Raw genomic sequence first — 110,063 nt, forward strand, 5'->3', positions numbered from 1 at the left:
CGCACCTGGCCGCCGGCCTGAACGTGCACGCCGGCCGGATCACCAATGCGCCGGTGGGCGAGGCGCTGGGCCTGGACGCGATCACGCCCGCGGCGGCGCTGGCGGCCTGAACGGTTTCGCCGTGCTGCGCACGGCGACCCGTCGGGGAGGCTCTGCCTCCCCGAACCCCTCCGGAGTATTTCGGAAGCAAAGAAGCAAAGCCGCAGGCCTTCGAACGGGTGCCCCGCCCGGTGTGCAGGGCCCGCGGTGGCGGGTCTTGGCGGCCATGGCGGCGCAGGACCTTACCAGCCCTCCTCGCGGATATGCGCGTCGAGCGTCCGCGCCCGCGCCCAGCCGCGCGCCTCCAGTTCCGGGCCTTCGAACAGCTCTTTCACGTGGCCCATGCAGAGGTATGCGACCACGCGGACGTGCGCGGGCAGGCCGAGGATCGGGCGCAGGTCGGCCTCGTCGAAGATGCTGACCCAGCCTATGCCGATGCCTTCGGCCCGCGCCGCCAGCCACAGGTTCTGCACGGCGCAGACCGTCGAATAGAGATCTGTCTCCGGCTGGTGGGTGCGCCCCAGCACCACCGGCCCGCCGCGGGTGCGGTCGCAGGTGACGCAGATGTTGAGGGGCGCCTTCTCGATGCCTTCCAGCTTCAGCGCGGCATAGGCCGACCGTTTCTCCGGCGGGAACATCGCCTGCGCGGCCTTGTTGGCGCGGGTGAACGCGGCCCGCACCTGCGCCCGGCGCGCCGGATCGCGCAGCAGGATGAAATCCCAGGGCTGCGACAGCCCCACCGAGGGCGCGGCATGCGCCGCCCCCAGGATGCGCCGCAACACGTCCTCGTCCACCGGGTCGGGCAGGAACTCGTTCCGCACGTCCCGCCTGTGGGCGATCACGTCGTAGAGCGCCCGCCGTTCCTCATCCGAAAACACGCGCGCCGCAACCGGCGCAGGGGATCGGCTTTGCACCGTTCCTGTCATGGGGACACCTCCCGAAGGCCTGCGCGCCCCCGCTCTCCAGGCGGGGCCGCCATGCCGTCAGGCCGGTCTTCTGGCTTCGGATCCTCCGGAAGGGACGCCTTCCCGAACGCCTGCGCGGCGCCCAGTGGCCTTGTGTCCTTTCCGTCCCCGTCACAGCGGCGGGCCCGCGCCGGTTCTTCCCCGGCTTCCCGATTCTCCCCCGCGGGCGGGGGCACCTGACCCGGAGGGGATCGCAGATCCCGCCCCGTCGCGCAAGTGCCCCGGCCTTGGCCGTCAGCGCTTCAGCGCGTCGCGGATCTCCAGCAGCACGTCGAGCTCGGTCGGGCCGGAGGGCGTGGCCTCCGCCGGCTGGCCTTCCTCGCGTTCGCGGATGGCGGCGGCCTTGGCGCGGTTGACCATCTTCACCAGCATGAAAACCACGAAGGCGATGATGAAGAAGTTGATGACCGCCATGATGAACTTGCCGATGGCAAAGACCGGGGCGCCTGCCTCCGTTGCCGCGGTGAGCGAGGCGTATTCGTTGCCGTCGAGCGCGTAGAACCAGCCCGAAAAATCGATGCCGCCGGTGAACAGCGCGATGATCGGGTTGATGATATCGCCCACCAGCGACTGCACGATGGCCGTGAAGGCCGCGCCGATGATGATGCCCACGGCCATGTCCATGACATTGCCCTTGGCGATGAAGTCCTTGAATTCCTTAATCATTGTCCCATTCCGTCAGAGCGCCGGCATGCGTTTTCGCATGTCCTGCGGGGTGTTTTCTCACAAACCGGATTATGTCACGGCGGATCGGCTGGGAAAGCGGGAAATGCCGGGCTAGGGTCGCCCGGACGATCTTCATCAACCGGGACACGCTTCATGACCGCTCTTGCCGACCATCCGATCTCGCGCCGCTGGCCCGCGACGCACCCCGACCGCATCCAGCTTTATTCCTTCCCGACGCCCAACGGCGTGAAGGCCTCGATCATGCTGGAGGAAACCGGCCTGCCCTACGAGGTCCACAAGATCACCCTGGCGGACAAGGACGTGAAGAGCCCGGAGTTCCTCGCGCTCAACCCCAACAACAAGATCCCCGCGATCATCGACCCGAACGGCCCGGACGGCGCGCCGCTGGAGCTGTTCGAATCCGGCGCCATCCTGCTCTACCTCGGCGAAAAGGCCGGGATGCTCCTGGGCGACACCGCGACGGAGCGGCACAAGATCACCCAATGGCTGATGTTCCAGATGGGCGGCGTCGGCCCGATGTTCGGGCAGCTGGGCTTCTTCTGGAAGTTCGCGGGGAAGGACGTGAAGGACCCGCTGCCGCGCACCCGTTACGTGAACGAGGCGCGGCGGCTTCTGGGCGTGGTCGAAGGGGCGCTGGAGGGCCGGGACTGGATCGCCGGACCGTATTCCGTGGCCGACATCGCGCTCTGCCCGTGGCTGAACGCGCTCGAGTTCTACGGCGCGCGCGACGTGGTGGGCTGGGAGGATCACCCCAACTGCGTGGCCTACGTCAGGCGCTTCTACGAACGCCCGGCGGTGCAGCGCGGCATGAATATCCCCGCGCGCGAGGGCTGACGCGCGAGGGACGCGGCGCAAAGCCCCGCGCTACGGGGTGTCGCGCCGCTTGGAGGGTATGCACCGGCCCGCTCGGGCCGATGCGTGGCGCCGGTTTCCGGCCCCATGCAGGGCGGGGCTGTGCGCCGCCCTGCGCCTGGCCAGACAGCGGAGTCGTTGGCCGATGCACCCACGCAGGACCAGCGCGACCTCAAGTAGGGCGGGGCTCCGCGCCGCCCCCCCCCGTCAGCCCGGCAGCGTGCCGGTGATGACGTAGGCGAGAAGCTGCACCACCTGCTCCGGCGTGCGGGCGACGGCCAGCGCCGCGGCGTCGACCTCCTTCAGGGCGTGGTCGTGCTCTTCCGGCTGCAGGATGATCAGCGACTTGCCCAGCGCCGCGGCATAGCCCGCGTCGAAGGCCGCGTTCCACTGCTTGTACTTCTCGCCGAAGCGCACCACGACCACGTCGGCCTCCGCGATGCCCTTGCGGGTGCGGATCGCGTTCAGCTTGGCGCCCTTGTGGTCGTGCCAGAACTTGTCGTCCTCCGCCCCGAGGATCGCCACCCCGCAATCGTCGCTGTTGCCGTGATCCGTCACCGGACCGTCGAAATCGATGCCCAGACCCGCCGCGCCGTCGCGGATGCGGTCGCGCCAGTCGGTGTGGATCTCGCCCGACAGGTAAACCCTGAATGCCATGCTGCGGCCTCCCCTTCGCTTGGATGATCCCAGACACCTAACCGACCCGCCCGGAATGGCAAGTCACCGCCCGTCGAGCGCCCTCAGGCCGATCCACGCCCCCGCGAGGATCAGCAGCGGCAGGACCAGTACCTTGAACAGGAACACCGCCAGCAGCGCGATCAGGCTCTGCACCAGCGCGTCCGAACGGTCGTAGAGCGCGCCCGCCATGGAGGAATAGCGCTCGAACTCCATCCGCGCGCCCTGCAGCGCACCCATGACGCCGCTCCCCTCCGAGGGCACGGCAACGGCAGGATCGACCTGCGCGGTGATCTCTTCGACGATGGCGCTGTGACGGGCCCAGACCTCCTCCGTCATGCGGTCCGCCAGCAGCGCCGACAGGAGGAACGCCCCCGGCAGGGCCAGCGCGAGGAAGGTGCCGTAGAGCCCCATCCGCCGCGCCACGTGCCCGCCCCGGCCGCGCCCCGCCGTGACCAGCGCCAAGAGCGCCGCGCCCGCCAGCACCGCCCAGCCCAGGCCCGACGCGGGCGCCAGCGCCACCGACAGCGCGCCCGTCGCCACCATGACGAAGAACACCACCTGCGCGATGCGCTCCACCGTGTCGTCCACCGGCTCGAGCCATTTCAGCGGCTGCGCGCTGCCCTGCACGACAAAGCTGCCGCCAACCTCCAGTTCCTGCGCCGTCGACAGGAAGGCGTTCAGCGTCCGGAGCGTCAGGTAGGTGCCCGCGCTGGCCATGGCGATGTCGCGGGCATAGCCCTCGGCGGCGCGGGTCGCCGGGTTCCTCGCGGAAAAGGCCGCCGCCAGAAGGGCGACGGCCAGCACGAGGATCAGCGCCGGGCGGAGGAGCCGCCCGGCACGGGTGTCAGGGGTCAGACGTCCTTGCGGATCGTCTCGTTCTTCGGATCGTAGGGGCTGTCGCACGTGATCTCCGCATCCCAAAGCTGGTCGAACATCCTGACCTTAAGCTTCGTGCCCTCCACAGCCAACTCCGGCTTCACGTAGCCCATGCCGATGGACTTGCCGAAGGCCACGGAATACCCGCCCGAGGTCAGACGGCCCACGCGCACGCCCTCCGGCGTGTACAGGGCCTCGCGGCCCCAGGGATCGGCGTCCGCCGGGCCGTCGACCAGCAGCGTCACGCACTTGGAGCGGATGCCCTTCGCCTCCATCTCGGCCTTGCCGTAGAACTCCTTCGACAGGTCGATGAAGCGCGGCAGGTCGGCCTCCGCGGGGGTGGCGTCGCGGCCCAGTTCGTTGCCGAAGGCGCGGTAGGATTTCTCCTGCCGCAGCCAGTTCTGGGCGCGGGCGCCGACCGGCTTCAGCCCGTGTGCCTCGCCCGCCTTCATCAGCAGGTCCCACAGGTAGTTCTGCATCTCGATCGGGTGATGCAGTTCCCAGCCGAGTTCGCCGGTGTAGGCCACGCGGATCGCGTTGACCGGGCACATGCCCAGTTCGATCTGCCGCGCCGAGAGCCACGGGAAACGCTTGTTCGACAGCGCGGTCTCCGGCTCCGCGTCGCGGATGATCTGGCCCAGCACGTCGCGGGTCTTCGGTCCGGCGATGGCAAAGACGCCCCACTGCGTGGTCACGTCCTGCACGATCACAAGCTTGCCGGTCTCCGCCATGAAGTCCTCGGCCGCCTTCACCAGGTAGTCGTGGTCATAGGCCTGCCATGCGCCCGCCGAGACGAGGTAGTAATTGTTCTCGCCGTTGCGGACGATGGTGTACTCCGTCCGCGTGGTGCCCTTCGAGGTCAGCGCGTAGGTCAGGTTGATCCGGCCCACCTTCGGCAGCTTGTTGCAGGTGAAGCGGTCGAGGAACTCGGTCGCGCCCGCGCCGGTCACGGTGTGCTTGGCAAAGGCGGTGGCGTCGATCAGGCCCACGCCCTCGCGGATCGCCTTCGCCTCCTCGACGGCATACTGCCACCAGCCGCCGCGGCGGAAGCTGCGCGCATCGTGGTCGAAGTTGTCGTCCGCATCGAGCGGGCCGTAGTAGTTCGGACGCTCGAAGCCGTTCACGCAGCCGAACTGCGCGCCCAGCGCCTTCTGGCGGTCATAGGCCGGGCCGGTGCGCAGCGGACGCGCCGCCGGGCGTTCCTCGTCCGGGTGATGGAGGATGTAGACGTGCTCGTAGGCTTCCTCGTTCTTCTTCACCGACCATTCGGTGGTCTGCCATGACCCGAACCGCTTGGGGTCGAGCGAGGCCATGTCGATCTCCGCCTCGCCCTCGACCATCATCTGGGCCAGATAGTAGCCCGCGCCGCCGGCGGCGGTGATCCCGAAGGAGAAGCCCTCGGCCAGCCACATGTTGCGCAGGCCCGGCGCCGGGCCGATCAGCGGGTTGCCGTCCGGCGTGTAGCAGATCGGGCCGTTGAAGTCGTCCTTCAGGCCGACCGTCTCGGACGACGGGATGCGGTGGATCATCGACATGTACTCTTCCTCGATCCGCTCAAGATCCAGCGGGAAGAGGTCGGCGCGGAACGAATCCGGCACGCCGTATTCGAAGCGCGCGGGGGCGTTCCGCTCGTAGGGGCCAAGGATCCAGCCGCCGCGCTCTTCGCGGACGTACCATTTGGCGTCGGCGTCACGGATCACGGGATGCTGCTCGTTGGTCTTGCGCCATTCCACCAGCGCCGGGTCGGGCTCCGTCACGATGAACTGGTGCTCGACCGGGATCGCCGGGGTCCTGATGCCCAGGAGTTTCGCGGTGCGCTGCGCGTGGTTGCCCGTCGCGGTGACGACATGCTCGGCGGTGATGACCTGCTGTTCCTCGGAGGGGACGAGGTTGCCGCCCTTCTCGACCATCTTGGTGACGGTAACCTTCCATTCGGAGCCGGTCCACTCGTAGCCGTCCACCTGCCACTTCCGCTCGATCAGGACACCGCGCTGGCGGGCGCCCTTGGCCATCGCCATCGTCACGTCCGCCGGGTTGATGTAGCCGTCCGTCGGGTGGTAGATCGCGCCCTTCAGATCCTCGGTGCGGATCAGCGGCCAGCGCTCGGAAATCTGCGCGGGCGTCATCCACTCGAACGGCACGCCGCAGGTCTCGGCGGTGGTGGCATAGACCATGTATTCGTCCATGCGCGCATCGGTCTGCGCCATGCGCAGGTTGCCCACCACGAAGAAGCCCGCGTCGAGGCCGGTCTCTTCCTCGAGCGTCTTGTAGAACTTGATCGAGTAGTCGTGGATGTGGGTCGTCGCATACGACATGTTGAAGTACGGCAGCAGGCCCGCCGCGTGCCATGTGGAACCGGAGGTCAGCTCGTCGCGCTCCAGCAGCATGACATCGTCCCAGCCCGCCTTCGCGAGGTGGTAGGCGATGGAGGTGCCGACGGCACCACCGCCGACGACTAGGGCTTTGACATTGGTCTTCATCGGGGGCGCACTCCACTGTCCGGGGCAAGGATTCTTTCCCGCCTTTTTATCGGATCATGCAACCGGCGCGCGGCCCACCCGACATGTCGACGCGCAAAACCGACAGCGGAGGCAGAGAGCGACAGACCGCCCCTCCCCCGCAACTCCCCGGGGACTCGGACAAAGAGCCACCCGCGCCCGCGGGCACCCACAAAGGAAAGCCCGCTGCGCCCCCGCCGCCTTCCGCCGCATCACCGAACCGTCATCGTCCCGGCAACGGTCCGCCGCCGCGCGCCGCGCCATGACGGGCCCGGACGGCACTGCCGCATTGCGCGCCGTCACAAATCACGCCCTTGAAATACAAGCGGAATGAGACGGTGGCAGCGAACCTCGGTCAACGCCGTCGTCCCCCCGGGCTTATCCACCGCCGCGCCCCTCATGCGGCGATTCCCCGCTGATTCAAGCCGGAGGCCCCCTTTCGCCCCTGCTGCACCACGCCTATAAGGACGACGTTCGCGTCACCTTTCGGAGTCGCGGACCCTTCGAGCAATGACACGCAGAGATGCAAAGCCTTAGGGCAGCGAGGCAGTAGGAATGTTTGGCATGGATCGGCTCCTTGGCATGTTTTCTTCGGACATGGCCATCGACCTCGGAACCGCGAATACGCTGGTTTACGTTAAGGGGAAGGGTGTCGTCCTATCGGAACCCTCCGTCGTCGCCTATCATATCAAGGACGGCGTAAAGAAGGTTCTGGCCGTGGGCGAGGACGCCAAGCTGATGCTTGGCCGTACCCCGGGCAGCATCGAGGCGATCCGCCCCATGCGGGAAGGCGTGATTGCCGACTTCGACACCGCCGAAGCGATGATCAAGGAGTTCATCCGCAAGGTCCATCGCCGCTCGACCTTCTCCAAGCCCAAGATCATCGTCTGCGTGCCGCACGGCGCGACGCCGGTCGAAAAACGCGCCATCCGCCAGTCGGTCCTGTCGGCCGGTGCGCGCAAGGCGGGCCTCATCGCCGAACCCATCGCGGCGGCCATCGGTGCGGGCATGCCCATCACCGACCCCACCGGCAACATGGTCGTCGACATAGGCGGCGGCACCACCGAGGTGGCCGTGCTCTCGCTCGGTGACATCGTCTATGCCCGTTCCGTCCGCGTCGGCGGCGACCGCATGGACGAGGCGATCATCAACTACCTGCGCCGCCAGCAGAACCTGCTGGTCGGTGAATCGACCGCCGAGCGGATCAAGACCTCCATCGGCACGGCGCGGATGCCCGACGACGGGCGCGGCTCCTCCATGCAGATCCGCGGCCGCGACCTCCTGAACGGCGTGCCCAAGGAAACCGAGATCTCCCAGGCCCAGGTGGCCGAGGCGCTGTCGGAACCCGTGCAGGCGATCTGCGAGGCGGTGATGACCGCCCTCGAAGCGACCCCGCCGGACCTTGCCGCCGACATCGTCGACCGTGGCGTGATGCTGACCGGGGGCGGAGCGCTCCTTGGCGACCTCGACCTCGCGCTGCGCGAACAGACCGGCCTTGCCGTCTCCATCGCCGACGAATCCCTGAACTGCGTGGCCCTCGGCACCGGCAAGGCGCTGGAGTACGAAAAGCAGCTCCGCCACGCCATCGACTACGACAGCTGATCCATGGGTGGCGCGGTTTTTCCCCGGAAAAATCGCGCGCCGCTCATGCCTTGCGACAGGCCCCCGGCCTTCGGTACCCTGAGACATGGCCAGTGACCGCTCATCCTCGGACGATTTCACGGCACCGCTCAAACGGCTGCTGCTGATCATCCTCGTCCTTCTGCTGTCCGGCATCTTCCTTGTCTGGCGGATCGACAGCCCGCGCGTCGAACGCTTCCGCGCGCAGGTCATCGACCGCGTGGTGCCCAACATGGACTGGGCCATGGCCCCCGTCACCGGCACCATCCGGCTGATGCGCGATTTCCAGAGCTACCAGCGCCTCTCCGACCAGAACGAGGAGCTGCGCCGCGAACTGCGCCAGATGACCGCCTGGAAAGAGGCCGCGCTCCAGCTCGAACAGGAAAACGCCCGCCTGCGCGATCTGAACAACGTCCGTCTCGACCCGCGCCTGACCTACATCACCGCCGTGGTGCTGGCCGACAGCGGCTCGCCCTTCCGGCAGTCGGTGCTGATCAACGTCGGGAGCCGCGACGGCATCGTCGACGGCTGGGCGACCATGGACGGCATCGGTGTCGTCGGGCGCATCTCGGGCGTCGGGCGCAATACTTCGCGCGTGATCCTGCTGACCGACGCCACCAGCCGCATCCCGGCAGAGATCCAGCCCTCCGGCCAGCGCGCGCTGATCACCGGCGACAACACCGCGGCCCCGCCCATCGACTTCCTCGAGAACCCCGACCTCGTGCGCCCCGGCGACCGGATCGTGACCTCCGGCGACGGCGAGGTCTTCCCCCCCGGCCTGCTCATCGGACAGGTGGCGCAGGACCCGGGCGGACGCCTGCGCGTGCGGCTCTCGGCGGATTACGAACGGCTCGAATTCCTGCGCGTGCTGCGCGACCACGGCGCGCGCCGGGTCGCCAACCCCTCCGGCCTGATCCTGCCCGAGGACCTGCCCGACGCCGGCCCCGCGCCCTCCGCGGACGGCGCGCCCACGGACGAGGACGGCACGGAAACCGGCGAAGACACCCGGCGGGACGGCTGACATGGCCGAGAAGCACAGCCCCGCCCGCCTCTGGACGATGCGCGCGCTCTACCCGGCGCTGGCCCTGCTCCTGATCTTCGTGCACCTCCTGCCGCTGCAGATGCTGCCGCAGCGAATCGCCGGGCCGGACTTCCTGACCGCCCTGACCTTCGCCTGGTGCCTGCGCCGCCCGGACTACGTTCCCGCCCTCTCGATCGCCGGGGTGATGCTCTTGGCCGATCTGGTGTTCCAGCGTCCGCCCGGGCTCTGGGCGCTCCTGATGCTGCTCGCCTCGGAATTCCTCAAGAACCGCGCCCGGCAACTGCGCGAGAACACCTTCGCCACCGAATGGGCCGCCGCCGCCGCCACGCTGCTGGCGATCACCGTCCTTTACAGGCTCACTCTCGCGATCTTGATCATCTCGCCGGGTATGCTTTCGCTCGCCCTGATGCAATATGGTATGACCGTGCTCGCCTACCCGCTGGTGGCCGCGGTGTCCTACCTCGCCTTCGGCGTCCGCCGCACCGCCCCCGGCGAATTCGACCACACGGGACGCACCCTATGAGACGAAGCCCGAAAGAGACCGCAGAATCCGCCCGCCGCATCACGCGCCGCGGGCTTGTCCTCGGTGGCCTGCAACTTGGATTCGTCACCACGCTCGGCCTGCGGATGCACCACATGCAGGTCGACCAGGCCGACGAATTCCGCCTGCTGGCCGAAGAGAACCGCATCAACATCCGGCTGATCCCGCCGTCGCGCGGGCGCATCTTCGACCGCAACGGCGTGGTCATCGCCGACAACGAACCGACCTACCGCATCACCCTCACGCGTGAGGACGCGGGCGACGTGGCCACCGTGATCGCCCACCTGGGCCAGCTTGTCGAACTGGACGAGAACGACCTCAACCGCGCCCTGGCCGAGATGGAGCGCACGCCGCCCTTCATCCCCGTCACCATCGCCGAACGGGTCAGCTGGGAGGACATCTCGCGCGTGGCGGTCAACGCCCCCGCCCTGCCCGGCGTCACCACCGAGGTCGGCCTGTCCCGCGTCTACCCGCAGAAGGAACTGTTTGCCCATGTGGCGGGCTACGTCGGCCCGGTCTCCGAACGCGACCTCGCCCGCTACGAGGACCCGCCGCCGTTGCTGCGCATCCCGCGCTTCCAGGTCGGCAAGGTCGGCGTCGAGGTCCGGCACGAGGAGGACCTGCGCGGCACCGCCGGCGCCAAGCGGGTGGAGGTCAACGCCGTCGGCCGCGTCATGCGCGAACTCGACCGGCGCGAGGGCGAAAGCGGCGCCGACATCCAGCTCACCGTGGACACCGATCTCCAGGACTACACCCAGGCGCGCCTCGGCGAGGAAAGCGCCTCCGTCGTCGTGCTCGACCTCGAAAAGGGCGACGTGCTGACCATCGCCTCGGCGCCGTCCTACAACCCGAACCTCTTCGTGCGCGGCATCTCCCACACGGATTTCAACGCGCTCAACACCAACGACCACCGGCCGCTGGCCTCGAAGACGGTGCAGGACGCCTATCCGCCCGGCTCGACCTTCAAGATGGTCACGGCGCTCGCCGCGCTGGACGCGGGCCTGCTGGCGCCCGACGACACGGTCTACTGCCCCGGCCATTACGAGGTCGGCTCCCGCTCCTTCCGCTGCTGGAAGCGCAGCGGCCACGGCTACATGAACCTCGAACAGTCGCTCCGCGAAAGCTGCGACGTGTTCTACTACGACCTCGCGCTGAAGGTGGGGATCGAACGCATCGCCGACATGGCCCGCCGCATGGGCCTCGGCGTGGCGCACGACATCCCCATGTCCGCCGTCACCTCCGGCCTCGTGCCCGACAAGGCGTGGAAGGTCCGCGAACGCGGGGCGGAATGGGTGATCGGCGATTCGGTGAACGCCGCCATCGGACAGGGCTTCGTGCTGACCTCGCCGCTGCAACTGGCGGTGATGACCGCGCGCGTGGCCACCGGCCGGTCGATCTCGCCCCGGCTGGTGCGCAGCATCGACGGGGTGGAGACGCCCTCGCGCGGGGGGACGGACCTCGGGCTGAACCCGAACCACCTCCTGCAGGTGCAGCGCGGCATGTTCGCCGTGTCCAACAACCGGCGCGGCACCGGCTACGGATCGCGCATCATCGCCGAAGGCATGCGGATGGCGGGCAAGTCCGGCACCGCGCAGGTGGTCTCGCGCATCACCACCGAAGCCGACCCGTGGGAAGACCGCGACCACGCGCTGTTCGTAAGCTTCGCGCCCTTCGATAACCCGAAGATCGCCGTGGCGGTGGTTGTGGAACACGGCGTCGGCGGATCGCGCACCGCCGCGCCCATCGCCCGCGACGTGACGCTTCAGGCGCTCTACGGAGAGGACCCGCCGCTCGACGCCTACCCGGCAAAGGACCGCGGCCGCATCAAGACCCAGCAGGAAAAGCTCTCCAGCCAGCGCCGCGCCCGCAAGAGCGAGGAGCCGAGCCGCGCATGACCCCGATGCCCGCGTTTCCGCAGACCGCGCCGGGCGTGGAGGCCGTTCGCCGCGCTACCGCGCGCCCCAGCGCGCCGGATCGTGCATGCCGCCCCGAACCCAGCGCCACGCCGCGTAGGGCGGGGCTTCGCGCCGCCTGCGCCGGACAGGGGGTCGCCGCGTGACCTATCTCGAGTATAACGTAAAGACCGTCCCCAGCGGCTGGCGCAAGATCCTGCACCTGAACTGGCCGCTCATCATCCTGCTGACCACCGTCGCCGGTGTCGGCTTCCTGATGCTCTACTCGGTCGCCGGTGGCTCGTGGAGTCCATGGGCCGAACCGCAGGCCAAGCGCTACATCCTCGGCCTCACGGCGATGTTCGTCGTGGCCATGGTGCCGATCTGGTTCTGGCGCAACATGGCGCTCGTGGTCTACGCGCTGGCCTTCTTCCTGCTCCTGCTGGTGGAATTCTTCGGCGCCATCGGCATGGGCGCGCAGCGCTGGATCGACCTGGGCTTCATGCGCCTCCAGCCGTCCGAGCTGATGAAGGTCGCCATGGTCGTCCTGCTGGCCGCCTATTACGACTGGCTGCCGCTGTCCAAGACCTCGCGCCCGCTCTGGGTGCTGATCCCGATCTTCATCATCCTCGCGCCCACCGCGCTGGTGCTGACCCAGCCCGACCTCGGGACGGCACTTCTGCTGATGATCGCGGGCGGGCTGATGATGTTCCTCGCGGGCGTGCACTGGCTCTACTTCGCCACCGTGCTGACCGCGGGCGTCGGCACCGTCTGGGCGGTGTTCAAGAGCCGCGGCACCGACTGGCAGCTGCTCAAGGACTACCAGTTCCGGCGGATCGACACCTTCCTCGACCCCTCGTCGGACCCGCTGGGCGCGGGCTACCACATCACCCAGGCCAAGATCGCCATGGGCTCCGGCGGCTGGACCGGGCGCGGCTTCATGCAGGGCACCCAGAGCCGCCTGAACTTCCTCCCCGAGAAGCACACCGACTTCATCTTCAACACGCTGGCCGAGGAATTCGGCTTCGTCGGCGGCATCTCCCTGCTCATCCTCTACGCGCTGATCCTGTTCTTCTGCGTGGTCGCCGCCCTGCAGAACCGCGACCGCTTCTCCTCGCTGATGATCCTCGGGATCGGCATGACCTTCTTCCTGTTCTTCGCCGTGAACATGTCGATGGTCATGGGCCTCGCGCCCGTCGTGGGCGTGCCCCTGCCGCTCGTCTCCTACGGCGGCTCGGCGATGCTGGTGCTGATGATCGCCTTCGGCCTTGTGCAAAGCGCGCACGTCCACCGCCCGCGCTGAGACCCCGCCGAGACCGGCGCCGGGGGCCCGCTTAGGGTTGCCCCCGGCCCCGCTTCCTGCTTCACCTTGAACGAACCGGGCCCTGTCCCGCCTCCGAAAGGTCATCCATGCCGAACATCCTCTTCGCCGCCCGCTCCGAGAAGTGGGACGACTACGAACGCCCCCTGCGCGACGCCCTCGCCGCCGAAGGCCTCGACCACACGCTGGGCACCGACCTGCCGCCGGAAACCGTCGACTACATCGTTTACGCGCCCAACGCCTCGGTGCAGGACTTCACCCCCTTCACCCGGCTGAAGGCCGTGCTGAACCTCTGGGCCGGGGTCGAGCAGGTGGTGGGCAACCCCACCCTGAAGGTGCCGCTGGCGCGCATGGTCGACGACGAGGGCCTGACCCAGGGCATGGTCGAATGGGTCACCGGCCACGTGCTGCGCCACCACCTCGGGATGGACGCGCATATCGTGAACCCCGACCGCATCTGGGACACCACCCCGCCACCGCTCTCGAAGGACCGGCCCGTCACCATCCTCGGCTTCGGCGCCCTCGGGCAGGCCTGCGCCGCGCAGCTCGCCGCCCTTGGCTTCCCCGTCACCGGCTGGAGCCGCACGCCCAAGGACCTCGACGGCGTGCTGACCAGCCACGGCGAGGACGGGCTCGACGCGGCGCTCTCCAGCGCGCAGATCCTCGTCCTGCTGCTGCCCGACACGCCCGCCACCACCGACCTCCTGAACGCGGAACGGCTGGCCCGCCTGCCGCAGGGCGCGGTCATCCTCAACCCCGGGCGCGGGCCGCTGATCGACGACGACGCGCTTCTCGCCGCACTGGACGAGGGACGGATCGCCCACGCCACCCTCGACGTCTTCCGGACCGAACCGCTGCCACAGGACCATCCCTTCTGGGCGCACCCGCGCGTCACCGTGACGCCGCACATCGCCTCCACCACCCGGCCCGACAGCGCCGCCCGCGTCATCGCGCGCAACATCGCCCGGTCGGAATCCGGTGCGCCGCTCCTGCACGAGGTCGACCGCAGCGCCGGCTATTGACCCGGCCCCGCCCCCCGTCCAAAACCCTCCGGCAAACCCTCCGGAACCGCCCACCTCCGCCCCCGCACAGGAGCCGCCCATGTCCTTCGACCGCAGCGTGAAGATCGCCCCCTCCATCCTTTCCGCCGACTTCGCCGACTTCGGGCGCGAGATCCGGGCGGTCGAGGCGCAGGGCGCCGACTGGATCCACGTCGACGTGATGGACGGCCACTTCGTGCCCAACCTCACCTTCGGCCCCCCGGCGGTAAAGGCCTTCCGCAAGCACGTGAAGACGGTGATGGACGTGCACCTGATGATCGCGCCGGTCGATCCCTACATCGACGCCTACGCCGATGCGGGCACCGACATCCTGACCGCCCACGTCGAGGCAGGCCCCCACACCCACCGCACGCTGCAGGCGATCCGCGCCGCGGGCATGAAGGCCGGTGTGGCGCTGAACCCGGGCACCCCGGCACAGGCGGTGGAACACCTGCTCGACCTCACCGACCTCGTCTGCGTGATGACCGTGAACCCGGGCTTCGGCGGGCAGAAGTTCATCGACATGACCGACAAGATCCGCGCCCTGCGCGCGATGATCGGCGACCGCCCGATCCATATCGAGATCGACGGCGGCGTGACGCCGGACACCGCGCCGCTGGTGGTCGAGGCAGGCGCCGACGTGCTGGTCGCCGGGTCCGCGGTGTTCAGGGGCGGCTCGGTCGAGAACCCCGCCCCCTACGGCGAGAACATCCGCGCCATCCGCGCCTCCGTCGCCGGGACGGCCGCGGCGTGAAGACCATCGCCTTCGACCTCGACGGCACGCTGATGGACAGCGTGCCCCACATCCACGCCGCCGTGGCCGAGGCGCTCTCCGAGCTGGGCCTGCCGACGATCACCGTGGAAGAGACGCCCGGCTTCGTCGGGCGCGGCCTGCCGGTGCTGGTGGAGCGGGTGCTGGCCCATGTCGGCGCCGCGCCGGATCACCACAAGGCGCTCTACGACCGGACGATGCACCACTACGTGACCACCCCCAGCGATCCCGCCTGCCTCTATCCGGGCGTGCCGGAGGCGCTGGAGGCGCTCAGGTCGGCGGGCCACCGGCTGACGCTCTGCACCAACAAGCCCTATGCCGCGACCGAGACCGCGATCCGCGACACCGGCCTCGCGCCGTTCTTCGAGATCGTCATCGGCGGCGACAGCCTGCCCACGCGCAAGCCCGATCCGGCCATGCTGGTGGCGGCGCTCGGCGGCGCGGCGCAGGCGCTCTACGTGGGCGACAGCGAAACCGACTGCGAAACGGCGCAGGCGGCGGGCGTGCCCTTCGTGCTGTTCACCGAAGGCTACCGCAACGCCCCGCCGGAGGCGCTGCCGCATGTGGCGCTCTTCTCCGACTGGAGCCGGGCTCCGGATCTTTTCGCGACGCTCTGGTAAGGCGGGCGGCGGCGTAGGGTGGGCGTTCCGGCCCGCCGGGCCGGGTTGGCCACCCCTGCCCCGATGTCCCCGGTTAACGGGAAAATCCGCACCGCAACAGCGGCACCGGCCTGCCCGGGCCAAAAGGTTACCAACCGGCCGTTTCGCCCCCCTCAACCGGCCGGTTCACCCCATAATTTTCCGTAAACGCGTCCGATCCGCCGTTAACCCGGCTGCCGCGGCAGCGCATGGCCCACAAGATCTGCCCGGCGCGCGCCCCGTTCACCACAACGCGCGCACCGTCAGGAACCGGTCCCGGATCACGCTCCCCGGCGATACCGGAAGACGCCGGTGCCTTTGGCGACGACCTCTCCGGTCTCGTCCTTCAGCACCCCTTCGGCAAAGAACGTGCTCTTCCCGCCCCCCGTCCGGAAGCCCTCTCCGATCAGCATTTTGCCTTTCGGGCGCGAGATGAATTGCACGTTCAGGTTGAGCGTCAGGCACATCTGGCGACGGTTCCTGTCGCCTGTCCAGCACCCGGCATAGCCCATGATCGTATCCAGCAACGAGGCATAGACCCCGCCATGCGGATTGCCGTGCCGGTTCATCAGCTTGTCCGCCAGGGGCAGTTCGAACCGGGCATAGTCCTGCCGCCAGTCCGCCATCTCCATCCCCAGGAGTGCGGAAAAGGCGTAAGGGCCTTCGCGAATGTCGTCATCCATAGGCATGCCGTGCGTCCCATCCAAGTCTTGCGAATTCGGGAACGTAAGCACCCAGTTTCAAACCCTTTTCCGGGTTCGCCGCGTTGCCGTCAAGCGCCCGTTTCTTCACCCCCTGAAGGATCGCCGCCATGCGGAAGGCACAGAAGGCCACGTAGAACCCGAAGTCGCCCGGCACCGCGATGCCCCGTGCGGCGCAGTAGCCGGCGATGAAACCCTCGTCCGACGGCAGCCCCGCCGCCGCCCGGTCGATGCCTCTCAGGCCCCGCCCTTCGGCTCCCGGCGGCAGTTGCCATTGCAGGATCACCCCGGCCAGATCGGCAAAGGGGTGGCCCAGCGTCGACAGTTCCCAGTCGAGCACGGCCACGCACTCCGCCCGGTCCTGCGCAAACAGCAGGTTGTCGATCCGGTAGTCGCCATGCACCAGCGTCCGCTGGCCGTCGTCCTCCGGCAGGGCGTCCTGCAACCACTCTCCCAGCCGGTCCATGTCCGGCTGCGCCTCCGTCGCCGAAGCCTCGTACTGCTTGGCCCAGCGGCCCAGTTGCCGCGCGAAGTAGTTGCCCTGCGGGCCAAAATCCCCCAGCCCTACCGCCTCCGGCTCCACCGCGTGGATGGCCGCCAGCACGCGGCCCATCTCCGCCACGACCGCCCCGCGCATCGCGGGTGTCTCACCGGGCATGGAGGGGTCGACGATGTTGCGCCCGGCCACGTGGTCCATGACGTAGAACGCAACGCCCAGCACGGCGTCGTCCTCGCAGAGCGCATACATCCTCGGGACCGGCACGGCGGTGTCGCGCAGCGCCCGCTGCACCCGGTATTCCCGGTCGACCGCATGGGCCGATTTCAGCAGCTGCCCCGGCGGTTTGCGCCGCAGCACGTAGGACCCCGAGGGCGAGGTCAGCCGGTAGGTCGGGTTGGACTGCCCCACCGCGAACTTCTCGGCGCGAAGCGGCGGTTCGAACCCTGGCAAATGCTCCGCCATCCACCGCGCCACGCGGGCGAGTTCCTCTTCGGTCATCCGGCCAACCCGCACAGGCGCGACACAACCCTGGCGCGATCAATCATTGCGGTACTTCTTCAGTTCGGCCCGCGCCACCTGCCGGCGGTGCACCGCATCCGGCCCGTCGGCAAAGCGCAGCGTCCGCACATGCGTCCACATATGCGCCAGGTCGAAATCCTGGCTGATTCCCGCCGCGCCGTGCATCTGCATCGCCTCGTCGATCACCTTGCCCGCCATCAGCGGCGCCACCACCTTGATCTGCGAGATCCACGGCTGCGCCGCCCGCACCCCCGCCGTGTCCATCATCCACGCCGCCTTCAGGCACAGGAGGCGCGCCATCTCGATCTCCATCCGGGCATTGGCGACGATGTCGAAATTGGCGCCCAGTTCCGCGACCTTCTTGCCGAAGGCCTCCCGCGCCAGACCGCGGCGGCACATCATCTCAAGCGCCTTCTCCGCCTGCCCGATCGCCCGCATGCAATGGTGGATGCGGCCGGGGCCAAGCCGCCCCTGCGCCACCTCGAATCCGCGCGCCTCGCCCAGCACGATGTTCCTTGCCGGGACGCGCACATCTGTGAAACGCAGGTGCATATGGCCATGCGGCGCGTCATCCGCGCCAAACACCTGCATCGGCCGCAGGACCTCGATCCCGGGCGTGTCCGGGTCCATCACGAACATCGTGTGGCGCTGGTGTTTGGCCGCCTCCGGGTCGGTGCAGGCCATGAGGATATACAGCCCGCAGCGCGGGTCGCCCGCACCGCTGATCCACCACTTCTCGCCGTTCAGCACGTAATCGTCGCCGTCCCTGCGCGCAGAGAACGCCAGTTGCGCCGCGTCTGACGAGGCCACGTCCGGCTCCGTCATCACGTAGGCAGAGCGGATCTCTCCCTCCAGCAGCGGCGCCAGCCAGCGGTCCTTCATCCAGTCCTCGCCGTAGCGTTCGAGGACCTCCATGTTGCCGGTGTCGGGGGCGTTGCAGTTGAAGACCTCCGCCGCGATGCCGACCTTGCCCATCTCCTCGGCAAGGTAGGCGTATTCGACCGTCGTCAGCCCGTAACCACGGTCCGAACCCGTCAGCCAGAAGTTCCACAACCCGCGCTCGCGCGCCTTGGCCTTCAGCCCGTTCAGGATCTCAAGCTGGCGGTCGGTGTGGTGGAACCGGCCCTGGGGGTGCTTGCCGACTTCGGCGTGGAACTCCCGGTCGAGCGGCGCGATCTCGTCCTCGATCATCCGGCGCACCTGTTCGACAAGCGGTTTCACCCGCTCCGTCATGCCAAGATCCATGTCTCTCTCCCTGTCTTTCTCCGGCGGCGCGGCGGGGCCCTGCGACGGGCTGCGCGCGCACCGTTAACCTTCGGCCAAGTAAAACCGCGTTATCCAGTTGGCCACAAGCGCAGGACGCGCCTCGCCTTCCTTCTCGACCTCGACGTCCCAATGCACGTCCAGCCAGCCTTCGCCCTCGTCGACCCCGGCCACGGAGAATCGCCCCCTCACCCGCCGCCCGACACGCACCGGCGAGACGAACCTGATCCGGTCGAAGCCGTAGTTCACGCTGGAAGAGAACCCGGTCAGTTCTTTCGTCACCTGGTAGGACATGGCGGACAGCATCGACAGCGTCAGGAAACCATGGGCGATGGTCCCCCCGAACGGCGTCCTCGAGGCGAACTCCGCGTCAAGGTGAATGTCCTGCCAGTCCTCGGTCGCATCGGCAAAGGCTTTCACACGCCGGGCGTCCAGCGTGAACCACTCGCTTTCACGCGGCGCCATGATCCTCAGGTCGTCAGCCAGCATCCGGCATCTCGTATCCTTCGAAGCGTTTGCGGAGCGTCAGTTTCGACACCTTCCCGGTGGCGGTCAGCGGCAGGTCCTCGACGAATTCCATCGCGTCCGGCAACTGCCATTTCGCCACGTGCTCCAGCATCATGGCGTGGATGTCCTCAAGCCGCGGCCCGTCGTCCTTGGGCACAACGACCAGCAGCGGGCGCTCCTCCCACTTCGGGTGCTTCACGGCGATCACCGCGCAGTTGGCGACCTTGGGATGGGCCATGGCGATGTTCTCGAGGTCGATCGAGGAAATCCATTCGCCGCCCGACTTGATGAGGTCCTTGGAACGGTCCTGGATGTGCAGGAAGCCAGCGCCGTCGATGCTCGCCACGTCGCCGGTGCCGAACCAACCCTCGTGATCGAAGGCCTGCGACGTTGCCTCGGGGTTCTCGAAGTACCCGGAAATGATCGAGTTTCCGCGCACGTACAGCTCGCCCACGGCCTTGCCGTCATGCGGCAGCCGGTTGCCGTCCTCGTCGTTCAGCTTCAATTCCACGCCGAACACCCGCCGGCCCTGCTTCGACTTCAGCGTCATGCGCGTCTCGTGCGGCAGGTCCTGCATCGGCTCGGACAACTGGCCGTGCGTGCCGACCGGGCTCATCTCCGTCATGCCCCACGCGTGGCAGACATCCACGCCGCGCTTCTCGAAGAACTCGATCATCGCGCGCGGTGCGGCAGAGCCGCCGATCACCAGTTGTTCCAGCTTCGAGGGCACCGTGCCGCGTTTCTCCACCTCGGCGCGCAGACCCAGCCAGACCGTCGGCACGCCCCAGGAGGCGGTGACGCCTTCGCTTTCCATCAGTTCGAACAGCGACGGGCCGTCCAGTCTGGGCCCCGGCATGATCAGCGAGGCGCCCACCAGCGGCGCTGCATAGGGCAGCCCCCATGAATTGACGTGGAACATCGGCACGACCGGCAGGATGCGCCCGCCTTCACGCAGCGACTTCGGCACGGTGATCGCGATGAACATGGCGTGCAGCACCGTCGAGCGATGGGAATAGAGCGCGCCCTTCGGATTGCCCGTGGTCCCGGAGGTGTAACACAGGCCCGCGGCGGCGTTTTCGTCCATCAGCGGCCAGTCGAAGGTGGTCTGCTGCTCGTCCAGCAGGTCCTCGTAGCACAGGAACCCCATGTCGGAGTCGGGCATGTGCGACCGGTCCGCCATGACCACCAGCACCAGCCCGTCCGGCAGGTGATCGGCCAGCGCCTCCACCAGCGGCACGAAGGTCAGGTCGAGGCACAGCACCCGGTCGCCCGCATGCTTGATGATGTAGAGCATCTGTTCGGCCGACAGGCGCGGGTTGATCGTGTGGCACACGGCGCCCATGCCCGAGACGGCATAATAAAGCTCGAAATGCCGGTAGCCGTTCCAGGCAAGCGTCGCGACCCGGTCCCCCTCGCCGACGCCCAGATCCTTCAGCCCGTGCGCCAGCTGCGCCACGCGGGCATAGGTGTCGCGGTAGCTCTGGCGGTGCAGGTCGCCCTCGGTGCGGACCGAAACGATTTCTCCCCCCGGATGCGCCCCGGCCGCATAGTCGAGAATCTCGATGATCCTCAACGGCATCTGCATCATCATGCCCTGCATCTGGCCCTCCCTTGCCGTCCGCGTCCTTCCTCCTAGACTGCGCAACATGACCGCCCGGGTGCAACAGCTTTCCACAGGCGCCCGGAAGACAAACAGGAAGAGGAACCAGACATGCCTTCACAGATGACCCGTATCGCGATGGCCCGGCATCCGGAGGGCGACCCGGTGGCCGAGGATTTCTCTGTCGAAAAGCAAGCCATGCCGGAACCGTCGCAGGGCGAGATCCTCGTCGAGGTCACGCTGCTGTCGCTCGACCCCTACATGCGCGGGCGCATGGCCCCGGTGAAAAGCTACGCCCCCTCGCTGAGCGTGGGCGACACCATGACCGGACAGGGCGTGGGCCGCGTGCTCGTGTCGAAGGCGGACGGTTTTGCCCAGGGCGACCTCGTGACCGGCATGACCGGCTGGGCCAGCCACGCCGTGCTGAAGGGCACCGAGGCGCGAAAGCTGGACAGCGACCTGCCGCCCTCGACGGCGCTTGGCGTACTGGGGATGCCGGGCTTCACCGCCTGGACCGGGCTGGCGAAATACGGTCGCCCCAAAGCGGGCGAGACACTGGTGGTGGCTGCCGCAACCGGGCCGGTGGGGGCCATGGTGGGGCAGCTTGCGAAGTCGCAGGGCCTCAGGACAGTGGCCATCGCCGGCGGTGCCGAGAAGTGCCGGATCGCGACGGAGACCTTCGGCTTCGACGCCGCCATCGACCACCGCGCACATGACGCCTCCTCGCTGCGCAAGGCGCTGGCCGAGGCCGCCCCGGACGGCGTCGACATTTACTGGGAGAACGTCGGCGGCAAGGTTCTGGAGGCCGTGATCCCGCTGATGAACGTGCATGGCCGCATCCCGGTCTGCGGCACGATTGCCTGGTACAGCGGCGCGGAAGAGACCACCGACCAGCTCCCGCTGGTCTGGCGGAGCGTCCTGACCAAGCGGCTCTCGGTGAACGGCCTGATCATCTTCGACCACTGGGACGGTTTCCCGGACTTCCTGCGCGAGGTCACGCCGAAAGTCGCCGCGGGCGAGATCAACTGGCTGGAGGACGTGGCAGAGGGGCTGGAGAACGCACCGGCGGCCTTCATGGCGATGCTGAAGGGCGGCAACACCGGCAAGCAGATCGTCAGGCTGTCCTGAGCTGACCCAGGGCCGGATCGGACGGGCGTGGATCGTGCCCTTTCGGTCCGGCCTGCGGCTCAAGCCCGTCGCAGAGCACCACGCGGTTCCGGCCCTGCTCCTTCGCGCGGTACATCGCGCGGTCGGCCACGGCCACCGCCTCGGTCAGCGACCGTCCGACCCCCTTGTCGACGATGGTGCAGCCCAGCGAGGCTGTGACCACCGGCAGGCCCTCCGTGCTGCGGGTGGCCTCGGCGATCCGCACGCGCAGGACCTCGGCCCGGGCGCGCAGGGCCATCGGATTATTCAGCGGGAACATGACGGCAAATTCCTCGCCGCCCCAGCGCGTGACCATGTCGGTCATGCGCATTTCCTCCTGCATGGCGCGCGCCGCCGTCTGCAGTACCGCGTCGCCCACCGCGTGTCCGTATGTGTCGTTCACGTTCTTGAAGTGGTCGAGGTCGACCATGATGACGGCCACATGCGACCGCCAGATGCGGTCCTCGAACCACGCCCTTGCGGCGCGTCTGGTGGCGGCGCCGGTCAGGGAGTCCGTCTCCACATCCCGGACAAGGGCCCGTTCAAGCCTGCGCGCGTTGTCCAGAAGCGCGACGAAACGGATGCCGAAATGCAGGATGCCCAGCAGGATCAGGCCCATCTGCGCGGTGTAAAGCGTCGGGAAACTGCTGTCGTGGGACAGGTTCAACAGGGGCATCAGCCGTGTGACGAGGGGCAAGGACACCGCCAGCAGCGTCCAGATCACCAGTTGCTGGCGGACCAGGTGGCCCGCCGGGTTGTCGACCAGCATCAGCCGGATCGACTTGTGCCGCGCAAAGCGGGTCGCATTGACGACGGCCAGCGCCAGGAGGCAGATGGCCGTGGGCACCGCCATGCTTCCGAAGAATTCCCGGTCGCCGTGAATGAACCCGATCGTCGCCACGGCCGGAGCGAACAGCGCCAGCAAGGTGCAGACCATTCCTATGGTCGGCTGCGCGCGGCGCAGAAGTTGCCCCGCGCTCAGAAGCAGCAGGCTGGCGGCAGTGTTCCAGCCGACCCCGTTCCCCGCGCCTGCACCGGTCGGCCCCGGCAGCACCAGCCCGGTCAGGCAGACCAGCACGACCCCCGCCCAGAGCAGACTTTCGGCGCGGCTGGTGTGCCGCAGAGGTCGCTGCAGAGAGGTCGCGACGATGGCCAGCGCCATGGCGGCGTAGAGCAGCATGTTGGTGTGGGGCGCCGTTCCCGCGGGGTACAACCCGTCAAGCAAATGAAACATCCGGTCGAGCAGCGCGAGCGTCAGCATGGACGACGCCAGAACAAGACCCGCGATACGGACGGTCAGGACGATGCGTATCGGTACCGAGTACCAACGCTTTCGCCTTCCAGCCGTTCTTGTCCTGCTCGTCGCGTGAAACGACATTTTCCAGAGAATCTCCCGAGGGCGCCACTGAACAACTGTTCATTCACAGTGGTTAACAACTCGTTACCAACTCGTGTTGACGCTAGGGAAACTTTTCATGGCAGGCAGGATTGACCGGAAATACTGCGAAAACCGTCCCGCGCAATCGGCTCAGGCGCCGGTGGACGGGTCCTGCGCTTCGAGGGTCAGGGGTGCCGGCGTGCCGCCGAGGTCGTCGATCCTCAGGCCTTCGGAGGGCTTCGCCAGCCTGTTGCGCACGACCCAGAACAGCCGCGACTGCGCACGCGTGATCGCCACGTAGGCCAGCCGTTTCCACAAAGGCTGCCCCGCCTCCACCCGCCCCATCCGGGCCGCCGCGTAAAGATCGGGCGCAAAGACCTGCACGTTCTCCCACTGGCTGCCTTGGGCCTTGTGGATCGTCACGGCGGCGCCGTGCAGGAAGGTGGCCCCCATGCTCGCGGCGTAGGGAATGAAGGGTTCTTCCTCGTCCGGCTTCTCGATCTTGACGATCGACGCGGCCGAGACCTGCGGTTCCAGCGCGCCAACCACGTGCAGCTTCGAGAACCCCGGCTTCCGGCCGGGGCCGAGGTAGATCACCTGCGCACCCTTGATGAGGCCGCGCGCCTCCAGGTCGAGCCGCTTCTTGCGGTGTTTCAGGGGCAGCTCGATCCCGTCGCAGACCAGCGGCTCTCCGGGCAGAAGGGCGGTTTCCGGGGCACCGTGCACGTGACGGAAGGCGTTGATCAGGCGGATGCGGGTGGCGTTGCGCCAGACCAGCACCGGGGAGCGGGCCATCAGGTCGACCTCGACACGCTGGGCATAGACCACCCGGTCGTCGCGCCGCGCCGCGTCTTCGACCAGCCGTTCGAAATCCTCGAAGCCGATGGCCGGGTCAGCCAGCGCATGGGCCAGGTCGAGGATCGGGTTGTCGGCCTCCTGCCGGTGAATGCGGTGCAGCTCCAGCTTCTGGCTGTCCTTCAGCCCGTCGAAGACCATCTTGCCGGACTGCCCCACCGGCGCCAGCTGCGCCGGATCGCCGAACAGAACGAGGTTGGGAAAGATTTCCTGCAGGTCCTCGAACTGCTTTTCATCGAGCATCGACGCCTCGTCGACGAACCCGATGTCGAGCGGCTCTTCCCGGCGCTTCCAGCCGGTGATGAAGTCCGAACCGCGCAGCCCCGCCGCCGCCAAGGCCGCCGGGATCGACTTGTGCACCTCGTAGGACGCCTGCGCGCGGGCCAGTGCCTCTTCCGGCAGTTCCTCGATTTCCGGGGGATCGCCGTTGCCCATCAGCCATTCCGCGACCTTCTCGTATTCCGGGTCGTAGACCGGGGTGTAGATGATGCGGTGGATCGTCGTGGCGGGCACGCCCCGCATCCTGAGAACGGAGGCCGCCTTGTTCGTCGGCGCCAGCACGGCCAGCGTGCGCGCCTCTCGCGAGCGGCGGCTTTCGTAATCGCCGGAGACGGTCTCGACCCCTACGGCATCCAGCGCCTTGACCAGTTCCGACAAAAGCAGCGTCTTGCCGGAACCCGCCTTGCCCATCAGGGCCATGACACGGGCGTCGCTTTCCTTGGCGGGCAGGCACAGGCCATTGTCGAGGTCCACGCCCGCCGCGCGCAACAGATCGCTGACGCGGTCGTGCGCCTCTGCCTGATCGGGGGAGTATACGATTGGGCTGGCGTCGTTCATGGCGCGCACCCTACTTGCGGTGCCCGCCAGCCGCCAGATGTGAAAACGCGCGCGCCCTGTCAGGACACGCGCGGCACCGCCAAAGATGACGATATCAGGCGGCGACCAGCCCCGCCTCGTCGATGATCTCTCCAAAGGACAGCTCGAACCAGCGCTTCGACAGCTCCGGGGAAATGTCTGCGCTGCGGGAAACCTTGGCCTGCGCCTCCGGCGTGAACTCCCACAGTCCTACGGCGATCATCGACCGCCCCTCGCCTTCCTGGCCAAGGATGTCCGGCGAGGATCCGATGCGCTTGTAGATGCGCACCATGCGCGCGTCGAACACGCCCACGTAGTGCATGACCCCGAATTCCTGCATCACCTCGCCTCCCGCCAGCATGAGGGCCGCCGCGACGCCCGCCCCGGCGCGCCGCGACAGGCAGAAGCGGGTGCATTCCCAGATCAGCGGGCTTTCGATGCGGACGCCGTCGGTCAGATGGACGAAGTGATCGTTGACCATGGTCCGGCCCACGGTCGGCAGCAGCCGCATGGATCCGCCGTGCGAACCGTCCCTGTTCTCCCAGATCACGTAGAGCGGGTTTTCGTCGTCGTAGGCATCACGCTCGAAACCACGGTCGTCCACGGTGACGTCCCAGCCGAGGCGCGTCTTGAACTGGTCGGCGCGGTCGAGGAACATGGTGTGGGCGAGCTTGGGGAACTTGTGCAGGTCGTTGCCGTAGATGTAGCGGATCATGGGTCCATCCTTCGCAGTAAGGCGTTGATGGACCGAGCCTGCCGCCGGCGTGGTTAACGGATTTCGGCGCGGGCGCGCGCGGAATTAACCAATGATTCAATCACCGGGATGACATCTTTGTGCGTGTGCACGGGCTTGCGCGTGTGCACGGGCGCGAAGGAAACGCGACCTCCCCTTGGTCAGATCACGATCACGCCGCGGCTGAGCGCCCGGGCCACCGCATGCGTCGTGTTCATCGCACCGAGCTTGTGGCGGGCGCTTTCGACGTACACCCGCAGAGTGTGCTCCGAGATGGAGAGCGTGTCGGCAGCCTGGGCCCGGCTGTAGCCGATGGCCAGCAGCGTCATCGCCTCGATCTCCCTCGGGCTGAGGGGCTGCGCCGGTTCGGGCGTGCGCCCCGGCTCGAACTCCAGCGCCTTCGAATTGAAGGAATGCGCGACGAGGATCAGGTCGCGGCGGTTGCCGGTGGTGAAGGCCTCCCATTCGTCGTCGTTGCAGGTGTGGGACATGCTGAACAGGGCGAACTGGCCGTTGGGACCGCGGATCGGGATGGAATACCCCTGATTGCCGATACCGTGGGCAATGGCATCCTCAAGGAAGGCCCTTGCCGATTTGGACGACCAGTCGAGGCGCTTCCAGTTCACCGGGTGGAACCGCTGGTAACACCCCTGAATGACCGGATCGATCCTCAGATATCCTTTCTCGATGTAGTGGTTGACCCATTCCAGGTCGTAGGTGCCGCAGCCGTACTGCTCTCCGGCGCTGTTGACCCAGTGATAGACGATATGATCGACACCATAGTCGTCCCGCAATTCCTCGATCAGGAGCTGGAGATCCTCCAGCCCCTCAGCGGACTCCAAACGTTCGATCAGCCCGTTCAGACGCGGCGCGTTTCGCAAAAAGCCCAAGCCCCTTACCCTCGGCAAGCGACGTCAGTTCCGCCTGAGCGACGAAGGACGCGTCGTCCAGTTGCGCCGCCAGAGACGGCATGCCGTTGGCTCGCGCAAAGGTTTTCAGGTCGGTCAGTACGTCCAAGATCCAGTCATGTCCCATGGCAAGCCTCATCTGCTGGTGGTTAACGTTTGATTAAGACAACTCTACCATGTGCCTAAGCCGTCGGGTATTCACGGAAATTTCCTCCCCAGAAATGGCGAGGGTGCGATCCGGCAAGGCACTGGAATTGCGTTGTCCGCCGCGCAGACAAGAGAACGCCCGCGAACCGTATGCGATTCGCGGGCGTTCCGGATTGGCCCCGGGGTGTCTTGGAAACCCCGAGGATTCGCTGATTGCGCTTACTTGCGCGCGTCGAGGCAATCCTCGATTGTCCGCAGACCGGTCTTCGGCGCCTGCACGAGAACGGCCATGTTGCCGGGCTTGTGCTCGTTGCGCATCATCTTCATGTGCGCGGCCGGGATCTGGTCCCACGGAAAGACTTCGGACATGCAGGGATCAAGCCGGCGCTCGATCATCAGCCGGTTGGCAGAGGCCGCCTGCTTGAGGTTGGCGAAGTGCGAGCCCTGAAGACGCTTCTGGTGCATCCACATGTACCGCACGTCGAAGGTGCAGTTGAAGCCGGAGGTCCCTGCGCAGATCACGACGATGCCGCCCTTCTTCACCACCAGCGTGGATACCGGGAAGGTCGCCTCGCCCGGGTGCTCGAACACCATGTCGACGCTCACACCCTTGCCGGTGATGTCCCAGATCGCCTTGCCGAACTTGCGCGCCTCTTTCAGCCACTCGTTGTATTCCGGCGAGTTGACCGTCGGAAGCTGACCCCAGCAATTGAAGTCCTTGCGGTTGATGACGCCCTTCGCGCCCTGGTCCATCACGAACTGGCGCTTGCTCTCGTCAGAGATCACGCCAATCGCATTGGCGCCCGCGGTGTTGGCCAGCTGGATCGCGTAGGAGCCGAGCCCGCCCGAGGCGCCCCAGACCAGCACGTTCTGGCCGGGCTTGAGCTCGTGCGGGTGGTGGCCGAACAGCATCCGGTAGGCGGTGGCCAGCGTCAGCGTGTAGCAGGCCGCCTCTTCCCAGGTCAGGTGCTTGGGGCGCGGCATGAGCTGCTGGGCCTGCACACGTGTGAACTGCGCAAAGGACCCGTCACCCGTCTCGTAGCCCCAGATCCGCTGGGATGGAGAGAACATCGGATCGCCGCCGTTGCATTCCTCGTCGTCGCCGTCGTCCTGGTTGCAGTGGATCACGACCTCGTCGCCCACCTTCCAGTTCTTCACCTTGTCGCCGACCTTCCACACGATGCCCGAGGCGTCGGAGCCCGCGATGTGGTACTCCTGCTTGTGAACATCAAAGGGGCTGATCGGAACGCCCTTCCCTGCCCAGACGCCGTTGTAGTTCACGCCGGCCGCCATCACGAGCACCAGAACCTCGTGGCTGTCGATCTCCCATGTGTCCACCACTTCGACCTGGAACGACTTGTCGGGATCGCCGTGACGCTCGCGGCGGATGTTCCACGCGTACATCTTCTTCGGAACGTAACCCATCGGGGGCATTTCGCCGATCTCGTAGAGGTCTTTCTCCGGCGCGTCGTACTGAGCGATGCCAGTCTGCTGATCCAGTGCCATGGGGGCCTCCTGTTCTAGGTCCTCGGTCGTTAACGGATGCCGCCTCTGCAGCGCAGAATCGCGGCGTTGGACCATTGGATACGAGTCGCCGCGCAACATTGCAACACCATTTGGCGCAGTTTTGAAATTTTATAACCCAGCAGTCGCAGAAATTCCGATTGCCCGCGCAGAAAGCTGCCGGATCGCGCGGACGCAAAACGGGCAGACGAATGCCTGAGCACTTGGCTTCACCAGACTGGCGGACATCACTTCAAACAGTAGACGCGGATCGTGGCCCGGCGCACAGTTTCCGCGACAGCAGTGCCGCAACGCGGCGAATTGACAGCGACATATTATTTCGCATAACAGAATACAAACGTAACAAGATTGCCCGACAGTTTCACGCCGCGCCTGCGCCAGACCCGCGCCGCGGCAGCGCCCACGAAGGAGGCCCCGATGACCGAGACCGCCAAAAGCGACACACCGAAGAGCGCGCCCGCTCATCAAGCCGACCGCCCGTGGCTGATCCGCACCTACGCCGGCCACTCCACGGCAGAGGCGTCGAACGCGCTCTATCGCTCCAACCTCGCGAAGGGGCAGACCGGGTTGTCGGTGGCCTTCGACCTGCCGACCCAGACCGGCTACGACAGCGATCACATTCTGTCCCGGGGCGAAGTGGGCAAAGTGGGTGTTCCGGTCTGCCACCTCGGCGACATGCGGGCCCTGTTCAAGGACATTCCCCTCGAACAGATGAACACCTCCATGACCATCAACGCGACGGCGCCCTGGCTTCTGGCGCTCTATATCGCGGTGGCGGAGGAACAGGGCGCCGATGTCTCGAAGCTGCAGGGCACCGTGCAGAACGATCTCATCAAGGAATACCTGTCGCGCGGGACCTATATCTGCCCGCCGAAGCCCTCTCTGAAGATGATCGGCGACGTGGCGGAGTACTGCTACAAGCACGTCCCGAAATGGAACCCGATGAACGTCTGCTCCTACCACCTGCAGGAAGCGGGTGCGACGCCGGAACAGGAACTGGCCTTCGCGCTGGCCACCGCCGTCGCGGTGCTGGACGAGTTGAAGGGCCGGATCGCGCCTGAGGATTTCCCGGGCGTCTGCGGGCGGATCTCCTTCTTCGTGAACGCTGGCATCCGTTTCGTCACCGAGATGTGCAAGATGCGCGCCTTTGTCGACCTCTGGGACGAGATCCTGCAGGAGCGCTACGGTGTCGATGACCCCAAGATGCGCCGCTTCCGCTATGGCGTGCAGGTGAACTCGCTCGGGCTGACGGAACAGCAGCCGGAGAACAACGTCTACCGCATCCTGATCGAGATGCTGGCCGTAACCCTGTCGAAACGCGCCCGGGCCCGCGCCGTCCAATTGCCCGCGTGGAACGAGGCGCTCGGCCTGCCGCGCCCCTGGGATCAGCAGTGGTCCATGCGGATGCAGCAGATCCTGGCCTATGAAACCGACCTCCTGGAATACGGCGACCTGTTCGACGGCAACCCGGCGGTGGATGCGAAGGTCGAGGCGCTGAAGGAAGGCGCCCGGGCGGAACTTGCGAACATCGACTCGATGGGGGGCGCGATCAGCGCCATCGAGTATATGAAGGGGCGTCTGGTGGACTCAAACGCCGAACGCCTGAACCGGATCGAGCGCGAAGAAACCATCGTCGTCGGGGTGAACCGCTGGCAGCAGACCGAGCCATCGCCGCTGATGGGCGAGGACGGCGGCATCATGACCGTCGATCCGGCGGTGGAGGAAGACCAGAAGGCGCGCCTCGCCGAATGGCGCAACGAACGTGACGCGGAGGTGGTGAGGAGCGCGCTGGCCAGGCTGCGGTCCGCCGCGCAGAAGGGGGAGAACGTCGTCCCTGCCTCGATCGAATGCGCGAAGGCGGGCGTGACCACCGGCGAATGGGCGGGTGAGATGCGCGCCGTCCACGGCGAATTCCGCGGGCCGACGGGTGTCTCGCGCGCCGTGTCCAACAAGACCGAGGGCCTCGACGATCTGCGCGCCATGGTGGACGCCGTGTCTGACCGTCTGGGCCGTCGTATGCGCTTCCTTGTCGGCAAGCCGGGTCTCGACGGGCATTCGAACGGCGCCGAACAGATCGCCTTCCGCGCACGCGACTGCGGGATGGAAATCGACTACGAGGGCATTCGCCTGACGCCGGAACAGATCGTCACCGCTGCCCAGCAGGGCGCGCATGTGGTCGGCCTGTCGATCCTGTCGGGGTCGCATATTCCCCTGGTCGAGGACGTGATGAACCGGCTTCGGGCTGCGGGACTGGGCGATCTGCCCGTAATTGTCGGCGGCATCATTCCCGAGGAAGACGCAGTGCGTCTCAAGGCGATGGGGGTCGCGCGGGTCTATACTCCAAAGGACTTTGCACTGAACACGATCATGAAAGACATCGTGACACTGGTGGATCCGCAGTCCGTCGCGGCAGAGTAAGTTACGCTGAAAACGTTGACGGCCAAGCCTTGTGCTTGGCCGTTTTTCTTTCTGGATACAGACCCGAGAAAATCAGAATTCTGACCAGACTGCCTCCAGAGAATTGACGCCAATGAGAGGCAATTTCCGAATTTAATTCTGAAATTGTGTCTATTGCCGAATTCCTACCTATAAGTCTATTTCCGGTCATCCCTACTTGTTAACAGTTGGTTTACATTGCATACCCTAACCTCGACTTGCAGTTCATTCACAATAGAATTATGAGCTGCGGGTTACCAACCACCAACGGATAAAGGGCTTGGCTATGAATGTTGATCTGGAGTCTCTTTCCCGTGACGAGTTACAGAAACTGGTTTCCGATGCACAAAAGGCGCTGAGGACTGTCGATGCACGTCGCATGGCAGAAGCCAAACGCGCTGCCGAACAGGCAGCGAAGGAATATGGCTTCTCCCTTGAAGACGTCATGACGGCCGGGCCGAAAGGCTCGAAGAGCGCGCCGAAATACGCCAATCCCGCAGATCCGTCGCAGACCTGGACGGGACGCGGGCGCAAGCCGAACTGGCTGATCGAGGCGCTGAACGAAGGCAAGTCGCTGGAAGATATGGCGCTTTGACTTTCAGGCAACCAGGCGTTTTACAATGACTATCCATATCGGAGCCGCACCGGGCGAGATCGCCGAAACGGTCCTGATGCCCGGCGATCCGCTTCGTGCGGAATGGGCTGCGCAGACCTTTCTTGAAGATGCGCAATGCGTGAACCGTGTGCGCGGCATGCTGGGCTACACCGGCACATGGAAAGGCCATCGCGTCACGATACAAGGGTCGGGCATGGGTATGCCCAGCCTTTCGATCTACGCGAACGAATTGATCCGGGATTATGGTGCGAAAACCTTGATCCGGATCGGTTCCTGCGGGGCGATGCAGAATAGCGTCAAGATTCGCGATGTGATCGTTGCGATGACGGCGTCTACTCTTTCGACCCCTTCACGCGGCATCTTTCGCGAATTGAATTTCGCGCCATGCGCGGATTTCGGCCTATTGGAAAAAGCCGTCTCTGCGGCGCGCGCCAAGGATTGCGGAGTGCATGTCGGAGGCATCTATTCGTCAGACGTTTTCTACGACGAAAGGCCGGATCTGAATGATCAGATGGTTCGCCATGGCATTCTCGGCGTCGAAATGGAAGCGGCGGAACTCTACACTCTGGCGGCCCGGCACGGTGTGCGGGCGCTGGCGGTTCTGACCGTGTCCGATCACCTTCTGACGCATGAGGCGCTGCCGTCCGAAGACCGGGAGCGCAGTTTTGGCGACATGGTCGAAATCGCGCTCGAAGCCGCGTTTTCCTGAAAAGAGAGTCCATCCGGGCCAAGGCGGCCCGGGTGGAGTTCACCGTCCGTGGCTGCGGTCATAGCCATTGGCCGAAGGCGCCACCCATCCATTCAGACTGTTTTCGGCAGGCGCCAGGATTTCGACATCCAGCGGTGCGCAACGGGCCGTGTCGGAACTGTGCTCCGATCCGCAATCCCCTCCCGGGCAAGCGCTGAGAGCGCCGAGCAGATCGATTTCCGCAAAGAATGTCAGGGAATCCCCGGGGCGCACGGGTGACGCCTTCATGAAATACTGCCCGGTGTCGCGGGTGAAGCCCGTGCACATGAAGACATTCAGGACATCGTGGACGTGACGTTCCGCCTCTACCAGTGGCAAATCACGGGCATCGGCCAATGCACGTGTCAGGCGGGGCCTATCATCATTGCTGTCATTCCAACCTGACACGGGCATCGGCCAATGCACGTGTCAGGTTGGAATGACAGCAATGATGATAGGCCCCGCCTGACAGCAGCGCATGGGTGTAGGGGTCGCACCGCGTGCCGATTACGTCATGGACCGACCCGCCGAATGCGTCGATGCCGTACCAGTCCAGCGTGTCCGCGACGATGGTCGCCATGGGCCGCAGATAGGGCAGCACGGACCAGAGCCGGTCGCCCGTCGAGACGTGCGTGCCGTGCAGCGCCCGCGTCTTGCCCGAGAAGAACCGCTCGCCGAGATCGTTGGCGTTCCACAGGTTCAGGTCACCGACCTGCGGGGCCTCGGGGCACGTGATGCGAAAGAAATGGCCGGCGGGCACCTCGAACGCGCAGGCGTCGCGCGGCGGGGCGGTGACACGGTGCGTCACCCGCGCAGATCCCAAGGCAGCCGTGTAAAGCGCAAGGTCCGGCTGTGGCAGCGTGTCTGTCGGGTAACATATGACCGGAGGAACGGCGCGGCGCGCCTCGGCATCTTCGGGAGCGTTCATCATGTACCCTCGGTTTCGTGGCGCCTGACCCACTTTCGAACGTAGTCGGACGGCTCTCCGGGTTTGGTTCGGGAGGCGGCTTCGCGTTCCGCTGTCTCCTCCGGTGTCTCGGCGCGGATGTCGGCGTGCGGCGGGGCCAGCCGGCGCTCGAACGGCACAACCTGCACCATGGGCGTGCCGGCTGGCAAAAGGACCTGCTCCTCGGCGGCGGTCCAGCGGAAGGGAATGTCGACCGGTTTGTGCAACACGTCGCAGTCGACAACTGCGTCGAAGATGCGGAAGGGCAGCTCGAAATGATTGAGCGGGTGCAGGAAGGCCGCGGACCAGCCCGGCGGCAGCTTGACCCGCCACGGATTCACGAACTTCAGCGGCAAGACGTTCCGGAAAGGCGGTTTGTCTGCGCCGATCTGCGCCGGGTTCATCAGCTCGACCGGGGCGAAGGGCACGTTCTCCGGCCACTGGAAGATGAGCCGCCCGTCCTCGTCGCGTCCGACGCCAAGGTCGAAGGGCGTCGGCAGCACCCAACCCAGGGCAAAGGCATCATGCACGGGTAGGCAGGCGCTCATGGTCTTCCAAGGCAGCCCATCGGCGCCCGGCATCTCCAGCTCCATCGGCAGCTTGCGGAACCAGTCGGGGACGTGTTGCGCTGCGGGGGTCGGGAACGGGATGTGGCCCGCCAGCTCCGGCGGACAGACGAAGGACAATTCCGTCGGTTCGACCGTCTCGGTCTCTGGACTGGTCATCAGGCGCGTCCTTGGCGATAGCAGGTCTGCGGGCGCTGTCCCCGCGGCAGGCTCACCGTGGCGCCACAGTGCACGCATGTCCAGCGCACGTCATCCGTTTCACGGAATTCACGCCAGCGGCACAGACGCGTCTCTGGCCGGTTGAAGATCAGCAGCAGGACAAACGCGACGACAAGCAGGATCGGGACGAACATGCCCTGCCCTACCGCGGAACGCAGCCGTTTGGAAGTATTTGAGCTGTTGGCGGGCAGGCCCGGTCATCGGCCTGCCCGGGGTGCGCCGTCCCTGTCTATTCCTCGACGAAACGGATGTCGCCGACGAGCGGCTCCGCGTCTTCGACGGGCGTCCCAGCCGGGGCGAAGGTGACCTGCGGCGCGGGCAATCCGTCCGTGGCTTCGGCCGTCAGGACCGCCATGTGATCCGTCACGTCGAAGGCAAAGACGGCGTCGGTCTTTTCCGCCTCCTCCACCGAAGCGGTGGCGTTGAAGAAGTGGATCTGGCCCACAAGCCATTCTTCCCGCTGCTCCCGGGCCACCTCCGGTCCACCGAGGTACACGTCGTAGACGACGCCCGGCTGGACCTCTGTCGCGAGCGATCCGATGACAAGGTACAGCCGCGTGTCGGACGGCCCTCCGAGCGCGAGGCTCTGCTCTGGCGCGGCGACGCGGGCGGTGACGGGTTCCGCCCCCAGCTTGACGGGCCCGGTGTCGACACTTGCGGTCAGGGGCACGTCCTCCGCCGCGGCCAGGACCATCGGAGCGCTTTCGATCAGCTTGTCGCGTTCCACCATGGCAGTCAGCGGCGCAGGCGCCGGGATCAGGTCCTGGTAGCCGTAGCCCAGCTCCTCCGTCGTCGTTACGCTGCCTGACGGCACAGACACCAGTTGGTTTTCGACCGGATCGTAGAACTGGAATTCCTGGTCGGTCCACGCGGCATCCGTCGGGTTCGCGTTGCCCGCCGCGTTCCAGCTTGCCCAGCAGCGGTCGATCTGTGCGTGGTGCACCCAGAACACCGGGTCATTGGCGGCGGTCGGCACGTTGCCCATGTTGGTGGTCGTGCCGACCATGACATGCACCGCGCCGTGCGGGTTGTTGTCCAGCGTCCGGTTGAACCCGATCTGCCCGAGGTAGGCCGTGCGCGACATGAATGCGAGTGACAGGCCGTTCATCACGGCGGTTCCATCGTTGATGCCCGGGTTGCGGTCGGCGACGAACAGGGGCGACGCGGGATCGCGGAACTCTTCGGGAATGGCGAGGCTCGCCGGGTCGGTGTAGTTCCAGTAGGGCAGCGTGAAATCGTCCTCGCCAGACACCTGCCGCACGATCTTTTCGAGGTAGAGGACGTACATCCTGTGCCACGGGACGAAGAAATCGGCCTGGCTCGCCCAGGTGATGTGACCGCGGCAAGTGTTCCACATCGCCTCAGCCGCCATCTTCTCGGGCGAGACATCCGGTCCGTAGATCCGGTCGATCGCCGCTGCCTTCTGCTCATCCATCCAATGGGTGAAGAACTGGAATTGCCACGAGGTCGGGTCGGACGGCTCCCGCGTTTTCATCTGGCCCACGGCGCTGGCGTAGATGCCAAGCATCTCCTTGCCCTCGGGCGAGGCCGCGTCGTAGCGCGTCCGCATGTATTCGGCGCGCGCGCCGTGCATCCATGTGGCAAGGGGAACGGTTGTTGCGAAAAGCCCTGCGGATCCGAGCGACAAGGCCCGTCTGCGTGTCATCGTCATTGTAAATGCCTCCCTGAAAATAGGTGAGGCGATCATGCCACGACTCGCGGAAAAACTCAACGCAAGGGTGTATTCACCCTTTACGTCACGCGCAAAGGTTAGCTCCGCGCGTGACGCCTGGCCGAATGTGTCATGTCAGCTTGCCAGCGGCAGGTCTTCGTAGTCCGGGGTCAGCGCGACGATGCGCTTTTCGGGCATGTAGTAGGACCATGCCTCGTCCAGAACGGCCAGCGCGGCTTGTGCCTTGGTGGGTTGCTGTTCTTTCAGGGGGCGGACGTTCGCCATGGGAATGACCTTTCTTGTCGTGGTTCCTCCCGTGCCGCCCAGATACGCCTTCTGCACCGCAGCGACATCCCCCCTTTGGTCAAACACGCCATGCACAGAGGTCATGGCCTTGATGGGGAACGAAAAAGGGTGCCGCAGGGGCACCCTCATGGTTTTCCGAACGTGAGGCCGGAGTTCTAGTCACGACCCAAGGCAAACCGCATCGCCGATTTCGGACAGTCGTCGAAACGCGCCGGTCCCGGGTGCGGAACCCGTCGCGACTCCGGTTTCAGGCGAACGAAACGGTCGTCGCGCGCCGTGCCCTCACGGGCGTCGGTCTGCTTGTCTTGCGTGTTGTCTTGATGGCCCCCGGAGAGGCCGTCGCGGATCATGTCCATCGATTCTCTCCCTTCCAGATATCGCATTTACTATAACATCTTTAGCGGGTCGGGTCATGACTCAAGTCAACCTGGCTTGGCTCTTCGACCATATCAGGCACAAATTTTCGGTGCATCGGGCACGTCCCCGTTCAAGCGAACTTACCTGAAACCCGGCGCCGCTTTCCCGGTCTTTGAACCTGTGCAGCGTCGGACGGCCCCTGCCAAACCGCGACACGGCACGAATAAGCCCGGACCAGCACTTCAGGCTGCTCCGGGCTGTTGTGCCTGCAGAAAGTCGGTCGTCAGACCGCGCGTTCCAGCATCATCTTCTTGATCTCGGCGATGGCCTTCGCCGGGTTCAGACCTTTCGGGCAGGTCTTGGTGCAGTTCATGATGGTGTGGCAGCGGTACAGCTTGAAGGGGTCCTCAAGCTGGTCCAGACGCTCGCCCGTGGCCTCATCGCGGGAGTCGATAATCCAGCGATAGGCATGCAGCAGCGCTGCGGGGCCGAGGTACTTGTCGCCGTTCCACCAGTAGGACGGGCATGCCGTGGAGCAAGACGCGCACATCACGCACTCATAGAGGCCGTCGAGTTTCTTGCGGTCCTCGATGGACTGCCTCCACTCCTTCGCCGGGCGGTTGGTCTTCGTCTCCAGCCACGGCATGATCGATGCGTGCTGCGCGTAGAAGTGCGTCAGGTCGGGGATCAGGTCCTTTACCACCGGCATGTGCGGCAGCGGGTAGATCTTCACCTCGCCGTCGATCTCGTCGAGACCGTAGATGCAGGCCAGCGTGTTGATCCCGTCGATGTTCATCGCGCAGGACCCGCAGATGCCTTCGCGACAGGAGCGGCGGAAGGTCAGCGTCGGATCGACCTCGTTCTTGATCTTGATGAGTGCGTCCAGAACCATCGGGCCGCATTCGTCCATGTTCAGGAAGTAGGTGTCGACGCGCGGGTTCTCCCCGTCGTCGGGGTTCCAGCGGTAGATCTTGAACGCCCGGACGTTGGTCGCCCCTTCCGGCTTCGGCCAGGTCTTGCCGGTGCGGATCTTGGAGTTCTTGGGGAGCGTGAATTGAACCATCTCTCTCTCCTTATCGAAGCAGGGCTGGCAGGCCTTTGGTCGCCAGGCAGGTTACGGTCTCGGGTTTCGAGACGATCTGGGTGACGATCTGGACCGAGCTTTCGGTCGGGCCGCCGACGGTATCGGCCGCCAGCGCGTAGATCTGCGCTGCCTCGGCATTGTCGATCACGCAATCGATGGCGGGCTGCACGGGCACCCCGGGGAAGCGGTTGACGACCACACGGGAGACGGTCGAACGCGCGGCTTCACGTGCCACGGCGTCCTGCGCCTGCGGCGTGCACGCACCAAGCGCCACGGCCAGAGACAGCCCTGCGGCGGCCTTGAACATCAGTTGAGACAATAGAGCGTTCCCCGGTACATTTTCGGTGCGCCCGGCGGGCAGGTTGCGGTGATCCGCGCCCGGTTGCGGTGCGGCGACGGGATGTAGCCCGCATATCCGCCGCTGTACCGCGCAAGGCACGAATCGTAGGCGGCCTGGTATTCAGCGGCATATCCGCTCTTGGCCCCGGAGAACCCCACGCCGTTTGCGTATGCCTGGCAATCCTGAACTGCGGTGCCCTGACCGTATCCGTTGGCCAGAGCGGGCGCCGCGAGGGCCGTGAAAGCCGCGGTGTAGATTGCCAGGTGTCGCATCAGAATGTCCTCGCCTTTGGTGCGATTTTCTTGAGGCTGATGCCACCTTCGTCCTCGGCGGTCAGCGGATCAACAATCACAGGACGGTAGGACAGATCGACGGCGTTTCCAGAAACGCGCGCCACGGTGTGCACGCGCCAGTTTTCGTCGTCACGCTCGGCGAAGTCCTCATGCGCATGGGCGCCGCGCGATTCCTTGCGGGCCTCCGCACCGACGATGGTCGCCAATGCGTTGGGCATGAGGTTGGTCAGCTCCAGCGTCTCCATCAGGTCGGAGTTCCAGATCAGCGACGTGTCGGTCACCCGCAGGTCGTCGATCTTGCCGGCGATGGCGGTCATCTTCTCGACGCCTTCCTCGAGCGTCTTGGAGGTGCGGAACACCGCGGCGTCGGCTTGCATGGTCTTCTGCATTTCCAGACGCAGCTCGGCGGTCGACGTGCCGCCCTGCGCGTAACGCAGGCCATCGAAGCGGTCGAACGCCTTGTCGATCTGTGCCTTCGGCGCCGTGGGGATTGCCGCGTCGCGATCAACCACCTTGCCGGCACGGATCGCCGCCGCACGTCCGAAGACCACAAGGTCGATCAGCGAGTTGGAGCCGAGACGGTTGGCGCCGTGCACCGAGGCGCAGCCTGCCTCGCCCACGGCCATCAGGCCCGGAACCACGGCGGTCGGGTTCTCTTCGGTCGGGTTCAGCACTTCGCCCCAGTAGTTGGTCGGAATGCCGCCCATGTTGTAGTGCACCGTCGGCAGAACCGGGATCGGCTCTTTCGTGACGTCGACACCGGCAAAGATCTTGGCGGATTCAGAGATGCCCGGCAGACGCTCGGCCAGCGCCTCTGCGGGCAGGTGGCTGAGGTTCAGGTGGATGTGGTCGCCGTCCTTGCCAACGCCCCGGCCCTCGCGGATCTCCATGGTCATGGAGCGGGAGACGTAATCGCGCGGCGCAAGGTCCTTGTAGGTCGGTGCATAGCGCTCCATGAAGCGCTCGCCCTCGGAGTTGGTCAGGTAGCCGCCCTCGCCGCGCGCACCCTCGGTGATCAGGCAGCCAGAGCCGTAGATGCCGGTGGGGTGGAACTGGACGAACTCCATATCCTGCAGCGGCAGGCCCGCGCGGGCCACCATGCCGCCGCCATCACCCGTGCAGGTGTGTGCGGAGGTGGCGGAGAAGTAGGCCCGGCCATAGCCGCCGGTGGCCAGCACGACCATCTTCGCGTTGAAGACGTGGAAGGTGCCGTCGTCCAGTTTCCAGGTCAGGACGCCGGTGCAGACGCCGTCCTCCATCAGGAGGTCGATGGCGAAGTACTCGACGTAGAATTCCGCGTTGTTCTTGACCGACTGGCCATAGAGCGTGTGCAGGATCGCATGGCCGGTCCGGTCGGCGGCGGCACAGGTGCGCTGCACCGGCGGGCCTTCACCGAACTCGGTGGTGTGGCCGCCGAAGGGACGCTGATAGATCTTGCCCTCTTCGGTGCGCGAGAACGGGACGCCGTAGTGCTCAAGCTCGTAGACCGCCTTCGGCGCCTCGCGGGCGAGGTATTCCATGGCGTCGGTGTCGCCCAGCCAGTCGGAGCCCTTCACCGTGTCGTACATGTGCCACTGCCAGTTGTCGGGGCCCATGTTGGACAGCGACGCGGCGATGCCGCCCTGTGCGGCGACGGTGTGAGAGCGGGTCGGGAAGACCTTGGTCACGCAGGCGGTTTTCAGCCCCTGCTCTGCCATGCCCAGCGTGGCGCGCAGCCCGGCGCCGCCGGCCCCCACGACAACGACGTCATAATCGTGCGTCTCGTATTCGTATGCAGCCATGTGTCAGCCTCGTGTCTTTGGCGCGCGTCCAGACCCGCAAGGGGCCGTCGCACCGCCCGAAAAGTCGTTAGAGCGCCAGTTTGACCAGCGCGAACAGCCCCGCCGCGATCAGCACGTAGGAGAATGCCGTCACCGCAACTGCCAGCAGCTTGCCGGTGGTGCCGTGCACATAGTCCTCGATCGCTTCCTGCACTTCGCCGTTGAAGTGGATCACGCCGACCACCAACATGAGGGCGGTGATGATCGCGGGGAACGGACGGGAAAAGAACGCCTGCACGTCCTCGAAGCTGCCGCCGAAACCGACGCCGAAGCTGAAGACGAAGAGCGGCACCAGCACGACAAGCGCCATGGAGGTCACCAGCATCCGCTTGTGGAACTGCGTCCCGGTGCGGCCCGACCCGAGACCCTGCGCGCGTTTGCGATCCGTGAGATATTGCATGACCGTTCCTCCTCAGACCACGATTGCGGTAAAGATCGCCATGACGCTGGCACCGATGAACATGATCCAGCCCATCATTTCGGAGGGCTCCAACTCGACCATGTAGCCCAGGTCCCAGATCACGTGACGGAGGCGGCCGAGCATGTGGTACCAGATGGCCCAGCTTGCCAGCAGCATGAGGATGTCACCGATGAAGCTGGTCAGGATGCCGTTCACCACGGCGTAGGCATCCGGAGAGGTGGCGGCGCAGAGCAGCCAGAGAACCAGCAGAGCTGCGGTACCGAGCGAGGCGATGCCGGTGATGCGCACCATGATCGACGAGATGGATGTCATCTGCGGGCGGTAGTACTGCCCGATCATGAAGGGCGATAGCGGGCGGTTGCCCCGGTTCACGTCGGCCATGGTCATGTCCTTGCGTTGAATTCCGTTGCCCCCCGTTTTAGTGGGTTTTGCTGCGCTGTCACGTGGGCTGCACTCTGCAAACCGCGGTTTTTTGGCACAAATAGGCGGATTTTTCAGTTTTGTGATCACGGCCCGCAAGGGTGTGATCACAGTTTGGGCGGTAACGGCGCCGCGGTGCGGCGCCGGCGATACACATGTCGCGATCATGAGAGATTCGGTCGGGAAAGGGCGCCGGGGCGTTCTGCCGCTTCCCCGATCTTCGATGAGGCACGGTGACTTACCAGCGCTTTTTCAGGTGATCCGGGCGGCGTGGCCCTGCGCCCTCGCGGCGAACAGAGCCGGCCCACGATCCGACGGCCTCAGACCGGCATCAACGCCCAGTAATCCAGATCGAGCAGAACGTCGGGCAGGTATTTACCGTCGGGCCCCTTGAGCTCGAACGGATTGCCGCCCTTGGTCGCCACCAGCCTCAGACGGATCGCTCCGACACCCGGCGCCGAGGTCTCGGCCTTGTCCAGCACTTCGGACCACGCCTTGACCGTGTTCCCTGCAAGACAGGGATTGGCATGTGCGCCGCCGTTCAGTCCGACGATCATCTGCGCATTGGCGAGCCCGTTGAAAGACAGAGCCCGCGCCATGGAGATCACGTGGCCGCCGTAGATCAGGCGCTGGTCCGGGCGGGCCGTCACGTCAAAGTGCACCTTGGACGTGTTCTGCCACAGCCGCGTCGCCATCATGTGCTCGGCTTCCTCGATCGTCACGCCGTCGACGTGGTCGATCTTTTCACCGATCTCGTAATCGCCAAGCCGGTGCGGTTCGCCCGCCAGGGTGTAATCGTACTTGGTGAAATCCAATCCATCCGGGATCACAAGGTCCGCGGGATCCAGCACGGATTTCAGATCCGGCAGATCCGCCTCAGGTGCGGGGGCATCGAGGTCGCGCTTTCTCAGCATGACCCAGCGCTTGTACTCCATCACGCACTCGTCGCGCTGGTTGAAGCCTTTGGAATGCACATAGACCACCCCGGTCCGGCCATTGGAGTTCTGCTTCAGACCGATCACTTCCGACGAGGCGCGGAGCGTGTCGCCCGGCCAGACCGGCTTCAGCCACCGCCCTTCCGCATAGCCGAGGTTCGCGACGGCATTCAGCGAGACATCCGGCACCGTCTTGCCGAAGACGATGTGGAACGCCGCCAGATCGTCGAGCGGACCACCGGCCAGGCCACAGGCCTTCGCGAACTCGTCGGAGGAATAGAGCGCGTGCCGCATGGGGTAGAGCGCATGATAAAGCGCCCGCTCACCGCCCGACACCGTGCGCGGCACGGCGTGGTCGATGACCTGCCCGACCTCGTAATCCTCGAAGAAGCGCCCGGGGTTGGTCTTCTGCATCAGTACTCCCCCAGCTTGATGTCGGGGGTGTAGGTGCCGTCCACCTCCTTCACGACTGCCTGGCCGCAGCGCATGACGCCATTGGCCGCGTCAAAGGCATAGGTAGGAGTGCCGTACAGTTCCCAGCCGGCATTCAGCGCGGCCGTGACCTTGTGACAGAAGGCCGAGGTGTCGTCCTCGGACAAGAAGCGATAGAGTTTCATGAGTTTACCCGAATGCAGGTGGGCCGATCAGCCCGTGGACATAACCGATCACCACGAGCAGCACGAGAGAGATCGCCAGGAACATGGCGTCCTTCGCGATGCTGCCTTTGGCCGGGGCGACCCAGCCGGGCTCGGCACGGTTGATGACGATCATCTCGACGATGGCCCAGAGGCCCAGACCGCCGAACAGCACGAAGGACGGCACGTCGCCATTCACCAGAAGGTGCGCCAGCGTCCAGAGCAGGAACCCCGTGAGCATCGGATGGCGCATCTTGTAGAGCAGCGCGCCTTTCTTCGGCCCCGGCGAAGTCAGGTAGAGCGCGAAGAGCATGATGAGGTTGTTGATCCCGACCGTCGCCGGGTGACGCCCCCAAAAGAAGGCGCCATCTGCCATACGGTAGCCGAAGATCATCAGCAGGATGGACACGACCAGCGCCAGCGCGACGACGCCCTTGCCCATGTCGCCCATCGGTTCGCGCACACCCGGTGCTATGCGTTTGAAGAGGTGCGCGGCCCACCAGAGCGCGACACCTAGAATCAGCAGAAGCATGGCTCAGTTCCTCATCCTGGTCGGTGCGCACCCTGCCCTTATCCTGCAAGCGCAGCAATGGCCTCCGCCTTTGCGAGGGTCTTCTTCGCGGTCTCGACGTGCAGGTTCTCGACGATCTTGCCGTCGACCACCGCGACGCCCTGCCCCTGTGCCTTGGCCTCTTCGTAGGCTTCGATCTGGCGGCGGGCGAGGTCGATCTCCTTCTCGTCAGGCGCGAAGGCGGCATTGGTGATGTCGACCTGTGCGGGATGGATCAGCGTCTTGCCGTCCATGCCCAAGTCACGGCCCTGCGCACATTCGGCCGCCAGTCCCTCGTCGTCCTTGAAGGCGTTGTAGACGCCGTCGACAATGACCTTCCCGAATGCCTTCGCCGCCAGCACGCAAAGCCCCAACCCGGTGATCATCGGCAAGCGGTCGGCGCGGAAGCGCGCGTTGAGTTCCTTGGCAAGGTCGTTGGTGCCCATGACCATGCCCTGCAGCCGGGGATGCGCGCCGATGTCCCTGGCATTCAGCATGCCCATGGGCGTTTCCATCATAGCCCAAAGGGGTTTGTCGGTGATCTCCGCGAGGCGGTCGAGTTGCGACGTCGTTTCCACCTTGGGCAGGAGGATGGCGTCGCAGTCCATTGCGGCCGCCGCTTTTGCGTCGTCCAGACCCCACTCGGTGTCGAGCCCGTTGATGCGCACGATCCGGGTGCGCTGGCCGTAGGACGTTTTCAGAGCCTCGGCGAGCGTGGCGCGGGCGGCCGGCTTCTCCTCCGGCGCGACGGCGTCCTCGAGGTCGAAGATGATCGCGTCGACCGGCATCGAACGCGCCTTTTCGAGCGCGCGCTCCTTGGAGGCGGGAATGTAGAGGACGGACCGAAACGGTCGGGTCGCCATGTCCATTTGAGTCTCCTTGCGCAACTTTATTGCGCAGGGATGCACATTTTTTGCCGGAACGTTCAAGGGGAAATTCGCTGCGTCGCAGAATACGTCGTTTCTTTGGGCGGTCCTGCCAGCCATTTCGATTGCATTTGAGCCAGCGCACGCAGCGTTAACCGGATTTAAGCCGCTCGGGGCGGAGGATGTTCGCAGGTCGTTCCAATGCGACAGCGAATGATCGAGGGGGCGCTTCCGGACAGGGTTGGCGCCCGGGAACCGAGAGGACTCACGAAGCGTTCTCCGTGTGACGGAGCGCAAGAGCCGAAAGGTGAAGACGATGATTACGACGAAACTGGGACTGCTCTCCGCCGGATTCATTCTGGGCGCAGCGTCCCTCGTGGAGGCGCAACAGCTTCAGAACTGCGCTCCGCGGGAGAAGGTGGTGGAGCGCCTTGCTGACAAGTATGGCGAAACCCGCCAGAGCATGGGGCTCGGCTCCAACAACGCCGTGATGGAGGTGTTCGCATCGGTCGAAAGCGGGTCGTGGACGATCACCGTCACCATGTCCAACGGCATCACCTGCCTCGTGGCCTCCGGTCAGGCGTTCGAGGAACTGGCAGAGGTTCTCCCGCCCAAGGGAGACGATGCATGAACTGAACCGGGCACGATCCTGAACAATCGTGCCCGTGTCGTGGACGTCAGGTCAGCGCGTCCCAGATCAGCTTTGCCCCGGTCAGCGTCAGCGCGACATAGGTGATCCCGAAGAACACGCGCTCTGGCAGCATGTGATGGGCGCGGATGCCGAACCATGTGCCGAGCACGGCAAAGGGCACGAGGATCAGGTCCAGCATCAGCGTCTCGTGCGTGAAGATGCCCATGAAGGCATAGAAGACCGACTTGAAAAGGTTCACGGCCCAGAAGACCAGCACGGTCGTGGCCTGGTAGGACGTCTTCGACATCCCCTGCCCCAGCATGTAGACCGCAGCCGCCGGCCCCCCGGCATGGCTGACAAAACTCGTGAACCCCAGAACGACGCCCGAAGCGACGCCGGTCTTTGGACCGAAGCGCATCCCCAGCCGGATCAGGCCCACCGCCCGGGCCGCCTGCCAGCCGACGAACAGCAGCGCCACCATGCCGATCAGGAACCGGATGGCGTCCGGGTCGGTCCACGCCCAGAACAGCGCCCCCAGGATCGTGCCCGGGATCGAGCCCACCAGCAGGATCTTCGACACCTCCCAGTCCCACTTCTTCCAGTAGGCCCAGAGGCTGGTGGCATCCATCATCATCAGCAGCGGCAACATCAGGCCAACTGCCACATGCGGCGGCAGCACCAGCGCCAGAATCGAGCTGCTCGCGAAAGCGACCCCGGAGCCGAAGCCGCCCTTGGAAATGCCTGCGAAAATGACCGCGGGGAGACAGAAAGCGATGACGGTCCAACTGACCAGTTCCACGCCACACTCCTCTAAAACGCCGCGCAAACCGGGCTTTATCCCAGCCATCCCCGGTTTGATAGCCCTAACGGCGCCTCGCTGCAGCGCCGCACTCTTGCGTTGCGCCAGCAAGCGGCGTAGGCAACTTGCCAAATTCAAGCAGGACCGGAGATCAAATCCATGGCCAGACCCAAGATCGCCCTGATCGGCGCGGGACAGATCGGTGGCACTCTTGCCCACCTCGCTGCAATGAAGGAACTGGGCGACGTCGTCCTCTTCGACATCGCCGAAGGCATCCCCGAGGGCAAATCCCTCGACATCGCCGAATCCGGGCCGTCCGAGGGTTTCGACGCGAAGCTGAAGGGCACGCAGGACTACGCCGACATCGCCGGCGCCGACGTCTGCATCGTGACCGCCGGTGTGCCGCGCAAGCCGGGCATGTCGCGCGACGACCTTCTGGGCATCAACCTGAAAGTCATGAAGTCCGTGGGCGAGGGCATCCGCGACAACGCACCGGACGCCTTCGTGATTTGCATCACCAACCCGCTCGACGCGATGGTCTGGGCGCTGCAGAAGTTCTCCGGCCTACCGGCGAACAAGGTCTGCGGCATGGCGGGCGTGCTCGACTCCGCGCGCTTCCGCCACTTCCTTTCGCTGGAATTCGGCGTGTCCATGAAGGACGTCACCGCCTTCGTTCTGGGCGGCCACGGCGACACCATGGTGCCGTCGGTTCGTTACTCGACCGTGGGTGGCATTCCGCTGCCCGACCTGATCGAGATGGGCTGGACCACGCAGGAGAAGATGGACGCCATCGTCCAGCGCACCCGTGACGGCGGCGCCGAAATCGTCGGCCTGCTGAAGACCGGCTCCGCCTACTATGCACCGGCGACCTCTGCCATCGAGATGGCCGAAGCCTACCTCAAGGACCAGAAGCGCGTCCTGCCCTGTGCCGCCTACTGCGACGGCGACCTGGGCGTGAAGGACATGTACGTGGGCGTGCCCACCGTGATCGGCGCCGGCGGCATCGAGAAGGTGGTGAACATCAAGCTCAACAAGGAAGAGCAGGAAATGTTCGACACCTCCGTGAAGGCCGTTCAGGGCCTCGTCGAGGCGTGCAAGGGCATCGACAGCTCGCTCGCCTGACAGTTCAGACGCAAGTCGTCATTCGATGCCGGTCCCTGCAGGGGGCCGGCATTTTCGTGTCAGGGGTCGACGTTTTTCACATGCGCGTAGCCGGCTCCGGTCCACCGCCAAAGGCCGAACGGCATGTCCACACCGCGCACCTGCTGCATCCACAGGTCCGGCCAGCCGTCCGTCGTGTTCGCGGTGTCCGCCCAAATAATCGTGCCGACCTGCTGCGCGATCTGCCAGGCGGCGCCGTCCTCGACGATCGCCAGTGTCACTGCAGACCCGGACGGGCCGTAAAGCTCGGTGGACGGGCCGGTCTCGATGGCAAGGAGCGCGGTGCCCTCACTCACCGGCAAGCGTGTCACGGACAGAATGCCGTCCGGCCCGATGACCTCCAGCTGATCGGCGAGCAGGACGGCAGCCCGCGACAGGTCCTCCGAAGACGCCTCGCCACCGAACATCGGCACGAAGCGGTCGGAAGGCTGACCCGGCACGGGACGATCCTCCTCCGCCTTGTCTTGGCCGCTGTCCCGACAGAGGCTCTCCGCCTGTGCCAGCGCCCTCGACGAGCCTTTGAGCGGCAGCGGGAAGGACGCGATCCGTCCCCTGTCCAACCCGACGGTCGCCAGGACCCCGCGGCCAAGCGCCTCAACCAAGTCATCGTCACGGCGCGCAACAAACCCCGTCGACGCGACCGCTCCGGAGATCGTCATGTCCAGGCTGTAGGTGCCCCCGCCAATCTCAAGCGAAACGCCCAGGTCCCCGTCTTCCGGCATTTCGGGCAGGGACATCGCCCATCCGAGGCCGTCCCCGTCGCACCTCAGGACCAGACAGGCCTGAGCCCCGCCGATGGTCGTGCAGCCCTGCGCGCCCTGCCCCATGCCGTCCCGTTCGCCAAGCACGCTCCAGTCTGCGAGCGCCTCCGACGCGGGCAAGATGCCCAGGCCGATGGCAGCCACCACCGCATGACAAAACGACGAAGCCATAGCTCTGCCCACTCCCGATAAATCGCAGGCAGCCTAGGCCGCCCATGCCATCGGGACAAGATAGCGCTTGATTCCTTGACAAACGCTAACACCGCAGATGCTTGTGATCACACTTTTCGGGGCTGTGATCACAGATGTCGGAAAGTAACGCCTTTTTCACGTACATTGGCATTTTTTGTTTAACCCCACCCGCAATGCGTGCCTATACCCGAAGCAAATCGCAGCAAGCACGGGGATCACGGACCCATGAATATCCACGAATATCAGGCCAAGGCACTTCTGCGCAGCTACGGTGCTCCGGTATCGGACGGCCGCATCGTCCTGAGGGCCGAAGAGGCGAAGACCGCGGCAGGTGCACTGGATGGCCCACTCTGGGTGGTCAAGGCGCAGATCCACGCCGGCGGCCGCGGCAAGGGCTCCTTCAAGGAGGCCGACGCGGGCGAAAAGGGCGGCGTGCGCCTCGCCAAGAGCGTGGAAGAAGCCGCGGAAGAAGCCAAGAAGATGCTGGGCAAGACGCTCGTCACCCACCAGACCGGCCCCGCCGGCAAGCAGGTGAACCGCATCTACATCGAGGACGGCTCCGACATCGAGCGCGAACTCTACCTTGCCCTGCTCGTGGATCGCCAGACCTCGCGCATCTCCTTCGTCTGCTCCACCGAGGGCGGGATGGACATCGAGGAAGTGGCCGCAAGCACCCCGGAAAAGATCCTGTCGTTCTCCGTCGATCCGGCCACCGGCTACCAGCCGTTCCACGGCCGCCGCATCGCGTTTGCGCTGGGTCTGGACAAGGCCGGTCAGAAGCATTGCGTGAAGCTGATGGGCATCCTCTACAAGGCCTTCGTCGAGAAGGACATGGAGATGCTGGAGATCAACCCGCTGATCGTCCTGAAGGACGGCACGCTGAAAGTGCTGGACGCCAAGCTGGGCTTCGACGGCAACGCCATGTACCGCCAGCCGGAAGTGGCCGAACTGCGTGACGAGACCGAAGAGGACTCGAAGGAACTCCAGGCCTCCAAGTACGACCTGAACTACATCGCGTTGGATGGCGAGATCGGCTGCATGGTGAACGGCGCAGGCCTCGCCATGGCGACCATGGACATCATCAAGCTCTACGGTGCCGAGCCTGCCAACTTCCTCGACGTGGGCGGCGGCGCGACCAAGGAGAAGGTGACCGAGGCGTTTAAGATCATCACCTCCGATCCGAACGTGAAGGGCATCCTCGTCAACATCTTCGGCGGCATCATGCGCTGCGACATCATCGCCGAGGGCGTCATCGCCGCGGTGAAGGAAGTCGGCCTGCAGGTCCCGCTGGTCGTCCGTCTCGAAGGCACGAACGTAGAGAAGGGCAAGGAGATCATCGCGACCTCCGGCCTGAACGTGATCGCCGCCGACGACCTGAAGGACGGCGCCGAGAAAATCGTGAAGGCCGTCAAGGGCTGACCTGACCGCCGGCGCCCCGTCCAGGGGACGCCGGCCCTCTCCCCTCCTTGAACCGGGACGATACATGACCCTCCCCTTCCACATGTCCGCTGCAAGACGCCGCGACCTTTGCGGCGGTCCCGGTGCCGTTGCTTCCGCCGCGGAACTCGGAACGGGCTTGGCGGGTTGTCCCTTCAATGGAGGGAACTCGGATGAACAAGATCTTACGTCATGGCGACCTGCCCGGTCGCGCGGCGCTGAAACGCATCACCAGGCCTGCCGCGAAGAACACGGATCGCTGGACTCCGCTGCTGTTCGGCGGGGCGCTGATCGGGCTCGGGGCCGTGCTGCTGAAGGTCAAGCCGCGCATCGGCCATGTGCCCAACCCGACGCCGTTCAGGGACGGGAAGACTGCCAAGCGCCGGCATATCAACGCGCGCAAGGCACGCGACACGGTGAAGGCCTTCGCGCCCACCAATGTCACCGACCAGATCGGCCGTTCGCTGGTGCTGGGCGGGGCCGCCCTGCTTCTGACACGTCTGCTGGACGAAGCCTCCGGTCGCGAGCGGCGGTAGACTTCCGCGCGCCCGGCGCACCGGCCAGCGCAATCATCATCCCGAGACGGGACCCGCGGGCATCGGCCTGCGCGGTCCCGTTTGCATGTCCGGTCCGTGGCAAGGCTGCCCGGGCCCCCGAAACCCCGTAATTCACTCCACGAAGAAAGCGTACATCATGGCCGTTCTCATCGACGAAAACACCAAAGTCATCTGCCAGGGCTTCACCGGCTCGCAGGGCACCTTCCACTCGGAACAAGCCATCGCCTACGGCACGAAGATGGTCGGCGGCGTGACGCCCGGCAAAGGCGGTCAGACCCACCTCGACCTGCCGGTCTTCGACAGCGTGCACGAAGCGAAGGCAAAGACCGAGGCGAACGCATCGGTGATCTACGTGCCGCCGCCGTTCGCCGCGGACTCGATCCTCGAAGCGATCGACGCGGAGATGGAACTGATCGTCTGCATCACCGAAGGCATCCCGGTGCTGGACATGATGAAGGTCAAGCGCGCACTGGAGAACTCCAAGTCGAAGCTGATCGGCCCGAACTGCCCTGGCGTCATCACCCCCGACGCCTGCAAGATCGGCATCATGCCGGGCCACATCCACAAGCGCGGCAAGGTGGGCGTCGTGTCCCGCTCGGGCACGCTGACCTACGAGGCCGTGAAGCAGACCACCGACGTGGGCCTCGGCCAGTCGACCTGCGTCGGCATCGGCGGCGACCCGATCAAGGGCACGGAGCACATCGACGTGCTGGAGTGGTTCCTGGCGGACGACGAGACCGAGGCGATCATCATGATCGGTGAGATCGGCGGCTCTGCCGAAGAGGACGCGGCCGCGTTCCTCGCCTCCGAAAAGAAGAAGGGCCGCTGGAAGCCGACCGCCGGTTTCATCGCGGGCCGCACCGCTCCTCCGGGACGCCGCATGGGTCACGCCGGCGCTATCGTCGCCGGCGGCAAGGGCGGTGCCGACGACAAGATCGAAGCGATGAAGTCCGCGGGCATCATCGTCGCAGACAGCCCCGCCACTCTGGGCGAGGCCGTGCTCGAGGCGATCAAGAACGGCTGAGCGGATCGGGTGCCCCGGCAGGGACACCCGGCCAACGCCGTTCGGGGAGGATGAATGCGACCGTTTCCGCGCTCTTCACTTCCCGACCGTAAGACTGGCCGCGGGCGACGCCACAGATCGCCCGGGCTGCACCTCAAGAACGAGCCCCGAGGAAAGGCGGGAGCGATGGATCGAATGGCACATCAAGGAACATGTTCCGGACGGACCGCACCGACAGCGTGCGGCCTTTGCGCATTCATGACATCGCCCCTCGCCCCGCTGCCGGGGCAGCCGGTTCCGCTTGTCCGCGCGCGCCGTGAACAGGCCGCCTCGCAGGACATCCTGTCATCAACCCATAGCCTTCGGGGAGCCGCGCGATGACCTCGCCCGACAAGCCGAAGAAAAGGACCGGATTGCGCATTATCGTGACGTTCGTCGGCTTGGTCGGTGCCTTCATGCTCTGGGACGAACTGGTGCCACGCGGCCCCGTTTCCGAAGAGATGCAGGCCCGGCTGCGCTGTGTCGCGAAATCGGTCGCCCTGCATCAGGCGCTGTTTTCCCTCGACGAGGAAGGCACCCCGCTGGAACGCGACTTCCGGGAGGAGTTCGACATGGTGTTCAACGATTTGCAGCGCTTCCAGGGCGGGCTTGTCCGCCGCGACGATCCTGAACGCCACGCCTTCCGTCCGATCATGATCGAGGAGGAAGACGCGAAGGACGCCGCGCTGGCCGAGGATCCGCAAGGTTACGTGTCCGGCACATGGGCGGAGGTGCAGGCCTGCCATGACGGGCTATTCGGGGACGACGCCACTGCCCGGCAAGGGCGGGAGGTGTTTGCATGACCCGCAGCTTCCTCTCCAAGGCGGTCCTGACCGCAGCCCTGTGCTGGGGCCCGGTCTACGTGTCCGCGCAGGAAGACGACACCGCCGCGACGCTGATCCAGTTCCAGAACGCAACCTGCGCTTCGCCGGTCGCCACGCCCCTGTCGCAGGTCGATTTCGGCGGCGACTGGCGGGAGGCACAGGATGAAGAGGCCGAGGCCCTCGTGGAGCTTCTGGCGGACTTTGCGACCCGCATCGACTTCCTCACCAACCAGCACGGCGATGCCGATCCCAAGGCCGTTCTGGCCGGTCACAGGCTGCGCTGGCAGCACGCCATCCTCGCCACCGATCCCGCGGCGCCGCAGGCCCGGATCATGCGTCACACCACCGTCGGCGCGCTGACCTCGGCGCTGTATGCCGAGCAGGCGGAGGGCGAGGCGATGCTGTCCTGCACGCTGGTCCTGCAGGGACCGTCCGAGGACCTGATCGACGGGCTGACGCTTCGTTTCGAGGTGATGCCGGTCTACGAGAACGCCGTGACGCGCCACTGGCAGGCAACGGACACGGTGACCGCTCCGGACGGCGAGTCCCGCGACGCCCTGCGCAGCCTGACCCTGCGGCTCTCGCCCGCCGACCAGTCGGTCACGCACGCCGTGCTGACCTATCGGACGGCCCTTACCAAGGGAGGGGAATGACGATGCGACAACCCTCTCTTTCAGTCACAATCCCGTCGGGGGCCTTGCCACCCTCGCTGAAACCCGGTCCCAACGAATACGGTCCCAACCCACAAGAGGTGCCCCAATGACCGACCAAAGCCCGAACGATCTTTTCCACGCTTCCAGCTTCATGCAGGGGCACAACGCGGAATATCTGGAGCAGATGTACGCCCGCTACGCCGCCGATCCGAGCGCGGTGGACGATGCCTGGGCGGCGTTCTTCAAACAATTGGGCGACGACGAAACATCGGTCCGGCGCGAAGCGGAAGGACCGTCCTGGGCGCGCGCCGACTGGCCGCCCGCCCCGGCGGACGACCTGACGGCGGCGCTGACCGGCGAATGGCCGATGCCCGCCGTCCCGGCAGAGGCGAAGGGCGCCGCAAAGAAGATCGCCGCGAAGGCGGATGAACAGGGCGTCTCCGTCTCCAACGAGGCTATTCAGCGCGCCGTGCTGGACTCGATCCGCGCGCTCATGCTGATCCGCGCCTACCGTATCCGCGGCCACCTGGCCGCCGACCTCGATCCGCTGGGCCTGCGCGACACCTCGAACCACCCGGAGCTCGATCCGAAGTCCTACGGCTTTACCGAAAGCGACATGGACCGCCCGATCTTCATCGACAACGTGCTGGGACTGCAGATCGCCTCGCTGCGCGAAATCGTGTCGATCGTGAAGCGCACCTACTGCGGCACCTTCGCGCTGCAGTACATGCACATTTCCGACCCGGAGCAGTCCTCCTGGCTGAAGGAACGGATCGAGGGTTACGGCAAGGAAATCCACTTCACCCGTGAAGGCCGCAAGGCGATCCTGAACAAGATGGTGGAGGCCGAGGGCTTCGAAAAGTTCCTTCATGTCAAGTACATGGGCACGAAGCGGTTCGGCCTCGACGGTGGTGAATCCCTGATCCCCGCGATGGAACAGATCATCAAGCGCGGCGGCAACCTCGGGCTGAAGGAAATCGTCATCGGCATGCCGCACCGCGGCCGTCTGTCGGTACTCGCGAACGTGATGAACAAGCCTTACAAGGCGATCTTCAACGAGTTCCAGGGCGGCAGCTTCAAGCCGGAGGACGTGGACGGTTCGGGCGACGTGAAATATCACCTCGGCGCCTCCTCCGACCGCGAGTTCGACGGTAACACCGTACACCTCTCGCTGACCGCCAACCCCTCGCACCTCGAGGCGGTGAACCCGGTGGTTCTGGGCAAGGTCCGCGCCAAGCAGGACCAGTTCGGCGACGTGAACCGCACGCAGGTCATGCCGATCCTGCTGCACGGCGACGCGGCCTTTGCCGGCCAGGGCGTCGTTGCCGAATGTTTCGCGCTCTCGGGCCTGCGCGGCCACCGCACCGGCGGCACGATGCACATCATCGTCAACAACCAGATCGGCTTTACCACCGCGCCGCACTTCTCGCGCTCGTCGCCCTACCCGACGGACAACGCGCTGGTGGTCGAGGCACCGATCTTCCACGTCAACGGCGATGACCCGGAGGCCGTGGTCCATGCCGCAAAGGTCGCGACCGAGTTCCGCCAGAAGTTCGGCAAGGACGTGGTCATCGACATGTTCTGCTACCGCCGGTTCGGTCACAACGAGGGCGACGAGCCCATGTTCACCAACCCGGTGATGTACAACAAGATCAAGAAGCAGAAGACCACGCTGACGCTCTACACCGAGCGGCTGGTCAAGGACGGCCTGATCCCCGAGGGCGAGATCGAGGACATGAAGGCCGCCTTCCAGGCCAAGCTGAACGAGGAGTTCGAGGCCGGCAAGGTCTACAAGCCGAACAAGGCCGACTGGCTGGACGGCCGCTGGTCGCACCTCGACAAGCAGAAAGAGGGCAAGTACCAGCGCGGCAAGACGGCAATCAAGCAGGAGACCTTCAAGGAGATCGGCACTGCGCTGACCACCGTTGCGGACGGCTTCCCGATCCACAAGACCGTGGGCCGACTGATCGAGGCACGGGCGCAGATGTTCGAAACCGGCAAGGGCTTCGACTGGGCGACGGCAGAGGCACTGGCCTTCGGCTCGCTCCAGCTTGAAGGGTATCCGGTGCGCCTCTCGGGCCAGGACTCCACCCGCGGAACGTTCAGCCAGCGCCATTCCGCCTTCGTCAACCAGGAGAACGAAGAGCGGTACTACCCCCTGAACAACATCCGCGAAGGACAGGCCCGGTTCGAGGTGATCGATTCCGCGCTGTCCGAATACGCGGTGCTGGGCTTCGAATACGGCTACTCGATGGCCGAACCGAACGCCCTGACGCTGTGGGAGGCGCAGTTCGGCGACTTCGCCAACGGCGCGCAGATCATGTTCGACCAGTTCATCTCGAGCGGTGAATCGAAGTGGCTGCGGATGTCGGGCCTCGTCTGCCTGATGCCGCACGGTTTCGAAGGCCAGGGGCCGGAGCACTCCTCCGCCCGTCTCGAACGCTTCCTGCAGCTCTGCGGCCAGGACAACTGGATCGTGGCCAACTGCTCGACGCCCGCGAACTATTTCCACATCCTGCGCCGCCAGCTGCACCGGTCGTACCGCAAGCCGCTGATGCTGATGACGCCGAAGTCGCTTCTGCGCCACAAGCTCTGCGTCTCGGAGATGGAGATGTTCACCACCGGCTCGTCCTTCCACCGCGTCCTCTGGGACGATGCGGAAACCGGGCATTCGGAAACCAAGCTGGTTTCGGACGACAAGATCAAGCGCGTCGTCATGTGTTCGGGCAAGGTCTACTACGACCTGCTGGAAGAACGCGATGCGCGCGGTCTGGACGACGTCTACCTGCTGCGGGTCGAACAGTTCTATCCGTTCCCGGCGATCAGCCTCGTGAAGGAGCTGGAACGCTTCAAGCAGGCAGAGATGATCTGGTGCCAGGAAGAGCCCAAGAACCAGGGCGCCTGGTCCTTCATCGAGCCGAACATCGAATGGGTCCTCGGCCGCATCAAGGCAGAGCATCCGCGCCCGCGCTACGTGGGCCGCGCCACCTCGGCCTCGCCCGCAACGGGCCTGGCCTCCACCCACAAGGCACAGCAAGCCGCGCTTGTCGACGAAGCGCTGACGATCGAATGAACCCACGGCCGCGAGGCGCAAGGGTATTGAAAAAGGAAGTGAAGACATGACCGAAGTACGCGTCCCCACCCTTGGGGAATCGGTGACCGAGGCCACCGTGGCCACCTGGTTCAAGAAGCCGGGCGACAGCGTTGCCGTGGACGAGATGCTGTGCGAGCTGGAAACCGACAAGGTGACGGTGGAGGTGCCCTCGCCCGCCGCCGGCACCCTCTCGGACATCGTGGCGAAGGAAGGCGACACCGTTGGCGTCGACGCGCTGCTTGCCAACATCGCGGAGTCCGGCAACGCCGGCCCCGAGGAGACCAAGCCGCGCGCGAAAGAGGCGGAGACCAGCAGCGGCAGCGCCTCCGGCGGCGGCGACAGCGTGGACGTGATGGTGCCGACGCTCGGCGAATCCGTGACCGAGGCGACCGTCTCCACCTGGTTCAAGAAGGTTGGCGACAGTGTCACGCAGGACGAGATGCTGTGCGAACTGGAAACCGACAAGGTGTCGGTCGAAGTACCCGCACCGGCCTCCGGCACGCTGACGGAAATCGTCGCCCAGGAAGGCGACACGGTCGAAGCCAACGCCAAGCTGGCGGTGATCGCTTCCGGCGAGGGTGTCTCCGCCGCGCCGAAGGCAGAGGCCGAGCCGAAGGACACGCAATACTCCACCCCGCCCGCCGGCAACGGCGGTCCGGGCAAGGACATCAAGGATGGCCCGGCAGCCGAAAAGGCCATGGCCGAGGCGAACGTCTCCCGCGATCAGGTGAAGGGCACCGGCAAGGACGGCCGCGCGACGAAGGCCGATGTGGCCGCCGCCGTGGCCGCTGCGAACGCCTCGCCGGCGGCCTCCGCTCCGGCCTCCGCGCCGCGCGCCCCTGTCGCGGCCGAGGACGAGGCGCGCGAGGAGCGGGTGAAGATGACCCGCCTGCGCCAGACCATCGCCCGCCGCCTGAAGGACGCGCAGAACACCGCCGCGATCCTGACCACCTACAACGAGGTGGACATGACCGAGGTCATGGCGCTGCGGTCGGAGTACAAGGACCTGTTCGAGAAGAAGCACGGCGTCCGTCTGGGCTTCATGTCCTTCTTCACGAAGGCCTGCTGCCACGCGCTGAAGGAAGTCCCCGAGGTCAACGCCGAGATCGACGGCACCGACATCGTCTACAAGAACTTCGTGCACATGGGCATCGCGGCGGGCACGCCGCAGGGTCTGGTGGTTCCGGTCATCCGCGATGCCGACAGCATGTCTTTTGCGGAAATCGAGAAGGCGATCAACGAGAAGGGCAAGCGCGCCCGCGACGGCAAGCTGTCCATGGCAGAGATGCAGGGCGGCACGTTCACCATCTCGAACGGCGGCGTCTACGGCTCGCTCATGTCCTCTCCGATCCTGAACCCCCCGCAGTCCGGCATCCTCGGCATGCACAAGATCCAAGACCGCCCGATGGTCATCAACGGAGAGATCAAGATCCGTCCGATGATGTACCTTGCCCTGTCCTACGATCACCGCATCGTCGACGGCAAAGGCGCCGTGACCTTCCTCGTCCGCGTGAAAGAAGCGCTGGAAGACCCGCGTCGCCTGTTGATGGACCTGTGATGGTGGGTTGAAAACCCACCCTGCGGCGGGCGCACACGGGTGCGCCTGCCAACACTGAACGGTGCGAGACGGGTCCATGGCAACGCCGGGAACAGCCGAAGACATCCACGCCGACATTGCGCGTCTTGCGCATGGTGTCGATGTCTACCGCGCGTGGCGGATCGCCATGCATCGGCAGGCTTTCGGAACTGACACGGACATGAACACCATTGTCGAACCCGGCCATGTCTTTACCGACGTTCTGGGGGATGCGCCGAACAGGTCGAGGTTACGCTTCGTCCTCGACGAACTGCGGATGTGGTATGACGTGACCGGCAACGAGCTTTCGGACATCATGCGCGGGAGCGCCGAGGCTGCCGCGGAGGTCCGGGCCTTTCTCGACCAATTTCGCGCCGAGGCGTGCTTTGGGTTTTTCGAAGCGGGCGGCATGGTCCAACGCACGGCAGAAAAGGTGCTGAAGCGCGGACGGGTCGCCACACGCGACGAATGGTACAAGCTGGCCGAGTTGGCGAACCTGACGGACCAGAAGATCCTGACGGCGGAGGAGACGGCCCGGTTGCAGGGCTTGTTGGCCGACTACGAGGCGGCGCAATGACGTCAGCTTTCACCGATGCCATCCGCCGCCGCCGCGCGTTTTCCCTGCCGGGGTACAGAACCCTTGCGGAGGAGGGTTTCGACGGCGACTACGTGTCGCCGATCCAGATGACCTCCGGCAATCTCACCGGGCCCATGCTGATCTCCAAGGACTGGCTGGATGCGCCTTCGGCCAATGCCAACCGGGCGATACTGGCGCAACAGGGCTACCTGCCGACCAACCCCTGCAACCGCGTCTTCGACAAGGTGCTGGCGCTGGTGGGGCTGACCCGTGCGGATATCTACATCACCCCGGTCTTTGCGCTTCTCACGGCGAAGCGGTCTTCGGTCATCCCGGCGCGCGACCGGAGGGCGTCGTTCGAGGCGGTTGGGCAGTATGAACTGATGGCCCGCCGGCCCATCGCGCTCGGGACGGACGCGGCCTCCGTCCTACGTATGTGCGGTATCGACCATATCGAAACCATACATCCCTCGGCACGCGGCCTCACCTTCGACGACCGCGCCCGGCGGATCGCCAAGGCACTGGAGGCCGCATGACACACCAACTTCTTCTCAGGTTCGACAGCTTCGATCCGTCCGCCTTCGACGCGGACGCGGAGGCGCGCGGACAGGCGGGCCTGACGCTGCTGCAGATGTGGCGCGAGGGCACGGGCGCGCATTGGGCGCTGTTCTCCGTCAACGACACCGACAAGGCAAAGTCGTGGCTCTCGAAAGAGACCGGGCTTGGCCATCCGCCCTCCGCCTCCCACATGCTGGAGACCGTTTGACGTGACGACCCCGGTCCGCATCGCGCTTGTGTCCTGCATGAGGAACGAAGGCATCTTCGTGCCGGAATGGCTGGCGTATCATGCGGACCTGGGTTTCGACCGGATCGCGGTGGCGACCAACGGTTGCACCGACGGCACCGATGCGCTGCTGGCGCACCTGGCCGCGCAGGGCATCGTGGACCATATCGACCACGATCCGGCGGGCCGCCCGCCGCAGGACGCCGCAATGGATCTGGTTCTGGCCTGGGCGCGAGAGGAAGGCATCACCCACATTCTGCACATCGACGCGGACGAGTTCCTGCACCTCGCCGACGGGGATCTCGCCGATCTCATGGCACGCACCGAAGGCGCGGACGTGGTACCCCTGCCATGGCGCACCTTCGGCGACAGCGGCGTGACGGACTGGACGCCGGGCGATCTCGTGCTGGAGCGGAACACCCGGGCAGAAGCCGCGCCCGAACCGGGTGTCACCAAGTTCAAGTGCCTGTTCCGCGTGGCCAGCTTTGGCCGCGCCACCGACCACAACCCGCTGGACCCGCAGGTGGCCGATCCCGTTGTGATGACGCCGGACGGCGTGCCGCTGTCCAATGCCTCGCTCTACCAGAAGAAGTCGGCCCGCTTCCGGCCGCATGAGGTTGCGGCGCGCGCGGCCTCTGCCCAAGTGTATCACTACGCGGTGCGCTCGGAGGATGTGTTCCTGCTGAAGAACGACCGCGGCGACGGGCAAGGCAAGCGGGGCGATACGAAATACCACCTGAATTCGCATTGGCACCGGCAGGCCAACCGCAACGACGCCGACGCGCCCGAGATGCTGCAACATCTGCCCGGCGTCAGGGCACGGCTGGCGGAGTGGCGCCGGGATGCAGCCTTCACCCGGCTGGAACAGGCCTGCTCCGACGCCTTCACCGCACAACGGGTCGCGGTCCTGACGGCAGACAACCGCGCCGCCTGGACGAAGGAGATGCGCCCGGCATGACCCTTTCCGGCACCACAATCCCTGTCGCGGCGCCCGCTTCAAGCGGCCCCGTGACGAGCCTCGCAAAGCCACGGGCAAAGCGAAAGGAAACACGACATGACCCCCGAACTCGCAGCTCTCGCGGCGACCGTGCTGGTGCATCTGGCCGCCGTCGTGTGGTCGCAGAAATCCTTCGAAGAGGATGTCGGCCGGGAGGGCAACCTGTCTCCGCGCGACGGGTCCATGGACCTCTCCGTCCGGACCGAGCGGCTGAAGCGCGCCCTCGGCAACCACACGGAGAACATCGGCCTCTTCGTGATCGCGGTGGTGCTCGTGCAGTTCACCGGCTCGAACAGCTGGGTCACCGCGCTTTTCGCATGGCTCTTCGTCGCCGCGCGCGCGCTTTACCTTCCGGCCTATGCGCTCGGCTGGGTGCCGTGGCGGTCCTACCTCTTCATGGCGGGATTGCTGTCCACGCTGGTCCTGATCGTGGCGGCCTTCGTATGACCCCGGAACTCACAATACTGACCCTCGCCGCGCTCCTTCAGGCCGTGCAGTTCGCGATCTTCTCCGTGGCGGCGCAGATGCAGGTCGGCACGCGTTACGCCGCCTCGCCGCGGGACGTGCCGCGTCAGCTGACCGGATTGGCGGGCCGCGCGCAGCGCGCCCTCAACAACCACTTCGAAGGGCTGATCCTCTTCTCCATCGCCGTCATGGTGGTTACCTACTCTGACATCGGCGACGCCTTCACGGCGGCTGCGGCGCTCGTGTACCTCGCGGCACGCATCCTGTACGTGCCCGCGTACCTGTTTGGCTGGACGCCCTGGCGCTCTCTAATCTGGTTCGCGGGGTTTCTTGCCACCGTTTTCATGCTGATCTGGTGCCTCCTGTGACCGATCGGCCCCGCACACCCGGCCCGGTTTCGGGCTGAACAACTCCCGGGGGGCTCCGCCGGAGCGGGGGCATCGCCTCCTCCCCCTCAGACAGAAGGAAAACGACATGTCCCAATACGACGTCATCGTCATCGGCGCCGGTCCCGGCGGCTACGTTGCCGCGATCCGCTGCGCACAGCTTGGCCTCAAGACCGCCTGCGTGGAAGGCCGCGAGACGCTGGGCGGCACCTGCCTGAACGTGGGCTGCATCCCGTCGAAGGCCCTGCTGCACGCCTCGCACCAGTTGCACGAGGCAGAGCACAACTTTGCCAAGATGGGCCTGAAGGGCAAATCGCCGTCCGTCGACTGGAAACAGATGCTGGCCTACAAGGACGACGTCATCGGCCAGAACACCAAGGGCATCGAGTTCCTGTTCAAGAAGAACAAGATCGACTGGCTGAAGGGTTGGGCCTCCATCCCCGAAAAGGGCAAGGTCAAGGTCGGCGACGAGACCTATGACGCCAAGAACATCATCATCGCGTCGGGCTCCGAAGTGGCGAGCGTTCCGGGTGCGGACGTGACCGTGGACAACGACGGCGGCGTGGTCGTGGATTCGACCGGCGCGCTGGCCCTGCCGAAGGTGCCGAAGAAGATGGTCGTCATCGGTGCGGGCGTGATCGGGCTCGAGATGGGCTCTGTCTACAAGCGTCTGGGTGCAGAGGTGCAGGTCATCGAGTTCCTCGACCACATCACCCCGGGCATGGATGCCGAGGTCCAGAAACAGTTCCAGAAGATCCTCTCCAAGCAGGGGCTTGAGTTCACCATGGGCGCCGCGGTGTCGAAGGTTGAGGCCACGAAGTCGAAGGCCAAGGTCACCTACAAGCTGCGCAAGGACGACAGCGAACATTCCGTCGATGCCGACGTGGTGCTGGTCGCGACCGGCCGCAAGCCGTTTACCGAAGGGCTGGGGCTGGACGCGCTGGGGATCGAGATGACGAAGCGCGGCCAGATCGCCGTCAACGACCACTGGAAGACGTCGGTGGACGGCATCTACGCCATCGGTGACGTGATCGAGGGACCGATGCTCGCCCACAAGGCCGAGGACGAAGGCATGGCCTGCGCCGAAGTGATCGCAGGCAAACATGGCCACGTGAACTATGGCGTGATCCCCTCGGTGATCTACACCGCACCGGAGGTCGCCATGGTCGGCGCGACGGAGGCGCAACTGAAAGAGGCGGGCAAGGCCTACAAGGTCGGCAAGTTCTCCTTCATGGGCAACGGCCGCGCGAAGGCCGTGTTCCAGGGCGAGGGCTTTGTGAAGATGCTGGTCGACAAGGAAACCGACCGCATCCTCGGCTGCCACATCATCGGTCCGGCCGCGGGCGACCTGATCCACGAGATCTGTGTCGGCATGGAGTTCGGTGCCTCCGCTGAAGACATCGCCCTGACCTGCCACGCGCACCCGACCTTCTCCGAAGCGGTGCGCGAGGCTGCCTTGGCCTGCGGCGACGGTCCGATCCACGCCTGACGGATACCCGCGCCGCCGTCCTCGCCGGGGGACGGTGAGAGAACAAGAAAGGGCGCGGTCCGAACCGCGCCCTTTTTAATATTCCGGGCCGAAGACCTGCGTCGAGGATAGGACGGTCCGGACAATCGGTACGGAACCGGTGTCCGCCTTCGCAGCTGGCTCGCGACGATCAGCACGCACCAGGGCCGGGTTGCGGCTGGCCGCCTGTCCCACCCACCCCGCGCAGGATCACCAGAGGCGGGTCTTGGCGTACTCCGGGTAGTTGCGGTCGTAATCCGCGCCGCCCTGCGCACCCTGCGACATGTCGGCCAGGATCTCGCCCACACTCGGCAGGTCGAGCGTTGCGTCACGCGGCCAGAGGCCCGACCGCATCAGCGCCTTTGCACATTGCGTGTAGACCTCAGATATCTCGATCACGATCACCGTTGCGGGCAGCCGCTCCCCCTTGGCAAAGCTTTGCCGCAGGTCCGGGTCGTCGGTCAGGAACGCCCGTCCGTTGACGCGCACGGTCGTGTGGGTGCCCGGGATCATGAAGAGCAGCGCGCAGCGCCCGTCCGATACAATGTCGCGCAGGCAGTCGAGCCGGTTGTTGCCACGCCAGTCCGGCAACAGCAGGCGGTCAGGTCCGTCCACCCGGATCACCGGGCCATCGTCGCCGCGTGGCGAGCCGTGGACACCCTCAGGCCCGACGGTGGAGAGGATGCAAAACCGCGCCGCCTCCACCCAGCGGCGATAGAGCGGCGTCAGCACCGGCGAGACCTTGACCAGGGCAGCGGGGACCGCTTCGGGATAAAGCGCCTCGAGATCCGGAATGCTCGCTATGCGGTTCATGGTCTTACTCCTCGGGTTCGAAACCGGCCTCTCGCATCAGGGCATTCGAGGCCGCTTCGATCTCCGTCTCGAGCCTGATCAGCAGGGTTTCGCGGCCGAGGCCCGGTTCGATGGCCGGCAGGAACTCCACAACCGCGAGGCCGGGCTTGCGCAGGATCCCCTTGCGCGGCCAGAACAGGCCCACGTTGGTCGCCGCGGGGACGCAGGGCTGGCCGGTCTGTTCGTAAAGCAACGCCGCGCCGACCTTGTAACCCTGCTTCACGCCGGGGGCGACGCGGGTGCCCTGCGGATAGATGATGAGCTGGCCGGGTTCCGCGGCCCCCTTCTTCACGTCTGACAGCATCCGCGCGATGGCAGCGCCCCGCTTGCCCCGGGCCACCGGCACACAGCCGATGCGACGGGCGTATTGCCCGATGACCGGCGTGTAGAGCAACTCGTGCTTCATGATGAACTTGCCCGCCGGTACGGCGCCGAAGATCAGGATGATGTCGAGGAAGGACTGGTGCTTGGCCGCGATCAGGACCTCGCCCTGAGGCACCGGGCCACGGACCTCGGTCCTGAGGCCGACCATCCAGCGCGCGGTGAAGCGGGTCCAGACGCAGAAGGACTTGCAGGCCATCCGCGCGCCGCGGCTGGAGAACAGCGCCCAAGGCAGGAAGACGATGCCGAGGACCAGCATCGCAAAGTACAATTGGAAGACGAAGATCGCCGAACGCACCCACTGGATCACGCCAGTTCCCCCAGTACGCGGCGCGCCGCCAGGTCGGTCGCGATATAGGCCACGGCGGCGGCCAGGGGCGGCACGAAAAGCGGCCAGAGCCATTGGAACCCCTCGAAGCGGAGACTGGTCAGCAACCCCTCCACGTCACCGGCGGCGGGCATCAGCACAAGCGCCAGCATCCCCAGCACCGTCCCTGCCGCGGCGCCGGTCAGCGTGCGCAGGGTGAACCGCCGGACGAAGGCCTGAGCGATGTAGTGGTCGGTGGCACCCACCAGCCGCAGGACGGCGATGACCTGTGCGTTGGCGGCCAGCGCCGCGTGGGCCGCCAGAGTCACCATGGCGCCGGTCGCCGCTCCGATCAGAAGGATCGACGTCCAGCCCAGCAGCCGTAGCCGCGAGGCCGCCGCCACCAGCGGTTTGCGCCAGCGGCTGTGTTCGTCCAGCACCGCGCCGGGTGCCTCGGCCTGCAGCCTCAGGCGCAGCCCGTCGGAATCGTAGCCGTCACCGGTCTCCAGGACCTCGACAAGCTGCGGCACCGGAAGCTGTTCCACCGGGAGCGCGGGGCCGAACCACGGTTCCAGCAATGCGCGCTGTTCGTCCGCCGTCAAAGCGCGGGCGGAGGCGACACCGGGGGTTTGTTCAAGCACCGTCAGCACCGCCGCCACCTGTTCGGCCATCTGCCCTTCGGGAGCGGAGATGCGCACCGTCGAGGCGCGCGCCAGTTCGTCGCCCCAGCTTGTCGCAAGCCGCCCGGCGGCCAGCGACAGGGCCAGCGCAAAGATCGTCAGGAAGGCCATGGCGACGGAGGTCAGCAGAGTCAGCCGCACGGTGAAGCCCGAAGGCGGCACGACGCGATCTGCCCCGCGATCGCCCTTCATCAGGCCGCGGATGCTGGCGAGCCGCGCGATCACAGGTCCGCCCCCGCGGTCTGCAAGGACCGGTTCTGGATGCGCAGGACGCGGGCCTGCACATGCGCCTTCGCGGCACGGATCAGCGCGAGGTCGTGGGTGGCGATCATCACCGTCTTACCCATCTTGTTCAGCTCGATCAGCAGGCGCAGCAGCCTTTGCGACATTTCCCAGTCGACGTTGCCGGTGGGTTCGTCCGCAAGGATCACGTCCGGGCTGAGGATCAGCGCACGCGCCAAGGCCGCGCGCTGTCGCTCCCCGCCCGACAGTTCCGGCGGGAGGGCGTCGAACTTGCCGGTCAGGCCCACCCAGCTCATGAGCTCATGGAGGTTGTCCGCCTGGCTCGGATCCGCCTGGCCCGAAACGGTCAGCGGCAGGGCGACGTTTTCCGCCACCGGCAGGTGGTCGAGGAACTGGCAGTCCTGGTGGACCACGCCGATGCGGCGGCGCATGTAGGCGATGGCGTTGCGGTCCAGCTGGGTCACGTCTTCGCCGAAGATATGGATCGTGCCCGCCGTCGGCTTCAGCGCGCCGTAACACAGTTTCAGGAAGGTCGTCTTGCCAGCGCCGGACGGGCCGGTGAGGAAGTGGAAGGTCCCCGGCGCCAGCTTCAGCGAAATGTCGGTAAGCAGCGCCTCCCCGCTATAGGAATAGGCCGCGTTTTCCAGCTCGATCACGGGTCGTCTGCCCTCACCCTCTTGTTGCCCCTGTTGTGCCAGTGCACGCCCGCTTGTGCAACGCGGCTCATTGGCCAGAAATGGACTTTTCCCCTTGTGTCATCGCACCTATGGTTAATGCAACGCCCACGAAGGGGCGATGAGAGACAGGAACGGAGCAGCATGCGGCTGATTTGCCCGAATTGCGGAGCGCAATACGATGTCCCTGCAGAGGTCATCCCCGAAAGCGGTCGCGATGTTCAGTGTTCCAACTGCGGTCACACCTGGTTCCAGCGTCATCCCGACAGGGACGCGGATCTGGCCGAGGACCTGAACCAGCCGGTGCCCGACGCCGAATGGACGCCGGAGGACGAACCGGCAGAGGCGACGTCCTCCATCCCCCCGGCAGAACGCCCCGACCTCTCGCGGAAAGCCGCCGAGCCTCAAACGTATGACGACTTCGAAGAGGATGACGCCGAGGCGGAGCCCGAACCGGTCCTACCCGCCGAGGAGGCAAAACCGCGCGGTCTGGACCCGGAAGTGGCGGAGATCTTCCGCGAGGAACGGGATTACGAGTCGCGCAGGCGCGCGGCGGAGTCGCTGGAGACGCAGCCGGACCTCGGCCTTGAGGAACCGGACGAGGACGAGCGCGCGCGCCGGTCGCGGCAGGCGCGTGAACGCATGGCCCGCATTCGCGGTGACGAAGGCGCGGCCCCGAAAACCGCCAGGCGCCCTGCCCCGCCCGTTGTTCCCGAAAGCGCACCGTACGACCGGGACGAAGGCCGCGCCACGGCAGAGGCGGCCGCGGCAGCGGCTGCCAGTTCGCGGCGCGATCTGCTGCCGAACGTGGACGAAATCAACCAGACGCTGCGCTCTACCTCGGAACCGCGCGTCATCGACTCCGCCGAACGTCGTTCCTCTGCGGTCGAGCAGAAGTCGGGCGGTTTCGGAAAGGGTTTCCTGCTGGTGATCGTTCTGGCAGCGCTTGCCATCGGCACCTACGCCAACGCCACCAAGATCTCCATGTCGGTGCCGCAGGTCGCGCCCGCGCTGGAGGCCTACGTGACGGCGGTGGACAAGGGCCGCGTGTGGCTCGACGCGCAGGTGATGCGCCTCATGACGACGCTGGACGGCATGAGCTCGGAGGCAGACACGCCGGCGACGGAGGCACCAGCAGAGCCGGAAGCCGACACCGCCACGGACGCGCCAGAAAGCAACTGATCTTCGGATTGCGGGATGGCTGACGCCCCAGAGCAAATCGTGCGCATCCGAAACAGCCTGCGCGCACGGACTGTTGAAAATCGCTTCATGCAACAAGAAAGGACCGTCGGTCGAACCGACAGCCCTTTGACGCGCTGAACCTGTCTTGCGAACGGATGCTCAGACCCGGCCCTTCCAGGGGACCAGCACCCTCTCGGCCCATCGCATCAGGATGTCGATGCCGAAGCCGATGATGCCGATCAGGATAATCCCCATGAGCACGATGTCGGTCAGCTGGAACTTCGAGGCGACCATGATCATCATCCCGGCGCCCTTCTCGGCCGCGACAAGCTCCGCCGCGACGACGGTGCCCCAGCAGACCCCCATCGCCACCCGCGCGCCGGTGAATATCTCGGGCAGGGAATTCGGGACGATGACGTGCCGCATGATCTGCCACTTCGACGCGCCCAGCGAATAGGCCGCATGCACCTTGGAGATCGCCACACCGGACACCCCCGCCCGCGCGGCGATGGCCATGATCCAGAGCGCCGCCAGGAACAAGAGAATGATCTTTCCCACCTCGCCGATGCCCGCCCAGATGATGACCAGCGGGATCAGGGCCAGCGGCGGCACGGGGCGCATGAACTCCACGATCGGGTCGAACCAGCCGCGGAACCAGTCCGACAGGCCCATGGCGTAGCCCAGGGGGATGCCCACCAGCGCCCCGAAGAGAAAGCCGAGGATCACGCGGAAGAGCGAGTAGCCCAGGTGCTCCCACAGGGTTGAATCGCGGTAGCCGTCGGAGGCGATCTCACCCAGACGGGCCACGACGGCCTCCGGTGGCGGAAGCCAGATCGGCTCCATCTGCAAGCCCTTCGCCGGTTCGAAGTTCAGCGTGCCCTTGGGCGACATGCCGACCCTGCCGAATTCCGTCATGACAGAGCCGCCCGGCTCGATGGGTTCGCCGTTTACCGCGATCACGGTATGGCCTGCGTCACGGTCCAGCTCGTCGTTGCGGTCGACGCGGATCAGGCCGGAGCGCCAGGCCCCCACGATATCGCTGTCGTTCTTCGCCCAACCTTCGCCGGGGTCGACCTCCGGCGCTTCGGCTTCGGTGCCGACCTCGAACACCCGGACGGTCACGGTGGCGTCGTCGGGTTCAACCCCTTCCGCCGTCGCGGTGTAGGTGAACGTGGCGTCGCCGATGAACGGCCCCGGGGCGTGCATGAAACCCGGCACCAGCTTCGACCCGGTGAAGGCTGCCCAAAGAAGGAAGATCACGAGGATCGAGATCACGCTGGCGATGCGGTTCGGGACCACGGCGCTTTCGTCGCCGAAGGTCACCGTCTTGAGCGAGGTGTAGTCGGTCGTCGTCTTGCGCACGATGAACTTCACCAGCACGAAGGACACGACGAAGACGACTGCGTAGATCAGGAAGACGATCATGCGTCCGCTCCCCCGCCGGGATGCGCCATGGATCCGTGGCGCCCGCCCGCCATGAGAACGCTCATTCCGCCGCCTCCGATCTTCCCATGATTTCCTCTTCCATGTCCCAGATCATGCTGAGGATCTCCTCGCGTTTCTGGCCGAAGTCGGGGTGCTTCTTGACCTCGCGCAGGTCGGCGTTCACGCCCATGTCGGCAAACGGCAGCCGGTATTCGCGGTGGATGCGGCCCGGGCGCGGCGCCATGACCAGCAGGCGCTCGCCCAGCAAGAGCGCCTCCTCGACCGAGTGGGTGATGAGGATGATGGTCTTGCCGGTCTCTTTCCAGAGCTTCAGCACCAAACCCTGCATCTTCTCGCGGGTCAGCGCATCCAGCGCGCCCAGCGGTTCGTCCATCAGGATGACGTCGGGCTCGTTCGCAAGGCAGCGGGCGAGGGCCACGCGCTGCTGCATACCGCCCGACAGCTCGTAGACGGCCTTTTCCTTGAAGTCCTTCAGGCCCACGACCTCCAGCAGGTGATCGACGGTCTGTGCCCAGTCACGCTCGCGCTTCCCCGCCATGCGAGGGCCGAAGGAGACGTTCTCCCGCACGCTCATCCACTCGAACAGCGCGCCCTGCTGGAAGACCATGCCGCGTTCGCGGTCTGGGCCGCGCACCCTGTGGCCGTTCATCACGACCTGCCCCCCGGTCGGCGCGAGGAACCCGGCGACGATGTTCAGAAGCGTGGTCTTGCCGCAGCCGGAGGGGCCGAGGACGCTCAGCAGCTCTCCGGGGGCAAGGGTAAGCGACACATCCTTCAGCGCCTGCACGGAACTGCCGTTGGGCAGGTCGAAGCGCATGGACAGGTTTTCGATGGCGAGACCGCTCATGCCGCCTCCTTTTTGAAGTCCGGAGTTCTGGCCCAGAATGGCGGGTCGGGGGCGGTTGTTCAGAAAACTACCGCCCCCGTCCCCGCGCTGCCGCGACAGGGACTCTGCCGCGGCGTGCGTCTTACATGCCGTTCGCCGCCTCGAGCGGACCGGTGTTCACGTTTTCCGCGTAGCTGTCGAGCGCCGCGTCGATGGAGCCAGCCTCGACGAAGACGTCGGCCACGCCCTTCATGAACTCCTGCGCGCCGCCGCCCAGCCACTTTTCGGTGAGCTGGTCCTCGACCGTCGGGAAGACGAAGGTGGAGATGGTTGCCATGGTGGCGTCCTCGTCCATGCCCGCGTCCTTGGCGATGACCGGCAGCATCTTCTCGTGGTTGGCCTCGTCCGCCCACATGGCGTTCGCCTCGGCGGTCACGGCCAGGAATTGCGACACGATGTCGGAGTTCTCGGCCACCCAGCCCGCCGGGCCGGAGGTCACGTCGAAGACGAGAATGCCCAGATCTTCCTTCTCGGCGCCGGTCAGCAGGACGTTGCCGTGTTCCTTCATGCGGCGCAGCGAGCCGCCCCAGCCGCAGGCCATGTCGACAGAGCCCTGCGCGATGGCCGCGGCCCCGTCCGGCGGCGCCATGTCGACCACTTCCATGGAAGAGATATCGACGCCGAAGTGGTTCATCTGCTTGAGGAAACCATAGTGTGCGGCGGTGCCCAGCGGGACGGCGACCTTCTTGCCGGCCAGTTCGCCGGCAGAGTCCTTGTCGATCTCCAGCGCCTCGGCCACGACGCAGTTGTCGTTGTCGGCATAGGACACCGCGACGTCGAGGATCTGCAGATCCTGCCCGGCAGAGACAGCGACCACGAAGGGCGGCACCCCTTGGCTGACGGACAGGTGTACGTCGCCGGATGCCATTGCGGCGCTCATCGCGGTGCCGGTGTCAAAGCTGACCCAGTTGATGTCGACGCCCATCGCCTCTTCGTACATGCCTTCGGCCTTGGCGTACTGGAAGGGCATCGGCCATTCGAGGAAGTAACCGACTGTAATCTCTTGGGCCTGCGCCATCCCGGCCATGACGGCCATCCCGGCCACGGCGCCCAGAAGGGTCTTTTTCATCAATACATCTCCCGTGTTGTCCCCGTGCTTGCGGGGGCTTTTCGCGGGTCGGACCCGCGGGCGCCTCGCTTCGGACGCCGCGTCCGATCCGACCAGCAAACAGGCATCCGATCAACGATTTTTCGGACAGCCGCTGCAACCGGCAGGTGTTTCGCACCGTCAATGGCCCCGATAAAATCTGGCAACCGACTGAGATTCATGAGAAATCGTATCGACACGCGACCGGTAAGCGACAATCTGGCACTATATGAGCGAACCAACTGGCCCTATAAGCCGCTCAAAAATCCGGCCAACTGGACCAAATCCCGCCTTTAAAGGAGTCTCTCGCAATGATGGACGGCACCTACTCCCAGAACGATCTCTCCCACGTGGTGGATGCAGACAAGGCCCACGTCTGGCACCACCTCGTTCAGCACAAGGCCTTCGAGACGAAGGACCCCAACATCATCATCGAGGGCAAGGGCATGCGCGTCTGGAACCAGGCGGGCAAGGAGCACCTCGATGCGGTCTCCGGCGGGGTCTGGACGGTCAACGTAGGCTACGGCCGCGAGCGGATCGCCAAGGCCGTCTATGACCAGCTCATGCGCCTGAACTACTTTGCCGGCGCCTCCGGGTCGGTGCCCGGCGCGCTCTTCGCCGAGAAGCTGATCGAGAAGATGCCGGGCATGACCCGCGTCTACTACACGAACTCAGGTTCCGAGGCGAACGAGAAGGCCTTCAAGATGATCCGCCAGATCGCGCACAAGCGGTACGGCGGCAAGAAGCACAAGATCCTGTACCGCGACCGCGACTACCACGGCACCACCATAGGCTGCCTCTCGGCGGGCGGTCAGGACGAGCGCAACGCGCAGTACGGCCCCTTCACCCCCGGCTTCGTCCGCGTTCCGCATTGCCTTGAGTACCGCAAGCACGAGCAGGACGGCGCACCGGTCGAGAACTACGGCGTCTGGGCTGCCGAGCAGATCGAGAAGGTCATCCTCGCCGAGGGTCCGGACACCGTGGGCGGCCTGTGCCTAGAGCCGGTGACCGCGGGCGGCGGTGTGATCGCCCCGCCGGACGGCTACTGGCAGAAGGTGCAGGAGATCTGCCGCAAGTACGACGTGCTGCTGCACATCGACGAGGTGGTCTGCGGCGTGGGTCGGACCGGTACGTGGTTCGGCTACCAGCACTACGGGATCGAGCCTGACTTCGTCACCATGGCGAAAGGCGTGGCCTCCGGCTATGCCGCCATCGCCTGCATGGTCACGACAGAGCGCGTCTTCGAGATGTTCAAGGACGATGCCACCGATCCGATGAACTACTTCCGCGATATCTCCACCTTCGGGGGCTGCACGGCGGGTCCGGCGGCGGCGATCGAGAACATGGCAATCATCGAGGAAGAGGACCTGCTCGGGAACACCACGGCGATGGGCGACTACATGCTGGACCAGCTCAGCGCGCTGGCCGACCGGCACAAGGTCATCGGCGACGTGCGCGGCAAGGGTTTGTTCCTCGGCGCCGAACTGGTGACCGACCGCCAGTCCAAGGAGGTCGTGCCGGAGACGCAGGTGCAGGCCGTCGTGGCGGACTGCATGGCGCAGGGCGTCATCATCGGCGCGACCAACCGGTCCGTCCCGGGGCGCAACAACACGCTGTGTTTCTCGCCCGCGCTGATCGCGACGAAGGACGACATCGACGAGATCGTCTCTGCCGTGGACGGTGCACTGGGTCGCATCTTCGCATGACCCGGACGAACGACCACGGGCAGCCGATAGGCGCGCCCGTGGCGACGAACTTCCCGCGCCCCCGTCCACCGCATGTGGCGCTAGACGGGCGGTTCGGGCGACTGGTGCCCTTGCGCGAGGAACACGCGCCCGGGCTCTTCGCCGCCTTTGCGGCAGACGCGGCGGGCACCGGTTGGACCTACCTGCCGATCGAACCCTGGGACACGGAGGAGACCGCCGCCCGCTGGTGCCGCACCGCGCAGGGCTCTGCCGATCCGCAGTTCTACACGGTCGAGGATGCGGATGGCACAGCATCGGGCTTCTGCTCCCTCCTCAGGATCGACCCTGCAGTCGGCTCGGTCGAGGTTGGCTTCATCCACTTCGCCCCACGCCTGCAGCGCACGGCATTGGCAACGGAAGCGATGGTCCTCCTCATGCGTCACGCCTTCGATACGCTGGGATACCGTCGCTACGAATGGAAATGCGACGCGCTGAACGCCCCGTCCATGCGTGCCGCGGAACGGCTGGGTTTCACCTACGAGGGCACCTTCCGGCAGGCCACGATCTACAAGGGCCGCAACCGCGACACGGCGTGGTTCTCCATCATCGACACCGAATGGCCAGCGCTCGCCGCTCGTTTCGACCGCTGGCTATCTGCGGAGAATTTCGATGGCGAGGGACGCCAGAAGGTCCGCCTGTCCGAGGTCTGACCGGCCGGTCCGCCGGGCTTTGCCATGTATTGCGGATATTTTCCGGCGGAATGCGCCGGGGGTTGAGGAATGGTCAACCTGTTCCATGGCATGACTGTGCGCATCCACAAACATGGAGCGTCCGCATGCCTGCCCGTTACCCAGATTATCCCTATGTGGAACCCCTCGCCACCAACGTCTCCCAGGAAGAGATGGAGGCGACGATCAGCGACCTTCTGGCGAACCACCCGGGCGTCGGCCTGAAGGAAGGGCCGCTCGACGGGCTGTGCCGGGCGCTGAACGTGGACATCGAATACTCCAGCCCGCCGCACGAGATGATGCTGGACGTCCCCCTGCACAAACGGGCGGTGATCTGGCTGCCGAAGAACGGACGACCGAAGAACGACCGCGTGGCTGCCGCTATAGGGATCGGCCACTGGATCCTGCATGTGCCGGTCACCCGGGAAAAGCACCCCGGCTGCGGGATACAGGCGCTGCACCGGCCAAAGGACCCCGCCGCCCAACTGGAGGCGCGCCGCTTCGCCTACATCCTCCTGATGCCGGACGAGGCGTTCCGCAATCTCTGGTACGAAGGGCGCGCACAGGCGGTGGCCGACGTGCTCAACGTGCCGACGCAGGTGGTTTACGAACGCGCGTCTATGCTGGACCTCACGCCGCCGGAAAGCGGAGGCGACAAATACGAATGGAAGGAGCGTCCGGCCATCGGCGGCTATTGACCGCCACCGAAAACGACGAAGGGCCGCCCGATGGGACGACCCTCTTGGAATCTGCGCGGCAATTGTCTGCCCCGCGAAACGCTGTCACCTTGATCGGCTGCGCCGGGCGGTCGTCCGATCCGCAAAAGCGATCAGGCGTTGACGCTGTCTTTCAGAGCCTTCGCAATGGTCATCTTGACCTGCTTGTCGGCTTCTTTCTTGAATTGCTCGCCGGTCGCGGGGTTGCGAACCATGCGCTCCGGACGCTCGCGGCAATAGATCTTGCCCACGCCGGGAAGGGTCACGGCACCGCCGCCAGCCACTTCAGAGGTGATGATTTCCACGAGGCTGTCCAGAGCAGCGTTCGCGGTCTTCTTGTCCGCGTCCATCTTCTCTGCCAGTGCAGCCACAAGCTGGGTCTTCGTCATCGGCTTCGCCATTTCATGGTCTCCTTTTAGTGCGCCACCGCCTGTCTGCATGAGCGCTCCTTCACTGCCCAAAATCCCTTGGGCCTCTGCGCGGCATTAAAACCGGATATGGCCGGGAAACACAATAATTCGTGGCTCAGCCCCAGCCAATATTGTGCATTTTGTGCCTATTTCCGCCGGGTCAACTGCCGGTTCCCGACGTTTCAGAGGAATGCAGTCTCTTCAAAGCTGCGCAATTTGCGGCTGTGGATGCGTTCCAGAGGCATATCGCGCAGTGATTCCATGGCCCGTATACCGATTCTCAGATGCCGTGCCACCTGCGTCTTGTAGAAGTCGGAGGCCATGCCCGGCAGCTTCAGCTCGCCATGCAGCGGCTTGTCGGACACGCACAGCAGCGTGCCGTAAGGCACCCGGAAGCGGAAGCCGTTGGCGGCAATCGTCGCGGATTCCATGTCCAGGGCCACCGCGCGCGACTGGGACAGACGCTGGACCGGGCCGGTGTGCTCCCGCAGTTCCCAGTTGCGGTTGTCGACCGTCGCCACCGTTCCCGTGCGCATGATCCGCTTCAGGTCATAGCCCGAAAGCTGCGTCTCGGCCGCGACGGCATCTTCCAGCGCGACCTGGATTTCGGCCAGCGCCGGGATCGGCACCCAGACCGGCAGGTCGTCGTCCAGCACCTTATCCTCGCGCAGGTAGCCGTGCGCCAGCACGAAGTCCCCCAGCGACTGAGAGTTCCGCAACCCCGCACAATGCCCGACCATCAGCCAGGCATGGGGGCGCAGCACCGCGATGTGGTCGGTGGCGGTCTTGGCGTTCGACGGGCCGACACCGATGTTGACCAGCGTGATGCCGGAGCCATCCGGGCGCTTGAGGTGATAGGTCGGCATCTGCGGCATCCGCAGCGGAACGGGGATCTGCGCGTCGGGGTCCGATATCTCGACGTTGTCGGTGCTCACGAAGCTGGTGTAGCCCGACGCCTCGTCGGCCAGCGTCGCGCGGGCGTAGGCCTCGAACTCCGACACGTAGAACTGGTAGTTGGTGAACAGCACATGGTTCTGGAAATGCGCCGGGTCGGTCGCCGTGTAATGCGCCAGCCGCGCCAGCGAATAGTCGACGCGCTGCGCCGTGAAGGGCGCCAGCGGCGCCGCCTCTCCCGGCAGCGTCACCGCCACCCCGTTCACGATGTCATCGTTGGTCGTCGTCAGGTCCGGCACGTCGAAGACATCGCGTAGCACGAAATCGGCGGCGCCCTCCTGCGGGACCGTGACGTCCGGGTAGTTGGCGACCGCGAAATGCACCGGCATCGGCACGTCCGACGCACCGACCTGCACCTTCACCCCGTGGTTCGCCAGCAGCAGCCCGATCTGCTGCCTGAGGTAGTGGCGGAACATGTAGGGCCGGGTCACAGTCGTCGCGAAGGTGCCCGGCGTCGCCACGTGACCGAATGAAAGCCGGCTGTCGACCTTGGCGAAGCTGGCCGTGGTGAAACGGACCTCAGGATAATAGGCGCGCAGCCGCCTGCCGGGGTGCCCCTCGACCATCGCCTGAAGGAAACGGTCCCGCAGGAAGCCCGCCGACGCCTCATAAAGCTCGCAAAGCCGGTCCACCGCGGCGCGCGCATCGTCGAAAAGTTCCGGCTCCGGCAGGTCCGGGGTCATCACGTCGAACGGCTCCATGGTGTCTTGCATCGCGTGTTCCTTGCTGTCTTGCCCGGAACGTTGACAGCTTGTTCCAGCGGGTGCAACCTGCCGAAAGGGTCAGGAGGACTGACATGATCGAGGGATTGGACCTGGAGACCGTCAAGCCGGAGGACTTCGGCCGGGCGTTGCGCGGGTTCGGCGTCAACCTGCTGGTGCGCGACGTGCGGAACCAGGCGGCCCGGCTGTACGCCGTGTTCGGCATGACGGCGCACCGGATCAGCGACGACTTCGCCATCTTGCTGTACGGTCCGCAAGTTTTCCAGCTGCATTCCGACGGCACCTACCATGCCAATCCGCTGCAGTCGCTCCTGCCCGAGCAGCCGCCGCGCGGGGCCGGTCTGGAACTGCGGCTGTTCGAGACGGACCCGGACGAAGCCACAGCCCGCGCAAAAGCGCATGGCTTCCACGTGCTGCAACCGCCGACCGACAAGCCGCACGGCCTCCGCGAGGCGTATCTGCTTTGCCCGGACGGCTACGCTTGGGTGCCGTCGCGGCCGCTGGTCTGACGGGAACCGGAGCGGCCCTTCGCGGGTTTTCGGGACATGCTCGCCACATTGTCCCTCACCTACTACCCAGACTCCCGCCCCGGCATACGCCGGCTGCGGTGCGGACGCGGTTTTTCCTATCTTGCGCCGGACGGCACGCGGATCGACGACACCACGGAACGCGCCCGGATCAAGGCGCTGGCGGTGCCGCCCGCCTATGAGGACGTGTGGATCTGCCCGCTGCCGGACGGGCACCTGCAAGCGACGGGCCGCGACGCCCGCAGCCGCAAACAGTACCGCTACCACCCTGACTGGCGGTCATGGCGCGATGCCCAGAAGTACGACCATCTGCGTACCTTCGGAGAGATACTGCCCGGCCTGAGGCGGCGCATCAGGCGAACGCTGCGGCAGGGTGAGGTCGGCGATCACGCCTTTGCCCTCGCCGCCATTCTGGCCCTGCTGGATCGCGCCTCTCTCAGGATCGGCACGGCGGATTATGCCCGCGAAAACCGGACCTATGGCGCCACGACGCTGAAGCGGCGGCATGTGGCGCTCGACGGCGACGGGCTGCGGTTCCGTTTTGCCGCGAAGGGGGGCAAGCGGGTGGACAAGTCCCTGCAGGACCGGACGCTGAACCGCATCCTGACGCGCATGGGCGACCTGCCCGGTCCCGAACTCATCAAGTGGATCGACGACGACGGCGCGCGGCACGCGGTCAGCTCAGGCGAGGTCAACGCCTGGCTCGAGGAGGTCACCGGCACCGAGGGCCTGACCGCCAAGACGTTCCGCACCTGGAACGGCACTGTTGCCGCGCTTGAGGCTGCCGAGCAGGCGGACAAGCCCACGATCAAGAGGATGGCCGAGGCGGCGGCCGACCGTCTGCACAACACGCCGGCCATCGCCCGCTCGTCCTACATCCACCCCAAGGTGATCGCCCTCGCCGAAGACCCGCGCGACCTGTCGGCGGCGCCGGATGTGCGGGGCCTGCGCCGCAGCGAATGCCGCCTTTTGCACCTGCTGTCGGATTGACATCGGAGGCCCGTGTGCGTGCAATGGCGCCAACAAAAAGGAGGCCCAGATGAACGCACCACAAACCCGACCGAACCTCGATCACTGGCAGGAGCGTGTCGACCTGGCCGCTGCCTTCCGGTGGACCGTCCGCCTGAACATGCACGAAGCTGTCGCCAACCACTTCTCGCTGGCGGTCAACGACGACGGGTCGAAGTTCCTGATGAATCCCAACCAGATGCATTTCTCGCGCGTGCGCGCGTCCGATCTGCTGCTGGTGGACGCAAACGACCCTGCCACGCTGGACCGCCCCGGCGCGCCCGATCCGACCGCCTGGGGCCTGCACGGCGCACTGCACCGCCACTGCCCGCACGCGCGCTGCGCCATGCATGTGCATTCGGTCCATGCGACGGTTCTGGCCTGCCTGAAGGACAAGCGCCTGCCGCCGCTGGATCAGAACTGCGCGATGTTCTTCAACCGTGTCGCCATCGACGACGCCTATGGCGGGCTGGCATTCGAAGAGGAAGGCGAACGTTGCGCTCAGCTCTTGCAGGACCCGAAGGTGAAGACGCTGGTGATGGGCAACCACGGCGTGATGGTGATCGGCGACACGGTGGCCGAGACCTGGAACCGGCTCTATTACTTCGAGCGCGCCGCGCAGACCTACATCACGGCGCTTCAGACCGGCATGGAACTTGATTTCCTATCGGACGAGGTCGCCGAGAAGACGGCCCACGAGATCGAGACCTACCCGGAACAGGACATCCGGCACCTGGCCGAGCTGAAAGCGATCCTCGACGACGAAGGGTCCGACTACGCGGCCTGACCGCGGCCCCTGCGAAACGGAAGGGCGGCGGCGCAGAGCCCCGCCCTACCCCACGGAGCGCTTCAGGGTCAGGATGCGGCTGAGGTCCTTCGCGTGCGCTCCCTTGGACTCGGCCCCGTAGATCGGCACCTCTTTCCACGTGGCCTCCACCCCTTCAATTGACGCAATCGCCGCGTCATATCCCTTGTCGGACCAATGCGCGGCATTGACGGAAATCACCGCGATTCCGCCCGGGCGGATCACGCGCAAGACCTCGGGCAGCGCCTCCGGCCCGACGTGGCCATGGGTGAAGGTGCCGGAACTCACCGCCCCGGCAAAGGTGCCGTCCCCGACTGGCAGGCGATCCAGCAGGTTGCCGGTGAAGAGCCGGTCGTAGATGCCCTTCCCCTCGGCGACCTGCAGCATCTCTTCGGACAGATCGGTTGCGGTGACGGGGCCGATCCCCAGCGTCCGCAATGCCGCGCCACATAGACCCGTGCCGGCCCCAAGGTCGATCACCGGGCCTGTCCCGCCACCGTCGCGATAGGCTTCGGCGACGTGCATCGGCAGGACGTAGTCCATCTCTTCGGCAAACGCGGCGTCGTAAGTCCGCGCCCAGTCACGGTAGAGCGCGATGTTGTCGTCGGGGGTATCCAGCCCGTAGGCCGCTTCGAGATCCTGTGCCATGGCAACAGTCTATACGGGAACCAGCCCGTTCGGCAATTGCGCGGCATGCCGGGGCGAAACCCCACCCGACAGCACGCCTCAGTAGGCGCCTTGCCGGATCAGTTCGACCGCAACCCGGTTTCGACCAGCAGGCCTTTGCGTTTGGCCTCGTAGTAGTAGCCCTTGGCGTACCACATGATCGAGTCGTCCCAGTCGCCGTCGGCCACCATGTAGGCGCCTTTCAGGTACTTCAGGGCGTACTGGAGGTTCGTCTCTGCATCCAGAAGATCGGAGTCCGAGCCGCGGAACCCCATCGTGCGCGCCGTGGCGGGCAGGATCTGGAAGAGCCCCCAGTAGGGGCCGTTGCGGGCCTTGGGATTGTGCGTGCTCTCGCGGATCGCGAGGCGATGCACCAGCGGGCGCGGCAGACCGTAATGGTCGGACCACTTGTTGATGGCGTCGCGCAGCTCGGGCGTCTCGTTGGGGAACAGCGGCAGCGCATCGGCGGGCTTGACGACGGGCTCCGGCTTCTGGGCCGAGCAGGCCGCGGTCAGGGCCAGCATGAGGATCAACGTAAGGCGTGGCAGCATGAGTCTCTCCGTGAACGGAGATTTCATACGCCGCGTGGCCCGTGTCAGGCGAGTCCCTCGTGCCGGGATCGGCAAAGGCTCGCCAACGGGCTGTAGGGTGGGGTTCCGCGCGGCACGCGCGGGTTCGCCACCCCCGGCCCTGATCAGGCCGCGTCGAAGTCCAGAACCAGCCGGTCCGACGTCGGTCGAGCCTGGCAGGCGAGCGTGAATCCGGCCTCTGTCTCCCACGGCTCCAGCGAATAGTTGACCGCCATCTCGGCACTGCCCTCGACCACCTTGCAACGGCAGGTGCAGCACATGCCGCCCTTGCAGGAAAACGGCAGTTCGAGACCGGCCCGCGCCGCCCCATCCACCACGTTGTCGTCTTCGCTGCCAACACTGAACCCGCGCCGCACGCCGTCCAGCACGACCTCAACGGCAACGCCCTGCGCCGCCGCGGCCTCTGCCTCGGCGCTGCGGGCCGGACGGGGCGCTTCGCCCTCGGTGTAGAACCGTTCGAAATGGATCTTGTCCCGGTCGACGATTCCGTCGAGCGCGGCGCTGACGTCCTCGATCATTGCCCCCGGTCCACAGAGGAACACCCCCTCCGCCCCGGCAAGGTCGACAGCGCCCGCACGGGCCAGCGCAACGACCTTCTCGCTGGTCACACGGCCATTCAGCAGCGCGACGTCCTGCGGTTCGCGACTGAGGACGTGCATCAGGGTGAAACGCTCCACGTAGCGGTCCTTGAGGTCCTCCAGCGCCGAGCGGAACATGATCGTCCCGGTCGAGCGGTTGCCGTAGATCAGCGCCACCTCACCCCCGGCCTCCAGCACCGCCGAGGCAATCGACAGCATCGGCGTGATCCCGGACCCGGCGGCGATCAGCACTACCCGCTTCTCCCCGCGCCAGAAGAAGCGGCCCTCCGGCGCCATCACCCGCAGCACGTCCCCGGCCTTCACGCTCTGCGCGAAGGTCGAAAACACCCCGCCCGGGACTTCGCGCACACCGACACACAGCCGGCCCGCCGCGCCCTCGGCAATCGAATAGGACCTGCGCAGATCGGCCCCCTCCACGTCGGCCCGCAGGGTCAGGTACTGCCCCGGGACAAACCGGAAGGTCTCTGCCGCGGCGCCGGGAATGTCGAAGGTCAGTGCCACGGCGGAGTCGCCTTCGGGACGGACGTTGCTGACGGTCAGATCGTGGAACATGGAAACCTCAGATGCATTTGAAGTAGTCGAAAGGCTCGCCGCAGGCGCGGCAACGGTAATGCGCCTTGCACGCGGTCGAACCGAACTCGGACAGCCGCTCGGTATCGGCGGCACCGCAGCGCGGGCAGGCCACCTCGGGCGCGGCAAAGAGCGCGCCCTTCCCCTGCCCCGAAACCGGCGGCGCGATGCCGTAGGCGCGCAGCTTCTCGCGCCCCTCGGGCGTGATCCAGTCGGTGGTCCACGCCGGGAACATCAGCCGCTCGATCCGCGCCTCGAACCCGGCGGACCGCAGCGCGGCCTCGATCGCCAGCTCGATGGCCAGCACGGCGGGGCACCCGGAATAGGTCGGCGTGACACCGGCCACGGCGACATCGTCTTCCATCCGCACCCACCGCAGGATGCCCAGATCGGCCACCGTCACGCAGGGCACTTCCGGATCGGGCACCACCGCGGCGGCCTCCCAGGCCCGGTGCGCCAGGGTATCGGTGGCCTCTGCCGTCACCAGACTGCCCCGGGATGCGCCCGGTGCACGGACTGCATCTCCGCCAGCATGTGACCAAGCGCCTCGCCATGCACGCCGCGCCGCCCGCCGGTCTGCGGATAGCTGACCTCAGGCGCGCTCAGACCCGCCTGCGAGAACACCTCGCCAATCACCGCCTCCCAGGACGGACGCACGGCGGCGCGGGACGGCAAAGCTGCCTGCCCTTCGGCCGCGCCCTGCTCGAAAAAAAGCTCGCCGGTGTAGATGTGCAACGCCGATACCGCATCGGCCATGCGACGCGCGCTTTCCTCGGTCCCGTCGCCCAGCCGGATCACCCATTCGCCCGCATGGCGGATGTGATAGGCCATCTCCTTGACCGCCTTGCCCGCGACCCCGGCAATCACCGTGTCGGAGGAGTCCACCGCCGCGCGCCAGTACGGCTCCATGAAGGCGGCGAAGTAGAGCTGCCGCAGCATCGTGTGCGCGAAGTCGCCGTTCGGACGCTCGCACAGCAGAAGGTTGCGATACTCCCGCTCGCCGCGCAGGTAGGCCAGCGCATTCTCGTCGCGTCCGCGCCCTTCCAGCTTGCCCGCATGATCGTAGAGCGTCCGCGCCGTGCCGATAAGGTCCAGCGCCATGTTCGGCATGGCAAGGTCCTCTTCCAGCATCGGCGCATGGCCGCACCACTCCGACACCCGATGCCCCAGGACAAGGTGATCGTCCGCCAGTTCCAGCACCGCGTCGAACAGGCTCTGCGTCCCCGCCATCACATGTGCCCCACTTCGTCGGGGATCTCGTAGAACGTCGGGTGGCGATAGACCTTCTCGGCGGTGGGTTCGAAGTTCTCGCCCGCCTGTGCCGGATCGCTCGCCACGATATCGGCAGAGCGCACCACCCAGATCGACGTGCCCTCGCCGCGCCGCGTATAGACGTCACGCGCGGCCTGCACCGCCATCACCTCGTCGGCGGCATGCAGCGAGCCCACATGCTTGTGGCTCAGCCCGTTCCGCGGACGAATGAACACTTCCCAAAGCGGCGTCTCTCCGGACATGCCCCGTCTCCTTCATCTTGGTGAAAATACCTTCGGGGGTCCGGGGGGCTGAGCCCCCCCGGCGGGTCGCCCCGGCGCAGCCGGGGCGAAACCATTACTCCGCCGCAATCTTCCGCGACCGGCGCTTCTCCGCATGCGCCAGGGCCGCCTCGCGCACCCAGGCACCGTCGTCCCACGCCTGCCTGCGTGCCGCGACCCGGTCGCGCGCCATCGGCCCGTGCCCCTTCACAACGCGCCAGAACTCGTCCCAGTCGATCGGTCCGTGATCGTAGCCGCCCTTTTCCTCGTTCCATTTCAGGTCCGGGTCCGGGAAAGTCAGGCCGAGGTACTCGCCCTGCGGCACCGTGGCGTCGATGAATTTCTGGCGCAGCTCGTCGTTGGTGAAGCGCTTGATCTTCCAGGCCATCGACTGATCGGAATGCTGGCTGTCCGCGTCATGCGGGCCGAACATCATGATCGAGGGCCACCACCAGCGGTTCAGCGCGTCCTGCACCATCGCCTTCTGCTCCGCCGTGCCGCGTGCCAGCGTCATGACGATTTCGTAGCCCTGCCGCTGGTGGAAGGATTCTTCCTTGCACACCCGGATCATCGCCCGTGCGTATGGCCCGTAGGAACAGCGGCACAGCGGGATCTGGTTCATGATCGCCGCACCGTCGACCAGCCAGCCGATGATGCCGATATCGGCCCAGGTCAGCGTCGGGTAGTTGAAGATGGAGGAATACTTCGCCTTGCCGGACAGCAGTTCCTCCGTCATCTGCTCCCGCGTGACGCCCAGCGTCTCGGCGGCGGAATAGAGGTAGAGACCGTGGCCGCCCTCGTCCTGCACCTTCGCCAGCAGCGCCGCCTTGCGCTTCAGCGACGGCGCGCGCGTGATCCAGTTCCCCTCGGGCAGCATGCCGACGATCTCGGAATGCGCGTGCTGGCCGATCTGGCGCACCAGAGTGCGGCGGTAGCCTTCGGGCATCGGGTCGTTCGGTTCGATCTTTTCCTCGGCGTCGATGCGCGCCTGGAAACGCTCCAGCACCTCCGGCGTTTCCGCCGTGCGTCCGTCCGCGCCGATCAGTCCCTGCGAATACATGACAAGCCTCCTCCAAAACCCGTGCCTCCTATATATGTTACAAAACGGGTTCAGAAAAGGGATTTTTGTAATACTTGCCAAATTCCGCTGCCGACGCCACCTATGCCACATGACAAAGACCCTGCTTTCCCTCGGCCACGGCTTCTCGGCCCGCTTCCTTGCAACGGACCTCCTTGCCGAAGGCTGGCGCGTGATCGGAACCACCCGCTCCGCCGACAAGCTCGATTCGCTGAGAGCGACAGGGGTAGAGGCCATCCTGTGGGAGCACGGAGCCCTCTCCCGCGCCCTGGCAGAGGCCACCCATGTGCTGATGAGCGCCGCCCCGGATGCCGACGGCGACCCGGCGCTGCAACTCATCGGTCCCGAACTGGCCGAGGCTGCGGATCGCCTGGAATGGGTCGGCTACCTTTCCACCACCGGCGTCTACGGCAATGCCGACGGCGACTGGGTCGACGAGAGCTCGCCGCTCAACGGGCAGTCGCGCCGCGCCCGCGCGCGGATCGAAGCCGAGGCCGCATGGCGCGCCATCCCGGGCCTGCCGGTCCACAGCTTCCGTCTGGCGGGCATCTACGGCCCGGGCCGCGGTCCCTTCGAGAAGGTGCGCAACGGCACCGCCCGCCGCATCATCAAGGACGACCAGGTGTTCTCCCGCATCCACGGCGAAGACATCGCGCAGGTGCTGCGCGCCTCCATAGCGCGGCCCAACCCCGGTGCGGCCTACAATGTGTGCGACGACGACCCGGCTCCGCCGCAGGACGTCATCGCCTATGCCGCCGAACTCCTGGACGTGCCGCCGCCGCCCGAAGTGCCCTTCGAGGAGGCCGACATGTCGCCGATGGCGCGCAGCTTCTACGCCGACAACAAGCGCGTCTCGAACCACCGCATCAGGGAAGAACTGGGCGTGACCCTGCGCTATCCCGACTACAAGTCGGGCCTGCGGGCCGTGCTTGCCGCCGAGACGCAACACGGCGGCCACGGAAAATGACGCCTCAGGAACGTCCCGCGCCGGAAAACCTCAACGCCCTCCTCGACGCGATCAGCCCCGACGAAGGGCAGAAGCGCGTCTCCGTCGAGAACGTGCTGGACAAGATCGGCGGGCGGTCGTTCTCGGCCGTCATCCTCGTGCCTGCGATCATCCTCGTCTCGCCGATCTCGGGCATTCCCGGCACGCCCACCATCGGCGGGCTGATCGTTCTGCTGATCACGCTGCAGGCCATGTTCGGACGCAAGCACCTGTGGCTGCCCGGCTTCCTGCGTCGGCGCGCGGTGTCGGCCGCGCGACTGCAGAAAGGGATCGACTGGCTGCGCAAACCGGCAGGCTGGATGGACCGCCACAGCCACAACCGGCTGCGCATCCTCGTCAGCGGTCCGGCGCGGTTCATCGCCTACCTGACATGTTCGGTCATGGCGCTCAGTTGGCCGCCGCTCGAACTCTTGCCGTTCTTCACCAGCTTCAGCGCCGGTGCGGTGGCGATGATCATGTACGGGCTGATGGTCCGCGACGGCGCATACACGCTGGCGGGCTACGTCCAGTCCGCCCTGCTCTACGTGATCCTTCTGTCGGTCTGGGCCGGGATCGTCTAGGCGACACCCCCGGCCATGCGCCCTTGCTCTGACACCCGGCGCGACGGGATGTAGGGCGGGGCTGTGCGCCGCCCTCCCCTCAGGCCCGCTTGTCCAGTCGTTCGACCCCCAGCGCAGAGAGCACCTTCGCCTCAATGTCCTCGGCGTTCAGCTTTGCCACGGCGTACATGTCGCGCGGGCTGGCCTGGTCGATGAAGATGTCGGGCAGGACCATGCTGCGATACTTCAGGCCGCGGTCGAAGACGCCCTCTTCGGCCAGAAGCTGCGCCACGTGCGACCCGAAGCCGCCAACCGCCCCTTCTTCCACCGTGATCAGCGCCTCGTGCTCCCGGGCGAGCCGCAGCACCAGGTCGCGGTCCAGCGGCTTGGCAAAGCGCGCATCCGCAACGGTGACCGACACGCCGCGCGCCTCCAGCGCCTCTGCCGCCTTGATGCTTTCGCCAAGGCGCGTCCCGAAGGACAGGATGGCGACCCGCGTGCCTTCGCGCATCACGCGGCCCACGCCGATTTCCAGCGGCACGCCGCGCACCGGCATCTCTACGCCTTCGCCCTCGCCCCGCGGATAGCGGAAGGCGATGGGGCCCGTATCATGCGCGGCGGCAGTGGCGACCATGTGCTTCAGCTCGGCCTCGTCGGCCGCCGCCATGACCACAAAGCCAGGCAGGTTCGACAGGTAGGCGACGTCGTAGGACCCGGCATGGGTCGCCCCGTCCGCCCCCACCAGACCGGCCCGGTCGATGGCGAAGCGTACCGGCAGCCGCTGGATGGCCACGTCGTGCACCACCTGGTCATACCCGCGCTGCAGGAAGGTAGAGTACATGGCGCAGAACGGCCGCATGCCCCCGGCGGCAAGCCCCGCGCTGAACGTCACGCCGTGCTGCTCCGCGATCCCCACGTCGAAGCACCGCGAGGGGTAGCGCTCTGCAAAGAGGTCCAGCCCGGTGCCGTCCGGCATCGCCGCGGTCACCGCGCAGATCCGGCTGTCGTCGGCGGCCTCTTCCATCAGCGCCTCGGCAAAGACCTTGGTGTAGGACGGGGCGTTGGAGGGCGCCTTCTTCTGCTCGCCCGTGACCACGTCGAACTTCGCCCGGGCATGGCCCTTGTCGGCGGCGTGCTCCGCGTGGCTGTAGCCCTTGCCCTTGCGGGTCAGCGCGTGGATCAGGATCGGCCCAGTCGCCCGCGCCTTCACAGTGCGCAGCACCGGCAGTAGCTGGTCCAGGTCATGCCCGTCGATCGGCCCGAGGTAGGAGAAGCCCAGTTCCTCGAACAGCGTCCCGCCAACGGCCATGCCTTTCAGCATCTCCTTGGCGCGCTTGGCGCCCTCGCGGAAAGGTTCCGGCAGGAGCGATACGGCCCCTTTCGCAGCGGCCTTCAGATCGTGGAACGGCGCCTCGGCATACAGCCGGGTCAGGTAGGAGGACAGCGCGCCGGTCGGCGGCGCGATGCTCATCTCGTTGTCGTTCAGGATGACGATCAGGCGCTTCTTCAGGTGGCCGGCGTTGTTCAGCGCCTCGAAGGCCATGCCCGCGCTCATGGCACCGTCGCCGATCACGGCAATGGCGTCGCCGTGGCCGGTGTCACAGGCGCCGCCGAGATCGCGCGCAACGGCAAACCCCAGCGCGGCGGAAATCGAGGTCGACGAATGGGCCGCGCCGAACGGATCGTAGGGCGACTCGGAGCGCTTGGTGAACCCCGACAGCCCGTCCTTCTGCCGCAGCGTCCGGATGCGGTCGCGCCGTCCGGTCAGGATCTTGTGCGGATAACACTGGTGCGACACGTCCCAGATGATCTTGTCGCGCGGCGCGTCGAATACCGAATGCAGTGCCACGGTCAGCTCGATCACGCCCAGACCGGCGCCGAGGTGGCCGCCGGTTTCGGACACGGTAGAGATGGTCTCTTCCCGCAGTTCATGCGCCAGACGTTTCAGTTCGGCGTCGGAAAACTGCTTGAGGTCGGCAGGGGTGTGCACCCGATCCAGCAAGGGGGTCTCGGGCCGGTTCGGACGGGTATCGGACGTGGTATCGGACATGGTGCGGACTGGGGTCCTCTCTTTGCTCAACGTCCATCTAGAGCATACGGGCGTCAAGGCCCGGGCCAATGGACGGCGTGCGTCAGTTCCGCCGCGAGATAACGAAGCGGGCGGCGTCCCGCAAGGCGTCAGCCGCGTCACCGTATACGTCAAGGGATGTGCAGGCTTCGTGCACGAGTTCCTGAGCACGCGCCTTCGCCCCTTCCATCCCGAGGAGGCTGACGAAGGTCGCCTTGCCGCGGTCCGCATCCTTGCCCACGGCTTTGCCGACCGTGGCGGCATCGCCTTCCACGTCCAGAACGTCGTCCCAGATCTGGAATGCGAGCCCGAGGCAGTTGCCATACCGCCGCAGCGGGCCAGTGCTTTCGCCCGCCATGACCGCGCCCGCGCCGCAGGACCAGGAGATCAGCGCACCGGTCTTGCCGGCCTGAAGGGCGGTGATCTCTTCCAGCGTCAGGGGCGTCTCGGCGCTTTCGGCGGCGATGTCGCGCGCCTGTCCGCCGACCATGCCGCGCAGCCCCGCCGCCACCGCCAGCCCGGCGACAAGCTCAAGGCGGCGGTCCGCCGGACACGCCGTGTGCGTCACCAGCTGGAAGGCCAGTGCCTGCAGGGCGTCCCCGGCCAGCACGGCGGTGGTCTCGTCCCACTTGCGGTGTACAGTGGGTTTGCCCCTCCGCATGTCGTCATCGTCCATGCAGGGCAGATCGTCGTGCACAAGGCTGTAGGCATGCAGCGCCTCGATGGCGCCTGCGGCGGGTGCCGCGTGCTGCCGGTCGATGCCGAAAACCCGCGCGCCTTCGATCACCATGAAAGCCCGCAGCGCCTTGCCGCCCTCGACCGCATAGCGCATCGCAGCCGCCACCGGCCCCGGCACACCCGACAAGGCATAGGAAATCTGGCCATTCGCCAGTTCGGCGGCACGGGCAAGCGCCGCCTCGAACCCGAGCGGCGCAATGTCCGCCGTCCGCTCCTGTCCGGAGCCGTCCGTCATCAGAGCCCCTCGACCGGCTTCGTCCCCACGGGGTTGCCGTCGCCGTCCAGCGTGATCGCGGCGACCTTTTCCTCGGCTTCCTTGAGCTTCTGGTCGCAGCGCTTGCGCAGCTCGGCGCCGCGCTCGTACAGCTTGATCGAGTCTTCCAGCGCCACGTCGCCGCGCTCGAGCGCGCCCACGACACGCTCCAGCTCGGCCATGGCCTGCTCAAAGCTCATCTCGTTCACAGGTTGCTCGCTCATGCACCCGCCTCCATCAGGACTTCGACATGCGCCTTTGCCGACGCGCTCAGGCCTGCAAGATCATACCCGCCTTCCAAAGTCGAGACCACGCGCCCGCCGGCCGTCTCCCGCGCGATGTCGCACAATGCGCGCGTCACCCAGCGGAAATCGTCCACCGTCCAGTTCAGGTTGGCGAGCGGGTCGTCCTGATGCGCGTCGAAGCCGGCAGAGATGATCAGCAGTTCCGGCGCAAAGTCGCGCAGCCGGGGGAAGGCCTCATTCTCGTACCGTGCACGCATCTCTGCACCGCCGCTGTCGGGCGGCAGCGGCAGGTTCATGACGTTGTCATGCGCGCCGCGTTCCTCCGGGCGACCCGTACCGGGCCAGAGCGGCATCTGCTGGGAAGTGATGAACAGGCTGCGCGCCTCGTTCCACAAGAGGTCCTGCGTGCCGTTGCCGTGGTGCACGTCAAAATCGACAACCGCCACGCGTTCCAGCCCGTGAACGTCCAGCGCATGCTTGGCGGCCAGCGCCGCGGTGCCGAACAGGCAGAACCCCATCGGGGTCTCCGTCTCCGCATGGTGGCCCGGCGGACGGGTTGCGCAGAAGGCGTTCTGCACCTCGCCCCCCATCACCATGTCGACGGCCTGGATACCCGCACCTGCGGCAAGCCGCGCCGCCCGGACCGACCCCGGCGACATCCATGTGTCCGCGTCGAGCTGCGTCACACCCTTGGCCGGCTCCGCCGCGACGATCCGGTCGATGTAGCGTTGCGGGTGCACAAGGCGGATTTCCTCATCCGTGGCCTCGCGCGCGGTGACGCGGTGCAGGTCGAGCGTCTGCAACGCGTGCAGGACATGTTCCAGCCGGGCGACGCGTTCGGGATGCCCGTCCGGCGTCACATGCTCAAGGCAATCGGCATGGGTGATCAGTGCGGTCGTCATGACGCCCTCCCTCGAATTTTCATGGAAACCGTAGCCGCGCGTCAGTCAGGTGCAAGCATGTATCCGGCCCCGCGCACCGTCTGCAGGTAGCGCGGCTGCTTCGGATCGCTTTCCAGCTTGCGCCGCAGCCGGGTGATCTGCACGTCCACCGCGCGCTCCTGCGCCTGCCCCTTGTCGCGGCCCAGTTCCTCCACCAGCCGCGAACGGCTCAGCGCCTCGCCCGGCTTGGCAGAGAAGATCCGCATCAACTGTGCCTCGGTCGCGGTCAGGCGGACCATCTCATCGCCGCGCCACATCTCGCCACGCTCGATGTCGTAACGGACGGCGCCCAGCGTCATGAGCTTTGGCGCCGCTTCCTGTGAGGCGGGCTCCGGCATGCGCCGCAGGATCGCGTTGATCCGGAGCAGCAGTTCCTTCGGCTCGAACGGCTTGGCAAGGTAGTCGTCCGCCCCGGCCTCCAGCCCGGCGATGCGATCCTCCGTCTCCGACCGGGCGGTCAGCAGCAGGATCGGCACGGTCGACGTTTCGCGGATCCCGCGGGTCAGGCTGACGCCGTCCTCGCCCGGCATCATCACGTCCAGCACGATCATGTCGAAATCCAGACCAATCAACAGCCGCCGGGCATGGGCCGCGTCGCGCGCGGCACTCACCAGAAACCCGTTCCGTACAAGGAACTTCTGCAGCAGCCCCCGGATCCGCTCATCGTCATCCACGATCAGCAGATGGGCGTCGTTCTCACTCATCCGCGACCCTCCCTGAGCTTTTGATACTGGAGCCGCATCTCCGGGTCCATCATCGCTTCGAGCACCCGGCGAAACCCGGCGACCGCCTCCGGCCCGGCGTCGCGGAAGGCCGCCCGCATCCGCGCACGCTGCACGTCAGAGAGTTCGCGTTCCAGACGCCCGCCCTCTTCGGTGAGGTAAAGGTGCCGTTCACGCTTGTCGATGCGGCCCACGCGGCTCTCCACGAGGCCGTCCTCGATCAGCGTCCGCAGCACGCGGTTCAGGGATTGCTTGGTCACGCCGAGGATATTCAGGAGATTATTGACCGTCGTGCCCGGGGCGCCGTGGATGAAGTGCAGCGCCCGGTGATGGGCGCGCCCGTAACTCAGCCCCGTCAGGATACGGTCCGGGTCCGCAGTGAACCCGCGGTAGGCGAAGAACATCGCTTCCGCGCCCTGCCGCAGCTGCTCGTCGGTGAGATACAGCAGCGTCTCGCCCTGCGCTGTCCGCCCGTCTGACATCGGATGCCTCCTGTTTTGCAGGGCATTTTAAGTCAGCCTTGTTGACATTCCAAGGTCGAATTGGTAGCGAGTCGCCAGTTTGGCGCAACTTTATATCCGACTTCAGTCAATTCCGCGCAACAATCGGAAAAGCGCCGCAACGCAGAGGAGAGACGCGATGGCCGAGAGTGCCTATGACGACCGCGACGGCAAGATCTGGCTGGACGGCAAGCTTGTGGATTGGCGCTCCGCGCAGGTCCATGTCCTGACTCACGGGCTGCACTATGCCTCCTCCGTGTTCGAAGGCGAACGCGCCTACGGCGGCAAGATCTTCCTGTCGCGCAAGCATTCGGAGCGCCTGCATTTCTCGGCCTCCTGCCTCGACTTCGAGATCCCCTTCTCCGTTGACGAAATCGAAGCCGCCAAGGCCCAGGTGCTGGAGGCCAACGGTTTCACCGACGCCTACGTGCGCGCGGTGGCGTGGCGCGGCGCCGGTCCGGACATGGGTGTGTCCTCGGCCCGCAATCCGGTGCGGCTGGCCATCGCTGCCTGGGGCTGGGGCAACTACTATGGCGACGCGAAGATGAAGGGCGCGAAGCTCGACATCTCCAAGTGGAAGCGCCCCTCGCCCGAGACCATCCCGGTGCACGCCAAGGCCGCCGGCCTCTACATGATCTGCACCACGTCCAAGCATGCGGCCGAAGCCAAGGGGTGCTCCGACGCGCTGTTCATGGACTACCGCGGCTACGTGGCCGAAGCGACCGGCGCCAACATCTTCTTCGTCAAGGATGGCGAGGTGCACACGCCGAAGCCCGACTGCTTCCTCAACGGCCTGACCCGCCAGACGGTGATCGGCATGCTGGAAGAGAAGCAGATCAAAGTCCACGAACGGCACATCATGCCGGAAGAGATGGAAGGCTTCGAGCAGTGCTGGCTGACCGGCACCGCCGCCGAGGTGACCCCGGTGGGCCAGATCGGCGATTACAACTTCGAGGTCGGTGCCATGACGCGCGAGATCTCGTCGGACTATGAGAAGCTGGTCCGCAGCTGATTGAACGAGGGCGGAGTACAACTCCGCCCTACGTCATGTTCCTCCGGCCTGCAGGTCAAGCGATGACCCGCGAGAATCCCCGGCTCAGATCAGGGACCGCAACATCGCGGTGTTGCCCTGGATCACGGAATTGAGTTCAACGACACGGGCCAGCCTGCGTTCGATCTCGTCCTGACAGGCATCCAGTTGTTCGACGATCCCGGACAGGGCCGTTCCGGAATTGTTCAGTGCAGCGCTTTCGATCTTGCACATCATCCGGGTGGAGCTGAGCCCCGTCACGTAGCGCTTCATGTCCAGCACGCTTCGGGCGAAGCGCTTTGCCTCCGTTTCAACGTCTCCGAGCGATCCGGCGGTGGCTTCGAGGAAACTGTTGCGCACCTCTTCGCAACGGGCCGCTTCCGTTTCCGTCGATACGTTGCTTGGATAGATCGCGCCGAACTTTTCGCGCTCTTCCTCGAAGATGCCAATCATCTCGCGTTCGATTTGCGTGGCGAAACCGAGGAACTGGCCCTTGAAGATCGCATCGCGGATGCGGGCGAAGACACAGGCATCGCCGTCGACGAAGGTGTCCACCCAGGTCGACATTTCCTCGAGCATCTGGCTGTAATTGACCGATATCGCGCTGATCGGGCCACCCGCACTTTCCAGACGCGAGGCGATTATCCGCATGTTCATCGGCACGGTCCGGATCGCCTTGAACGCTTCGGTCATCTCGGTGGTCTCGACGTGCACCTGCGTGATGGCGCGCGACATGTCCAGAAAACGCCGCTGGAGCGGATCGAGCTGGCGGCCGAGATGCTGCGCCCGGGTTTCCGCCTCCACCGCCATCGCGTGGCTCTGGAAGGCATCGTAGCTTGAATAGCCGGCCTTTTTCAGCGCCTCCAGCATGGCATCGGCGCTGGCGGAAGGCTTCAGCCCCTCTTCGCGTTCCCGGGCCAGAAGGCTCTTGTAGATCAGTTCCACCTTTTCCCGCAGGGGCGAGGTCGGCTTCAGCCGGGTGGAGACATACCCGCCCTCGATCGGTGCGATGAGCGCGAACACCCAGTAGAACCGGCCGTTCTTGCACCGGTTCTTGACGTAGCATCCGGTGGGTTTGCCCTGTCCAAGGCGATCCCAGACCAGTTGGAAGACGCCTTTGGGCATGTCCGGATGGCGGACGATCTTGTGCGGCGCGCCGACCAGTTCGTCCCAGTCGTATCCCGCCACACGCTGGAACACGGTGTTGCCGGCCTGGATCACACCGCGCGGATCGGTGCGTGAGTAGAACAGTTCCGAAAGATGGAACTGTGCTTCCGACCCAGCGTAGCTGCTGTCGGAGGTAAAACGCGTTGTATGCTCTGTCATTCGTCCGGCCTCTGAAAACGACCCGGCTCGCACTTTCTGCCAGATCCCTTGAGAATTGATGAATGCTCGCCCTGCCCCCGGCGGTTCAGGACATGCTTCTCAGCATCGCGCTGTGGCCCTGGATGTTGGAGTTCAGCTCGACGACCCTGGCGAGGCGACGCTCGATCTCGTCCTGCCGTTCGTCGAGCTGTTCGACGATGCCGTTCAGGGCGGTGTCCGAATCCCCAAGGGAGGCGCTTTCGATCTTGCACATCATCCGGGTGGAGCTGAGACCGGTCACGTAGCGCTTCATGTCCAGCACGCTGCGGCTGAGGCGGCGCACTTCGGATTCGATCAGTTTCAGGGACTCCTGCGCCTCGGTCTGAAAGCGGTGCGCCTCACGCTCGAGCGTTTCCTTGTCCTGGGAGAGGGCCGTGATGTCCTTTGCCCCGGCCAGATCCTTGTCGAAATAGACCGACATGGACGACTGCATCGAAGACGCGCAGACGAGGAACTGCCCCTGTTGGATCGCGGACTTGATCCGGGCAAAGGTGCAGTCCGGCCCTTCGGCGAACTGCTTTATCCAGGTCGACATTTCCTCGAGCATCTGGCTGTAGTTGACCGAGATCGCGCTGATCGGGCCGCCCGAACTTTCCAGACGCGACGCGAGGATGCGCATGTTCATCGGCACCGTGCGGATGGCGCGAATGACCTCGACCAGCCCCTCGACCTCCGCCCCGAGTTCGCTGATCGTGTCGAACATCGCGAAGAAGCGCTGCTGCATCGGGGTCAACGGCATGTGCACCAGCTTCGAGGTGTTCTCCATCTCCGTGCGCAGGGCGTGCGCCATGAAGGCGTCGTAGTCGACGAAACCCATCTCGGCGATCTTTGCCAGCAGGCGTTCCGCGCTTTGCTCCGGGGTCACGCCGTCGTTCTGTTCCGCGTTGAGAAGGTCCTTGTAGATCGCCTCCACCTCCGCCCTGAGGTCGGTTGTGGGCTTCAGCCGAACGGACATGTAGCCCTCGGGGATCTTCCACGTCAGCGCGGTGACCCAGTAGTGCCGCCCGTCCTTCGTGCGGTTCTTGACGTAGGCGACCATCTTCTTGCCGGACTTCAGGCGGTCCCAGAACAGGTAAAAGACGCCTTTCGGCATGTCGGGATGGCGGACCAGCTTGTGCGGCGCGCCCTTCAGCTCGGACCAGCCGAACCCGGAAATCCGGCGAAAGACCTGGTTGCCCTCGATAATGATGCCGCGGTCGTCGGTGCGGGAATAGAACAGCTCGCCGGGATCGAACGGCACTTCGCCGCCGGACAGGGGCCGGGTCTGCGGGGCAAGTTGTCTGTCGTGCTGGCTCATGACCGGATCCTTGGTTCGGGTTCGCCGGTCAGCATCCGCAAGATATCTTGTCAGAAGGTGAAAACGGCAGGCACATCTCTGCGCCTGCCGTGGTTTCTCTTCGTAAAATTGACGGGTTAACCCTGATAGTTGCTAATCACACCCCGACAATTCGAACGATCAGCCCGGGCTCATGCCGCGCATGCGTTCCGACCGGCGGCGCAGGATCTCCACCGTGGTCAGCAGCAGGATCGAGATCGCCACGAGGATCGTCGCCACCGCAAGGATCGTCGGCGAAATCTGTTCCCTCAGGCCGGTGAACATCTGCCATGGCAGGGTCTGCTGCTTGGCCGAACCGACAAAGAGCACGACAACCACCTCGTCGAAGGAGGTGATGAAGGCGAACAGGCCGCCCGAGATCACGCCCGGCAGGATGAGCGGCATCTGCACACGGAAGAAGGTCGTCACCGGGTTCGCACCCATGTTCGCCGCCGCCCGCGTCAGCGACCGGTCGAAACCCACGAGCGTCGCGGTCACTGTGATGATGACAAACGGAATGCCAAGCGCCGCGTGTGCCAGGACCACCCCGAACAGCGTGCCCTGCAGGCCGATCCGCGAGTAGAAGAAGTACATGCCCGCGGCCGATATGATGAGCGGCACGATCATCGGAGAGATCAGGATCGCCATGATCGCGCGACGGAACGGCACGTGCTCGGACGAGAGGCCGATGGCCGCCAGCGTGCCGAAGCTGACCGAAAGGAACGTCGCGAAGGGTGCGATGATCAGCGAGTTGCGCAGCGCCTGCTGCCACTCCGACGAGGTAAAGAAGTCACGGTAGTGCTTCAGCGAGTAACCTGCCGGGTCGAACCGCAGCATCTCGGGCGTGAAGGTAAAGAAGTTCTCCGCGTTGAAGGAGAGCGGCATCACCACGAGGATCGGCGTGATCAGGAACACGAAGATCGCCCCGCACAGCGTGCGGAAACTGTAGTGCCACAGAACCTGGCCCGAGGTCAGGTACGGCGGAAGCGGCACCCTGTAGCGACCCATGCCGATCCAGTAGATCAGGACGCCGAAGATGTAGCCGAAGATGGCCCCGACCACGGCGCCCGGCAGCCCCCCCAGCAGGTATCCGGCCACCGCGAGCAGGACAACGAGGCCCCACTTCACCGAGGTTTCCATCTTCGGATCCAGCACCTCCATCGCGACATAGGCGATGGCGGCGAGCACCACGAAGCCTACGATGATGCCGGTCAGGACGGACCCGTTGGCGGCGCCGACGAACACCCCGGCAAAGGCCCCGAAGGCGCCCATCACCGGTGCGATGAAGCTGGCGGGTTTCTTGATCGGTTGCGTTTCAACAGCCATGGATCAGCCCCCCAGCTTCACGTTGTCGATGCCGACGATCTTGTCGTAGGCCCAGTAGAGGATCAGCACCACCGCCAGCAGGATCGTCCCCAGCGCGGCTGCAAGGCCCCAGTTGAGCGAGGACGAGATGTGGTAGGCAATCCGGTTCGAGATGAACGTGCCGGTCGTGCCACCGACGATCTCGGGCGTGATGTAGTAGCCGATGGCGAGGATGAACACGAGGATCGACCCCGCTCCGATGCCCGGGACCGACTGCGGGAAGTACACCCGCCAGAAGGTCGTCCAGTTGGTGGCGCCCAGCGACTTTGCCGCACGGACGTAGGTCGGGGGGATTGTCGCCATCACCGAGTACATCGGCAGGATCATGAACGGCAGCAGGATGTGCGTCATTGCGATGATCGTGCCAAGCTGGTTGTTGATCATCACCAGCCGGTTGTCGTCCGCCACGAGGCCGATCCAGACAAGCACGTCGTTGATCACCCCCTGCTGCTGCAGCATCACCTTCCACGCGGAGGTCCGCACCAGAAGCGATGTCCAAAAGGGCAGAAGCACGAGGATCATCAGCAGGTTTGCGGTGCGCGCAGGCAGGTTGGACAGAAGGTAGGCCACCGGGTAGGCCAGCGCGATGCAGCTGAAAGTGATGACCATCGACATGAACATCGTGCGCTTGAACAGCAGCCCGTAGATCCGTTCGTCCTCATCCCGCAGCGCCGGCCCCTCGGGCGTCTTCTGCATGTCGATGGAGTTCAGGAAGTAGCCGTTGGTGTAATTCGGCGAGTACATCTTGATCGTCTTCCAGACGTCGATGTCGAGCCAGTCCCTGTCGATGTCCTCGAAGGCCGCGCGGATGTCGACGGTCTCGAAATCCGGGCTGTCGACCAATGCATCGGCGGCCTTCAGCATCTCGGCCTGCGGGCCGGTGTAGTCGGACATGTCGCCTGCCGCGAGGTCGCGGTAGAGCATCGTGTGCACCAGCGACCAGGGCTCTTCCTCGAGCGGGCTGCTCTCTTCCTCGGTCTGCTGGAAGCGGGCGAAGTCGCGGTAGGCGATGGAGGCGTTGGGCAGCGTCTGCACGATGTCGTCGCGCAAGTCGAACCGGGGCATCCGGCCACGGTCGTCCTCGGCGGTATTGTCCCATTCCTCCTGCTTGGCGATCCATTCCGGGTCGCCCATGATCTGGGCCCACGGCAGCGCCTCGTCCCAGTTCTCGTCGATATCCTCGAACTGGTCCTGGTAGACCTCGCCGATGTCGTCCAGTCCGCGGCCCGACTTGCGGAACAGGGAGGAGACGCCGGTCAGTTCGTAGTTGAGACGTGTGCCGAGGCGCGTGTGGAGCTTCTTCTCGGCGGCGAGGAAAATGTCCTCGTAGGCGGCGTTGAACACCGTGTTGCCGGGCAGTTCGCCGCTTTCGTCGTCCCAGTCCTCGAGCGCGACCACCGTCTTCGGCAGGGTCTCGGAGACGATCTGGTTCTCGACCGAGCGGAACAGCATGTCGACGATCGGTGCGATGAAGGTCACCAGAACGAAGATGAGCAGCGGCGCGATCAGCATCAGCGCCCGCAGCTTCTGCCTTCGCAGGGCGCGCGCCAGGCTGCGCTTCAGCGGCGTCCCGTCCGCCGCCAGCATCGGCCCGGACTTTGCCTTGTCCGCGGCCCGCAGGGCGTTGTCGGGTGTCGGTCCTTCGATCTTGTCTGGATCTGTGGTCGCGTCGGTCATTCTGCCCCCTCGACCACGAGTATCACGCTGTCCGCCGTGTTGTGGCGGATCTGGGCGACCTCCTGGTACTCCGGATCGTTGTAGGCCGCCAGCGCGGCCGCGTAGCTGGGAAATTCGATGACGACGTGGCGGTCGTGGGCCTTGCCCTCGACGACCTGGGATTGTCCCCCACGGACGATGAACGTGCCGCCCAGCCGTTGCAGGATCGGCGTGTCGCGTTCGACGTATTCGCGGTAGGACTCAGGGTCCTTAACCGTGATGTGGCCTATGATGTAGCCCTTGGGCATGGTGCCCCGTCCCCCTGTCATTTTGACTGTCGTCTTGTTTGTGGCCCGTGGCGGCGCGGATGCCCCGCCACGGACGATGTCGCAAGGTAGGGCGGGGCTGTGCGCCGCCGCCTTGTCCCGGTTCTTACTGAGCGAGCCAGGCCTGGAACTTCGCGTCGATGTCGTCGCGGTAGTCAGCCCAGAACTCGTAGTTGTAGAGGAACGTGTTGCCCGAGTTCGCCGGGTCGGTCGGCATGTGCATCTTCATGTCTTCGGGCACCAGCGGCGCCGAGGAGGCGCGTGCCGGACCGTAGGAGATGTACTGTGCCTGATCGGCCAGACGCTGGGTGTCGGTGGCGAACTTAACGAAGTCCTTCACGCGCGCCAGACGGTCTTCCGGCAGACCTTCGGGAATGATCCAGCCGTCAAGGTCGAAGACCTGTGCGTCCCAGAGCATGCCGATCGGCTGATCCTGCTCCACGATGGCAGAGTACAGGCGGCCGTTGTAGGTCGAGCCCATGAACACTTCGCCGTCGGCCAGAAGCTGCGGCGTGTCAGCGCCCGCGTTCCACCAGACGACCTGGTCCTTGATGGTCTCCAGCTTGGCCAGAGCCTGGTCCTGACCTTCCTCGGTCTCGAGGACGTCGTAGACGTCTTCCTTGGCCACGCCGTCACAGAGCAGCGCCCATTCCATGTTGTTGATCGGACGCTTTTCCAGCGCGCGCTTGCCCGGGTAGGTTTCCAGGTCGAAGACGGCGCAGATGTCGGACGGCGGCTCGGTGCCTTCCGGCACGAGGTCCGTGCGATAGCCGACCGTGGTCGAATACACGATCTGCGGGATGTAGCAATCAGAGACGATCAGGTCGCCGAAATCGTCCGAAGCGGAGGTGCCGTCGGGCGCTTCCGCGAGGAGCTCGTCGTGGTCGACTTCCATGGCCAGACCTTCGTCGCACAGACGGATGGCGTCAGACGCCACGACGTCCACGAGATCCCAGGTCACGTTGCCCGCTTCGTTCATTGCACGCAGCTTGGCAACCGCCTCGGCCGAGGACTCGTCCCACGACACGGATACGTCCGGGTGCATTTCGAGGTAGGGTTCGACGTAGGCCTTCTGCTGGCTGTTTTGGTATGCACCGCCCCAGCTCACGAGGGTCATGTCGGACGCCATGTTGCCGTGGCTTTCCGCGAAGGCACCGGTGGCAGCCACGGTGAGTGCCGTTGTCGCCATCAGGGTCTTGGTGAATTTCATTTCGGTCTCCCTTGTCGTCGCGGGACGGTTTCGTCATCCATCCCGCAGTTCACGCAGAGCGATACGTTCCGCTCCGCCTTGTCCGGACAGGGCCGGGTGGGCCCCGTTCCGGTAAGACAGGTAGGGCGGTTTCGCGGCCGCCCCACCCGATTGACTTATTTGACCAGCCAGGACTGGAAGCGCGCTTCCACGTCGTCCTGGTTGTCAGCCCACCACTCGATGTTGTTCACGAGGAAGTTCTTCTGGTTGGCGGGGTTCGTCGGCATGTGCGGCCCCATCTCGATTCCCATGTCGGCATGGGTCGAGACCAGCGGCTGCGACGATGCACGTGCCGGGCCGTACGAGATATATTTCGCCTGGTCGGCGAGGCGCTGGGTGTCGGTGGCGAACTTCACGAAGTCCATCACGCGCGCCAGCCGGTCCTCGGGCAGATCGGCGGGAATGATCCAGCCGTCGAAGTCGAAGACCTGCCAGTCCCAGAGCATGGCGACCGGCTGCTTCTGCTCTTCGATAACAGAAAACAGGCGTCCGTTGTAGGTCGAGCCCATCACGACCTCGCCATCTGCCAGCAACTGCGGGGTGTCTGCACCCGCGGACCACCAGACAACCTGGTCCTTGATGGTGTCCAGCTTGGCAAGCGCGCGTTCCACGCCGCCGTCCTCGTCGAGCACGTCGTAGAGGTCTTCCTTGGCGACGCCGTCACACAGCAGCGCCCACTCGAGGTTCTTCTTCGGGCGCTTCTCCAGCGAACGCTTGCCCGGGAACTTCTCGAGGTCGAAGATCGCGCACAGGCTGTCCGGCGTCGCGCCGTTCCAGTCCGCCACGTCGGTGCGGTAACCGAAGGTGGTGGAGAACACGATCTGCGGGATGAAGCAGTCGTTGATCACGGACGGACCGAAATCTTCGGTCGCGGTGGAGCCGTCTTCACCGGCGGCCAGATCCTCGTCGAAGTCGATCTCCATGGCGAGGCCTTCGTCGCACAGACGCTGGCTGTCGGGGCCTTCGACGTCCACGAGGTCCCATGTGATGTTGCCGGCTTCGGCCTGTGCGCGCAGCTTGGCCACCGCTTCGTTGGACGACTCGTCCCAGGTGATCGACACACCGGGGTTGGCCGCCATGTAGGGCTCGGCATAGGCCTTGACCTGGCTGTTCTGATAGGCTCCGCCCCAGCTGACGATGGTCATGCTGTCGGCCATGTCCTGCGCGCTCACCGCACCTGCCGCAAGCGACAGGCAGGTTGTGGCGAGAAGGTTCCGCGTGAGTGTCATCCAATTCTCCATAACAACACCCGTTGAAGACAGAGCCGGGTTACGGGTTTCACAACCGGCCCAAGTTCAACCGCCGTCGCCCCATTCCGGGAACGGGCGGTATCCTTCACGGCGCTCAGGTCGCGTCGAGCGCGCGACAGTCCTTCGGGAGCCAGCCGATCTCGACCGTGCTGCCGGGTTGCAGTCGCACCTGGTCGGGCGCGTTGCGCGTCTTGATGACGAAATCGTCGTTGCCCGCCACCTTGAGACGGGTGCGGAAGATGTCGCCCATGTAAATGAATTCCAGCACCTCGGCCTTCAGCGTATGCGCACCGGGCTGCAGGCGGTCCTTGTTGAACTCGACCCGCTCCGGCCGGATGGAGACCTTGGTCCGCTCACCGACCTTCGAGACGTTCACCGGGGTCGCGTCGATCACCTCGCCGCCGTCCAGCTTGACCACGCAGTGATCGCCCTTGATCTCCTGCACCACGCCTTCCAGCGTGTTGTTCTCGCCGATGAACTGCGCGACGAAGCTGTTCTTCGGCTCCTCGTACAGCACGTCCGGCGGGTCGAGTTGCTGGATGCGTCCGTCGTCGAACACCGCGACGCGATCCGACATGGTCAGCGCCTCGGTCTGGTCGTGGGTCACGTAGACCGTGGTGATCCCAAGGCTGTGCGCGAGGTTGGTGATCTCGAACTGCATGTGCTCGCGCAGCTGCTTGTCGAGCGCGCCCAGGGGTTCGTCCATCAGCACCAGCTCCGGTTCGAAGACCAGAGCGCGGGCCAGCGCGATCCGCTGCTGCTGACCGCCAGAAAGCTGCGCCGGGCGGCGGCCGCCGAATGCGCCCATCTGCACCATGTCCAGCGCGCGCTTGACCTTCGCCTCGCGGTCGGACTTGCCGATCTTGCGGACTTCCAGCGGGAACGACAGGTTCTCGGCGACGGTCATGTGGGGGAACAGCGCGTAGTTCTGGAACACCATGCCGATCCCGCGCTTGTGCGGCGGAATGTTGTTGATCGGCTTTCCGTCCAGAAGAATTTCACCATGCGTGGCGGTCTCGAAACCGGCGAGCATCATCAGGCAGGTGGTCTTGCCGGACCCCGACGGTCCGAGCATCGTCAGAAACTCGCCCTTCGGCATCGAGAGGTTGAGGTCTTTTACGACCAGCGTTTCGCCGTCGTAGCTCTTCTGCACACGCTCGAATGCGACGAATGCGTCGCCCGAAGATCCATCTGCCAAAGCAGGCTCCCTGTGTTTTTGTTCCGCGGATTTGATCCGCTTTTATGGTCTCAAACTAAAACCCGTTACGGGCATGACTGCAAGCATCTCCCCGAAGCTCGCACATCAGGCAGGCAAATCCGGCACTTCCGGTCAGAAAAACGGCGTCGTGCAGGACAATCGACGGGAGAACTATGGGCCATCCGTAAATCCTCCTGCGGCAGAATTGTTTGGGGCCGGGCGTTTTCTCATCCAAAACGCGAAAATTGGTGCCCATACACACGTTATCCCCCAAGATGTCGCACCGGGACTGCTCAAACATCAGGCAATTGCACCCGGAAGTGATCGTTGCGCGCACAACTCTGCAGAGACGACGATCCTCCCGCAAAATGCCCCGGCCCGACCGCCTTCCGAAGCGGTCGACGCGTCGCGCCGCGAAGGGTGATTCTCTCAACCCGATAGCGAATCGCAGGCCCTTTCAGTGCCATTTCCGGCCCGATTCGGCTGCGTGCCAGCGGACCGCTGTGTGCAGATCCGACCCGTCCTCGGGTCATCTTTGCATGGAAACGGTCGTCCGCTGCACGACGGATGATCTGCACCGGGACGTGAACAGGCGGACCGGGCGATGACGGGATCAGCCCGCTTGTCGGGCACCCGGTCAAAAAGCGTCTCTTCGTGTCGCTTCCCGTCTGGACCGTGTGGAACCCCCGCCCCTAGGGTGCCCGAAGACACTTACTGCAGGAGCCCCCCGTGCCGCACCAGTTCGCCAAATCCCTGCCATTCTCGCAGTCGGAATACGACCGCCGGCTGGCCAAGACACGCGCCGCCATGGCGCGGTACGATCTGGACGTGATGCTGCTCACCGATCCGTCGAACATGGCCTGGATCACCGGCTACGACGGCTGGTCCTTCTACGTGCACCAGGGGGTGCTGGTCTTTGCCGACCCGACCACGGACCCGATGTGGTGGGGCCGCCGTCAGGACGGTGCGGGCGCCCTGCGCACCGTCTGGATGGATGACGAACGCGTCACCAGCTACGACGAGACCTACATTCAGTCGACCGAGAAGCACCCGATGCAGGAGCTGGCCGCCCGCCTGCACGACCTCGGCTATGCCACCGCGCGCATCGGCGTGGAACTGGAGAACTACTACTTCTCCGCCAAGGCCTGGCTGACCCTGCGCGCCGCCATGCCCGACGCGCATTTCGAGGACGCGACGGCGCTGGTGAACTGGCAGCGCGCGGTCAAGTCGGACGAGGAACTGACCTACATGCGCGCCGCCGCCCGGATCTCCGAGAAGATCATCGACGGGCTGCTGGAACGGGTCGAGCCCGGCGTGCCGAAGAACGAGATCGTGGCGGAGATCTACCGCGACGCGGTCACCGGGACGGAAGGCCAGTGGGGCGACTATCCCGCCATCGTGCCTCTCCTGCCCTCGGGCGCCGATGCGGCCGCCTCTCACCTGACGTGGAACGGCAAACCCTTCGCCACCGGCGAGGCGACCTTTTTCGAGATCTCGGGCTGCGTTCGCCGCTACCACGCGCCGTTCTGCCGGACGATCTTCCTGGGCGAGCCGCCCGACTACATCCTGCACGCCGAGGCCGCGCTGGTCGAAGGTATCGAGGCCGGGCTGGAGGCCGCCCGTGCCGGCAACCGCGCCTGCGACATCGCCAACGCGCTGAACGCCTCGCTGATCAAGGCCGGCATCACGCGGGGGGCACGGTCGGGCTATCCCATCGGCCTGAGCTATCCGCCGGACTGGGGCGAGCGTACCATCTCGATCCGGCCCGAGGACGAGACCGTGCTGGAAGCGGGCATGACCTTCCACTTCATGCCGGGCCTCTGGATGGAGAACTGGGGGCTGGAGATCACTGAATCGATCGTCATCCGCGAGGACCAGGCAGCCGAGTGCCTGTGCGACCGGCCGCGGAAGCTGTTCGTGAAGTGATTTCGCCGCCTTCGGCGTCGATCCGCGGCGGGAGGCCTGGGCCTCCCGCGGCGGACACTCCTGCCATGAGGTCAGGCCCTCGGTTGGAGCTGATCAGGTATTTGGACCAAGATGAAGGGTCTGCCGCGCCGGTCTCGGGCGGCTCGCGGCGGGTGCTGGGCGTTGATCGCGCGGGACGGGGTGTCAGGCGAGTGATGCTGGCACGATGAGCCGTGTGCCGATCTGGATCCGGCTGGCGATCCGCAGGAGGTGATCGGGCCGGAAAGCCACGCAGCCCTCGGTCGGGAAGCCCGGGCGGCGCCAGCGGTGCAGGAAGATGGCGGAGCCGCGCCCCCTCTCGGCCCGGGGCCAGTTCCAGTCCGTCAGGATCACGAGGTCGTAGAGGCGGTCTGCGCGGCGCAGGCGTTCGTGGCTCCATCGGTAGGGGGCGCGGACCATGAGGTTGTAGTCCTCGTGGCGCGGATCGTCAGACCAGAGGTCTCCGGGCCGGATGGGCACCGCCCAGGGGACGGGCCGGGCGATGCGGTCGGGTCGGTACAGAATCCCCACGATATCATGAACGCCCGCGGGCGTGGCGCCGTCGCCTTCACGCTTGTCCGTGCGCACGCCCCCGCGCCCGATGGTGCACGGCCAGACATGACCGGCGAACCGGAGCCCTTGCCGGGTCAGCACCATGTCGCTGGAGGACACTGCGCGCATCAGGCAGCTTCGGCCCGGGAGATCCGTTGCATCGCGTCTGCCGCAATGGCGAAGGACTTCACACGCGCCGCGTGATCGTGGATCTGGCCGGTGAAGATGACCTCGTCCGGGCGGTGCTCTGCGATCAGGGTACGCAGTTGCGCCTCCACCTGCGCAGGATCTCCGACGGCACTGATGCGCAGTGCCTCGTCCAGCGCCGGCATCGCGCCTTGCGGCACCACCTGCGACAGGTCGTCAACCGGGGCTGGCAGCTTGCCGGGTTTGCCGGTCCGCAGCCGATAGAAGGCCTGCTGCATGGTGGTTCTCAATCGTCGCGCTTCGCCTTCGGTGTCGGCCGCGAAGACGTTGACCGCGAGCATCGCGTAGGGTTTTTCAAGTGTCTCCGACGGGCGGAAGTAGCGGCGGTAGACCTCGAACGCCTTTTCCAGTGCTGCAGGGGCGAAATGCGAGGCGAAGGCATAGGGAAGGCCCAGTGCCGCGGCCACCTGTGCACCGTACAGCGACGAGCCGAGGACCCAGAGCGGCACCTCCGTGCCTTCGCCGGGGTGAGCGCGCACCGAGCGATCCTCGACGGGCGGACCGAAGAGTGCGCGCATCTCCGCGACCTCGTTGGGGAAGTTCTCCGCCCGCTCGGGATGGACGCCCAGGGCCTGCATCACCGCGTGATCGCCGCCCGGGGCACGGCCGAGCCCCAGGTCGATCCGTCCGGGATAGAGCGTGGCCAGCGTGCCGAAGGCTTCGGCCACGGCGAGCGGCGCGTGGTTCGGCAGCATGATCCCGCCCGCACCGACGCGCATCCGCTCTGTCAGCCCGGCGACATGGCCGATCAGGACAGCCGTCGCCGCAGACGCGATGCCGGGCATGTTGTGGTGTTCGGCCAGCCAGTAGCGGTGATACCCCAACGCCTCGGCCTGGCGGGCGAGGTCGCCGGTGTTGCGCAGGGCATCGGCGGTGGAGCTGCCTTCAGGCACCGGGGCGAGGTCGAGCAGGGAATAACGCATGGGGATCTCCTTCGGGACAAAGCTATGCCTGCGAGCGCCCGGCGCAAGACCCGCGCCGAAGTGCCGTCGCTAGAACAGGTGGCCTGACTTCTCGGCCTTTACTGCAAGATAACGGGCGTTGAAGGGCGTTTCACCGACTTTCAGGGGCACGCGTTCGGCCACTGCAATTCCGCAATCGGCCATCATGGCGAGCTTTGCCGGGTTGTTGGTCATCAGCCGCACCGCCTCGAACCCTAGAGAGCCGAGGATCTGCGCCCCGAGGCGGAAATCGCGTTCGTCGTCCTCGAACCCGAGCCGGTGGTTGGCCTCCACCGTGTCGAAGCCCTGATCCTGCAGCGCATAGGCCCGCATCTTGTTGGCCAGACCAATCCCCCTGCCCTCCTGCTGGAGGTACAGCAGCACACCGGCGCCTTCCGCGCCCATCTGCATCAGCGCGGCGTTCAGCTGCGGGCCGCAGTCGCATTTCAGAGAACCCAGGAGATCGCCGGTGAAACACGCGGAATGGAGGCGCGCCAGCACCGGAGCGGCGCGGTCGGGGCGGCCGATCTCGATGGCGTAGTGTTCTTCGGAGCCGTCTTCGGGCCGGTAGATGTGCAGGCGCGCATCCTCCGCGGCGCGCAGTGGCACACGGGCAGAGACAACGTGGCGCAGGACCGGGACGGCCTCGAGGAAGGGGGCGGCAGCACCTGCGTCTATGGAGACCAGCCCCTCGGCAGCGGCAAAACCCCGCTCCACCGGCACGACGAGCGCCGCGGGCAAGAGGCGCGCGCCCTTGCACAGCGTGACGGACAGCCGGTGCAGCCCCGCGTCCCCGCCGCGCCGTGTCATCAGCGGGCCTTTCATCGGCTTCGACAGGTCCTCGGACGGATCGGCGATGCCGTGCACCCAGGACAGGGCAGCACCGCCGGGCACCGCGACACGGGCAATGTCGCCGTCGTAGGCCCGCGCCTTCAGCGTCTCGGCCCGGCGGCCGGTGATGGTCAGATCCACGTCGCCAAGCGCCAGCATCCCCGTCAGCCGTGCCGCGGCAATGGTTTCCGCCGCGGCCACCAGCACCGTGCGATCGCCGGAAGTCAGCACCACCGGCACCCCCATCCGCAGGTCCGCGCGCGCCCGCGCGAGGGTCTCGTTCAGATCCGGCCTCATGTCGTCCGCCTCCAGACCTTTGTTTCAACGGCTGTTTCAGGGACCGGCCGAAGCTGTAACAATTCCCGCTCTTGCACACGAGACCGTGAAACTTCTGCCACATTCCTTGTCAGCGCCCCTGCATGGCGCCATCTGCCTCAAAAGACAACATCGAGGAGCCCGACAATGGCGCAACTCAGGAACATCCTTCTCGTGGACGACGACGAGGACCTGCGCGAAGCCTTGGCCGAACAACTGATCATGACCGAAGACTTCGAGGTCTTCGAAGCCGACAGCGCGGCCACCGCGATGTCCCGCGTGAAGGAGCAGGTTTATGACCTGATCATCCTCGACGTGGGGCTGCCGGACACCGATGGCCGGGAACTCTGCCGCCTGATGCGCAAGCAGGGTGTGAAGTCGCCGATCATCATGCTGACCGGCCACGACTCGGACGCGGACACGATCCTCGGGCTCGACGCGGGCGCGAACGATTACGTGACCAAACCGTTCAAGTTCCCGGTGCTGCTGGCCCGCATCAGGGCGCAGCTCCGCCAGCACGAACAGTCGGAGGACGCGATCTTTACCGTCGGTCCCTACACCTTCAAACCCGCGATGAAGGTGCTTGAGACCGAGGACAACCGCAAGATCCGCCTGACGGAGAAGGAAACCAACATCCTGAAGTTCCTCTACCGTTCAACAGACGGCGTCGTGCCGCGCGACACGCTTCTGCACGAGGTCTGGGGCTACAACGCCGGTGTTACCACGCACACACTCGAGACGCATATTTACCGTCTGCGTCAGAAGATTGAACCGGATCCGTCCAACGCGCGTTTGCTGGTAACGGAGTCCGGTGGGTACCGGCTCGTTTCCTGACCGATCACCTCGCCCGGAAAGGCCATGGCATTTGCGCAACACTCCGATAACGTGCAGAACTTGTCGCAGTCTCAGTTGACGCAGATCAAAGTAATATAGGCCCTGCACCTTATATGCAGGTAACAGTTCCCGTCGCATATGCGGGTTATCATATGCACCTCCCTGTTGGACTTGGCCCGGGCAAATGCCCGGGTCTTTTTTTGTCCGGATAAGGGGTCAGGCGCCGCCCTCCTCCGCCCGCGCTTCGAGGTAGATCCGCACCGCCTCCTGCACGTGCCGGAACCTGTCACCGCCCAGGTGCTTGCCGCCGTACCAGCGCGTCACCACGACGATTTCGCCGGTCACACCCTCACGCTCCAGCATACGCAGGATGACCATGCCCGCGCCGCTTTCACCGTCGTCGTTCTTGACCGGCCCGTCGTCGGTCAGCAGCCCCCAGGTGTTATGCGTCGCCTTCGCGAACTTCTTGTTCCGCTTGAGCTTGGTGAGGAAGGCCTGCGCCTCGGCCTCGGACGCGCAGGGGCCGCCAGAGACCGCGTAACGCGATCCACGGTCGGAGATGATGTTTTGCAGGATCAGCATGCCCTTGCGCCTACACCGGGTGGTCGCGCCATCGCAAGCGTCACGGGGGCGGCAGGGCTGACGGAAAGGTGGGCCCCGGCGTTTGCGCACCGGGGCCCTCGGATCGTCCCTCGTCGGGGATCGCAACCGTGATCCGCCTTCTGACAGAATCGTTTTTATCGAAACTCTGTAAAAATCGGGTCAACCCCGTAAGGTGACAGGGGCGGCACAGGCAACGGCGGCGCGCCTTCGGGCGTTGACCTTGCGAAACACCAGTCAGGAGCGCCCATGGCACAGGATTTCAACAGCTTCATGGAAGCGCGCGAGGCGGCGGCCCGGGAATACATGCAGGGCCGCCCGGAGGCGTTGCTGGCAATCTCCGTCGAGGAAGGCCAATCCACCTTCTACGATCCCATGGGCAGCGTCACCGCGGGGGCCGTCGCGGTGAAAAACACAAACGAGCATTCGGCAGCCCGCTTCGCGCCGGGCGGAACCACACATTTCGAAATCCTTGACCAGGGCGCCGCGGGCGGTATCGGGTTCTGGACCGGCTTCCAGCACGCTGAGGTCTGCCTCGCCGACGAGGATGGAAAGACGTCCATGACCCTGCGGGTGACCGAAATCTTCCGCGAGACCGAAAGCGGCTGGAAGCTGATACACCGTCACGCCAGCCGCGCCCGCTGACCTGACCGGCAACGAAAAAAGGGCGGCCCGATGTCCGGACCGCCCGCGTTATCGTAGGGTGGGGCTATGCGCCACCCGGCCCTGAAGGTCAGTCAGCCTGTTCGGCTTCCTTTTCCTTCGCCAGTTCTTCACCGGTTTCCTGATCGACCATCTTCATGGCGAGGCGCACCTTGCCGCGGTCGTCGAAGCCCAGAAGCTTGACATAGACTTCCTGGCCTTCCTTCAGAACGTCCGACGGATGGTTCAGGCGGCGGTTCTCGATCTGGCTGACGTGCACAAGGCCGTCACGCTTGCCGAAGAAGTTCACGAAGGCGCCGAAATCGACGATCTTCACGACCTTGCCCTTGTAGATGTGGCCCTCTTCCGGCTCTGCGACGATCGCGTAGATCATGTCGTAGGCCTTCTGGATCGAGTCGCCGTTCGGCGAGGCGATCTTGATCACGCCATCGTCGTTAATGTCGACCTTGGCACCGGACATTTCCACGATCTCGCGGATGACCTTGCCGCCGGAGCCGATCACTTCCCGGATCTTGTCGGTCGGGATGTTCATCGTCTCGATGCGCGGCGCGTGTTCGGAGAACGAACCCGCCTCGGAGATCGCCTTCGACATCTCGCCGAGGATGTGCAGGCGGCCTTCCTTGGCCTGTGCCAGTGCGGTCTTCATGATCTCGGGGGTGATGCCCGCGACCTTGATGTCCATCTGCAGCGAGGTGATGCCGTTCTCGGTACCCGCGACCTTGAAGTCCATGTCGCCGAGGTGATCCTCGTCGCCCAGGATGTCGGTCAGGATGCCGTAGGAGCCGTCCTCTTCCAGCACGAGGCCCATGGCCACGCCTGCCACCGGCGCCTTCAGCGGAACGCCCGCGTCCATCATGGACAGGGAGCCGCCGCAGACGGACGCCATGGAGGACGACCCGTTGGACTCGGTGATCTCCGACACCACGCGGATGGTGTAGGGGAAGTCGGTCGCCGCCGGCAGCACCGCCTGAAGCGCGCGCCATGCCAGCTTGCCGTGGCCGATCTCGCGACGGCCCGGGGAGCCCACGCGGCCCACTTCACCGACCGAGTACGGCGGGAAGTTGTAGTGAAGCAGGAAGTTGGACTTGTAGGTGCCCTGCAGCGCGTCGATCATCTGCTCGTCGTCGCCGGTGCCCAGCGTGGTCACGACCAGCGCCTGCGTTTCGCCACGGGTGAACAGGGCCGAACCGTGGGTCCGCGGCAGGATGCCGGTTTCCGAAACGATGGAGCGGACCTGGTCCAGTGCACGACCGTCGATGCGGCGCTTGTTGACGACCACGTCGGAGCGCAGAACCTGGGATTCCAGCTTCTTCAGAGCGGAGCCGAGGTTGGAGTCGGCCAACTGCTCTTCGGTCAGACCGGCCTTGATCTCTTCCTTGACGGCGGCAACAGCGGCAACGCGCTCCTGCTTGTCGGAGATCGCGTAGGCGGCCTTCATCTTCTCTTCGCCCGCCGCTTTCACGACGTCGAACAGAGCCGAGTAATCCGGCGGGGTGAAGTCGAACGGCTCTTTCGCCGCGTCTTCGGCCAGGTCGATGATCAGGTCGATGACCGGCTGGATCTGCTCGTGCGCGAACATCACGGCGCCCAGCATCTCGTCCTCGGTCAGTTCGTAGGCCTCGGACTCCACCATCATGACGGCGTCCTTGGTGCCCGCAACCACGAGGTCGAGGCGCTGCTCCGGGTTGTCACGCAGCAGGTGCATGTCGTCGACGGTCGGGTTCAGCACGTAGGAGCCGTCCTCGTAACCCACGCGGGCACCGGCGATCGGGCCCATGAAGGGCGCGCCGGAGATTGTCAGGGCCGCGGAGGCCGCGATCATCGCGACGATGTCGGGATCGTTGACGAGGTCATGGCTCAGCACGGTGCACATCACCAGCACTTCGTTCTTGAAGCCGGGTACGAACAGCGGGCGGATCGGACGGTCGATCAGGCGCGCGGTCAGCGTTTCCTTTTCGGTCGGACGCGCCTCGCGCTTGAAGAAGCCGCCCGGGATCTTGCCGGCGGCGTAGTATTTTTCCTGATAGTGGACGGTCAGCGGGAAGAAGTCCTGCCCTTCCTTCTGCGTCTTGGCAAAGGTCACGTTGGCCATGACCGACGTTTCGCCCAGAGTGGCGATCACGGTGCCGTCTGCCTGGCGCGCAACCTTGCCGGTTTCCAGTGTCAGCGTCTCTTCGCCCCACTGGAGTGTCTTTTTCACTTCTTTGAACATCATCGTATCCTGTCTGGAGGCACTCCCGAGCCCTCTCGGGTCCTCCGATTGAATGGCGGCCCCATTGCCGCCGACCCCTCTCATCGTTTCATGCGCCGGGGTCAGTGCGTCACGTCTCAGATGCAGGGGCCATACAGGAAAAGGCGGGCCGTGGAAACCCGCTTTGAGCGGCACAAAACCAACTGTGAATAGAGGCCGTTCGCGAAGTATCGCGGCCTGCGCGCGGCCCGCTGTGAAGCAGCCCGCAAAGCCGTGCCTGCCGGGTGCGGCGCCTGCCTGCAGACCGCCATTGACACCGCCCGCCACGCCCGCAACCCTTGCGCCGACCCGACGCCGGAGCCGCCATGTTCACCAAGTCTGCCCTCGCCTACGAAGCCCTGCCCCTGCCCGCCCGCGATGCCATGTCCGACGCGCAGATGCGGCACGCCGCGGACCTGTTCCTGGCCGCCATGCAGACCCGGCACACGGTGCGCGACTTCTCCCCCCGTCCGGTGCCGCGGGACCTGATCGAGACCTGCATCCGCACCGCAGGCTCGGCCCCCTCTGGCGCCAATCACCAGCCCTGGCACTTCGTGGCCGTCGCGAACCCGGACCTCAAGCGCCGCATACGGGCCGCCGCCGAGGAGGAAGAGGCCCGCTTCTACGAGGGTGCCGCAGGCGACGAATGGCTGTCTGCGCTAGAACCCATCGGCACCGGCCCCACGAAACCGCATCTCGAGGACGCGCCGTGGCTGATCGTGATCTTCGCCCAACGCTACGGGCTGTTCGACGACGGCACGCGGTACAAGAACTACTACGTCCCGGAAAGCACAGGCATCGCCGCCGGTTTCCTGATTGCCGCGCTGCACCAGGCCGGGCTCGCCTGCCTGCCGCATACGCCCAACCCGATGAAATTCCTCACACAACTTCTGGGCCGACCGGAAAGCGAGAAACCGATCATGATCCTCGCCTGCGGCCATCCCGCCGCCGATGCGACCATCCCCCGCGCCGCGACGATCAAGAAGCCGCTTTCGGAAATCCTCACCATCGCCGAATGAACCACCCAAGCGCCGGATGACGCACGGGACACGCCCGTCCCACAAATGCGCCGGCCTGACGGTTTTGCGCCTGCGCATGCTGGCGGGCATGCTATGGACGGGAAAAATTCAGTATTTTCCGGACAGTGACCATGAACATTCTCCAGATCGCATCGCTTCTGATCGTCCTTGCCGCCGTCTTCGGCACGGTCAACTACTTCATCCTGAAGCTGCCCTCCGCCATCGGCATCCTGGTCGTGGCGCTGCTGACGTCCATGGGCGCGCTTCTGCTGGACAGGCTGGTCCCCAGCTTCACGCTGGCCGACGACATACGAACCATCGTCACGAACATCGACTTTTCCGACGCCCTGCTCGAAGGGATGCTGGGCCTGCTGCTCTTCGCCGGCGCGCTGCACGTCAAGCTGTCCGATCTGAAGGACGTCTGGGCAACCGTGCTGCTGATGGCCACGGCAGGCGTCGCCCTGTCGACCGGGGTCATCGGCCTTGGCTTTCACTGGCTGACCGGCGCGCCGATCCTCGTGGCGCTGGTCTTCGGCGCGCTGATCTCGCCCACCGATCCGGTTGCGGTCATGGGCGTCCTGAAAGAGGCCAAACTCCCCAAGTCCCTTGAAACGCAGGTCGCGGGCGAAAGCCTGTTCAACGACGGCGTGGGCTACGTGGTCTACCTGGTGCTGATCGGGCTCGCCTTTCCGGCAGCCGCGGCACATGGCGCACAGGGCGGCGCAGAGACCTCCCCCGCGCTCGACACGCTGCGGCTCTTTGCACAGGAGGCGCTTGGCGGCGCGGCGCTTGGCCTCGTGCTGGGCTGGCTGACCTTCCGCGTGATGCGCCACATCGACGACTACTCGCTCGAGGTGCTCATGACCCTCGCGCTCGCCTTCGGCGGTTACGAACTGGCCATCGCGCTGCATGTCTCCGCCCCCATCGCCGCCGTCTGCGCCGGGCTGCTGATCGGCGACATCGGGGCCAAGCACGGCATGTCGGACCTGACCCGCGAATACGTCGAGAAGTTCTGGGTCCTCGTCGACGAGATCCTGAACGCCGTGCTCTTCATGCTGATCGGCGTGGAGATCTTTGCCGTCCAA

The 110,063-nt window shown here is 65.6% G+C and carries 113 protein-coding genes, 1 pseudogene and 1 riboswitch (1 of these 115 running past the window's edge); of the genes and pseudogenes, 45 read left to right on the plus strand and 69 right to left on the minus strand.

Annotation, left to right across the window (positions count from 1 at the left end):
- Window positions 1-281 precede the first annotated feature (281 nt).
- Together bluB and mscL are read right to left on the minus strand one after the other, a co-directional pair.
- Window positions 282-965 (minus strand): 5,6-dimethylbenzimidazole synthase, encoded by a 684-nt coding sequence (bluB, locus tag ACU0DV_RS08225; RefSeq protein WP_446241296.1) that lies wholly within the window; start codon window positions 963-965, stop codon window positions 282-284.
- 43 nt (window positions 966-1,008) lie between these two features.
- Window positions 1,009-1,199, minus strand: a riboswitch (cobalamin riboswitch).
- A gap of 39 nt (window positions 1,200-1,238) precedes the next feature.
- Complete coding sequence (gene mscL / locus ACU0DV_RS08230) at window positions 1,239-1,670, minus strand: large conductance mechanosensitive channel protein MscL (RefSeq protein WP_100927603.1); 432 nt, start codon at window positions 1,668-1,670, stop codon at window positions 1,239-1,241.
- A gap of 153 nt (window positions 1,671-1,823) precedes the next feature.
- On the opposite strand from mscL, the gene ACU0DV_RS08235 reads away from it, so the two are divergent.
- Window positions 1,824-2,525, plus strand: a complete 702-nt coding sequence (locus tag ACU0DV_RS08235; protein WP_446241297.1) for a glutathione S-transferase family protein — start codon at window positions 1,824-1,826, stop codon at window positions 2,523-2,525.
- Window positions 2,526-2,750: 225 nt separating this feature from the next.
- Here the strand turns inward: ACU0DV_RS08235 and ACU0DV_RS08240 are convergent, their stop codons facing one another.
- The 3 genes from ACU0DV_RS08240 to ACU0DV_RS08250 all read right to left on the minus strand — a co-directional run bounded on the left by ACU0DV_RS08240 (window position 2,751) and on the right by ACU0DV_RS08250 (window position 6,577).
- The gene (locus tag ACU0DV_RS08240; protein ID WP_100927605.1) at window positions 2,751-3,200 is read right to left on the minus strand and encodes a YtoQ family protein; all 450 of its coding nucleotides are present in this window, start codon (window positions 3,198-3,200) and stop codon (window positions 2,751-2,753) included.
- Between the two features lie 63 nt (window positions 3,201-3,263).
- Entirely contained in the window at window positions 3,264-4,124 is an 861-nt protein-coding gene (locus ACU0DV_RS08245) for a hypothetical protein (protein WP_446241298.1), read from the minus strand.
- Window positions 4,073-6,577, minus strand: coding sequence for a GcvT family protein (locus tag ACU0DV_RS08250; protein WP_446241299.1), 2,505 nt, complete (start codon window positions 6,575-6,577; stop codon window positions 4,073-4,075). The genes ACU0DV_RS08245 and ACU0DV_RS08250 overlap by 52 nt, the downstream gene beginning before the upstream one ends.
- Before the next feature lie 573 nt (window positions 6,578-7,150).
- Here ACU0DV_RS08250 and ACU0DV_RS08255 point away from each other — a divergent pair.
- The 8 genes from ACU0DV_RS08255 to gph all read left to right on the plus strand — a co-directional run bounded on the left by ACU0DV_RS08255 (window position 7,151) and on the right by gph (window position 15,443).
- Window positions 7,151-8,197, plus strand: coding sequence for a rod shape-determining protein (locus ACU0DV_RS08255; protein WP_005858869.1), 1,047 nt, complete (start codon window positions 7,151-7,153; stop codon window positions 8,195-8,197).
- A gap of 85 nt (window positions 8,198-8,282) precedes the next feature.
- Window positions 8,283-9,236 (plus strand): rod shape-determining protein MreC, encoded by a 954-nt coding sequence (gene mreC, locus ACU0DV_RS08260; RefSeq protein WP_446241300.1) that lies wholly within the window; start codon window positions 8,283-8,285, stop codon window positions 9,234-9,236.
- Window position 9,237: 1 nt separating this feature from the next.
- Window positions 9,238-9,780, plus strand: a complete 543-nt coding sequence (locus ACU0DV_RS08265) for a rod shape-determining protein MreD (protein ID WP_100927608.1) — start codon at window positions 9,238-9,240, stop codon at window positions 9,778-9,780.
- On the plus strand, window positions 9,777-11,693 hold the full coding sequence (gene mrdA / locus ACU0DV_RS08270) for a penicillin-binding protein 2 (RefSeq protein ID WP_100927609.1): 1,917 nt from the start codon (window positions 9,777-9,779) through the stop codon (window positions 11,691-11,693). The genes ACU0DV_RS08265 and mrdA overlap by 4 nt, the downstream gene beginning before the upstream one ends.
- Window positions 11,694-11,853: 160 nt before the next feature.
- On the plus strand, window positions 11,854-12,993 hold the full coding sequence (gene rodA / locus ACU0DV_RS08275; protein WP_100927610.1) for a rod shape-determining protein RodA: 1,140 nt from the start codon (window positions 11,854-11,856) through the stop codon (window positions 12,991-12,993).
- Window positions 12,994-13,100: 107 nt separating this feature from the next.
- Complete coding sequence (locus tag ACU0DV_RS08280) at window positions 13,101-14,033, plus strand: 2-hydroxyacid dehydrogenase (protein ID WP_100927611.1); 933 nt, start codon at window positions 13,101-13,103, stop codon at window positions 14,031-14,033.
- A gap of 79 nt (window positions 14,034-14,112) precedes the next feature.
- On the plus strand, window positions 14,113-14,805 hold the full coding sequence (rpe, locus tag ACU0DV_RS08285) for a ribulose-phosphate 3-epimerase (protein ID WP_446241301.1): 693 nt from the start codon (window positions 14,113-14,115) through the stop codon (window positions 14,803-14,805).
- Complete coding sequence (gene gph / locus ACU0DV_RS08290) at window positions 14,802-15,443, plus strand: phosphoglycolate phosphatase (protein WP_446241302.1); 642 nt, start codon at window positions 14,802-14,804, stop codon at window positions 15,441-15,443. The genes rpe and gph overlap by 4 nt, the downstream gene beginning before the upstream one ends.
- Window positions 15,444-15,742: 299 nt before the next feature.
- Here the strand turns inward: gph and ACU0DV_RS08295 are convergent, their stop codons facing one another.
- From ACU0DV_RS08295 to ACU0DV_RS08315, 5 genes are all read right to left on the minus strand, one after another.
- A complete protein-coding gene (locus ACU0DV_RS08295) occupies window positions 15,743-16,144 on the minus strand; it encodes a PaaI family thioesterase (RefSeq protein WP_446241396.1) in 402 nt (133 codons plus the stop codon).
- Window positions 16,137-17,159: a phosphotransferase family protein gene (locus ACU0DV_RS08300; RefSeq protein ID WP_446241303.1), complete on the minus strand. Its 1,023-nt coding sequence runs from the start codon at window positions 17,157-17,159 to the stop codon at window positions 16,137-16,139. The genes ACU0DV_RS08295 and ACU0DV_RS08300 overlap by 8 nt, the downstream gene beginning before the upstream one ends.
- A 39-nt stretch (window positions 17,160-17,198) precedes the next feature.
- Entirely contained in the window at window positions 17,199-18,425 is a 1,227-nt protein-coding gene (locus ACU0DV_RS08305; protein ID WP_446241304.1) for an acyl-CoA dehydrogenase family protein, read from the minus strand.
- Window positions 18,426-18,488: 63 nt separating this feature from the next.
- Window positions 18,489-18,932 (minus strand): MaoC family dehydratase, encoded by a 444-nt coding sequence (locus tag ACU0DV_RS08310; protein ID WP_283982519.1) that lies wholly within the window; start codon window positions 18,930-18,932, stop codon window positions 18,489-18,491.
- Window positions 18,922-20,550 (minus strand): long-chain fatty acid--CoA ligase, encoded by a 1,629-nt coding sequence (locus tag ACU0DV_RS08315; protein WP_446241305.1) that lies wholly within the window; start codon window positions 20,548-20,550, stop codon window positions 18,922-18,924. The genes ACU0DV_RS08310 and ACU0DV_RS08315 overlap by 11 nt, the downstream gene beginning before the upstream one ends.
- Before the next feature lie 111 nt (window positions 20,551-20,661).
- Here ACU0DV_RS08315 and ACU0DV_RS08320 point away from each other — a divergent pair, with 111 nt between their 5' ends.
- Entirely contained in the window at window positions 20,662-21,678 is a 1,017-nt protein-coding gene (locus tag ACU0DV_RS08320) for an NADP-dependent oxidoreductase (RefSeq protein ID WP_446241306.1), read from the plus strand.
- Here ACU0DV_RS08320 and ACU0DV_RS08325 read toward each other — a convergent pair.
- The 6 genes from ACU0DV_RS08325 to ccrA all read right to left on the minus strand — a co-directional run bounded on the left by ACU0DV_RS08325 (window position 21,665) and on the right by ccrA (window position 28,078).
- The gene (locus ACU0DV_RS08325; protein WP_446241307.1) at window positions 21,665-22,957 is read right to left on the minus strand and encodes a GGDEF domain-containing protein; all 1,293 of its coding nucleotides are present in this window, start codon (window positions 22,955-22,957) and stop codon (window positions 21,665-21,667) included. The genes ACU0DV_RS08320 and ACU0DV_RS08325 overlap by 14 nt on opposite strands.
- A gap of 267 nt (window positions 22,958-23,224) precedes the next feature.
- On the minus strand, window positions 23,225-24,766 hold the full coding sequence (locus ACU0DV_RS08330) for an ATP-dependent DNA helicase (protein ID WP_446241308.1): 1,542 nt from the start codon (window positions 24,764-24,766) through the stop codon (window positions 23,225-23,227).
- A 94-nt stretch (window positions 24,767-24,860) separates the two neighbouring features.
- Window positions 24,861-25,499 (minus strand): acyl-homoserine-lactone synthase, encoded by a 639-nt coding sequence (locus ACU0DV_RS08335; RefSeq protein ID WP_446241309.1) that lies wholly within the window; start codon window positions 25,497-25,499, stop codon window positions 24,861-24,863.
- Window positions 25,500-25,678: 179 nt separating this feature from the next.
- The gene (locus ACU0DV_RS08340) at window positions 25,679-26,359 is read right to left on the minus strand and encodes a helix-turn-helix transcriptional regulator (RefSeq protein WP_446241310.1); all 681 of its coding nucleotides are present in this window, start codon (window positions 26,357-26,359) and stop codon (window positions 25,679-25,681) included.
- Window positions 26,346-26,552, minus strand: a complete 207-nt coding sequence (locus tag ACU0DV_RS08345) for a hypothetical protein (RefSeq protein WP_100927624.1) — start codon at window positions 26,550-26,552, stop codon at window positions 26,346-26,348. Before ACU0DV_RS08345 ends, ACU0DV_RS08340 begins: the two co-directional genes overlap by 14 nt.
- 239 nt (window positions 26,553-26,791) lie before the next feature.
- The gene (gene ccrA, locus ACU0DV_RS08350; RefSeq protein WP_100927625.1) at window positions 26,792-28,078 is read right to left on the minus strand and encodes a crotonyl-CoA carboxylase/reductase; all 1,287 of its coding nucleotides are present in this window, start codon (window positions 28,076-28,078) and stop codon (window positions 26,792-26,794) included.
- Between the two features lie 435 nt (window positions 28,079-28,513).
- Between ccrA and ACU0DV_RS08355 the strand changes: the two genes are divergently transcribed.
- The 3 genes from ACU0DV_RS08355 (at window position 28,514) to deoD (ending at window position 31,857) form a co-directional block, all read left to right on the plus strand.
- A complete protein-coding gene (locus tag ACU0DV_RS08355) occupies window positions 28,514-30,514 on the plus strand; it encodes a methylmalonyl-CoA mutase family protein (RefSeq protein WP_446241311.1) in 2,001 nt (666 codons plus the stop codon).
- Window positions 30,515-30,818: 304 nt separating this feature from the next.
- A complete protein-coding gene (locus tag ACU0DV_RS08360) occupies window positions 30,819-31,127 on the plus strand; it encodes an H-NS histone family protein (RefSeq protein ID WP_100927627.1) in 309 nt (102 codons plus the stop codon).
- Window positions 31,128-31,152: 25 nt separating this feature from the next.
- On the plus strand, window positions 31,153-31,857 hold the full coding sequence (gene deoD / locus ACU0DV_RS08365; RefSeq protein ID WP_100927628.1) for a purine-nucleoside phosphorylase: 705 nt from the start codon (window positions 31,153-31,155) through the stop codon (window positions 31,855-31,857).
- Between the two features lie 39 nt (window positions 31,858-31,896).
- Here the strand turns inward: deoD and ACU0DV_RS08370 are convergent.
- The 16 genes and pseudogenes from ACU0DV_RS08370 to ACU0DV_RS08445 all read right to left on the minus strand — a co-directional run bounded on the left by ACU0DV_RS08370 (window position 31,897) and on the right by ACU0DV_RS08445 (window position 43,308).
- Window positions 31,897-32,806: pseudogene (locus ACU0DV_RS08370) on the minus strand (urea carboxylase-associated family protein).
- On the minus strand, window positions 32,803-33,546 hold the full coding sequence (locus tag ACU0DV_RS08375; protein WP_446241312.1) for a hypothetical protein: 744 nt from the start codon (window positions 33,544-33,546) through the stop codon (window positions 32,803-32,805). Before ACU0DV_RS08375 ends, ACU0DV_RS08370 begins: the two are co-directional and overlap by 4 nt.
- Window positions 33,546-33,740 (minus strand): hypothetical protein, encoded by a 195-nt coding sequence (locus ACU0DV_RS08380; RefSeq protein WP_370287172.1) that lies wholly within the window; start codon window positions 33,738-33,740, stop codon window positions 33,546-33,548. Before ACU0DV_RS08380 ends, ACU0DV_RS08375 begins: the two co-directional genes overlap by 1 nt.
- A 95-nt stretch (window positions 33,741-33,835) precedes the next feature.
- Complete coding sequence (locus tag ACU0DV_RS08385; protein WP_446269797.1) at window positions 33,836-35,278, minus strand: tyrosinase family protein; 1,443 nt, start codon at window positions 35,276-35,278, stop codon at window positions 33,836-33,838.
- 135 nt (window positions 35,279-35,413) lie between these two features.
- Window positions 35,414-35,563, minus strand: a complete 150-nt coding sequence (locus ACU0DV_RS08390) for a hypothetical protein (protein ID WP_157814918.1) — start codon at window positions 35,561-35,563, stop codon at window positions 35,414-35,416.
- 176 nt (window positions 35,564-35,739) lie between these two features.
- Window positions 35,740-35,940, minus strand: a complete 201-nt coding sequence (locus ACU0DV_RS08395; protein ID WP_446241314.1) for a hypothetical protein — start codon at window positions 35,938-35,940, stop codon at window positions 35,740-35,742.
- Window positions 35,941-36,224: 284 nt separating this feature from the next.
- The gene (locus ACU0DV_RS08400; RefSeq protein WP_100927634.1) at window positions 36,225-37,004 is read right to left on the minus strand and encodes a succinate dehydrogenase iron-sulfur subunit; all 780 of its coding nucleotides are present in this window, start codon (window positions 37,002-37,004) and stop codon (window positions 36,225-36,227) included.
- A 10-nt stretch (window positions 37,005-37,014) separates the two neighbouring features.
- Window positions 37,015-37,344, minus strand: a complete 330-nt coding sequence (locus ACU0DV_RS08405) for a hypothetical protein (protein ID WP_254698337.1) — start codon at window positions 37,342-37,344, stop codon at window positions 37,015-37,017.
- A complete protein-coding gene (locus ACU0DV_RS08410; RefSeq protein ID WP_100927636.1) occupies window positions 37,332-37,637 on the minus strand; it encodes a hypothetical protein in 306 nt (101 codons plus the stop codon). The genes ACU0DV_RS08405 and ACU0DV_RS08410 overlap by 13 nt, the downstream gene beginning before the upstream one ends.
- Window positions 37,637-39,439, minus strand: a complete 1,803-nt coding sequence (sdhA, locus tag ACU0DV_RS08415) for a succinate dehydrogenase flavoprotein subunit (RefSeq protein WP_446241315.1) — start codon at window positions 39,437-39,439, stop codon at window positions 37,637-37,639. Before sdhA ends, ACU0DV_RS08410 begins: the two co-directional genes overlap by 1 nt.
- Window positions 39,440-39,506: 67 nt before the next feature.
- Entirely contained in the window at window positions 39,507-39,878 is a 372-nt protein-coding gene (sdhD, locus tag ACU0DV_RS08420) for a succinate dehydrogenase, hydrophobic membrane anchor protein (RefSeq protein ID WP_283982505.1), read from the minus strand.
- 12 nt (window positions 39,879-39,890) lie between these two features.
- Window positions 39,891-40,280, minus strand: coding sequence for a succinate dehydrogenase, cytochrome b556 subunit (gene sdhC, locus ACU0DV_RS08425; protein ID WP_100927639.1), 390 nt, complete (start codon window positions 40,278-40,280; stop codon window positions 39,891-39,893).
- 359 nt (window positions 40,281-40,639) lie between these two features.
- A complete protein-coding gene (locus ACU0DV_RS08430) occupies window positions 40,640-41,668 on the minus strand; it encodes a MaoC family dehydratase (protein ID WP_446241316.1) in 1,029 nt (342 codons plus the stop codon).
- Window positions 41,668-41,871: a DUF1737 domain-containing protein gene (locus ACU0DV_RS08435; RefSeq protein ID WP_446241317.1), complete on the minus strand. Its 204-nt coding sequence runs from the start codon at window positions 41,869-41,871 to the stop codon at window positions 41,668-41,670. The genes ACU0DV_RS08430 and ACU0DV_RS08435 overlap by 1 nt, the downstream gene beginning before the upstream one ends.
- 4 nt (window positions 41,872-41,875) lie before the next feature.
- Window positions 41,876-42,421 (minus strand): NnrU family protein, encoded by a 546-nt coding sequence (locus ACU0DV_RS08440; protein ID WP_446241318.1) that lies wholly within the window; start codon window positions 42,419-42,421, stop codon window positions 41,876-41,878.
- Window positions 42,422-42,459: 38 nt separating this feature from the next.
- Window positions 42,460-43,308 carry an HpcH/HpaI aldolase/citrate lyase family protein gene (locus ACU0DV_RS08445; protein WP_446241319.1) on the minus strand — a complete coding sequence of 283 codons (849 nt, stop codon included), beginning with the start codon at window positions 43,306-43,308 and terminating at the stop codon, window positions 42,460-42,462.
- Between the two features lie 313 nt (window positions 43,309-43,621).
- Between ACU0DV_RS08445 and ACU0DV_RS08450 the strand changes: the two genes are divergently transcribed.
- Window positions 43,622-43,936, plus strand: coding sequence for a hypothetical protein (locus ACU0DV_RS08450; protein WP_370287164.1), 315 nt, complete (start codon window positions 43,622-43,624; stop codon window positions 43,934-43,936).
- A 46-nt stretch (window positions 43,937-43,982) separates the two neighbouring features.
- Here ACU0DV_RS08450 and ACU0DV_RS08455 read toward each other — a convergent pair whose 3' ends face one another.
- Entirely contained in the window at window positions 43,983-44,735 is a 753-nt protein-coding gene (locus ACU0DV_RS08455) for a sulfite exporter TauE/SafE family protein (protein ID WP_446241320.1), read from the minus strand.
- A 159-nt stretch (window positions 44,736-44,894) separates the two neighbouring features.
- Between ACU0DV_RS08455 and mdh the strand changes: the two genes are divergently transcribed.
- Window positions 44,895-45,857 carry a malate dehydrogenase gene (mdh, locus tag ACU0DV_RS08460; RefSeq protein WP_100927645.1) on the plus strand — a complete coding sequence of 321 codons (963 nt, stop codon included), beginning with the start codon at window positions 44,895-44,897 and terminating at the stop codon, window positions 45,855-45,857.
- A gap of 59 nt (window positions 45,858-45,916) precedes the next feature.
- Here mdh and ACU0DV_RS08465 read toward each other — a convergent pair whose 3' ends face one another.
- Window positions 45,917-46,828, minus strand: a complete 912-nt coding sequence (locus ACU0DV_RS08465) for a hypothetical protein (RefSeq protein ID WP_446241321.1) — start codon at window positions 46,826-46,828, stop codon at window positions 45,917-45,919.
- Window positions 46,829-47,074: 246 nt separating this feature from the next.
- Here ACU0DV_RS08465 and sucC point away from each other — a divergent pair, with 246 nt between their 5' ends.
- The 14 genes from sucC (at window position 47,075) to lpdA (ending at window position 60,730) form a co-directional block, all read left to right on the plus strand.
- Window positions 47,075-48,268, plus strand: a complete 1,194-nt coding sequence (gene sucC / locus ACU0DV_RS08470; RefSeq protein WP_100927647.1) for an ADP-forming succinate--CoA ligase subunit beta — start codon at window positions 47,075-47,077, stop codon at window positions 48,266-48,268.
- A gap of 191 nt (window positions 48,269-48,459) precedes the next feature.
- Window positions 48,460-48,822 carry a hypothetical protein gene (locus tag ACU0DV_RS08475; RefSeq protein ID WP_446241322.1) on the plus strand — a complete coding sequence of 121 codons (363 nt, stop codon included), beginning with the start codon at window positions 48,460-48,462 and terminating at the stop codon, window positions 48,820-48,822.
- Between the two features lie 157 nt (window positions 48,823-48,979).
- A complete protein-coding gene (gene sucD, locus ACU0DV_RS08480) occupies window positions 48,980-49,867 on the plus strand; it encodes a succinate--CoA ligase subunit alpha (protein WP_100927649.1) in 888 nt (295 codons plus the stop codon).
- Between the two features lie 356 nt (window positions 49,868-50,223).
- On the plus strand, window positions 50,224-50,688 hold the full coding sequence (locus ACU0DV_RS08485) for a hypothetical protein (RefSeq protein ID WP_446241323.1): 465 nt from the start codon (window positions 50,224-50,226) through the stop codon (window positions 50,686-50,688).
- The gene (locus ACU0DV_RS08490; RefSeq protein ID WP_370287161.1) at window positions 50,685-51,362 is read left to right on the plus strand and encodes a hypothetical protein; all 678 of its coding nucleotides are present in this window, start codon (window positions 50,685-50,687) and stop codon (window positions 51,360-51,362) included. The genes ACU0DV_RS08485 and ACU0DV_RS08490 overlap by 4 nt, the downstream gene beginning before the upstream one ends.
- Before the next feature lie 106 nt (window positions 51,363-51,468).
- Complete coding sequence (locus ACU0DV_RS08495; RefSeq protein ID WP_370287160.1) at window positions 51,469-54,435, plus strand: 2-oxoglutarate dehydrogenase E1 component; 2,967 nt, start codon at window positions 51,469-51,471, stop codon at window positions 54,433-54,435.
- A gap of 46 nt (window positions 54,436-54,481) precedes the next feature.
- Complete coding sequence (gene odhB, locus ACU0DV_RS08500) at window positions 54,482-56,014, plus strand: 2-oxoglutarate dehydrogenase complex dihydrolipoyllysine-residue succinyltransferase (protein WP_446241324.1); 1,533 nt, start codon at window positions 54,482-54,484, stop codon at window positions 56,012-56,014.
- A 76-nt stretch (window positions 56,015-56,090) separates the two neighbouring features.
- On the plus strand, window positions 56,091-56,609 hold the full coding sequence (locus ACU0DV_RS08505; protein ID WP_446241325.1) for a hypothetical protein: 519 nt from the start codon (window positions 56,091-56,093) through the stop codon (window positions 56,607-56,609).
- Window positions 56,606-57,145 (plus strand): hypothetical protein, encoded by a 540-nt coding sequence (locus ACU0DV_RS08510; RefSeq protein ID WP_446241326.1) that lies wholly within the window; start codon window positions 56,606-56,608, stop codon window positions 57,143-57,145. The genes ACU0DV_RS08505 and ACU0DV_RS08510 overlap by 4 nt, the downstream gene beginning before the upstream one ends.
- Window positions 57,142-57,375 carry a hypothetical protein gene (locus ACU0DV_RS08515; protein ID WP_100927656.1) on the plus strand — a complete coding sequence of 78 codons (234 nt, stop codon included), beginning with the start codon at window positions 57,142-57,144 and terminating at the stop codon, window positions 57,373-57,375. The genes ACU0DV_RS08510 and ACU0DV_RS08515 overlap by 4 nt, the downstream gene beginning before the upstream one ends.
- A 1-nt stretch (window position 57,376) precedes the next feature.
- Window positions 57,377-58,351 carry a glycosyltransferase family 2 protein gene (locus ACU0DV_RS08520; RefSeq protein ID WP_446241327.1) on the plus strand — a complete coding sequence of 325 codons (975 nt, stop codon included), beginning with the start codon at window positions 57,377-57,379 and terminating at the stop codon, window positions 58,349-58,351.
- 96 nt (window positions 58,352-58,447) lie between these two features.
- Complete coding sequence (locus ACU0DV_RS08525) at window positions 58,448-58,837, plus strand: MAPEG family protein (RefSeq protein WP_446241328.1); 390 nt, start codon at window positions 58,448-58,450, stop codon at window positions 58,835-58,837.
- The gene (locus ACU0DV_RS08530; RefSeq protein ID WP_100927659.1) at window positions 58,834-59,223 is read left to right on the plus strand and encodes an MAPEG family protein; all 390 of its coding nucleotides are present in this window, start codon (window positions 58,834-58,836) and stop codon (window positions 59,221-59,223) included. Before ACU0DV_RS08525 ends, ACU0DV_RS08530 begins: the two co-directional genes overlap by 4 nt.
- Window positions 59,224-59,329: 106 nt before the next feature.
- Window positions 59,330-60,730: a dihydrolipoyl dehydrogenase gene (gene lpdA, locus ACU0DV_RS08535; protein ID WP_446241329.1), complete on the plus strand. Its 1,401-nt coding sequence runs from the start codon at window positions 59,330-59,332 to the stop codon at window positions 60,728-60,730.
- Window positions 60,731-60,958: 228 nt separating this feature from the next.
- Here the strand turns inward: lpdA and ACU0DV_RS08540 are convergent, their stop codons facing one another.
- From ACU0DV_RS08540 to ACU0DV_RS08555, 4 genes are read right to left on the minus strand one after another with little or no spacing between them, the layout of a single operon-like run.
- A complete protein-coding gene (locus ACU0DV_RS08540) occupies window positions 60,959-61,561 on the minus strand; it encodes a pyridoxamine 5'-phosphate oxidase family protein (RefSeq protein ID WP_446241330.1) in 603 nt (200 codons plus the stop codon).
- Between the two features lie 4 nt (window positions 61,562-61,565).
- Window positions 61,566-62,240, minus strand: a complete 675-nt coding sequence (locus tag ACU0DV_RS08545) for a lysophospholipid acyltransferase family protein (RefSeq protein WP_100930833.1) — start codon at window positions 62,238-62,240, stop codon at window positions 61,566-61,568.
- Window positions 62,241-62,287: 47 nt separating this feature from the next.
- Window positions 62,288-63,160 carry a cell division protein FtsX gene (locus ACU0DV_RS08550; RefSeq protein WP_198521877.1) on the minus strand — a complete coding sequence of 291 codons (873 nt, stop codon included), beginning with the start codon at window positions 63,158-63,160 and terminating at the stop codon, window positions 62,288-62,290.
- Window positions 63,161-63,189: 29 nt separating this feature from the next.
- On the minus strand, window positions 63,190-63,867 hold the full coding sequence (locus tag ACU0DV_RS08555) for a cell division ATP-binding protein FtsE (RefSeq protein ID WP_100927663.1): 678 nt from the start codon (window positions 63,865-63,867) through the stop codon (window positions 63,190-63,192).
- A 162-nt stretch (window positions 63,868-64,029) separates the two neighbouring features.
- On the opposite strand from ACU0DV_RS08555, the gene ACU0DV_RS08560 reads away from it, so the two are divergent.
- On the plus strand, window positions 64,030-65,067 hold the full coding sequence (locus ACU0DV_RS08560) for a zinc-ribbon domain-containing protein (protein ID WP_446241331.1): 1,038 nt from the start codon (window positions 64,030-64,032) through the stop codon (window positions 65,065-65,067).
- Between the two features lie 159 nt (window positions 65,068-65,226).
- Here ACU0DV_RS08560 and ACU0DV_RS08565 read toward each other — a convergent pair whose 3' ends face one another.
- From ACU0DV_RS08565 to ACU0DV_RS08575, 3 genes are all read right to left on the minus strand, one after another.
- Window positions 65,227-66,492 carry an ABC transporter permease subunit gene (locus tag ACU0DV_RS08565; protein WP_446241332.1) on the minus strand — a complete coding sequence of 422 codons (1,266 nt, stop codon included), beginning with the start codon at window positions 66,490-66,492 and terminating at the stop codon, window positions 65,227-65,229.
- A 61-nt stretch (window positions 66,493-66,553) separates the two neighbouring features.
- The gene (locus ACU0DV_RS08570; protein ID WP_446241333.1) at window positions 66,554-67,360 is read right to left on the minus strand and encodes an ABC transporter ATP-binding protein; all 807 of its coding nucleotides are present in this window, start codon (window positions 67,358-67,360) and stop codon (window positions 66,554-66,556) included.
- A 121-nt stretch (window positions 67,361-67,481) separates the two neighbouring features.
- Window positions 67,482-68,468: a taurine ABC transporter substrate-binding protein gene (locus ACU0DV_RS08575; RefSeq protein ID WP_100927667.1), complete on the minus strand. Its 987-nt coding sequence runs from the start codon at window positions 68,466-68,468 to the stop codon at window positions 67,482-67,484.
- A gap of 332 nt (window positions 68,469-68,800) precedes the next feature.
- Here ACU0DV_RS08575 and ACU0DV_RS08580 point away from each other — a divergent pair, with 332 nt between their 5' ends.
- The 3 genes from ACU0DV_RS08580 (at window position 68,801) to ACU0DV_RS08590 (ending at window position 71,597) form a co-directional block, all read left to right on the plus strand.
- Complete coding sequence (locus tag ACU0DV_RS08580) at window positions 68,801-70,192, plus strand: aminotransferase family protein (protein WP_446241397.1); 1,392 nt, start codon at window positions 68,801-68,803, stop codon at window positions 70,190-70,192.
- The gene (locus ACU0DV_RS08585; RefSeq protein WP_446241334.1) at window positions 70,189-70,881 is read left to right on the plus strand and encodes a GNAT family N-acetyltransferase; all 693 of its coding nucleotides are present in this window, start codon (window positions 70,189-70,191) and stop codon (window positions 70,879-70,881) included. Before ACU0DV_RS08580 ends, ACU0DV_RS08585 begins: the two co-directional genes overlap by 4 nt.
- Before the next feature lie 125 nt (window positions 70,882-71,006).
- Entirely contained in the window at window positions 71,007-71,597 is a 591-nt protein-coding gene (locus ACU0DV_RS08590) for an ImmA/IrrE family metallo-endopeptidase (RefSeq protein WP_157814919.1), read from the plus strand.
- 131 nt (window positions 71,598-71,728) lie between these two features.
- Here the strand turns inward: ACU0DV_RS08590 and ACU0DV_RS08595 are convergent, their stop codons facing one another.
- Together ACU0DV_RS08595 and ACU0DV_RS08600 are read right to left on the minus strand one after the other, a co-directional pair.
- Window positions 71,729-72,016, minus strand: coding sequence for an HU family DNA-binding protein (locus ACU0DV_RS08595; protein ID WP_100927670.1), 288 nt, complete (start codon window positions 72,014-72,016; stop codon window positions 71,729-71,731).
- Window positions 72,017-72,207: 191 nt separating this feature from the next.
- The gene (locus ACU0DV_RS08600; protein WP_446241335.1) at window positions 72,208-73,692 is read right to left on the minus strand and encodes an AMP nucleosidase; all 1,485 of its coding nucleotides are present in this window, start codon (window positions 73,690-73,692) and stop codon (window positions 72,208-72,210) included.
- 83 nt (window positions 73,693-73,775) lie between these two features.
- Between ACU0DV_RS08600 and ACU0DV_RS08605 the strand changes: the two genes are divergently transcribed.
- The 3 genes from ACU0DV_RS08605 to ACU0DV_RS08615 are packed head-to-tail and all read left to right on the plus strand — an operon-like array spanning window position 73,776 to window position 76,023.
- Window positions 73,776-74,210: a VOC family protein gene (locus ACU0DV_RS08605; protein WP_283982482.1), complete on the plus strand. Its 435-nt coding sequence runs from the start codon at window positions 73,776-73,778 to the stop codon at window positions 74,208-74,210.
- Window positions 74,211-74,246: 36 nt separating this feature from the next.
- The gene (locus ACU0DV_RS08610) at window positions 74,247-75,218 is read left to right on the plus strand and encodes a DNA topoisomerase IB (protein WP_446241336.1); all 972 of its coding nucleotides are present in this window, start codon (window positions 74,247-74,249) and stop codon (window positions 75,216-75,218) included.
- A 49-nt stretch (window positions 75,219-75,267) separates the two neighbouring features.
- Complete coding sequence (locus ACU0DV_RS08615; protein WP_446241337.1) at window positions 75,268-76,023, plus strand: class II aldolase and adducin N-terminal domain-containing protein; 756 nt, start codon at window positions 75,268-75,270, stop codon at window positions 76,021-76,023.
- Between the two features lie 45 nt (window positions 76,024-76,068).
- Here ACU0DV_RS08615 and ACU0DV_RS08620 read toward each other — a convergent pair whose 3' ends face one another.
- The 7 genes from ACU0DV_RS08620 to paaA form a co-directional block, all read right to left on the minus strand.
- Window positions 76,069-76,689 carry a class I SAM-dependent DNA methyltransferase gene (locus ACU0DV_RS08620; RefSeq protein WP_446241338.1) on the minus strand — a complete coding sequence of 207 codons (621 nt, stop codon included), beginning with the start codon at window positions 76,687-76,689 and terminating at the stop codon, window positions 76,069-76,071.
- Window positions 76,690-76,787: 98 nt separating this feature from the next.
- On the minus strand, window positions 76,788-77,258 hold the full coding sequence (locus ACU0DV_RS08625) for a transglycosylase SLT domain-containing protein (RefSeq protein WP_446241339.1): 471 nt from the start codon (window positions 77,256-77,258) through the stop codon (window positions 76,788-76,790).
- A 143-nt stretch (window positions 77,259-77,401) separates the two neighbouring features.
- A complete protein-coding gene (locus tag ACU0DV_RS08630; protein ID WP_446241340.1) occupies window positions 77,402-78,448 on the minus strand; it encodes a 2Fe-2S iron-sulfur cluster-binding protein in 1,047 nt (348 codons plus the stop codon).
- A gap of 7 nt (window positions 78,449-78,455) precedes the next feature.
- On the minus strand, window positions 78,456-78,950 hold the full coding sequence (gene paaD / locus ACU0DV_RS08635; RefSeq protein ID WP_446241341.1) for a 1,2-phenylacetyl-CoA epoxidase subunit PaaD: 495 nt from the start codon (window positions 78,948-78,950) through the stop codon (window positions 78,456-78,458).
- Window positions 78,947-79,696, minus strand: a complete 750-nt coding sequence (gene paaC, locus ACU0DV_RS08640; RefSeq protein WP_446241342.1) for a 1,2-phenylacetyl-CoA epoxidase subunit PaaC — start codon at window positions 79,694-79,696, stop codon at window positions 78,947-78,949. Before paaC ends, paaD begins: the two co-directional genes overlap by 4 nt.
- Window positions 79,696-79,980, minus strand: a complete 285-nt coding sequence (gene paaB, locus ACU0DV_RS08645) for a 1,2-phenylacetyl-CoA epoxidase subunit PaaB (RefSeq protein WP_100927679.1) — start codon at window positions 79,978-79,980, stop codon at window positions 79,696-79,698. The genes paaC and paaB overlap by 1 nt, the downstream gene beginning before the upstream one ends.
- A 94-nt stretch (window positions 79,981-80,074) precedes the next feature.
- The gene (paaA, locus tag ACU0DV_RS08650) at window positions 80,075-81,058 is read right to left on the minus strand and encodes a 1,2-phenylacetyl-CoA epoxidase subunit PaaA (RefSeq protein WP_446241343.1); all 984 of its coding nucleotides are present in this window, start codon (window positions 81,056-81,058) and stop codon (window positions 80,075-80,077) included.
- A 109-nt stretch (window positions 81,059-81,167) separates the two neighbouring features.
- Here paaA and ACU0DV_RS08655 point away from each other — a divergent pair, with 109 nt between their 5' ends.
- Both ACU0DV_RS08655 and ACU0DV_RS08660 read left to right on the plus strand, forming a co-directional pair.
- A complete protein-coding gene (locus tag ACU0DV_RS08655) occupies window positions 81,168-82,043 on the plus strand; it encodes an SDR family oxidoreductase (RefSeq protein ID WP_446241344.1) in 876 nt (291 codons plus the stop codon).
- Window positions 82,040-82,642, plus strand: coding sequence for an exopolysaccharide biosynthesis protein (locus tag ACU0DV_RS08660; RefSeq protein ID WP_283982473.1), 603 nt, complete (start codon window positions 82,040-82,042; stop codon window positions 82,640-82,642). Before ACU0DV_RS08655 ends, ACU0DV_RS08660 begins: the two co-directional genes overlap by 4 nt.
- A gap of 79 nt (window positions 82,643-82,721) precedes the next feature.
- On the opposite strand, the gene dxs is transcribed toward ACU0DV_RS08660, so the two are convergent.
- The 6 genes from dxs to ACU0DV_RS08690 all read right to left on the minus strand — a co-directional run bounded on the left by dxs (window position 82,722) and on the right by ACU0DV_RS08690 (window position 88,070).
- Complete coding sequence (gene dxs, locus ACU0DV_RS08665) at window positions 82,722-84,671, minus strand: 1-deoxy-D-xylulose-5-phosphate synthase (RefSeq protein ID WP_100927683.1); 1,950 nt, start codon at window positions 84,669-84,671, stop codon at window positions 82,722-82,724.
- Between the two features lie 82 nt (window positions 84,672-84,753).
- Window positions 84,754-85,662 carry a polyprenyl synthetase family protein gene (locus ACU0DV_RS08670; protein WP_446241345.1) on the minus strand — a complete coding sequence of 303 codons (909 nt, stop codon included), beginning with the start codon at window positions 85,660-85,662 and terminating at the stop codon, window positions 84,754-84,756.
- Window positions 85,662-85,904, minus strand: a complete 243-nt coding sequence (locus ACU0DV_RS08675) for an exodeoxyribonuclease VII small subunit (RefSeq protein ID WP_100927685.1) — start codon at window positions 85,902-85,904, stop codon at window positions 85,662-85,664. Before ACU0DV_RS08675 ends, ACU0DV_RS08670 begins: the two co-directional genes overlap by 1 nt.
- A complete protein-coding gene (locus ACU0DV_RS08680) occupies window positions 85,901-86,827 on the minus strand; it encodes a histone deacetylase family protein (protein WP_446241346.1) in 927 nt (308 codons plus the stop codon). The genes ACU0DV_RS08675 and ACU0DV_RS08680 overlap by 4 nt, the downstream gene beginning before the upstream one ends.
- A 41-nt stretch (window positions 86,828-86,868) precedes the next feature.
- A complete protein-coding gene (locus ACU0DV_RS08685; RefSeq protein WP_446241347.1) occupies window positions 86,869-87,570 on the minus strand; it encodes a response regulator in 702 nt (233 codons plus the stop codon).
- Window positions 87,567-88,070: a MarR family winged helix-turn-helix transcriptional regulator gene (locus ACU0DV_RS08690; RefSeq protein WP_100927688.1), complete on the minus strand. Its 504-nt coding sequence runs from the start codon at window positions 88,068-88,070 to the stop codon at window positions 87,567-87,569. The genes ACU0DV_RS08685 and ACU0DV_RS08690 overlap by 4 nt, the downstream gene beginning before the upstream one ends.
- Window positions 88,071-88,227: 157 nt before the next feature.
- Between ACU0DV_RS08690 and ACU0DV_RS08695 the strand changes: the two genes are divergently transcribed.
- Window positions 88,228-89,100, plus strand: coding sequence for a branched-chain amino acid aminotransferase (locus tag ACU0DV_RS08695; protein WP_100927689.1), 873 nt, complete (start codon window positions 88,228-88,230; stop codon window positions 89,098-89,100).
- A gap of 84 nt (window positions 89,101-89,184) precedes the next feature.
- Here the strand turns inward: ACU0DV_RS08695 and ACU0DV_RS08700 are convergent, their stop codons facing one another.
- The 8 genes from ACU0DV_RS08700 to ACU0DV_RS08735 form a co-directional block, all read right to left on the minus strand.
- Entirely contained in the window at window positions 89,185-90,444 is a 1,260-nt protein-coding gene (locus ACU0DV_RS08700; protein ID WP_283982469.1) for a PAS domain-containing protein, read from the minus strand.
- Between the two features lie 85 nt (window positions 90,445-90,529).
- Entirely contained in the window at window positions 90,530-91,780 is a 1,251-nt protein-coding gene (locus ACU0DV_RS08705) for a PAS domain-containing protein (protein ID WP_446241348.1), read from the minus strand.
- Window positions 91,781-91,939: 159 nt separating this feature from the next.
- On the minus strand, window positions 91,940-93,124 hold the full coding sequence (locus ACU0DV_RS08710; RefSeq protein ID WP_100927692.1) for an ABC transporter permease: 1,185 nt from the start codon (window positions 93,122-93,124) through the stop codon (window positions 91,940-91,942).
- Window positions 93,125-93,127: 3 nt separating this feature from the next.
- Window positions 93,128-94,840, minus strand: coding sequence for an ABC transporter permease (locus tag ACU0DV_RS08715; protein ID WP_446241349.1), 1,713 nt, complete (start codon window positions 94,838-94,840; stop codon window positions 93,128-93,130).
- The gene (locus ACU0DV_RS08720; RefSeq protein WP_100927693.1) at window positions 94,837-95,127 is read right to left on the minus strand and encodes a DUF1330 domain-containing protein; all 291 of its coding nucleotides are present in this window, start codon (window positions 95,125-95,127) and stop codon (window positions 94,837-94,839) included. The genes ACU0DV_RS08715 and ACU0DV_RS08720 overlap by 4 nt, the downstream gene beginning before the upstream one ends.
- A 124-nt stretch (window positions 95,128-95,251) precedes the next feature.
- Complete coding sequence (locus ACU0DV_RS08725) at window positions 95,252-96,355, minus strand: extracellular solute-binding protein (RefSeq protein WP_100927694.1); 1,104 nt, start codon at window positions 96,353-96,355, stop codon at window positions 95,252-95,254.
- A gap of 155 nt (window positions 96,356-96,510) precedes the next feature.
- Complete coding sequence (locus ACU0DV_RS08730; protein ID WP_446241350.1) at window positions 96,511-97,623, minus strand: extracellular solute-binding protein; 1,113 nt, start codon at window positions 97,621-97,623, stop codon at window positions 96,511-96,513.
- A gap of 115 nt (window positions 97,624-97,738) precedes the next feature.
- Complete coding sequence (locus ACU0DV_RS08735) at window positions 97,739-98,842, minus strand: ABC transporter ATP-binding protein (protein WP_100927695.1); 1,104 nt, start codon at window positions 98,840-98,842, stop codon at window positions 97,739-97,741.
- Window positions 98,843-98,915: 73 nt separating this feature from the next.
- On the opposite strand from ACU0DV_RS08735, the gene ACU0DV_RS08740 reads away from it, so the two are divergent.
- Window positions 98,916-99,266, plus strand: coding sequence for a hypothetical protein (locus ACU0DV_RS08740; RefSeq protein WP_370316300.1), 351 nt, complete (start codon window positions 98,916-98,918; stop codon window positions 99,264-99,266).
- Between the two features lie 305 nt (window positions 99,267-99,571).
- A complete protein-coding gene (locus tag ACU0DV_RS08745) occupies window positions 99,572-100,768 on the plus strand; it encodes a M24 family metallopeptidase (RefSeq protein WP_370313225.1) in 1,197 nt (398 codons plus the stop codon).
- 183 nt (window positions 100,769-100,951) lie between these two features.
- Here the strand turns inward: ACU0DV_RS08745 and ACU0DV_RS08750 are convergent, their stop codons facing one another.
- The 3 genes from ACU0DV_RS08750 to ribA form a co-directional block, all read right to left on the minus strand.
- Window positions 100,952-101,467: a L,D-transpeptidase family protein gene (locus ACU0DV_RS08750; protein ID WP_446241351.1), complete on the minus strand. Its 516-nt coding sequence runs from the start codon at window positions 101,465-101,467 to the stop codon at window positions 100,952-100,954.
- Window positions 101,467-102,468, minus strand: a complete 1,002-nt coding sequence (locus ACU0DV_RS08755) for an LLM class flavin-dependent oxidoreductase (protein WP_100927698.1) — start codon at window positions 102,466-102,468, stop codon at window positions 101,467-101,469. Before ACU0DV_RS08755 ends, ACU0DV_RS08750 begins: the two co-directional genes overlap by 1 nt.
- A gap of 69 nt (window positions 102,469-102,537) precedes the next feature.
- Entirely contained in the window at window positions 102,538-103,614 is a 1,077-nt protein-coding gene (ribA, locus tag ACU0DV_RS08760; protein ID WP_446241352.1) for a GTP cyclohydrolase II, read from the minus strand.
- Window positions 103,615-103,779: 165 nt separating this feature from the next.
- On the opposite strand from ribA, the gene ACU0DV_RS08765 reads away from it, so the two are divergent.
- The gene (locus tag ACU0DV_RS08765) at window positions 103,780-104,466 is read left to right on the plus strand and encodes a response regulator transcription factor (protein ID WP_100927700.1); all 687 of its coding nucleotides are present in this window, start codon (window positions 103,780-103,782) and stop codon (window positions 104,464-104,466) included.
- 216 nt (window positions 104,467-104,682) lie between these two features.
- Here the strand turns inward: ACU0DV_RS08765 and ACU0DV_RS08770 are convergent, their stop codons facing one another.
- Window positions 104,683-105,048: a YigZ family protein gene (locus ACU0DV_RS08770; protein WP_446241353.1), complete on the minus strand. Its 366-nt coding sequence runs from the start codon at window positions 105,046-105,048 to the stop codon at window positions 104,683-104,685.
- Window positions 105,049-105,315: 267 nt separating this feature from the next.
- Between ACU0DV_RS08770 and ACU0DV_RS08775 the strand changes: the two genes are divergently transcribed.
- On the plus strand, window positions 105,316-105,711 hold the full coding sequence (locus ACU0DV_RS08775; RefSeq protein ID WP_446241354.1) for a nuclear transport factor 2 family protein: 396 nt from the start codon (window positions 105,316-105,318) through the stop codon (window positions 105,709-105,711).
- A gap of 88 nt (window positions 105,712-105,799) precedes the next feature.
- Here ACU0DV_RS08775 and pnp read toward each other — a convergent pair whose 3' ends face one another.
- On the minus strand, window positions 105,800-107,941 hold the full coding sequence (pnp, locus tag ACU0DV_RS08780; protein ID WP_100927703.1) for a polyribonucleotide nucleotidyltransferase: 2,142 nt from the start codon (window positions 107,939-107,941) through the stop codon (window positions 105,800-105,802).
- A 344-nt stretch (window positions 107,942-108,285) separates the two neighbouring features.
- Between pnp and ACU0DV_RS08785 the strand changes: the two genes are divergently transcribed.
- Together ACU0DV_RS08785 and ACU0DV_RS08790 are read left to right on the plus strand one after the other, a co-directional pair.
- The gene (locus ACU0DV_RS08785; RefSeq protein ID WP_283982458.1) at window positions 108,286-108,978 is read left to right on the plus strand and encodes a nitroreductase family protein; all 693 of its coding nucleotides are present in this window, start codon (window positions 108,286-108,288) and stop codon (window positions 108,976-108,978) included.
- Between the two features lie 131 nt (window positions 108,979-109,109).
- On the plus strand, window positions 109,110-110,063 hold the 5' portion of the coding sequence (locus tag ACU0DV_RS08790) for a cation:proton antiporter (protein ID WP_446241355.1). Its footprint extends 315 nt past the window's final position; only the first 954 of its 1,269 coding nucleotides appear in the window; its start codon is at window positions 109,110-109,112; the stop codon falls past the right edge of the window.

Source organism: Sagittula sp. (genome assembly GCF_052825245.1).

Bases quoted from the DNA above. Each gene is read 5' to 3' on its own strand.
- bluB (WP_446241296.1), bottom strand. From the start codon at position 965: ATGACAGGAACGGTGCAAAGCCGATCCCCTGCGCCGGTTGCGGCGCGC.
- mscL (WP_100927603.1), bottom strand. From the start codon at position 1,670: ATGATTAAGGAATTCAAGGACTTCATCGCCAAGGGCAATGTCATGGAC.
- ACU0DV_RS08235 (WP_446241297.1), top strand. From the start codon at position 1,824: ATGACCGCTCTTGCCGACCATCCGATCTCGCGCCGCTGGCCCGCGACG.
- ACU0DV_RS08240 (WP_100927605.1), bottom strand. From the start codon at position 3,200: ATGGCATTCAGGGTTTACCTGTCGGGCGAGATCCACACCGACTGGCGC.
- ACU0DV_RS08250 (WP_446241299.1), bottom strand. From the start codon at position 6,577: ATGAAGACCAATGTCAAAGCCCTAGTCGTCGGCGGTGGTGCCGTCGGC.
- ACU0DV_RS08255 (WP_005858869.1), top strand. From the start codon at position 7,151: ATGTTTGGCATGGATCGGCTCCTTGGCATGTTTTCTTCGGACATGGCC.
- mreC (WP_446241300.1), top strand. From the start codon at position 8,283: ATGGCCAGTGACCGCTCATCCTCGGACGATTTCACGGCACCGCTCAAA.
- ACU0DV_RS08265 (WP_100927608.1), top strand. From the start codon at position 9,238: ATGGCCGAGAAGCACAGCCCCGCCCGCCTCTGGACGATGCGCGCGCTC.
- mrdA (WP_100927609.1), top strand. From the start codon at position 9,777: ATGAGACGAAGCCCGAAAGAGACCGCAGAATCCGCCCGCCGCATCACG.
- ACU0DV_RS08280 (WP_100927611.1), top strand. From the start codon at position 13,101: ATGCCGAACATCCTCTTCGCCGCCCGCTCCGAGAAGTGGGACGACTAC.
- rpe (WP_446241301.1), top strand. From the start codon at position 14,113: ATGTCCTTCGACCGCAGCGTGAAGATCGCCCCCTCCATCCTTTCCGCC.
- ACU0DV_RS08295 (WP_446241396.1), bottom strand. From the start codon at position 16,144: ATGGATGACGACATTCGCGAAGGCCCTTACGCCTTTTCCGCACTCCTG.
- ACU0DV_RS08300 (WP_446241303.1), bottom strand. From the start codon at position 17,159: ATGACCGAAGAGGAACTCGCCCGCGTGGCGCGGTGGATGGCGGAGCAT.
- ACU0DV_RS08305 (WP_446241304.1), bottom strand. From the start codon at position 18,425: ATGGATCTTGGCATGACGGAGCGGGTGAAACCGCTTGTCGAACAGGTG.
- ACU0DV_RS08310 (WP_283982519.1), bottom strand. From the start codon at position 18,932: ATGCTGGCTGACGACCTGAGGATCATGGCGCCGCGTGAAAGCGAGTGG.
- ACU0DV_RS08315 (WP_446241305.1), bottom strand. From the start codon at position 20,550: ATGCAGGGCATGATGATGCAGATGCCGTTGAGGATCATCGAGATTCTC.
- ACU0DV_RS08320 (WP_446241306.1), top strand. From the start codon at position 20,662: ATGCCTTCACAGATGACCCGTATCGCGATGGCCCGGCATCCGGAGGGC.
- ACU0DV_RS08325 (WP_446241307.1), bottom strand. From the start codon at position 22,957: ATGCTGACGCTCGCGCTGCTCGACCGGATGTTTCATTTGCTTGACGGG.
- ACU0DV_RS08330 (WP_446241308.1), bottom strand. From the start codon at position 24,766: ATGAACGACGCCAGCCCAATCGTATACTCCCCCGATCAGGCAGAGGCG.
- ACU0DV_RS08335 (WP_446241309.1), bottom strand. From the start codon at position 25,499: ATGATCCGCTACATCTACGGCAACGACCTGCACAAGTTCCCCAAGCTC.
- ACU0DV_RS08345 (WP_100927624.1), bottom strand. From the start codon at position 26,552: ATGGGACATGACTGGATCTTGGACGTACTGACCGACCTGAAAACCTTT.
- ccrA (WP_100927625.1), bottom strand. From the start codon at position 28,078: ATGGCACTGGATCAGCAGACTGGCATCGCTCAGTACGACGCGCCGGAG.
- ACU0DV_RS08355 (WP_446241311.1), top strand. From the start codon at position 28,514: ATGACCGAGACCGCCAAAAGCGACACACCGAAGAGCGCGCCCGCTCAT.
- ACU0DV_RS08360 (WP_100927627.1), top strand. From the start codon at position 30,819: ATGAATGTTGATCTGGAGTCTCTTTCCCGTGACGAGTTACAGAAACTG.
- deoD (WP_100927628.1), top strand. From the start codon at position 31,153: ATGACTATCCATATCGGAGCCGCACCGGGCGAGATCGCCGAAACGGTC.
- ACU0DV_RS08375 (WP_446241312.1), bottom strand. From the start codon at position 33,546: ATGACCAGTCCAGAGACCGAGACGGTCGAACCGACGGAATTGTCCTTC.
- ACU0DV_RS08380 (WP_370287172.1), bottom strand. From the start codon at position 33,740: ATGTTCGTCCCGATCCTGCTTGTCGTCGCGTTTGTCCTGCTGCTGATC.
- ACU0DV_RS08385 (WP_446269797.1), bottom strand. From the start codon at position 35,278: ATGACGATGACACGCAGACGGGCCTTGTCGCTCGGATCCGCAGGGCTT.
- ACU0DV_RS08390 (WP_157814918.1), bottom strand. From the start codon at position 35,563: ATGGCGAACGTCCGCCCCCTGAAAGAACAGCAACCCACCAAGGCACAA.
- ACU0DV_RS08395 (WP_446241314.1), bottom strand. From the start codon at position 35,940: ATGGACATGATCCGCGACGGCCTCTCCGGGGGCCATCAAGACAACACG.
- ACU0DV_RS08400 (WP_100927634.1), bottom strand. From the start codon at position 37,004: ATGGTTCAATTCACGCTCCCCAAGAACTCCAAGATCCGCACCGGCAAG.
- ACU0DV_RS08410 (WP_100927636.1), bottom strand. From the start codon at position 37,637: ATGCGACACCTGGCAATCTACACCGCGGCTTTCACGGCCCTCGCGGCG.
- sdhA (WP_446241315.1), bottom strand. From the start codon at position 39,439: ATGGCTGCATACGAATACGAGACGCACGATTATGACGTCGTTGTCGTG.
- sdhD (WP_283982505.1), bottom strand. From the start codon at position 39,878: ATGCAATATCTCACGGATCGCAAACGCGCGCAGGGTCTCGGGTCGGGC.
- sdhC (WP_100927639.1), bottom strand. From the start codon at position 40,280: ATGGCCGACGTGAACCGGGGCAACCGCCCGCTATCGCCCTTCATGATC.
- ACU0DV_RS08430 (WP_446241316.1), bottom strand. From the start codon at position 41,668: ATGCAGAAGACCAACCCCGGGCGCTTCTTCGAGGATTACGAGGTCGGG.
- ACU0DV_RS08435 (WP_446241317.1), bottom strand. From the start codon at position 41,871: ATGAAACTCTATCGCTTCTTGTCCGAGGACGACACCTCGGCCTTCTGT.
- ACU0DV_RS08440 (WP_446241318.1), bottom strand. From the start codon at position 42,421: ATGCTTCTGCTGATTCTAGGTGTCGCGCTCTGGTGGGCCGCGCACCTC.
- ACU0DV_RS08445 (WP_446241319.1), bottom strand. From the start codon at position 43,308: ATGGACATGGCGACCCGACCGTTTCGGTCCGTCCTCTACATTCCCGCC.
- ACU0DV_RS08450 (WP_370287164.1), top strand. From the start codon at position 43,622: ATGATTACGACGAAACTGGGACTGCTCTCCGCCGGATTCATTCTGGGC.
- mdh (WP_100927645.1), top strand. From the start codon at position 44,895: ATGGCCAGACCCAAGATCGCCCTGATCGGCGCGGGACAGATCGGTGGC.
- ACU0DV_RS08465 (WP_446241321.1), bottom strand. From the start codon at position 46,828: ATGGCTTCGTCGTTTTGTCATGCGGTGGTGGCTGCCATCGGCCTGGGC.
- sucC (WP_100927647.1), top strand. From the start codon at position 47,075: ATGAATATCCACGAATATCAGGCCAAGGCACTTCTGCGCAGCTACGGT.
- ACU0DV_RS08475 (WP_446241322.1), top strand. From the start codon at position 48,460: ATGAACAAGATCTTACGTCATGGCGACCTGCCCGGTCGCGCGGCGCTG.
- sucD (WP_100927649.1), top strand. From the start codon at position 48,980: ATGGCCGTTCTCATCGACGAAAACACCAAAGTCATCTGCCAGGGCTTC.
- ACU0DV_RS08485 (WP_446241323.1), top strand. From the start codon at position 50,224: ATGACCTCGCCCGACAAGCCGAAGAAAAGGACCGGATTGCGCATTATC.
- ACU0DV_RS08490 (WP_370287161.1), top strand. From the start codon at position 50,685: ATGACCCGCAGCTTCCTCTCCAAGGCGGTCCTGACCGCAGCCCTGTGC.
- ACU0DV_RS08495 (WP_370287160.1), top strand. From the start codon at position 51,469: ATGACCGACCAAAGCCCGAACGATCTTTTCCACGCTTCCAGCTTCATG.
- odhB (WP_446241324.1), top strand. From the start codon at position 54,482: ATGACCGAAGTACGCGTCCCCACCCTTGGGGAATCGGTGACCGAGGCC.
- ACU0DV_RS08505 (WP_446241325.1), top strand. From the start codon at position 56,091: ATGGCAACGCCGGGAACAGCCGAAGACATCCACGCCGACATTGCGCGT.
- ACU0DV_RS08510 (WP_446241326.1), top strand. From the start codon at position 56,606: ATGACGTCAGCTTTCACCGATGCCATCCGCCGCCGCCGCGCGTTTTCC.
- ACU0DV_RS08515 (WP_100927656.1), top strand. From the start codon at position 57,142: ATGACACACCAACTTCTTCTCAGGTTCGACAGCTTCGATCCGTCCGCC.
- ACU0DV_RS08525 (WP_446241328.1), top strand. From the start codon at position 58,448: ATGACCCCCGAACTCGCAGCTCTCGCGGCGACCGTGCTGGTGCATCTG.
- ACU0DV_RS08530 (WP_100927659.1), top strand. From the start codon at position 58,834: ATGACCCCGGAACTCACAATACTGACCCTCGCCGCGCTCCTTCAGGCC.
- lpdA (WP_446241329.1), top strand. From the start codon at position 59,330: ATGTCCCAATACGACGTCATCGTCATCGGCGCCGGTCCCGGCGGCTAC.
- ACU0DV_RS08540 (WP_446241330.1), bottom strand. From the start codon at position 61,561: ATGAACCGCATAGCGAGCATTCCGGATCTCGAGGCGCTTTATCCCGAA.
- ACU0DV_RS08545 (WP_100930833.1), bottom strand. From the start codon at position 62,240: ATGCTGGTCCTCGGCATCGTCTTCCTGCCTTGGGCGCTGTTCTCCAGC.
- ACU0DV_RS08550 (WP_198521877.1), bottom strand. From the start codon at position 63,160: ATGAAGGGCGATCGCGGGGCAGATCGCGTCGTGCCGCCTTCGGGCTTC.
- ACU0DV_RS08560 (WP_446241331.1), top strand. From the start codon at position 64,030: ATGCGGCTGATTTGCCCGAATTGCGGAGCGCAATACGATGTCCCTGCA.
- ACU0DV_RS08565 (WP_446241332.1), bottom strand. From the start codon at position 66,492: ATGATCGTCTTCCTGATCTACGCAGTCGTCTTCGTCGTGTCCTTCGTG.
- ACU0DV_RS08570 (WP_446241333.1), bottom strand. From the start codon at position 67,360: ATGAGCGGTCTCGCCATCGAAAACCTGTCCATGCGCTTCGACCTGCCC.
- ACU0DV_RS08575 (WP_100927667.1), bottom strand. From the start codon at position 68,468: ATGAAAAAGACCCTTCTGGGCGCCGTGGCCGGGATGGCCGTCATGGCC.
- ACU0DV_RS08580 (WP_446241397.1), top strand. From the start codon at position 68,801: ATGGACGGCACCTACTCCCAGAACGATCTCTCCCACGTGGTGGATGCA.
- ACU0DV_RS08585 (WP_446241334.1), top strand. From the start codon at position 70,189: ATGACCCGGACGAACGACCACGGGCAGCCGATAGGCGCGCCCGTGGCG.
- ACU0DV_RS08590 (WP_157814919.1), top strand. From the start codon at position 71,007: ATGCCTGCCCGTTACCCAGATTATCCCTATGTGGAACCCCTCGCCACC.
- ACU0DV_RS08595 (WP_100927670.1), bottom strand. From the start codon at position 72,016: ATGGCGAAGCCGATGACGAAGACCCAGCTTGTGGCTGCACTGGCAGAG.
- ACU0DV_RS08600 (WP_446241335.1), bottom strand. From the start codon at position 73,692: ATGCAAGACACCATGGAGCCGTTCGACGTGATGACCCCGGACCTGCCG.
- ACU0DV_RS08605 (WP_283982482.1), top strand. From the start codon at position 73,776: ATGATCGAGGGATTGGACCTGGAGACCGTCAAGCCGGAGGACTTCGGC.
- ACU0DV_RS08610 (WP_446241336.1), top strand. From the start codon at position 74,247: ATGCTCGCCACATTGTCCCTCACCTACTACCCAGACTCCCGCCCCGGC.
- ACU0DV_RS08615 (WP_446241337.1), top strand. From the start codon at position 75,268: ATGAACGCACCACAAACCCGACCGAACCTCGATCACTGGCAGGAGCGT.
- ACU0DV_RS08620 (WP_446241338.1), bottom strand. From the start codon at position 76,689: ATGGCACAGGATCTCGAAGCGGCCTACGGGCTGGATACCCCCGACGAC.
- ACU0DV_RS08625 (WP_446241339.1), bottom strand. From the start codon at position 77,258: ATGCTGCCACGCCTTACGTTGATCCTCATGCTGGCCCTGACCGCGGCC.
- ACU0DV_RS08630 (WP_446241340.1), bottom strand. From the start codon at position 78,448: ATGTTCCACGATCTGACCGTCAGCAACGTCCGTCCCGAAGGCGACTCC.
- paaC (WP_446241342.1), bottom strand. From the start codon at position 79,696: ATGGCGGGGACGCAGAGCCTGTTCGACGCGGTGCTGGAACTGGCGGAC.
- paaB (WP_100927679.1), bottom strand. From the start codon at position 79,980: ATGTCCGGAGAGACGCCGCTTTGGGAAGTGTTCATTCGTCCGCGGAAC.
- paaA (WP_446241343.1), bottom strand. From the start codon at position 81,058: ATGTATTCGCAGGGACTGATCGGCGCGGACGGACGCACGGCGGAAACG.
- ACU0DV_RS08655 (WP_446241344.1), top strand. From the start codon at position 81,168: ATGACAAAGACCCTGCTTTCCCTCGGCCACGGCTTCTCGGCCCGCTTC.
- ACU0DV_RS08660 (WP_283982473.1), top strand. From the start codon at position 82,040: ATGACGCCTCAGGAACGTCCCGCGCCGGAAAACCTCAACGCCCTCCTC.
- dxs (WP_100927683.1), bottom strand. From the start codon at position 84,671: ATGTCCGATACCACGTCCGATACCCGTCCGAACCGGCCCGAGACCCCC.
- ACU0DV_RS08670 (WP_446241345.1), bottom strand. From the start codon at position 85,662: ATGACGGACGGCTCCGGACAGGAGCGGACGGCGGACATTGCGCCGCTC.
- ACU0DV_RS08675 (WP_100927685.1), bottom strand. From the start codon at position 85,904: ATGAGCGAGCAACCTGTGAACGAGATGAGCTTTGAGCAGGCCATGGCC.
- ACU0DV_RS08680 (WP_446241346.1), bottom strand. From the start codon at position 86,827: ATGACGACCGCACTGATCACCCATGCCGATTGCCTTGAGCATGTGACG.
- ACU0DV_RS08685 (WP_446241347.1), bottom strand. From the start codon at position 87,570: ATGAGTGAGAACGACGCCCATCTGCTGATCGTGGATGACGATGAGCGG.
- ACU0DV_RS08690 (WP_100927688.1), bottom strand. From the start codon at position 88,070: ATGTCAGACGGGCGGACAGCGCAGGGCGAGACGCTGCTGTATCTCACC.
- ACU0DV_RS08695 (WP_100927689.1), top strand. From the start codon at position 88,228: ATGGCCGAGAGTGCCTATGACGACCGCGACGGCAAGATCTGGCTGGAC.
- ACU0DV_RS08700 (WP_283982469.1), bottom strand. From the start codon at position 90,444: ATGACAGAGCATACAACGCGTTTTACCTCCGACAGCAGCTACGCTGGG.
- ACU0DV_RS08705 (WP_446241348.1), bottom strand. From the start codon at position 91,780: ATGAGCCAGCACGACAGACAACTTGCCCCGCAGACCCGGCCCCTGTCC.
- ACU0DV_RS08710 (WP_100927692.1), bottom strand. From the start codon at position 93,124: ATGGCTGTTGAAACGCAACCGATCAAGAAACCCGCCAGCTTCATCGCA.
- ACU0DV_RS08715 (WP_446241349.1), bottom strand. From the start codon at position 94,840: ATGACCGACGCGACCACAGATCCAGACAAGATCGAAGGACCGACACCC.
- ACU0DV_RS08720 (WP_100927693.1), bottom strand. From the start codon at position 95,127: ATGCCCAAGGGCTACATCATAGGCCACATCACGGTTAAGGACCCTGAG.
- ACU0DV_RS08725 (WP_100927694.1), bottom strand. From the start codon at position 96,355: ATGAAATTCACCAAGACCCTGATGGCGACAACGGCACTCACCGTGGCT.
- ACU0DV_RS08730 (WP_446241350.1), bottom strand. From the start codon at position 97,623: ATGACACTCACGCGGAACCTTCTCGCCACAACCTGCCTGTCGCTTGCG.
- ACU0DV_RS08740 (WP_370316300.1), top strand. From the start codon at position 98,916: ATGACTGCAAGCATCTCCCCGAAGCTCGCACATCAGGCAGGCAAATCC.
- ACU0DV_RS08750 (WP_446241351.1), bottom strand. From the start codon at position 101,467: ATGCGCGCAGTGTCCTCCAGCGACATGGTGCTGACCCGGCAAGGGCTC.
- ACU0DV_RS08755 (WP_100927698.1), bottom strand. From the start codon at position 102,468: ATGCGTTATTCCCTGCTCGACCTCGCCCCGGTGCCTGAAGGCAGCTCC.
- ribA (WP_446241352.1), bottom strand. From the start codon at position 103,614: ATGAGGCCGGATCTGAACGAGACCCTCGCGCGGGCGCGCGCGGACCTG.
- ACU0DV_RS08765 (WP_100927700.1), top strand. From the start codon at position 103,780: ATGGCGCAACTCAGGAACATCCTTCTCGTGGACGACGACGAGGACCTG.
- ACU0DV_RS08770 (WP_446241353.1), bottom strand. From the start codon at position 105,048: ATGCTGATCCTGCAAAACATCATCTCCGACCGTGGATCGCGTTACGCG.
- ACU0DV_RS08775 (WP_446241354.1), top strand. From the start codon at position 105,316: ATGGCACAGGATTTCAACAGCTTCATGGAAGCGCGCGAGGCGGCGGCC.
- pnp (WP_100927703.1), bottom strand. From the start codon at position 107,941: ATGTTCAAAGAAGTGAAAAAGACACTCCAGTGGGGCGAAGAGACGCTG.
- ACU0DV_RS08785 (WP_283982458.1), top strand. From the start codon at position 108,286: ATGTTCACCAAGTCTGCCCTCGCCTACGAAGCCCTGCCCCTGCCCGCC.